Here is a 115,343-nt window from a genome sequence, read left to right as displayed (position 1 = left end):
GTCGCCCGGACCCCGTTCGGCGAAGACGTGGTCGAGCTGGTGGTAGGAGTGCGCCCGCATGGCCGGATCCCACTCGTGGAAGGTCGGTGTCTCCCCGCCGGTGCTGTTCTTGCCGGGGCACTGGGAGGACGTGGAGCTGAGTGGTTCCAGTTGAGGAGCCGTCGCGTTGCGGTTGAAGTCCCCGGTGAGCACGGTGGGACGGTCCTCCTCGCGGACGAACGCCCGGACGGCGGCGATCTGCCCGTCCACCCGGGCCTCCTCGCCCGGGAGGATGTGGGTGGTGCACGGAGTCTGTGACCAGCCGCGGACCTTGACGCACAGCACCGGAAGCGTCTGCTCGCTGAGGCCCTCGGGGTCCGGCGGCAAAGTGTTCTCGGACCGGGTGCGGACGATGTCGCCCCGGACGGCGACCGCCACTCCCAGATCGCCCGGCAGGCCGTCGCGGCAACGGGTCTCGCCGTTCGGGCGGGCGCCCTTCGCGTGGCGGAACGACCAGCCCGGGCCCAAGGCCGCACGGAGCAGGGAGAGATGGCTGCCCGCGGCCCCGCCGCAGACCTCTTGCAGGGTGATCACGTCGGCCTCGCGTTCACGTGCCATCGCCGCGATCTGGGCGATCTTTTCCTCGGGGCGGTCGCGGTAGGGGCAGTAGCCCGCCTGGCCGCGGTTTCCGCCCGCCTCCCCGCAGATGTTCCAGGTGAGCACGCGGAGTGTCCGCGGCGGGAGCGCCGGGCCGGGCACCGCGTCCTCGTCGTGGACGGCGCAGCCTCCGAAGACGGCCCCGGCGACCAGCAGCAGGACGGCGCCGACACCGGTCACGACGTCTCGCCCGCTGCCGCGCCTGACGCCACGTCTACGGAGGGGCACGTTACCTCTTCGGGGCAGGGAGACCGACGTACCCCATGATTTCACACTCCGTGACCAAGGCGGCCGTCGCGCCCGCTGGTCCCCGCCCGCACGGAAACGGGCCGTACGGAGCACTCCTCCGTACGGCCCGTCCACGCCGGCCGGCCGACGTGCCGGCCTCGGTCGTTACGCCGGTACGCTCGCCACGCCCGGCGCCAGGAACGGCTTGCCGTTCACGCGCGCGGAGACACCCGCCCGGTCCAGGTACGGCGTGATGCCGCCCAGGTGGAACGGCCAGCCCGCACCGGTGATCAGGCAGAGGTCGATGTCCTGCGCCTCGGCGACGACGCCCTCGTCGAGCATCAGGCCGATCTCCTCGGCCACCGCGTCCAGGACGCGGTCACGGGTCTGCTCCTCCGTCAGGACGGTGTCGCCCTGCTCCAGGAGAGCGGCGACCTCGGGGTCCAGCTCCGGCTTGCCGGAGTCGTAGACGTAGAAGCCGCGCTTGCCCGCCTTGACGACCGCCGCGAGGTTCGCGGAGACCGTGAAGCGCTCCGGGAAGGCGCGGTGCAGGGTCTCGGAGACGTGCAGACCGATCGCCGGGCCCACCAGCTCCAGCAGGACCAGCGGCGACATCGGCAGACCGAGCGGCTCGACGGCGCGCTCGGCGACGGCGACCGGGGTGCCCTCGTCGATGACGTTCTGGATCTCGCCCATGAAGCGGGTGAGGATGCGGTTGACGACGAACGCCGGGGCGTCCTTCACCAGCACCGCGGTCTTCTTCAGCTTCCGGGCCACACCGAACGCCGTCGCCAGCGCGGCGTCGTCGGTGAGCTCGCCGCGCACGATCTCCAGCAGCGGGAGGATCGCGACCGGGTTGAAGAAGTGGAAGCCGACGACCCGCTCCGGGTTCTTCAGCTTCGACGCCATCTCGGTGACCGAGAGCGAGGAGGTGTTGGTGGCGAGGATCGCGTGCGCCGGTGCGACCGCCTCGACCTCCGCGAACACCTGCTGCTTGACGCCGATCTCCTCGAAGACGGCCTCGATGATGAAGTCGGCGTCGGAGAAGCCCTCCGCCTTGTCCAGCACACCGGTCACCAGGGCCTTGAGGCGGTTGGCCTTGTCCTGGTTGATGCGGCCCTTGCCGAGCAGCTTGTCGATCTCGGCGTGGACGTAGCCCACACCCTTGTCGACGCGCGCCTGGTCGATGTCCGTGAGGACGACCGGTACTTCCAGGCGGCGCAGGAAGAGCAGCGCGAGCTGGCTGGCCATCAGACCGGCGCCGACGACACCGACCTTGGTGACCGGACGGGCCAGGCTCTTGTCCGGAGCGCCGGCCGGACGCTTCGCGCGGCGCTGCACCAGGTTGAAGGCGTACAGCCCGGAGCGCAGCTCACCGCTCATGATCAGGTCGGCGAGCGCCCGGTCCTCGGCGTCGAAGCCGGCACCCAGGTCGCCGTCCTTGGCGGCGGCGATGATCTCCAGCGCCCGGTAGGCGGCCGGGGCCGCGCCGTGCACCTTGGAGTCCGCGATGGCCCGGCCTCGCGCGACGGCCTGGTCCCAGGCGTCGCCGCGGTCGATCGCGGCACGCTCGACCACGGTCTCGCCCGTGAGGACGCCGGCCGTCCACACGAGCGACCGCTCCAGGAAGTCCGCACCCTCGAAGAGCGCGTCGGCGATACCGAGCTCGAAGACCTGCGCGCCCTTGAGCTGGCGGTTCTGGTTCAGCGAGTTCTCGATGATCACCGAGACCGCGCGGTCGGCGCCGATCAGGTTCGGCAGCAGCGCGCAGCCGCCCCAGCCGGGCACCAGACCGAGGAAGACCTCGGGCAGCGAGAAGGCGGGGAGCGCCTTGGAGACGGTGCGGTACGAGCAGTGCAGGCCGACCTCGACGCCGCCGCCCATCGCGGCGCCGTTGTAGTACGCGAAGGTCGGAACCGCGAGGCCGGAGAGACGGCGGAAGACGTCGTGGCCGCCCTTGCCGATCGCCAGCGCGTCCTCGTGGCGCTTCAGCAGCTCGACGCCCTTGAGGTCGGCGCCCACGGCGAAGATGAACGGCTTGCCGGTGATGCCGATACCGACGATCGAACCCTCGGACGCCTCCTTCTCGACCTGGTCGATCGCGGCGTCCAGGTTGGCCAGCGACTGCGGGCCGAAGGTGGTCGGCTTGGTGTGGTCCAGGCCGTTGTCCAGCGTGATGAGGGCGAACCTGCCCGCACCCGCCGGGAGGTCGAGGTGGCGCACGTGTGCCTGGGTGACGACCTCGCCCGGGAAGAGCTCGGCCGCTCCCTTCAGCAGCTCGGTGGTGGAGCTCACTTGGTGCCTCCGTCGGCGTCGAAGTGCGGGTTCTCCCAGATGACCGTGGCGCCCATGCCGAAGCCCACGCACATCGTGGTGATGCCGTAGCGGACCTCCGGCTGCTCCTCGAACTGGCGGGCCAGCTGCGTCATCAGACGGACGCCGGAGGAGGCGAGCGGGTGGCCGTAGGCGATGGCGCCGCCGTACTGGTTCACGCGCGGGTCGTCGTCGGCGATGCCGTAGTGGTCGAGCAGGGCGAGGACCTGCACGGCGAACGCCTCGTTGATCTCGAAGAGACCGATGTCACCGATGGTCAGACCGGCCTTGGCCAGCGCCTTCTCGGTCGCCGGGATCGGGCCGTAGCCCATGACCTCCGGCTCGACGCCGGCGAAGGCGTACGACACGAGACGCATCCGGACCGGCAGGCCCAGCTCGCGGGCGACGTCCTCGGCGGCGAGCAGCGAGGCGGTGGCGCCGTCGTTGAGCCCCGCCGCGTTGCCGGCCGTGACGCGGCCGTGCGGGCGGAACGGGGTCTTGAGGCCCGCGAGGGACTCCATCGTGGTGCCCGGGCGCATCGGCTCGTCGGCGGTGACCAGGCCCCAGCCGGTCTCGCCGGCCTCGGCGTTGGTGCGGCGCACCGAGACCGGCACCAGGTCCTGCTGGATCTTGCCGTTGGCGTACGCCTTGGCGGCCTTCTCCTGCGAGCGCACGGCGTAGGCGTCGGCGCGCTCCTTGCTGATCTGCGGGTAGCGGTCGTGCAGGTTCTCGGCGGTCATGCCCATGAAGAGGGCGGACTCGTCGACCAGCTTCTCCGAGACGAAGCGCGGGTTCGGGTCCACGCCCTCGCCCATCGGGTGGCGGCCCATGTGCTCGACACCGCCGGCCACGACGACGTCGTAGGCGCCGAAGGCGATGGAGCCGGCCGTCGTGGTGACGGCGGTCAGGGCGCCGGCGCACATGCGGTCGATCGAGTAGCCGGGGACGGACTGCGGCAGACCGGCCAGGATTCCGGCGGTCCGGCCGAGGGTGAGGCCCTGGTCGCCGATCTGGGTGGTCGCGGCGATGGCGACCTCGTCGATCCTCGCGGGGTCCAGGTCCGGGTTGCGGCGCAGCAGCTCCCGGATGGCCTTCACGACGAGATCGTCGGCGCGGGTCTCGTGGTAGATGCCCTTCGGGCCCGCCTTGCCGAACGGGGTGCGGACGCCGTCGACGAAGACGACGTCCCGGATGGTACGAGGCACGATGGCTCTCCTCCAGGGTGCGGGATGGCACTGCTGCGGGGCACGCCCGGAAGCGTGCCGCCCGCCCTCATGCTACTCGCGGGTAACCAGACTGCCCACCCCCTGCGGGCGGAGCGTCGAAGGTCACACCTGCTCGGGTCCTCGCGCGGTGACACCAACCTGGCGCGATTTCGATCCTCGCGGCACGCGACGCCGTCCCGGCCCCGGACACGACGACACCCCCGGTCGGCCGTGGAATCCGGTGACCGGGGGTGTCGGGTGTCGTCGTGCGGTGGCTGGACGCCGTCGTGTCCCGGACCGGTGCCGGGAGGCGCCGGACCGTCGCCGGAGGGGCGCCGGACCGGGTGTCAGGAAGCCGCGCCGCTGTTCAGCGCGTCCAGCAGCAGCGGGGCCACGAGACCGATCTGCCAGCGTCGTGCGCCGTACCCCGCGAGCAGGTCCTCGACCGCGCCCGGGGTAACGCTCTTCGGCGGCTCCCAGCAGACCCGGCGCACGGTGTCCGGGGTGATGAGGTTCTCCGGCGGCAGGTTCAGCCGCTCGGCGAGTTCGGAGACGGCGGCGCGGGCGGCCGAGAGCCGGTCCGCCGCCGCGGGGTCCTTGTCCGCCCAGGCGCGCGGCGGCGGCGGGCCCGCGAGCTGCTGGCCGGGCTGCGGCAGCTCGGACTCCGGCAGCGCCTTCGCACGGTCCACGGCGGCCTGCCACTGCTCCAGCTGGCGCCGGTTCACGCGGTGCCCGAAACCGGGCAGCGCGGACAGCGCCTGGACGTTGGCGGGCACCGCGAGCGCGGCCTCCACGATCGCCCCGTCGCCGAGCACCTTGCCGGGGGAGACGTCCCGCCGCTGCGCGACCCGGTCGCGGGTCTCCCACAGCTCCCGTACGACGGCCAGCTGCCGGCGCCTGCGCACCTTGTGCATGCCCGAGGTCCGGCGCCACGGGTCCTTGCGCGGCGGGGCGGGCGGCGCCGACGCGATCGCGTCGAACTCCTCGCGGGCCCACTCCAGCTTCCCCTGGCGGTCCAGCTCCTTCTCCAGCGCGTCCCGCAGGTCGATCAGGAGCTCGACGTCGAGGGCCGCGTAGCGCAGCCACGGGTCGGGGAGTGGCCGGGTGGACCAGTCGACGGCCGAGTGGCCCTTCTCCAGCGCGTACCCCAGGACGTTCTCGACCATCGCGCCCAGGCCGACCCGGGGGAACCCGGCCAGTCGTCCGGCGAGCTCGGTGTCGAAGAGGGACGTGGGGAGCATGCCTATTTCGCGCAGGCAGGGAAGGTCCTGCGTGGCGGCGTGCAGGATCCACTCGGTGCCGGTCAGGGCCTCGCCGAGACCGGACAGGTCCGGGCAGCCCACGGGGTCGACGAGGGCACTGCCCGCGCCCTCGCGGCGCAGCTGTACGAGATAGGCGCGCTGGCCGTAGCGGTAGCCGGAGGCGCGCTCGGCGTCGACGGCCACCGGGCCGCTGCCGGCGGCGAAAGCCGCGATCACCCGGGCGAGGGCGTCGTCGTCCGCCACCACCGGTGGAATGCCCTCGCGCGGTTCCAGCAAGGGGATCGGCGCCGGGGCGACGTCGTCCGGGGGAGCGCCCCCGGTGGTTCGCAGTGTCGTGTCTGCTGCGGTCTCTTGGGCGTCGGTCACCCGTCAAGGGTATCCGTGTATGCGCGACACCCGACGACGGAACGTTCCGTCGTCGGGTGTCGGGCGCATAAACCGGCCGGATTCGGTATCCCCGCCTGTGCGGGTGCCGGTGGGGGTGGTCAGTGGATGATGCCGGTCCGCAGGGCGACGGCGACCATTCCCGCGCGGTCTCCGGTGCCGAGCTTGCGGGCGATGCGGGCGAGGTGGGACTTGACCGTGAGGGCGGAGAGGCCCATCGAGACGCCGATGGCCTTGTTGGACTGGCCTTCGGCGACCAGGCGGAGCACCTCCACCTCACGGCCGGACAGTTCGCGGTAGCCGCCCGGGTGGCTCGGGGAGCCGGGGGGCCGGCGGTGCATACGGGCGGCGCCGGCGCCGATGGGGGCGACGCCGGGTCGGTTGGGGTGGCCGATGTTGGTACGGGTGCCGGTGACGACGTAGCCCTTGACGCCGCCCGCGAGGGCGTTGCGTACGGCACCGATGTCGTCGGCGGCGGAGAGGGCGAGACCGTTCGGCCAGCCTGCGGCTCGGGTCTCGGACAGCAGGGTCAGCCCGGAACCGTCGGGCAGGTGGACGTCGGCAACGCAGATGTCGCGCGGGTTGCCGACGCGGGGGCGGGCCTCCGCGATGGACGACGCCTCGATGACGTCACGAACTCCGAGGGCCCACAGATGGCGGGTCACGGTGGATCGGACGCGCGGGTCGGCCACGACGACCATGGCCGTCGGCTTGTTCGGGCGGTAGGCGACCAGGCTTGCGGGCTGCTCTAGGAGAACGGACACCAGGCCTCCTGGGGGAGTGGCGGGACGGGCCGGCTCGGGGATGAAGCCGGGGCGAACCGTGCTTGAAGGGTCATTGACCTCTTCGGCAGCAGACCCGTCCTCCTTTAGAGGAAGATCACGATTTGGTGAGTAACAATTCGGACAAATCGGACGCGCGATCGATTGTACGACCATAGGGCCGGTGGTCGGCCGAACCGGTCGGGGGAGCGTCGTCGACCGACGAAAACGCCGCGAGGCGCGGGACGGCCCTCAGGCCTGGGGCCCCCGCCGCTGGGGCAGGGTGACCACCGTCGCGTCGGCCGGACCGGACGGCGGCAGGCCCGCGATCTGGCAGAGCAGGTCGCCCCAGGCCGTCAGGTGTCCCGCCGTGTCCGGCACCCCGCCGGGCCCGTCGCCGGGCGTCCAGGAGGCGCGGATCTCGATCTGGGTCGCGGGACGGCGGCTGCCCAGCTCGCCGAAGTAGTGCGACCCCGCCCGGGTGACCGTGCCGCCCGCCGACCCGTAGGTGAGACCGCGCGCCTCCAGGGCGCCCGTCAGCCAGGACCAGCACACCTCGGGCAGCAGCGGGTCGGTGGCCATCTCCGGCTCCAGCTCCGCCCGCACGAGCGTCACCAGGCGAAACGTTCCCTGCCAGGCGTCGTGACCGGCCGGATCGTGCAGCAGCACCAGGCGTCCGTCCGCGAGGTCCTCCTCGCCGTCCACGACCGCCGCCTCCAGGGCGTAGGCGTGCGGGGCCAGCCGTTGCGGCGGTCTGGTCGCCTCGATCTCCAGCTCGGGCCGGAGCCGCGCCGAGCGCAGCGCCTCGACCGCCGACCGGAACCCGGGCGGAGTGGGTTTGCTCTCCGCACCGTCCCTCTGGGAGGTGTGGTCGGAATGATCGGAGAACTGTTCCTGCGCCGGAGCCATGCGGGGAAGAGTAGGCGGAACGCGGGCCGCGCGCAGGGAGAGACACCCTGGTGGGACCGTGCTCCTTGGGGCTTCGTGCGAAGATTCTGTGCGTGAGTGCCAATGACCGCCCCTCGGGCCAGCTGACGACGACCTCCGCCACCCACGACTCGGCGTTCCTGAAGGCGTGCCGACGCGAACCCGTGCCGCACACCCCGGTCTGGTTCATGCGCCAGGCGGGCCGGTCGCTGCCCGAGTACCTGAAGGTCCGCGAGGGCATCGCGATGCTCGACTCCTGCACGATGCCGGAGCTGGTCACCGAGATCACCCTGCAGCCCGTGCGCCGCCACAAGGTCGACGCCGCCGTCTACTACAGCGACATCGTCGTCCCGCTCAAGGCCATCGGCATCGACCTGGACATCAAGCCCGGCGTCGGCCCGGTGATCGCCGACCCGATCCGCACCCGCGCCGACCTGGCCCGGCTGCGCGATCTGACGCCCGAGGACGTCCCGTACGTCACCGAGGCCGTCCGCATGCTCACCGCCGAGCTCGGCGAGACCCCGCTCATCGGCTTCGCGGGCGCCCCGTTCACGCTCGCCAGCTACCTCGTGGAGGGCGGCCCCTCCCGCAACCACGAGCACACCAAGGCCATGATGTACGGCGACCCGGAGCTCTGGGCCGACCTCGTGGACCGGCTCGCGGAGATCACCGGCGCCTTCCTGAAGGTCCAGATCGAGGCGGGTGCCTCGGCCGTGCAGGTCTTCGACTCCTGGGTCGGCGCGCTGTCCCCCGCCGACTACCGCCGCTCCGTGCTGCCCGCCTCCGCCAAGGTCTTCGACGCGGTCGCCTCCTACGGTGTCCCGCGCATCCACTTCGGCGTGGGCACCGGCGAGCTGCTGGGCCTCATGGGCGAGGCCGGTGCCGACGTCGTCGGCGTCGACTGGCGCGTCTCCCTGGACGAGGCCGCCCGCCGCGTCGGCCCCGGCAAGGCGCTCCAGGGCAACCTCGACCCGGCGGTGCTCTTCGCCCCGACCGCCACGGTCGAGGAGAAGACCCGCGAGGTGCTGGACGCCGCCGCCGGCCTGGAGGGACACATCTTCAACCTCGGCCACGGCGTCATGCCGTCGATGGACCCGGACGCCCTCACCCGGCTCGTCGGCTACGTCCACGAGCAGACCGCGCGCTGAACCGCGCCCGGCTCACTCCTCGGTGGGGAGCCAGGTGCCGTGCAGACCGAGCGGCACCCTGACGGGGATCCGGACCCGGGCCACCGGCCCGCCCGCCGGGTCCTCGTCGGGCAGCACCAGGAGCCAGCTGCTGCCGTCCGTACGGTCGGTGGCGTAGGTCAGCCAGTAGCCCCCGCCGTCCGCGGAGCCGGGCGACGGGGCGAACGCGGGCTCGCCGACCGAGAGGTCACCGGCGTCCCACAGGCGGGTGACCGGTCCGCCGCCACCGGTGTCGTACCACCGCAGGGCGTCGTACTCGCCGGAGAGCAGGTCCGGGTTCCGGCCGCTGCCCGCCGCCATCGCGATGCGCCGGTGCGGGCTGCCGACCAGGCGGTCGTCGATGCGGGGCAGCTCCACCCGCATGTCGTCGAGCCGGGTGCGCCGCACGGTACCGGCCGCCGGATCGATCACCGCCCGGGTGAGGCCCCTGGCCGCCGCGTCCGTGGCGGGTCGGCCGGCGCCCTCGCCGGAGTTCTCGCCGCCGAGGGAGAGGGCGGGCCACTGGACGTAGTCGAGGACGACCCGTCCCTCGGGGGTGTCGTAGGCGTTGACGGTGTGCCAGAGCCAGAACGCCTCCTCCCGCGCCCAGCGGACCTCCGTGCCGTCGCGGGGGATCAGCGCCACCCGGGTCCCCCGTTCGGGCCGCCAGGCCAGGAACGAGCCGCCGCTCATGGCGGCGTCGAGGTCGAAGAAGGCCGGGGCGAGGACCAGCACCAGGTAGCGGTCGGTGAGCGCCATGTCGTGGATCATCGACGGCTCCTCCACCCCCGCCACCGGGGTGGGCCCCCTGCTCACGGTGCCGTCCGCCCCGATGACGGACCACGTCAGGTACGGCGGCTCCAGGGCGTAGCAGAAGACCGCCATCTCACCGGTCGACGGATCGGTTTTGGGGTGCGCGGTGATGCCGGCGGGCAGCCGGCCGTCGAAGGTCTCCTTGCCGAGCGTTTCGAGGCCGGGGCCCATGCGGTACGGGCAGTCCGCCTCCGCGAGCGCCAGCAGCCGTCCCGCGTGCTCGACCACGTTGATGTCCGGAATCGGCTTGAAGTCCCCGGCCAGCTCCTGCCCGGCCTCGTCCGCCGTGGGAAAGATCATCGACTCCACCCCTCCCCACAGGGCGTGCCCGGCCTTCTCCTCCGCCTCCATGGCGGGCGTGCGGACGAAGCGGTTGCGGTAGCGCGCGCGGCCCCCGGACATCCACACGCCGTGCAGCATCCCGTCCCCGTCGATCGGGTAGAGGTACGAGCCGACCGGGCTGAAACGCGGGTTCGGGCCGTTGCGCAGATAGACGCCGTCCAGTTCGCGCGGCAGCTCGCCCACGACATCCAGGTCCACCGCGTCGACCTCCTCGGTCACGGGGGCGAACCGTCCGCCGAGATGAGCCACACGGGTCGGGTCGAAGAGGGTGGTCATGGGTCCTCCCTGCGCCTGGGCGTCCTCGCGCTCTCCTCCCTCCAGTGAAGGCCCGGCACCGCCACCGGGCCAGCCCGGCACCCGCCAGGGCTCCGGCCCCGGCCCGGCCGCGGTGCCGGTCGCTCAGGCCGAGCCCGCCGCCCGTACCGCCGTGCTCGCCTTGCGGGCGGCCACCAGGACCGGGTCCCAGACGGGGGAGAAGGGAGGGGCGTACCCCAGGTCGAGGGCGGTCATCTCCTCCACCGTCATGCCGGCGGTCAGCGCCACCGCCGCGATGTCCACCCGCTTCGCCACGCCGTCCCGGCCCACGATCTGCACGCCCAGCAGCCGGCCGGTGCGGTACTCGGCGAGCATCTTCACCGTCATGGGCGCGGCCCCCGGGTAGTAGCCGGCCCGGCCCGTCGACTCGATCGTGGCCGTCACGAACCGCAGCCCGACCGCCAGGGCGTCCTTCTCCCGCAGCCCGGTCCGGGCGATCTCCAGGTCGCAGACCTTGCTCACCGCCGTACCGACCACACCCGGGAACGTCCCGTAACCACCGCCGACGTTGGCGCCGATGATCTGGCCGTGCTTGTTGGCGTGGGTGCCGAGCGCGATGTGCCGGGTGCGCTTCGCCACCAGGTCCAGCACCTCCACGCAGTCGCCGCCCGCCCAGATGTCCTCGTGCCCGACCACCCGCATCGACAGGTCCGTCAGCAGACCGCCGTGCGGTCCGAGCGGCAGCCCGGCCGCACGGGCGAGCTCCGTCTCCGGCTCCACGCCGATGCCGAGCACCACCACGTCCGCCGGGTACGTCTCCGCCTCCGTCACCACCCCGGACACCCGGCCGTCGGGACCGGTGCGGATCCCGGTGACCGCCGCGCGGTTCACCGTCGTGATGCCGAGGCCGTCCATCGCCTCGTGCACCAGGCGTCCCATGTCCGGGTCGAGGGTGGCCATCGGCTGCTCGCCCCGGTTCAGCACGGTCACCTCGAAACCGCGGTTCAGCATGGCCTCGGCCATCTCGACGCCGATGTACCCCGCGCCCACCACCACCGCGCGCCGACGGCCGGGACCGGTCCGGTCCAGCGAGTCCAGCAGGGCCTGGCCGTCGTCCAGCGTCTGCACCCCGTGCACGCCCGGGGCGTCGATCCCGGGCAGCGCCGGGCGCACCGGCCGGGCCCCGGTGCCGATCACCAGCTTGTCGTACCCGGTCCAGGCCGTGGTGCCGGTCTCCAGGTCCACCGCCCGCACCCGACGGCCCGCGACGTCGATCTCCGTCACCTCGGTGCGGGTGCGCAGATCGATGCCGCGGGCCCGGTGCTCCTCGGGCGTACGGGCGATCAGGTCGTCGCGCCCGGCCACGTCCCCGCCCACCCAGTACGGGATGCCGCAGGCGGAGTACGAGGAGAAGTGGCCGCGCTCGAAGGCCGTGATGCTCAGCTCCTCGGGCCCCTTCAGCCTGCGGGCCTGCGACGCGGCGGACATGCCCGCCGCGTCGCCCCCGATGACCACCAGTCGCTCCGTCATGCCAGGTCCCTTCGCCGCAGTGTGCCGACCGACCACGCTAACGGCGTTTCCCGGCGTTTCGCGGCGTTCCCCCCGGCGGGCTCAGGGAGCGGGAGTCGTGCCCGCCTCCTCCCGCTCGTCCGCGGCGACCGGGGCGGCCGTACCGGCCTCCGGGGCGCGGCGGCGGCGCACCAGCCGCCAGACCACCAGGACCAGGGCGACGGCCGCCAGGAACGGGGCGGTGGCGCCGATCGCCATCGCGATCCAGCGCAGCGTCGTCACGAACGCGTCCCACCCGCCGGTCACCGCGTCCCAGAACCCGGGATCGTCGTCGCCGACGGCACCGGGCGAGTCCGGCTCCATGAGGTCCAGGGTGATCGTCGCCAGCGAGGTGCGGTCGGCCAGGCTCGCCCGCTGCGCCAGCAGGGACTCCAGGTCCGCCTGACGGCTGCTCAACTCCCCTTCGAGGGCGACGACATCGCTGATCCGTTCCGCCTTCTCCATCAGGGCACGCACCCGGTCGACGCTCGCCCGCTGGGTCGCGACGCGGCTCTCCACGTCCACGACCTGGTCGGTGACGTCCTTCGCCTCCGAGGTGCGCGACAGCAGTCTGCCGGCGCCGGTCAGCCGCTTCAGCACGTCCTCGTACCGGTCCTCCGGGACGCGCAGCACGAGGTGCGAGGCGTCGTGGACGTCGTCCACCCGCTCGGTCGCCTCGCTCTCCACGAGCCCACCGCTGCCCTCGGCGGCGGACCGGGCCGCGGCGACCGCCTTCGGAACGCTCCTCACCTCGATGGACATCTCCGTGGTGCGGATGACGTGGGCGGCGGTCGCCGTGACCTTGTCCGCCGCCTTCCCGTCCGACTTCCCGCCCGCCGCGGGGCGCGTGCCGTCCGGCGTCCCCGAGTCGGCCGCCGCCTCCGCCCCGCCCCCCTCGTCCCGCACGGCGGCCGCCTTGCTGTCGGAGGCCGACTTGTCCGAGCCACCGTCGTTCGCGCCGCACCCCGCCACCGCGAGCAGGACGACGAGGGCCCCGGCCGCGAGGCCCGCCCCCCGGGTACGGAGGCGCGGGCGCTCCGGCCGTCGCTGGGTTCTCTGCGTGGACTGCATAACTTGTCCCCCCGGCTGGTGAGTTGATGTGTGCCCTTGGACGTACTCGCCGCTCGTCAGGTTTCCCGGAAGCGGTTTCGAAGCAGTCACGGTCGGGACTCGTTCCGGGTTTGAGAGAGTGGACCCATGCAGGGTTCTGAACAGCACGCGCACGCGAACACGCCGCACGTCGTCGTCGTCGGCGGAGGGATCGCCGGACTGGCCGCCGCCCACCGGCTGCTCGGCAGCGGGGTACGGGTCACCCTCCTGGAGGCCTCGGCACGGCTCGGCGGGAAGCTCATGACCGGCGAGGTCGCGGGCGTCCAGGTCGACCTCGGCGCCGAGTCGATGCTCGCCAGGCGCCCCGAAGCGGTCGGCCTGGCCCGCGCCGCCGGACTCGGCGACCGCCTCCAGCCGCCCGCCACGGCCGCCGCCTCCCTCTGGACCCGCGACGCGCTCCGCCCGATGCCCAAGGGCCACGTGATGGGCGTCCCCGGCGACCCGGAGGCGCTGCGCGAGGTGCTCTCGCGCGAGGGCATCGCCCGTATCGCCCAGGAACGCGAGCTGACCGCGACCGCCGTGGGCGACGACGTCGCGGTCGGCGCGTACGTCGCCGACCGGCTCGGCCGCGAGGTCGTCGACCGCCTCGTGGAACCACTGCTCGGCGGGGTGTACGCGGGCGACGCCTACCGGATCTCGCTGCGCGCCGCCGTACCGCAGCTCTTCGACATCGCCCGGCAGGGCGGACCGCTGCTCGACGGGGTGCGCCGGGTCCAGGAGCGGGCCGCCGCGCAGCAGGCGGGCGGACCCGTCTTCCAGGGCATCGCGGGCGGCCTCGGCACCCTGCCGGACGCGGTGGCCGACACCGTACGGGCCCAGGGCGGCGAGATCCTCACCGCGACCCCGGTACTCGGCCTGTCCCGTACGGAGAACGGCTGGGACGTCCGTACGGAGACCCGGGTGATCACCGCCGACGGCATCGTCCTCGCCACCCCCGCCTGGTCCGCCTCCACCCTGCTGGCCGCCGAGTCCCCGGCGGCCTCCGCCGAGCTCGCGGGCGTCGAGTACGCCTCGATGGCCCTGATCACCATGGCGTTCCGGCGTGCCGACGCCGAGGCGGTGGAGGCCCTGCGCGGGCGGTCCGGCTTCCTGGTGCCGCCGGTCGACGGCCGCACGATCAAGGCCGCCACCTTCTCCAGCAACAAGTGGCAGTGGGTCGCCGACGCCGACCCCGGCCTCTTCGTGCTCCGCACCTCCGTCGGCCGCTACGGCGACGAGGACCACCTGCACCGCGAGGACGACGAACTCACCGCGGTCTCCCGCACCGACCTCGCCGCCGCCACCGGCCTCACCGCCGCACCCGTCGGCACCACGGTCACCCGGTGGATCGGCGGACTCCCGCAGTACCCGGTCGGCCACCTCTCCAAGGTCGACCGCATCCGGGGCGAGGTCGCGAAGCTGCCCGCCCTGCGGGTCTGCGGCGCGGTCTACGACGGCGTCGGCATCCCCGCCTGCGTCGGCAGCGCCCAGCGCGCCGCCGACGAGATCGCGGCCGAGCTGACGGGCCGGCCGTGAGCCCCGTGATCTCCCTTGCCGCGCCCGCCGCGACGGCCCCTTCACAGGAGATCACCGGGGCTCGCCGGGGGCTCATGGGGGAGCTCGCGGGGAGGATCGCGGTGAAGATCGCGGGGGAGATCATCGCCACGCCGACCCTGGTTCGGGGCACGGAAGACGAGGCGGGACAATAGCCGTATGAGTGCGCCTGAGAAGATCCCGAACGCCGGCAAGAAGGCCAAGGACCTCAACGAGGTCATCCGCTACACCCTGTGGTCCGTCTTCAAGCTGCGCGACGTGCTGCCGGACGACCGCGCGGGCTACGCCGACGAGGTCCAGGAGCTGTTCGACCAGCTCGCCGCCAAGGACATCACCGTCCGGGGCACCTATGACCTCTCCGGTCTGCGCGCCGACGCCGACCTGATGATCTGGTGGCACGCCGAGACCTCGGACGAGCTCCAGGAGGCGTACAACCTCTTCCGGCGCACCAAGCTGGGCCGCGCGCTGGAGCCGGTCTGGTCGAACATGGCGCTGCACCGCCCCGCCGAGTTCAACAAGTCGCACATCCCGGCCTTCCTGGCCGACGAGACGCCCCGCGACTACGTCAGCGTCTACCCGTTCGTGCGCAGCTACGACTGGTACCTGCTGCCCGACGAGGACCGCCGCCGGATGCTCGCCGACCACGGCAAGATGGCCCGCGGTTTCCCGGACGTCCGCGCCAACACCGTGGCGTCGTTCTCGCTCGGCGACTACGAGTGGCTCCTCGCCTTCGAGGCCGACGAGCTCTACCGCATCGTCGACCTGATGCGCCACCTGCGGGCCTCCGAGGCGCGCATGCACGTGCGCGAAGAGGTGCCGTTCTACACCGGTCGCCGCAAGGCGGTCGCCGACCTCGTCGCGGGACTCGCGTAGGGTCCTCTGGTCGGCGTTCTCCCGGGGGCCCTCCCGGAAGACCGCCGGCCACCCGCACACCTGGTGGCCCGACTCGCAATGCCGGCGTTTCCCGGCCACCCCCGACCCGGAAGATCAGACGGCGTCCGGACGCGTCCAGCGTCACGGACAGCCGCTCCAGCGACACCGGGTCCGGCTCCGGGTGCGGCTCGCAGCCTGCGTGCCGCACCGGCGTCCTTCCGGGGCGTGCGTGGTCATACGTGACCCGCACGCCCCGGGACCCAGGGCCCGCGTCCGCATCCCTCCGCGAGGTACCGGGGCGCGGCGGCGCGACCGCCTCCCGGGCCGCCCCAGAAGAAAGCCCGAGGCCCGGTCATGACGCCCCCTCCCGTTCCGTCGCATCCGCCCGTCACCGTCATCGGTGAAGCCGTCGCCGACGCCTTCCTCGGGACGACCGCACCGGACGGATCGACCCCGCTGACCGTCCACGCGGGCGGCGGCCCCGCCAACACCGCCGTCGCGCTCGCCCGGCTCGGCACCCCCACCCGCTTCGCGGGCCGCCTCTCGAAGGGCCCGCTCGGCACCCTGCTGCGCGAGCGGCTCGCCTCCTCCGGCGTCGACCTCGGCCCCTCGGTCACCAGCGCCCGCCCCGCGACCCTCGCCCTCGCGCGCGTCGACGAGACCGGCGGCGCCTCCTACGACTTCTACGCCGAGGCCACCGCGGACTGGCAGTGGACGCCCGCCGAGCTCACCGCGGCCCTCGCGGCCGAACCGCCCTCCGCCTGCGTCCACACCGGCAGCCTCGCCCTCGCGCTCCCGCCGGGCGCCGCCGCGATCGAAGCAGCCCTGGAGCACGCCCGGCACACCGCCACCGTCTGCGTCGACCCCAATGTGCGCCCCACCCTGGTCGACGTCGAGCGGCTGCGCTCCCGGCTGCCGCACTGGTGCGCCCTGGCCGACATCGTCCGGGTCAGCGCCGACGACGTGGAGCTGCTGATGCCGGGGACCGGGCCGGACGAGGCCGCCGACCGGCTGCTCGCGGCGGGCGCCGGGCTCGCGGTGGTGACCCTCGGCGGCGACGGCGCCCTCGCCCGTACCCGCGACCTCGACGTCCGGGTGCCCGCGCCCGCGGTGGACGTGGTCGACACGATCGGCGCCGGGGACGCCTTCACCGCCGGGCTGCTGCACCGCCTCGCGGCGGACGGGCTGCTCGGCGGCCGGCTGGACGGCCTGACCGCACCCGCGCTGCGGGGCGCGATGGAGTTCGCCGCCGCGGTGGCCGCCCGCACCTGCGCGGTGGCGGGCGCCCAGCCGCCGTACGCCGCCGAGATGGAGCAGTCCGGCTGAACCGCCGCCCGGTGCGTGGCGCTTGGCGCCCGGCGCCCGCTGCCCGCTGCCCGGCGCGTGGCGCCTGCCGCGTGGCGCCCGCCGCCCGGTGCGTGCCCGTCAGGAGGCCGGGTCGCCCCGCAGGATGCGCTGCGGTCCGGCGTCCCGGGGGACGGCCCGGTTCAGCGAGAGCGCGTTCGGCTCGCGGTGCGGGGCGCACTCGGCGTCCCGGGCGGGCACTTGGCCCGTCAGCAGGTAGGCCTCCAGGTGGCCGTTGACGCACGCGTTGTCGGCGCCGCCGATGCCGTGCGAACCCGCGTCCCGCTCGGTGACCAGCACCGCCCCGCGCAGCCGCCGCCGCAGCTCCACCGCACCCGCGTACGGCGTCACCCCGTCGCGCTCCGCCGCCAGGACCAGCACCGGCGGGATGTCGCCGGGTCCGGTCCGTACGTCCAGGGGGTCCTGCCGGGGCCGCGGCCAGGAGGCGCACGGCAGGTTCGCCCAGGCGCCCGCCCAGGCGGCGAACGGAGCCCGCAGGGCCGCCCGGGTGTGGTCCCGGTCCCAGACGCTCCAGTCGGCGGGCCACACCCCGTCGTTGCACTCCACCGCCGTGCGGACCGCGTCGGCGTTCTCGTCGCCCTTCGCCGTGTACGGCCGGGGGGACGCCTGCGTGACCAGCGGCTCCGGGTCGCCCTTCGCGTACGCGGCCAGCGCCGACGCCCGCATCGCCCAGTAGTCGTCGTAGTACGCGGCGTTCAGGAAGGCCGCCTGGAGCTGGGCGGTGCCGACCGTGCCGCCCGCCGGGTTCCGCGACACCTCGGACCGCAGACGGTCGTAGACCCCGCGCACCGCGTCGGCGGTCGTCCCCAGGCCGTACACGTCGTCGTGGCGGGCGACCCAGGAGAGGAAGTCCCCGAAGCGGGACTCCAGCGCCCGCGAGCGGGCCAGCCCCGTCCGGTAGCCGATCCGCCGCGCGTCCGGGTCGAGCGGCGAGTCGAAGACCATCCGGCGTACGTGCGAGGGGAACAGCGTCGCGTACAGCGCCCCGACGTAGGCACCCTGGTCCGTGCCCATGAAGGTCAGCCGGGGCTCGCCCAGCGCGGCCCGCAGCACGTCCAGGTCGCGGGCGCCGTCCAGGGAGGAGTAGTGGCGCAGCGCCGGCCCGGCCGCGCGCACGCACCCGTCGGTGTACGCCGTCGCGAGGACGATCCGCTCCCGCTTGTACGCGTACGAGGGCTGCTGCGGCGAGTCCGTGGGCGTCCCGGCCGCCTCCTCGGGGCGGCGGCAGGAGAGCGCGGGCGACGGGGCGACGCCGCGCGGGGCATAGCCGACCAGGTCGTAGGCGCGGGCGGTCTTCCGCCAGGCCGCCCACTCGCCGACCAGCGGGAACGTGATGCTCGCCGCCCCCGGGCCGCCCGGGTCGTAGACCAGCGCGCCCTGGTGCTCGGCCGCCTCGCCGGTGGCGGCCCTCCGGCTGACGGCGAGTTCGAGCTGCGGCCCGAACGGGTGCGCGTAGTCGACCGGAACGGAGAAGGTCCCGCACCGCAGCGACTCGGGCAGCATCTCGCTCTCCGGGCAGTCGCCGAAGGCGATCCCCCGTCTTCCCGCCCGCCCGGCGGCGATCACCGTCCCCCATGGCTCGGGCACCGTGACGTCCGCCCGGGCCGCCGCCCCGGTGAGCGCGGGTGCGGCCGTGGCGGATGCGGCGGCGGGCAGCGAGGCGAGGAGCATCGCCCCGGCCGTCGCGTACCGCGTGAATGCTCTCACCGGTCGGTCCCTTCGTCCGTGCCCCGCGAGGCGTCCTGCGGGGCGGAAGAGGATCGTCGTGCGCGCGCGGCGGTGGAGTAAAGGACCGGCCGACGGCGTGCGGGAGCGTGTCCCGCGTGACGGACCGGCGCACCCGGTGTCAGTACGCGGGCCCCGGACCTCCCGTACGACGGCCCGTCAGCGCGGCGCGGAGCAGCGGGTCCTGCACGGCACGCAGGCCCCGCACGGCGACGGCGGCCAGCAGATGGCGGTGGGTGCCGCGCCCCGGGCCGGACGCCCGCAGCGAGTCGAGCCGCTCCTGCCCGGCGGGGGAGGCCCACGGGCTGTACGGATGGTTCTCGATCCGCACGATGAGCAGGCAGCCCACCACGAGCACCAGCGGCAGCGCGAACCAGACGATCGCCGGACCGCCGGGCGAGAGCGACCGGCCCGGCAGCAGCACGGAGGCGAGCGCCAGCACCACGATCAGCACCGCCGTGCGCTTGACCTCGCCCAGCGCCGCCGCCGTCGCGCCGCGCAGCGCGTGCGGCATCGCGAGGCCGGCCGCCACCAGTCGGTCGGCCAGCGCGCGTACCGGCTCGGCCGCCGCGGCGGCGGCCCGTACCGGCGCGATCCTCGACTGTCCCTCGGGACCGATGGCCCGGATCACGGTGCGCTCGACCTCGTCCCGGCCCTGGGGGTCCACCACCGTGGCCCAGCCGGTGTGGGCCAGCAGCAGACTCCGCCGCAGGTGCATGGAGACCAGCGCCAGATCGGCGACCCGCTCAGGACCGCCGGCCAGGAAGGCCGTCTCGTACAGGCTCAGGTCGTACGGCGCCGGGTCCGGCCGGCGCGAGGAGGCGGCCGGCGGCTGGGCGGCCCTCGCGGCGGCGAGACAGAGCCGCAGGCAGGAGAGGGCCGCCGCGGCCCATGCGATCAGCAGGCATATCAACCAGACCATGGGTGATTTCTATGCGAGCGGAGGAGCGAGCGGTACGGCTCGTTCACCATACGGACACGGATGAGGGGGAGAAGTGGGCTTCCGTGGTGGTCGTTTCCGTGGTTGCTGTTTCGGTAGTTGCTGTTTTCGTGGTTGCCGTTTCCCTTCCGGAGTAGCGTGGGCCGATGATCGTATGGCTCAACGGCACCCACGGTGCGGGCAAGACGACGACCAGCGCCCTCGTGCAGCGGCTGATCCCGGACTCACGGGTTCTCGACGCCGAGAAGGTCGGCGAGACCCTCATGGACATCAAGCCCGGACTGCCCTCGCTCGACAACTTCCAGCACTGGCCGCCGTGGCGCCCGCTCGTGGTCGAGACCGCCCGGCACGTCCTCGACTACACCGGCGGCACACTGGTGATGCCGATGACCGTGCTGGTCGAGGAGTACTGGCGCGAGATCAGCGCGGGCCTCGCCCGCCACGCCATCCCCGTACGCCACTTCGTCCTCCACGCCGACCAGGACACCCTGCGCGGGCGCATCGAGGGCGACTCGGACATGGGCCCCTCCACGTTCCGGCTGCAGTACCTGGAGCCGTACGCCGAGGCGGCCCGCACCTGGCTGCACCGCGAGGCCGAGGTCGTCGACACCACCCGCCTCACGCCCGACGAGACCGCTCGGCGCATCGCGGAGGCCGTGGGGAGGTGAGGGGCGCGGCGGCGGCGGGCGACGGGTGGCAGGAGACACGCTCGCCCGCCGCCCCGTTCTCCCGCTCAGCTGCTCCCGCCCCCGCAGCTCGACCCGCCGCCACCGCAACTGGAGCTGCTCGACCCGCAACTGGAGCTGCTTCCGCCGCAGCTCGAACTCCCGCCGCCGCAACTGGAGCTGCTCCCGCCGCAGCTGGAACCCCCGCTGCCGCAACCGGACCCGCTCCCGCCGCAACCGGACCCGCCGCCCGCTCCGCAGCTCGACCCGGACCCGGACCCCGATCCGCAACCGGCGCCCGGGCCCGCGCCCGCGCACCACACCGCGGGGACCATCGCCGCCCCCGCCACGCCGGTGGCGTCGCCCCCGTAGTGGTGCGCGGGGGAGTAGCCACCCCGGCGACCCTGTCCGGGCGACCGGTACCGCGCGGCCGCCGTCAGCTGGTCCCGCAGAGCAGGATCCGCCGACGCCCGCACGCCGTACGCGGCGACCAGCTGCGCCGGCGATCCGCCTGCGGCGCGGGCCGCGCGGTACGCCCCCACCGCCGCCAGCCCCGCCTTGGTGATCCGTGCCCGGGCACCCACCGCCACCACCAGGCCCGTCACCCCGCCGAAGAAGATCGCGGGCAGCATCTTGACGACGAACGGGAACGGCATGTCTGCGTAGCCGTCGAGGGTCGAGTACTGGACGAAGGTCGCGATCAGCGAGACGGGGAAAAGCACGAGAGCGACCACGCTCTGGATCCCGCCCCAGCGGCGCCGCCTGCGGAGCTCCTCCGGCCGGGCCAGCAGGCCCCGGGCCGCCAGCCCGTCGCCGATCTCCTGCACGGCGGGGTGGCGCATGACCGCGAGACGCAGGAGGTGCAGCGCCCCGCTGGGGGCGAGTGCCAGCTCCTGCAGGACGGCACGCTCCACCGGGTCCTGGGCGTACGGCCGCAGCACGGAGACGATGCCCGGTCCGCCGATCACGACGCGCCCGTCGGCGTGCAGGGCGGTGAGGGCGGTGTCCACGACCCTCGCCGGACCCCCGCCGAGGAAGGCCGCCTCGTGGTCGTCGTACACCGCGGCGCCGAAAGCGGCGCCCCGCGGGCCGCTCCGGGAGCGCGCCGAGAGGAGCAGGACGCCGGAGACCACGATCCCGAGCGTCAGCAGCAGGGCGAGCAGGTTCATGGTCATCGGGTCCCTCCGGAAGACGCTCTGAGCGTGGTGGTGGACGTGGTGAGCGCGGCCCGCGCCGCACGGAGGAACCGGGTCGTGCGCCGGGGCGGCCGCGCCCCCGCGCGCTCCTGCCACCAGTGGGTCAGCCGCAGCCGGGCCGCGTCGTCGGCGGGCTCGCCCGAGGCCAGCAGGTGTTCGGCGAAGGCGAGCGCGTCACGGCGGTAGCCGGAGGCCGGCGGACGGCCCTCGGCATAACGGAGGAACGCGGCGCGGTACCCGGTTCCGAGGATCTCCGGCAGCTCCGGCGCCACCTTCGCCACGATGCCCGCCCGCTTGGCGGCCAGCGCCCGGCTCTGCACGCCCAGCCGCTCCGCGTCGAAACCGGCCGGGACGGGCGCACCGGCGACCAGCGAGGCGAGCAGGCCGGCCTGCGCCCGGGCCAGGCGTTCACGGGCCCCGTCCGTCGCCCGCGCCCCGCCCGTCGTCGCCCGTGCCCCGGGCGCCGCCGTCCGTGTCGGAGCGCTCTTACGGCGATGGCGCGCCGCCTCCAACGTCCCCCGGATCATGGTGAGTTCACCGGCCAGCTCCTCGGCGGGCGGGAAGTCGTCGTCGCGTTCCAGCAGCACACCGGGCGGGTCCACCCGGGAGCGCAGCTCCGACAGGACGTCCAGCACCGGGGCCGTCACCGGATGGGCGTGCGTGTCGTGCCAGACCCCGTCCTTCTCGACACCGCCCGCCACATGGACGTACGCGATGGCCTCCACCGGCAGTTCGTCCAGCGCCGTGGCGGGGTCCTCGCCCCGGTTGACGTGGTTGGTGTGGAGATTGGCCACGTCGATCAGCAGCCGGACCCCCGTCCGCTCGACCAGCTCGGCCAGGAACTGCCCCTCCGTCAGCTCCTCGTCCGGCCAGTTGACCAGCGCCGCGATGTTCTCCAGCGCCAGCGGCACCGGCAGCGCGTCCTGGGCGATCCGCACGTTCTCGCACAGCACGTCCAGGGCGTCCCAGGTCCTGGGCACGGGCAGCAGATGGCCCGCCTCCAGCGCGGGCGAACCGGTGGCCGCCCCCCCGGCCCGTACGAACGCGATGTGCTCCGTCACCAGCGGCGCACCGAGCAGCTCCACCCGCGCCGCCAGATCCGCCAGCCGCCGCGGATCGGGACGCTCCGCGCCGCCGAGCCCCAGCGCCACCCCGTGCGGCACCACCGTGACGCCCCGCGCCCGGAGCCGTACCAACGAATCGGGCAGATGGTCCGCGCAGAGGTTCTCCGCGACCGCCTCCACCCACTCGACGCCCTCCAGCGCCTCCACCGCGTCCGCGATCTCCGGACGCCAGCCGATCCCGACCCCGAGCCTCATGGCGCTCCCCCCTTCCCGGGCGATCCGGTCGCTGCCCTCGGACGCGCTGCCCTCGGATTCGGCGCCCCTGGATTCGACGCCCCTGGATTCGGCGCCCCCGGATTCGTTGCCCGTGGAGAGGTGATGACCCCGGCGCGACGCGGCGAACCCGAACGGAGAGACGTTCAGAGCAGGATTTGAGGTTGCGGGGGACGGAGGGGGGTGGTGACGCGATCGTGCCCCCGCTCCCGCTCCGCGAGTCGCTGCCCCCCTCGGGCCGGCCCGTGCCGGCACGGGCCGGTACGGTGCGCCGTCAGCCGGCCGTGGGCATGGCCCTGCGCAGTGCCGCGTCGAGATCTTCGGCGAGCTCCTCGTTGCTCTTCGACTGCCCTTCGCCGAAGAGCGGCGCGAGCTCGGTGCGCACCGCTTGCGTGAAGGCGCCGTAGTACGGGGTCCGTGGACGCAGCGCGGCGCCGCGGAGAGCGGCCAGGAGCGTGCCGGAGGCGTAGGCGGGCCGGCCCTGCCGGTCGCGCGGCATGCGGTCGGCGCTCTCACCGGAGCCGGCCGGGGACGTCGGGGTCTGGTTGCGTTCCGGGCAGGTGAGCTTGCCCTCGTACGCGGACGTCCTGGTCGCCGCGAACCCGGCGTGCAGCAGGCGGCATTGGCTGTTCTTGCCGGTGAGGAAGCGGATGAGGTCCTGGGCCGCCCCGGCATGCGGAGAGTCGCGCGTCACCGCGAGGTTCTGGCCGCCGAGCACCGCCTTGCCCGGCAGAGGGATGACCTGGAGCTGGGATGCGTCGAACGTCTGGCTCAACGCGCCGTAGGCGTAGGGCCAGTGACGCAGGAAGGCCGTCTTTCCGGCGGCGAAGTCCGCGAGCGACCCGGCCTCGTCCGCCTTGTACGTCAGGGTCAGCGCACGGGCGGTTCTGGTGCGCAGATCGCTGATGCCGCTGAGCAGCTTCTCCTTGGTCCCCGTGTAGCGGCCCGCGTCGTCCGTGAGCGCGGCTCCGTCGTCGCGGGACGACGCGAACGCCTCGACGGCGTTGACCGTACGGCCCTCGTAGTCCTTGAGCTGAGTGGTCCAGCCGGCCTTGTACTTCGGGGGCATCTCCGCCCTGTCGACGTCGTTGATCACTTTCTCGAGATCGCTCCAGGTCTTCACCTTTCCCTTCAGGTCGGCGTCGTCCGGGTCCGCCATCTTCAGATAGTCGGGCCGGTAGTAGAGGAGGCCGACGTCGCTGTTGAACGGTACGGAGTACACGTCCCCGTCCCAGCGCGCCGTGCGTGCGACGGAATCGATCACGTCGTCGTCGAGCAGGTCGTCGCTCAGGGGCCGGACGAGACCGGCCGCGGCGAACTCCGGTACCCAGGTGACGTCGAGATTGACCACGTCGTAGTCCGCGCTGCCCGACTGCAGCGCGCCGAGCAGCTGACTGCGCTGCTGATCGGCCGAACCCGACAGTTCGACGAGGTGGGCCCGGTAGGCGCCCGCGCCGTTCGCCGCCCTCTGCTGGGCGTTCCAGTCGTCTATCAACTGCTGCCGGACACCGCCCTTGCCGGTGACGTCCCGCCCGCTCGCGACGAAGATGTCGCGGGACCCGCTGCCGTCGGACGCGGGGACGGTACCCTGCCCGCCGCCATCGGCCTCGTCCCCGCCGCCGGTGCATCCGGCCGTCAGGAGAGAGAGCGTGAGCAGCACGGCGGGCCACGGTGTCCGTGCGCGGAAGCGTCGCCGGGGTGCCGTCCGGGGCCCGGGGCGGGGTGAGGTCATCGCTGGTCTCCCGATCCGGTTCTGGCGACCTCGTCCTGCAGCGCGGGCACGAGATCGCTCCGGTTGGCGTCCAGGCACCGCCCTCCGCTGGCGACCGCGATGAGCTCGTTGGGCTTTCCCGGGTCGCACGTGCCCTGCTGCACCGACACGACGACTACGGGGATCTTCCGCTCGCCCGCCGACTTCAGCAGCTCGGCCAGCCGCCCGCCCTCGGTCAGTTTGTCCTTCTCCTCGTCGTCCGTGAGGTAGACGATCAGCTGCGGATGCTGGTCGCCGGTGTCCTGGTCCGCCATGAAGTTCCAGGCGTCTTTCAGGGCCTTGTACGGATCGGCCTCGACGTCCTCGACCTTGGCGTGCTTGTCGATCGTCGACTCCGCGGCCGCGTTCGAGTGCCGCCCGAACGTGAGCAGATCCGTGTGCGAGGTGCCGTCCTTCTTCTCGCCGACCGACCAGACGCCGTACGTGTCGTTGACGCCGAGGCCGCGAAGCGACTGCTTCAGGATGCCCGGGGCGCCGCTCGGTCCGTGCCACTTGTCGCCCATCGAGCCGGAGCTGTCCAGCAGGAACAGCACACTGCCAGGGCCGTTCGCGCTGCGGTACGTGCGGAGTGCGCGGTCCAGGGTGTCGCCGCTCGCCGCTCCCGCGAGCGGACCCGTGTCGGCGAGCGTGCCCGCGGCGGGTTTCACGGCCCAGGCGGCCGCCGCACCCGCACCGCCGCCCGCGGGCGCCCGGAAGCCGTCCTCGCGGAAGACGTCGGCACCGCCCTTTCCGACGAGCCACTTCCGGAAGCCGTCCGCGGCCTCGTTCCTGGCGTCCCGGTCCCGCTGCGCGTTCTGCCAGGTCACCCGGACGTAGGTGAGGTCGAGCCCCGGCACGTCGTCCGGGTACTGCGCCACGCGCTCGGCACGGCTCCCCGACTCGCATCCGCCACCGGTCGTGAAGAGGTGCTCGGGAACGAGCACCGCCGTACGGTCGTCCACCTCGTCCATCTCGGCCAAGTCGCACAGCAGATCGTTCGCGGTGGGCGCGGGCGGCCCGGGATACGCGACGGTCTTCTCTGCGTCCCTGCCCGATGCCGTCGCGTAGAGCCCGCTCGACGCCAGCAGGGCGGCCTCCGCGAACTCCGGGTCGGCCCGGCGCACCTGCGCCCGGGGATACGTCGACCGGAGCCCCCCGACCAGGTCGGCGAGCTTCCGGCCGTCACGCTGCGACAGGACCTTGGTGAAGCTCTTGGGCACGGCGAGGACGATCGGCGAGGAGGCCAGCGGCTGGAGGTCACCCATCGACGCGTAGGCCGGACCGGCCCCGGAGCTCGCCCGTTCCACGTCGGCCGAGACGGCCGGAATCCAGATGTCCGGCTGGGCCCCGATGTCGCGCTGCGGATTGATGTCACCGGTCGCGGGCTGCTGCCAGGCCCCGGTGTCGTCCCGGAACGCCGCCACGACGTCGGCGGCGCCCGCGCTGTACGTGGTGATGCCGCTGCGCCGGCAGCCGTCGCCCGTACGGTTGGCGTCGGACGCCATGTAGGCCGTGGCAGCCTTGTCCACCGTCGTCTCGATGTCGGGGTCGGTCAGCAGCCTCAGCTCCAGAGGCGGCGCGCAGCGCACCGGGGCGCCGAGCCCGGGCAGGATCCAGACGCCACAGCCGAGGAGCACCAGGACGGCAGCGGCGGCGGCGACGACGGCGGCCCGTCTTCTGCGCCACCAGGGCTGCGGCCGGTCCTCATCGACAGGGGGGAGATCGGTGGCCAGCAGGACGTCCACACCGGAGGTCGCGGGCCTGCTCTGCGGCTCCCACGGCTCGGGGCGCTCCGTCTTGTAGTGCTCGGTCATGTAAGCCCTGAGCTCTTCGGAGAGCGCGTGGAACCCGACGTCGCCGCCCTGCCCGGCCACGCCGCCCCTCAGTATCCGAAGGAGCTGCTCCGTGAAGGGCGTGGGCCGGGTGCCGGGACCCGAACTGATCAGGTTGTTCGCCTGCACGCTCATCAACTGGGAGACGCGCTGCTTCTCGCGGCGGGCCTCCCAGACGAGGGCGGCGTTTCCCGCGTGGCAGCAGTCGAGGATGACGACGATCTGCTCGGCCGGGCTGCTCACCAGGGTGCCGAGTATCTGGCTCCACGACTGGGACCCCTGGAACACGGCGGCGGAGCCGGCGACGACGCGCGCGTTGCGCATCTGGAGCCAGAGTTCGTCCGCGGCCGCGGGGACGGCGCCGTGGCCGGCGAAGTAGAACAACAGCAGCCCCCGGGCCGACTGCACCGCGTCGTTGAGCGCGCGGGTGAAATCGTCGACGCCCTCGGGCCTGCACACCGTGATCTCGCCCGGCTCGAAGAGCTTCCCGGTACGCAGCACCTCCGACAGCTGCGTCAGGTTGTGGCTCACGGCCTGCAGGTCACGCGGCTGTATCTCCTGGTACTCGGGCACACCGACGAGTAGCGCCCGATTCGCCCTCCCCCGTGGGTCGAACCGCTGTGGCACCGGGTTAGCCCTCGCTGTCCGGCGCCTCGGGGCCGCGGTCCGGTGCGTCCGCGCGGCCGTCCGGCGGCGCGTGCGGGGTGATCTCGGGGACGGGCGGAGTTCCCTGCTCCACCGAACGGCGGTTCTCCCGCCAGGCCTTGACCCCGGACTCGGTCGCGGCCAGCACCCTCTCGAAGAGTCCGGGCGTCACAGCGCCGATCAGGACCAGCACGATGTCCATCCCCGCGCCCATGGTCGCGCCCGCGTCGCGGGCGTCGACGGCTCTGGGACGCTCATGGATGCGGATGGTGTTGTCGTTGACCCAGAGCTCCAGGCTGCGTTCGCGTTCCAGCCACTTCTTCAGCGCGGCCACATCGACGTCGTCGGCCGTGTCTCCGAGAAGCGCGACGCGGATCGAGCTGTGTCCCCCGCGCTCTTCATCTGTCATAACTCCTCATGATGTCACGGGAGTTACGGCTCATATGCGGCTGCCGTCATCTGTTGTGACCACTCTGTGACAGATCCGGGGGACGGGGACGGGGACGGCGTCGGCCGCGAGGTTCCGACGCTCGCGCCGTCGAGCCCTCCGACGGTCCGCTTGAAACCAAAGCCGATCCATCGGCACCGAGATCGATGGCTCGGACCGGTTCACCGCCTGATGCGTGTGTGCAGGGCAAGCGCGCCGGCAAGGGCGAGTACGCCCGATCCGAGCAGTGCGAGCGTGCCTCGCGAGCTGATCACGCGGTGAGAGCCGACGGCCAGTACGGAGCGCCGTGCCTGGATGGACAGCGCACTTCCGGTGCTCTGAATGGACCCCAGCGAAACGAGGGACATGGCAGAGCCGATCGAGCCGACCGACAGGGAAGAGCCGATGGACCCGACGGACAGGGCGCTGCCGACCGAACCGATGGACAGCACGGACCCGACGGAGCCGATGGACAGGAACGAGTCCGTCGACCACAGGGAGAGCGAGGAACCCCCGACGGTGCGGGAGGAAATAGGCGCCATGAGGGCCATCATGCCGCGAGAGGGGCCGGCGTACCCAGTGACAACAACCATGTCGGCCTCCCGCTGGTGACGGGCGGAGTGCCGATCCGATGGCAACACGCCTGCTTCGCCGCCGCCGGACACCATGTCCTACCGCCCACGCGGGTTCACGACGGACGAGGGGAAGGGCGGGCGCAGCGGTCCGCCTCGACCACGACGCCCAGGTCGTCGTCGACCGGCTCCTGCACACCCACCCCGACAGTGCAGTCAGCCGGGAGCAGCGATCCCGGCGCCCCGCACCACGGTCAGCCCGCCGTACGTGCCCGGAGCGCCGGGTGGTCCGCGATCACCGTGCAGGAACCGGGGGCGATCTCGGTGAAACCGGCGTCCCGCACCACGGGCAGACCGCTCACGGTGAGGCGGCGCCAGGTCTCCGCGTCCGGGGTGGCCACCGAGAGCGGGAAGCCCGCCTCCTGCCACGCCTTGCGCTCCGTGTCCGTCAGCTCCCACCAGGCGAGCTGCGCACCGTGACCGGCCTGCGCCATCGTCTTGCCCGCGGACATGTCGAGCTCCGGGTTGAGCCAGAGGACGGGGCCGGTGGTGTCCGGTGCGGCCGGCGGCGCGGGGTCGTCCAGGTCCGTGCCCGAGACCTGGAGCTTCGCCAGCTCCTTGGGCCAGCCGTCCAGCGGGACCGGCGGGTAGACGCGCACCTCGGCGGCGTCCCCGGTGACCGTGATCCCGGGCAGCGTGCACGCCTTGCGCCACTCCGCGCCCCGGGCCCGCCGCACCACCTTGCGTATCCGGGCGTCCTGCCAGTCCCGCATCGCCTGCGCCCACTCGCCCTCACCGAGGGCGCGGTCGTCGGCCAGGATGGTGAGCACCGCACGCGCCGCCGTCCGGAGCGCGTCCGTGCGGGCCGGCGGGTCGGTCTTCTCGATGTGCACCACGAGCGGCAGCACGAACTGCGGCGCTTCGTCGCGCGGGGTCGGCTCGGTCCGGAACGGGCTGTCCGCCGGAAGCGGTCCGGCGGGCTCGACCGGGGAAGCCGGGGAGACCGACGCGGCCGGGGTAGCCGGGGAGGTCACGGCCGGGGCCGTCGCGGGGATGTCGTCGCTGCTCACGGAACCAGTCTGCCAGGCGCCTCGGACAGGCCGGTATCCCGTCCGGGCGGTGGGCCCCTTGGCTTCGCGGGCCGTTCCCCGCGAGGATGCGGCGCATGAAGAGCGATCTGTTTTCCAGTGAGCACATGGCCCAGCAGGCCACCGTCCCCGGCATGACGCTGCAGAACGCCAAGTCGGTCAAGTACGCGGTCGACGGGGAGATGCACGCCCGGCAGGGATCGATGATCGCTTTCCGCGGCAACCTGCAGTTCGAGCGGAAGGGCCAGGGGATAGGCGGCATGCTCAAGCGGGCCGTCACCGGCGAGGGGCTGCCGCTGATGGCGGTCCGGGGGCAGGGCGAGGCGTGGTTCGCGCACGAGGCGCAGAACTGTTTCATCGTCGAGATCGAGCAGGGCGACGTGCTCACCGTCAACGGCCGTAACGTCCTCTGCTTCGACTCCACGCTCGCGTACGAGATCAAGACGGTGAAGGGCGCCGGGATGACCGGCGGGGGCCTCTTCAACAGCGTCTTCAGCGGCCACGGGAAACTGGGCCTGATCTGCGACGGCCACCCGATCGTGATACCCGTCACGCCCCAGGCGCCGGTCTGCGTCGACACGGACGCGGTCGTCGGCTGGAGCGCCCGGCTCACCACCTCGCTGCACCGCTCCCAGAGCTTCGGCTCGATGGTGCGGGGCGGCTCCGGCGAGGCGGTCCAGCTCCGCCTGGACGGCGAGGGCTTCGTCATCGTGCGCCCGAGCGAGCTGAAGCCGGAGAAGACCTCGTCCAGCTGAGCGGGGCGGCCTCCGAGGGCCGTGGCGGGGGAGTGCGGGGCCGTCGTACGCTCGGCACCATGGACGACGACACGTACTGCGCGACCGCCGAACCCGCCGCCCTCGGGCCCGCCGTACCGGCCGACGCGGACGGGCCGTACGCCGCGTGCGTGCTCTGCCAGAAGCCGACGGAGTACCCGGAGTCGACGAAGGGCGCCACCCTCTGCCCGGTCTGCGCCTGGCAGGAGGCCGGGCGGACCGCCTGCTCCGGCTGACCGGGAGCCGCACGAGCGGGGGAAGGCCGGACGGGCGGGGGAAGGCCGGACAGGCGCGGGCGGCCCGGCCCGGGGAGCACCCGGACCCGGCCGCCCGCCGGTCGTACTCCGCCCCGTCAGCTTCCCGGGCTGCCGGCCGCCGGCCGCATCAGCTCCGACACCTTCACGAACCGGTAGCCGCGCGCCCGGAGTTCGGGGACGATCCGGCGTACCGCCTCCTCCGTGGCCGGGGCGGCGCTGCGGGTGCAGTGGAGGACCACCAGCGAGCCGGGTGTCACCCCGTCCAGTACCTGCTGGGCCACCGCGTCCGAATCGGTCGCGAACGCGTCGCCGCCGACCACGTCCCACTGGACCGCCGTCACCTTCTCGGGGGCCAGCGCGCGCAGCGCCTCGTCGTCGTAACAGCCGCCGGGGAAGCGGAAGTACGGGACGACGTTGCGCGCCCCCGCCTTGCGGATGGCGGCGAACGCGCGCTCCACCTCGCCCTTCATGTCCTCCTTCTCCACGGTCGGCAGGCCGTAGCAGGGGGAGGTGAACGCGTAGTGGCTGTAGGAGTGGTTGGCGATCTCGAAGTTCGGGTCGGTACCGATCGCCCGGGCCTGCTCCGGGTACTCCTCCGCCCAGCGGCCGGTCATGAAGACGGTCGACTCGACCTTGAGGCGGCGCAGCAGCGAGATCAGCGGCGGGTTGTCGAACGATTCGCCCGCCGCCGCCCGGTCTCCTTCGTCGGCCGTCATGTCGGCGTCGAAGGTGAGGGCCACGACCTTCTCGCCCGTCAGGGACCGTTTCTCCGGCCGGCGTTCGAAGACCGGGGTGCGGCCCTCGGGGCCCGGCGCGAGGGTGGGCGGCCCGGCGGGCGGGGCCGGGCTCGCGGACGCGGAGGGGGCGGCGCCGTGCTGTGGCCGCGCGGGGGTGGGGTGCCCGCCGGGACTGCCGCATCCGGCGAGCACCCCACTCAGAACAGCCAGGCCGGTGAGGCAGGCAAGGGCGGCCGGAGGCGAGATCTTCCGTGCTGAGACTTTCCGTGGTGAGGTATTCACGCACGGAAAATATCGGACAATATGATTTATATAGGTCAGGTGGTCTGCGCGGCGCTCGGGGCGCCCCGATCGGCCGACGTAACCCCCTCCGGGCCCGACGTAACCCCCTCCGGGGCCGACGTGGCGCCCTCCGGGGCCGACGTGGCGCCCTCCGGGGCCGACGTGGCGCCCTCCGGGATCGGCCCGGCCTCCTCCGCGGGTGCGGGCGGTGTGCCCTCCGTCCCGGGCGGCGTACGCCCCCAGGGCGTGTGGTGGAACAGCAGGTTCAGCAGGAAGGCGGTGAACGCGGCCGCCGTGATGCCGCTGCCGAACACGATCTGGACCCAGGACGGGAACTTCGCGTAGATGCCCTCGGACATCTCCGGCAGCAGTCCGATCCCCAGCGCCACCGCTGCGATCGTCAGGTTCTGGCCCCGGTCCAGATCCACCCGGCGCAGGGTGTTCACGCCGACCATGGTCACCGTGGCGAACAGCACCAGGGCGGCGGCCCCCACCACGGGGCCGGGCAGCGCGGCGACGAATTCGCCGAGCCTCGGGACCAGGCCGAGCGCGACCAGGATGGAGCCCGCGACCGCCGTGACGTACCGGCTGGAGACCCGGGTGAGGCGGATGAGCCCGACGTTCTGCGAGAAGAGGGTGTCCGGGAAGGAGTTCATCGCGCCGCCGAGTACGCCCGACAGCCCGTCCGCCGCGAGGCCGCGTGCCAGGTCCTTGTCCGTGAGGGGCCGTCCGGTCGCCTCGCCCACCGCCAGCATGGTGGCGGTCGACTCGGTGAAGATCACCAGCATCACCACGCACATCGAGACCACGGCGGACACCGGGAACTCGGGGGAGCCGAAGTGGAAGGGGGCCGCCAGCCCCAGCCAGTCCGCGTCCCGGACGCCCGAGAAGTCGGTCAGGTCCAGGGGGACGGCGACGGCCGTGCCGACGACCAGGGCGATCAGGATGCCCAGCTGCCCGGCGAACCCCTTGACGAAGCGGCTGAAGAGCACGATGAAGACGACCACCCCGGCGGCCAGCCCGAGCCGGGTGCCGGACGCGTAGTCGGCGGCCTCCGGGTCGTTGCCGGTGATCAGCCCGGCGGCCACGCCGATCAGCGAGAGGCCGATGACGGTGATGACCACGCCGCTGACGAGGGGCGGGAAGTAGCGGACCAGCCGCGCGAACGGTACGGCCATCAGCAGCCCGAAGAGCCCGGCCGCCAGCATCGATCCGTACACGGCCCGCATGCCGTACTCGCCCTGGATCAGGATCATCGGTGTCACCGACGCGAACGTGGCGCCCGTGACGACCGGCAGCCGCACGCCGAGTACCTTGCCTATGCCGAGGGACTGGATCAACGTGATCACCCCGGCGACCAGCAGGTCCGCGTTGATCAGCAGGCCGATGGTCGAGATGTCGAGCCCGGCGGCGCCGCCGAAGACCAGCGGCACGGTCACGCAGCCGGTGTACATGACGAGCACGTGCTGGAATCCGAAGGCGGCGAGCCTGCCCGGGGAGGGGTGCCGGTCGACCGGATGGACGTCCCTTTCCCTCGGCGGAACCGGTGCGGGATCTGATACGTCCATGTCATGCCCTCCTGTGCAGGCCACTGCGGTGGAGAGCATTGAGCCAGCCGTTGTTTGAGGGCGTGCGGCCGCGTGATTACGCGGGTGTTACGGAGGGAGGGGGCGGTCTCCGGCGCGGGCGCCGGTCCTGGCGGGGCGTCACGGGCCGGCCGGCCAGGCCGCGCGGTGGACGGGCCACCGCCGCCCCGGAGGCCGGGGAGGCGGTGACCCGGGGCCGGACGGGACGTCAGGCGAGGGTGGCCGTCAGGGTGATCGTCGTCCCGGACAGGGCCTGGCTGACCGGGCAGTTGGCCTTGGCGTCCTCGGCGGCCTTGACGAAGCCCGCCTCGTCCAGACCGGGCACCTGGCCCTCGACCGTGAGGTGGATGCCGGTGATGCCGGTGCCGGGCTGGAACGTCACCTCGGCCTTGGTGTTCAGGCTGGTGGGCGGGGTGCCCGCGCCGGCCAGACCGTTGGAGAGAGCCATCGAGAAGCAGCTGGAGTGCGCGGCGGCGATGAGCTCCTCCGGGCTGGTCTTGCCGTTGGCCTGCTCGGCGCGCGAGGGCCAGGAGACGGGGAACTCGCCGACACCGGACGAGTCGAGGGTGACGACACCCTTGCCCTCCAGCAGGTTGCCTTCCCAGACCGTGTGCGCCTGACGCGTGGTAGCCATGGTGAATCCCTTCGGAAAACGGTGTGCGCGGTCGCGCGGGTCCTCGGCACCTCATGTGCCGCGGAACCGGTGAACGACGCGGCCACCCGGAGGAGTCGCGCCGTCACCCCCACGAACCTACTGCGCCATCAGACCGTGTCCGACCATTGCACGTCGGATCGGCGGGCACCGTCCGTCCGGCGGGACCGGTCAGCCGCGGACCAGTCCCTTCGCGTCCCGGGCCAGTGCCGTCAGCCGGGATATGGCCCGGAAGTACTTCTTCCGGTACCCGCCGTTCAGCATCTCCTCGCTGAACAGCCGGTCGAACGGTACGCCCGAGGCGAGGACCGGGATCTCGCGGTCGTACAACCGGTCGGCGAGCACCACCAGACGCAGCGCCGTCGACTGGTCGGGCACCGGCACCACGCCGGTGAGGCAGACCGCGCTCACGTCGTCCGTCATGGCCCCGTACCTGCTGGGGTGCACCTCGGCCAGGTGGCCGAGGAGCGCGGGGAAGTCGTCCAGCGCGGCGCCCGCGGTGGCGTACGCGGCCCTGGTGACCTGCTCGTCGTCGAACGGCGGCGGGGCCTCGGGCAGGCCCCGGTGCCGGTAGTCCTGGCCGTCGATCCGCAGCGGACGGAAGTGCGCGGAGAGCCCCTGGATCTCGCGGAGGAAGTCGGCGGCGGCGAACCGGCCCTCACCGAGCTTGCCCGGCAGCGTGTTGGAGGTCGCCGCCAGCGCGACGCCCGCCTCCACCAGCCTGCTGAGCAGCGAAGAGACCAGTACGGTGTCGCCCGGGTCGTCGAGCTCGAACTCGTCGATGCAGAGCAGCCGGTGCCCGCTCAGGGTCTTCACGGTCTGCTGGAAACCCAGCGCGCCGACGAGGTTCGTCAGTTCCACGAACGTGCCGAACGCCTTCAGCGCCGGTTCGGCGGGGGTGGCGTGCCAGAGGGAGGCGAGCAGATGGGTCTTGCCGACGCCGTACCCGCCGTCGAGGTAGACCCCGCGCGGACCGGCCGGAGCGGCGGGCTTCTTCGCGAACCACCGCCGCCTGCCCTCGCCCGACGCGTACGCCCCGCCGAGACCGGCGGCGAAGGAGCTGAGGACCGTGACGGCCTCGCTCTGGCTCGGCTGGGTCGGATCGGGGACGTACGTCGCGAAACGCACCGAATCGAAGCGCGGCGGCGGCACCATCTCGGCGACCAGGCGATCGGCGGGGACGTGCGGCCGGCGGGCGCACAAGGACAGCGGAGCCGCGCCGGTGAGGGAGTTTTCCCCCGGAGCGGTGGTGGAGGACGACACAACTGTCAACCTTAAGGGCCGTGCCACACTGCCTGACATGCGAAGCCTGTTCCCTGTGACGGACCTGACAGTCACCGCCGCCCCCGCCCCGGCCGGCGCCGAGGACCGCGAGTGGAGTTTCGACGAGCTGGCCGAGGCGTACGCCTACCCGGCCGGCCCGGGGCCCTGGCTGCGCGCCAACATGGTCACCACCCTGGACGGCGCCGCCCAGCACGACGGCCGCTCGCAGGCCATCTCGTCCCCCTCCGACATGCGGATCTTCGGCACCCTGCGGGGCCTCGCCGACGTCGTGATCGCCGGCGCCGAGACGGTACGTACGGAGGGATACCGGCCCGCCCGCGCGCGTGAGGTGTTCGCCGCGCGGCGGGCGGCGGCCGGGCAGTCGCCCGCGCCCGCCGTCGCCGTGGTCAGCGGAAGCCTCGACCTGGACTTCTCGGCTCCGCTCTACACCGAGCCGCTGGTCCCGACGCTGGTGCTCACCGGGTCGGCCGCACCGGCCGACCGGGTCGCCGCGGCCCGGAAGGCGGGGGCTCGCGTGGTGGTCGCCGGTGAGGGCACCCGGGTCGACCCCGCGCGAGCCGTCCGGGAACTGGCCGACCTCGGCCTGACCAGGCAGCTCACGGAGGGCGGGCCCCGCCTGCTGGGCCAGTTCGTCGCGGCGGGGGTGCTCGACGAGCTCTGCCTGACCGTCTCGCCGGTGCTGACGGCGGGCGAGGCGCAGCGGATCGCGGGCGGCCCGTCCGTACCGGTCCCGGAACGCTTCGCCCTGGCGGGGCTGCTGGAGGAGGACGGGTTCCTCTTCACCCGGTACCGCCGCCCCTGAGGCCGTAGGAGAGCAGGCTTCGGCGGTCCGGGGGATCGAGTGAGACTCCGGCCGACTCTTAACGGAATTTCCCGTTCCGCTTGGCTTCCGCTGGGCACACTTAACTCTGCAATCTCCGTGCGATCACGGGGAAGGATGGTTTCAGCAGCCGCCCCCCACGAGGCCGGCCGGATGAAGAAGCGGAAGGGCGCCCGTCGTGTTCACAAGCGTTTTGATGATCGAGAAGCCGCTCACCCCCGAGGACGTCGACTTCGTCACGACCCTCCACGGCGACGAGCGGATCTCGTTCATCGTGCTCATGCAGCCGCGCGGCGACCAGGCCGACGTCCTGCTCCGCGCGATCGACGACGTGGCGCTCGGCGAGCTGCGGGACGCCGCCCGCGAGGGGGACGAGCCCGAGGGGAAGGACGCGCTCGAACCCGCGCGCCTCGCCCTGGAACACTCCCTGCGCACCCTGCGGGCGGCGGGCTCCGAAGCGGTCGGCCAGGTCGTGGAGGACCACCCGCTGGACACCCTCAAGACCGTGGTGGACGACGCTGAGGCCGACGAGGTCATCGTGCTGACCGCCCCGCACTACGTGGAGGAGTTCTTCCACCGCGACTGGGCCTCCCGCGCCCGCCACAAGGTCGGCGTCCCGGTGCTCAAGCTCTTCGCGCACAGCGAATAGGCTGGGCACCGGTGCCGGGCCGACCCGGCACCACGACCGACTTCAGGGAGAGAACACGCATGGCACCCGGTATTCCTGCCGCCATGGAACGGCCGCACTTCATCGGCATCGGCGGCGCCGGAATGTCGGGCATCGCGAAGATCCTCGCCCAGCGGGGCGCCGAGGTGGCGGGCAGCGACGCCAAGGAGTCCGGCACCGCCGAGGCGCTGCGCGCGCTGGGGGCGACCGTCCACATCGGTCACGCCGCGGCCCACCTGGCCTCCGACGCGACCTGCGTGGTCGTCTCCAGCGCCATCCGCGCCGACAACCCGGAACTGGTGCGCGCCGCCGAGCTCTCCGTCCCGGTGGTGCACCGCTCCGACGCGCTCGCCTCGCTGATGACCGGTACCCGCGCCATCGCCGTGGCCGGTACCCACGGCAAGACGACCACCACGTCGATGCTGGCCGTCGCCCTCTCCACGCTGAACCTCGACCCCTCGTACGCCATCGGCGGCGACCTGGAGGGACCGGGCACCAACGCCGCCCACGGCGGCGGTGAGATCTTCGTGGCCGAGGCCGACGAGAGCGACCGCAGCTTCCAGAAGTACGACCCCGAGGTCGCGATCGTCCTCAACGTCGAACTCGACCACCACGCGAACTACGCCTCGATGGAAGAGATCTACGAGTCCTTCGAGAAGTTCGCCGGAAAGATCACCCCCGGCGGCACCCTCGTCGTCGCCGCCGACCAGCCCGGCGCCGTCGAGCTCACCCGGCGGCTGCGCGAGAGCGCCCGGACCGGCCTGACCGACCTGACCGACCTGAACATCGTCACCTACGGCGAGTCCGAGACCGCCGACGTGCGCGTCCACAAGGTCACCCCGCGCGGCCTGACCAGCGAGGTCACGGTCCTGCTCAACGGCAGGTTCCTCACCTTCACGGTCTCCGTGCCCGGCCGCCACTACGCCCACAACGCCGTCGCGGCCCTCGCCGCCGGCGTCGCCCTCGGCATCCCCGCGCACAACCTGGCCTCCGCCCTAGGTGCGTACACCGGGGTCAAGCGCCGCCTCCAGCTCAAGGGCGAGGCCGCGGGCGTCCAGGTCATCGACTCGTACGCCCACCACCCCACCGAGATGACCGCCGACCTGGAGGCCATGCGCGGCGCGGCCGCCGACGCCCGCATCCTCGTCGTCTTCCAGCCCCACCTCTTCTCCCGCACCCAGGAGCTGGGTACGGAGATGGGCCAGGCCCTCGCCCTCGCCGACGCGTCCGTGGTGCTGGACATCTACCCGGCCCGCGAGGACCCGGTCCCCGGCGTCACCAGCGAGCTGATCATCGACGCCGCCCGGGCGGCCGGCGCCGACGTCACCGCCGTGCACGACAAGGCGGACGTCCCGGGGGTCGTCGCGGGAATGGCGAAGCCGGGTGATCTGGTTCTCACCATGGGAGCGGGCGACGTCACCGACCTCGGCCCGCGCATCCTGGACCAGCTGTCGAAGTGAGGGAGCGAGCCACCGTGCCGTACGACATCGAGAAGCCAGACGAGCAGTGGCGGGAAGAGCTCTCCCCGGCCGAGTACGCGGTGCTGCGCCAGGCCGGTACCGAGCCGGCCTTCCGGGGCGAGTACACCGACACCAAGACCGAGGGCGTCTACTCCTGCCGCGCCTGCGGCGCCGAGCTGTTCCGCTCCGACACGAAGTTCGAGTCGCACTGCGGCTGGCCGTCCTTCTACGACCCGAAGGACACCGACGCGGTCGAGCTCATCTCGGACACCAGCCACGGCATGGTCCGCACCGAGGTGCGCTGCGCCCGCTGCGGTTCCCACCTCGGCCACGTCTTCGAGGGTGAGGGGTACGAGACCCCGACCGACCAGCGCTACTGCATCAACTCCATCTCGCTGAAGCTGACGCCGGACGCCTGACGGTCCCGGGCCTGACCGTTGTGACGCCTGACGGTTCCGACGCCTGACGGTTCCTGCGTCCGCGCCCGTCGCCGGGTACGTACGCGAGAAGGGCCGGAGCCCGCGTGGCTCCGGCCCTTCTCCGTACCCGGGGGTCAGTGCCCCCCGGCGAGTTCCCCGCTGAGCCGCTCGTGCAGACGGGCGCTCGGCTCGTTCAGCCCGGTGATCCGGGCGGTCTTGCCCCGCTGGGCGTACCGGGCGGTGATCGCGTCCAGGGCGGCCACCGACGAGGCGTCCCAGACGTGCGCGGCGGACAGGTCGATCACCACCCGCTCCGGGTCGCCCGCGTAGTCGAAGCGGCCCACGAGCTCGTTGGACGAGGCGAAGAAGAGCGCCCCGGTCACCCGGTGGACCACGGTGGTGCCGTCCGGGTCGGTGACGGAGGTGACGTCCGCGACCTGGGCCACCCGCTTGGCGAAGACCACCGTCGCGAGCAGCGATCCCACGACCACGCCGATGGCGAGGTTGTGGGTGGCGACGACGGCCACCACGGTGACCACCATGACGGCGATCTCCCCGGCGGGCATCCGCCGCAGGGTTTTCGGGGCGATGGAGTGCCAGTCGAAGGTGGCGAACGAGACCATCGCCATGACCGCGACCAGGGCGGCCATCGGGATCTCGGAGACGACCGGCCCGAAGACGATGCAGAGCACCATCAGGAACGCGCCGGCGAGGAAGGTCGACAGCCGGGTGCGTGCCCCGGACACCTTCACGTTGATCATCGTCTGGCCGATCATCGCGCAGCCGCCCATGCCGCCGAAGAAGCCGGTGACGATGTTGGCGATGCCCTGGCCGACCGACTCGCGGGTCTTGTCGGAGCGGGTGTCCGTGATCTCGTCGACCAGCTTCGCCGTCATCAGCGACTCCATCAGGCCGACCAGCGCCATCGCGAGCGCGTACGGAGCCACGGTCGTCAGTGTGTGGAGGGTGAACGGTACGTCCGGCAGGCCCGGGACCGGCAGCGACGACGGCAGCTCGCCCCGGTCGCCCACGGTCGGCACCGCGATCCCCGCCGCCACGGTGAAGGCGGTGAGGACCACGATCGACACCAGTGGGGCCGGGACGACCGTGGTGACCTTCGGGAAGAACACCAGCAGCGCCAGACCGGCCACGATCAGGGGGTAGACCGGCCAGGGCACGTCCCGCATCTCGGGGACCTGCGCCATGAAGACCAGGATCGCCAGCGAGTTCACGAAGCCGACCATCACCGAGCGCGGCACGAACCGCATCAGCCGCGCCACCCCCAGCGCCCCCAGGACGATCTGGAAGACCCCCGCGAGGATCACGGCGGCGACCAGGTAGCCGAAGCCGTGCTCACGGTTGAGCGGTGCGACCACCAGGGACACCGCACCGGTGGCGGCGGAGATCATCGCCCGGCGCCCGCCGACCACGGAGATCACCACGGCCATGGTGAAGGCGGAGAACAGGCCGACCGCCGGATCGACCCCGGCGATGACCGAGAACGAGATGGCCTCGGGAATCAGCGCGAGGCCGACCACCAGACCGGCCAGCACCTCGGTGCGCCAGACCTTCGGGTCGCCCAGCCAGTCGGGCTTCAGGGCGCGCAGCCGCCCGGCCGGGGAACCGGCGGAGACGGCGGGGACAGGGGGGACGGTGAAGGGCAAGGCAGCGTGAACCTGTCGTGCTCGGGCACACCACCGGTTCGGGCAGGGCCGAGGGCGTGCGTCGGGGCGCGGAGCGCCGGGACGGCACCTCGCGGTCGGACCCGTGGCCGGGACCGGAAGCGGAGGGGAACGGACGGACCCGGGAAGGGATCGGTTCGGACCGGGGCCGGGGTGCGAGAGGCTCGGGTCGGACCGGCAGCGGCGGGTCCACGGCTCGCGCCCGTCCCGCCTCTCCCCGGCACGGGACCTCCCGGGACCGGACCTCCACCGGGGGCGGCATCGGCCCCGGTGCGGTGGCGCGGGCGCGCGGAGCGTACCTTCACCACGCCGAAAACCCTACCCCGGTGCCGGGGCAGGGTTCGGTGGCGGCCGTCACGCGTTGGCCGCGAGGGGCGCGCTGCCGTCACGGTGGCGGCCGTCACGCGGGGCCGCGAGGGGCCGCTGTCACGTCGGGTCGCGAGGGGCGGCCGCCAGGCGGGCCGCCGGGGGGAGGGGGGCCGGTCAGGCGGCGCGGGCAAGCTCCGCGCGGCCGAAGAGGAGCGCGTACCCCTGGGGGAGCGCGCGGAGCACCCGGGCGAGCTGGTCGGGGCCGGCGAGCTGGGCCACCGTGGTCAGGACGGAGCCCGCGTCCCAGCGGGTGGTCGCGGTGCCCGCGCCGGTCGCCAGGGCGAGCGAGGTGACGAAGTCGCGTCCGGTGAGCGGCGTTTCGGGTCTGCCGGCGAGGAAGACGGCGGCGGCCTCCGCCGGGAGCCGGGACGCCAGGGCCTCCCGCTCGTCACCGGCCAACTGCCCGCCGAGACCGCCCAGTACGAGACGTACCGCTTCTTCGGCCCGTTCCCGGGTCGGGTACGCGCCGTCGTAGCGGACCTTTTCGAGCATCAGGGTGTAGGACATGGCCGGAACGCACTGGGTGGAGTCAGTCGTGTTCTGCATCGTTCGGCAGTCGCCTCTCTCGTCGCAGTGGCCTTCTCGCCCGCGCCGGAGAAGAAACGTACGGAGCCGTGCGCGCGGGGTGCGGGGCTGGTGTTCAGCCGTTACCCCGGCCCGGCCACCTCACACATGCGGGTTCGAAGTGCGGCACGGCCTTCCGTTGACGGGGCGTCGGCCGGTTCACCCGTGGCGCCGCCCCCGGTCCCGCCCCACGGGCTCGTAGAGTCCCGCCATGAGCGACATCGATCTTCTCGCGGGAATTCTGTCCAGGACCGGGGACCTCGTCGAGGGCGTCCGGTCCGACCAGCTCTCCCTGCCGACCACCTGCGAGTCCTACGACGTGGAGGCGCTGCGCAACCACCTCGTGGGCTGGCTCCGGGTCTTCGAGGCCGGGTGCGAGGACCGCGCGTACGAGGGCGACCCGGCGGACCACGTCTGCGGGGACGACCCGGCCGGTGAGTTCCGGGCCGCCGCGGCGGGGCTGGTCGCGGGCTGGCGGACCCACGGATTCGACCGCCAGGTCCGCGTCGTGAAGAGCGAACTGCCCGGCCGGATGGTCTTCGACATGGCGCTGATGGAGTACCTGGGGCACGGCTGGGACCTCGCCGTCGCCACCGGGCAGCCGGTCCCCTTCACCGAGGAGGAGGCCGCCCAGGTGCTGGAACGCGCGCGGGTCACGCTCCCGCCGCAGTTCCGGGGCGAGGGGAAGGCGTTCGGCGAGATCGTGCCGGTCGCCGACGACGCCCCGGCCATGGACCGGTTCGTGGGCTTCCTCGGGCGCGATCCCGGGGCCGCCCCGGCGTCCGCCTGAACCCGGACCGGGTTCGCCGGACCCGTCAGGGGCGTCGTACCTTGCCCGCCAGCCGGCGGCCGATCCGGCCGAGCGGGCCCGCCGGGCGCCGGTTCCAGGAGCGGAACGCCTCCGTCCGGCCGCTGCTGCCGACCCGCCCGACGGCCTCCTCGACCGCCTGGACCCCGGCCGCCGAGAGCTCGCGCACGGCGGGGCGCAGCACCTCGTCCAGCAGGGCGCCGCTGGTACGCGCCCAATGGGCACCCGCGTGCGGATGGGCGCTCCAGGTCAGATAGCAGTCGGCGGCGAACGCGGGGTCGGACCGCAGCCGGGCCAGTACGGGCTCCTCCCGCGCGGCCCTGCCGTAAGCGGCGAGCAGGTCCGGGTCGTCGGTGTGCACGAACGCGTACAGCTCCTCCTCCGGCCGCTCCGGTGCCAGCAGGCGGCGGGCGAGCGCGCCCGACGCGTGCTCCAGGACGCCCGGCTCCACCGGCTCCGCGGCCGGACGCAGCGCGAGCAGCCGTGCCGCCCAGCCCTCCCCTGCCTCGGCCTCGTCCGGCGGCAGCTGCGCCCCGTCCGTGTCGGGGGCGGCTCCTGAGGCCCGCATCGCGCGGGCGAAGTCCAGCAGCAGCAGGGCCCCGCGTTCCCGGCCCAGGATCTGGTGCGGGAAGCCACGCAGCAGATCGTGCGCCAGACCGGCCGCGTCCGCGTCCTCGGCCGCCGCGCCGAGCGCCGCGCCGACCAGGTGCGACCAGGTGCCCGCGCTGCGGTGCGCGTCCGAGGTGGCCGCCTCCAGCAGCATCCGGGCCTCCCCGGCCGTGGGCCCCCGGTCCGCCCAGACGAGTCCCACGGCGGAGCGCAGCACCAACGGCTCGGCGAACGGCGAGATCCCGGCGGTCCGCAGCACCCGGCCGAGCGCGGCACTCCGGTCGTCGCCGCAACTCGCCCTGATCGCCCGCGACTCGGCGCACATCCTCAGGTGCGGCAGTGACTGCGTCCCGGTGAACGGGAGAGGCACCCGCCCCAACAGCCGTTCCATGGCGGCGGGATCGTCCGGCGCGATCCGGTCCAGCGCCACCAGCAGCGCGGTCCGTACGTCGAACTGCTCGTCCAGCAGCTCCAGCAGGGCCGGGCCCCAGGAGAAGTCGGGGGCGGCCGGCAGCGCCGGAGCGATCCGTTCCACGACGGCGGGCAGCAGCTCCGCGCAGTCGACGCCCAGGAGCCGAGCCACCCGGAGGAGCTGGACCGTCCGCGCGATGTCGAAAGCGGTCCCCGCACCGGCCAGTTCGGCGAGGATCTCCGGTGCGAGCGCCTCGGACACGGCCTTGCCCTCGGGGCCCGCGAAGGCGCTCCGGTCGGGGAGCACGAGGGACCCGTTGCCGCCGCGTACCGCCTCGGTCACCAGCATCGCCGCGAGCGGGGCGGTCGTGGCGGCCGGAGACCGTCCGTCCAGCGCGCCGAACAGCCGCCCCACCGCGTCGAATTCGCCGCCGGTACGGTCGTCGAGCCCGGGTGCGGTCAGCGCGTCGACCAGCCTGCGGGTCTGTTCCTCGTCCAGCGCGTACGGCCGCTCGGCCGCCCATTCGGCCGCCGTGGAACGCTCGTCGGGCCCGAGGGCGATACCGGCGCAGAGCGCGGTGACGGCCAACGGCCCCGCGGCGAACGGCTCACCGTGCAACGCGCGTGCCCTGTCGAAGAGTTCGGGCGCCCGGCTGCGCCAGACGCGGGCGGCGGTCTCGGCCCAGGCGTCACCGGACGCCGGGGACGGGCGGCCGTTCGGGGCGCCGCAGACGTGCACCCGGATCTCGGCGGCGTCGAGCAGATGGGCGTCCTCCGGGAGCACCCCGACCACCTGCTGCGGGGCGAGCGAGGGCCGTCGGGAGTACGTGGTGAACGTCAACTGCTCCGCGTGTTCCGGCGGCAGCACCGCCGAGGCCAGCCCGATCCAGCGGGCCACGTCCTCGCTCTGCCGCTCCACGAGCGCCACCGGCGCCGTGGCGCCCGACGCGCTCTCCACCCGTACCCGGCGCAGATCGGCGAAGACGGCGGCGAGCCACGGGCCCCGGGAGACCGCGAAGTCACCGAGGGCCTCACGCTCCAGGCCGGGGTGGGCGTGCGGCGAGGTGAGCGGGTCGGGTATCGCGCCGCTCGGAGTGACGGAAACCCAGCGGGGCGAGCGCCACGCGGTGATCGGCAGCCGGTCGCCCGGCAGGCGCGCACCGGCCGGCAGCAGCACGGCGTGGGTGTGGAACCTGAGGTCACCGGACCCGCCCGGCGCGGCCAACGGCACCCCCCGGGCCAGCAGCCTGCTGCCGTCCGAGAGGTGGGTGAAGCTGAACACCTGAGGCATGGAGCGGAGTTCGGTGTCCGTGGGGAGGAACGGCACGTCCCTCGGAGGCTCGTACCCCAGCAGGGGTTCGATCTCCGAGAGCAGCGCCGTGGGTATCCCGTGGGCGACGGCGGTGAACCGTCCCACCGTCCCCTCGTCCCCCGGAGCGGCCGAGGTGTAGTGCAACTGCGCGAGGCTCATGCCCGGGGCCCTCTTCGTCCTGCGGCGACCGTCCCCGAACCCGCGTGCGCGCAGGCCCGTTCCGGTGACGCGCGGGGCCGGCCGGCGACCGGGGCGGGGAGCGTTCCGCAGTCGCGTGGGGGCGACGCTATCAAGCTCCGGCGGGCGTGCGGAGCGATCCGCCGGCCCGGTTCGCCGGGACCCCGCCGGGCCGGTTCGCCGAGACCCTGCCGGCCCGGTTCGCCGGGACTCTGCCGGGCCGATTCGCCGGGACCCGCCGGGCTGTTCCCTGCCGGGCGCCGAAGGGCGCCGAAGGGCGCGGCCCGGGCGGCCGGGTGCGACTCCGCACGCCCCCGCGTCCTCATGCGGGCTGGAGCAGGTCCCAGCGGTTGCCGTACAGGTCCTCGAAGACCGCGACCGAGCCGTACGCCTCGTGCCTCGGCTCCTCCAGGAACCGCACCCCGGCCGCCGTCATGCGCGCGTGGTCCCCCGCGAAGTCCTCGGTGTGCAGGAAGAAGCCGACCCGCCCGCCCGTCTGCGCCCCGACCGCCGCCCGCTGCTCCCCGTCCTTCGCGCGGGCCAGCAGGAGACCCGTACCCGAGGCCCCGGCGCCGCGCGGCCGGACCACGACCCAGCGTGTTCCGTCGCCCCGGTCGGTGTCCTCGGCGAGTTCGAAGCCGACGGCGTCCCGGTAGAAGGCGATGGCCTCGTCGTAGTCGTGGACGACCAGGGTGGTCAGGGCGATGTGCGGCATCTCGGCTCCTCGGAAGCGGGTGCGTGCGGAACGGTTCCGGTTATACGTAACACTAACGAGCGCGTAGAGCAGCCCGGAGAATGCCCCGCATGGATACGTACGACCTCGCCCCGCTCGCCGCCCGCGCCCGGGCCCTCATCGTCCCCGGCCGGCGCCGGATCCTGGGGATCGCCGGGCCGCCCGGTGCCGGTAAGTCGACCCTCGCCGCCGCTCTGGTCGAGGCGCTCGCGGGCACCGCCGTACTCGTCCCCATGGACGGCTTCCACCTCGCGGGCGCCGAGCTGGAACGGCTCGGACGGGCCGCCCGCAAGGGTGCGCCGGACACCTTCGACGCCGCCGGGTACGCCGCGTTGCTGCGACGGCTGCGCGACCCGGGCGGCGTCGGGGGTACGGACGGTGCCCGGGGCACGGGCAGCGGCACCGGCGACCCGGCGCAAGCGGCGCCCGGGGGCGAGACGGTCTACGCCCCCGCCTTCGACCGGGCCCTTGAGGAGCCGATCGCCGGGTCCGTCGCGGTGGAGCCCGCCACCCCGCTCGTCGTCACCGAGGGGAACTACCTCCTCCACGACGAGGGTCTCTGGGCCCCGGTGCGGGGGCTGCTCGACGAGGTCTGGTATCTGGACATCGATCCGGACGTGCGCGTACGGAGGCTGGTCGACCGGCACGTACGGTTCGGCAGGCCGAGGCCGTACGCGGAGCGGTGGGTGGCGGATTCGGACGAGGTGAACGCCCGGCTGGTCGAAGCCGGACGCGACCGGGCCGACCTGATCGTCCGCCCGCGCCCGCGCCAGGGCTGAGCGGCAGCCGGTCCACGGGCTGCGGCCGACGGCTCAGGAGCGGCAGACGGTTCGCGGGCTGCCGCCGACGGCTCAGGAGCGGCAGGGCTTCTGGGCGGAGAGCCAGGCCGTGGCGGCCTTCAGGGCCTTGTCCGGCCCGCGCGTCTCGGGGACCACGACGTCCGGCGTGAGAGGCCCGTCGTACACACGCCCGGTGCGGTCGGCCTCGCGGGCCACCGTCAGGACGACCATCGCACCGTCGGACAGCCGGAACGGGGAGTTCGCCGTGGGAACCCCCATGGTCGCCTCCCCGAACGTGCGGGTGCCCGGACGCCCCAGGAAGGAGATGACCACGGCCTCTCCTGCGCTCGCGGTCCTGCGGCTCGTCAGGACGGCGACGGGCGGCAGCGGCCGCGCGAGGGGAGCGGCCGGCCCCCAGGTGTCCACGTACGCGCTGGGCGTACCGTCCTGGACGGCCCAGGGTTCCTTCCGGCCGTCCGCGTGGACGGCGGCGCCGGCCTCCCCGTCGCCGAGGATCGGTCCCACGGCGGCGAGCGGTCCCCACATGTCCCCGCCGCTCTCGCCCCGCAGGTCGACGACCCAGCCACAGGCACCCTCGTCGTCGATCCCCGCGACGGTGGAACGCGCCGAGCGGACGTAGGGGGCGGCGACCTCGTCGGAGGAGACCGGAGGCAGCATCAGATAGCCGATGCCACCCGGGAGGCGGCGCCCCTCGGGGAGCATCGTGTCGTCGGCCGACGTGTCCAGAGTCCGAGCGACGTCCTGCGGGTCGAGGAAGGCGCTGTGCCCGTCGCCCAGGTCCCGCAGCGCCTGCCGGATCGGCCCGTACGTCTCGGCGGGCGTCCGCGCCTTCGCCGCACGGGTGAACGCGTCCCGGCGGACCTTCGGCCAGTCCACCTCGGCCTTCACCAGGGAGTGCTTCTCCATCAGGTCCAGGGCGGAGGTGAGATACGCCCTCGCCTCGGGTGCCATGGAGTCCTCCGGCTCGGCACCGCCCCCACCCGTGCATCCGGCCACCATCAGCACAGCCGACACCAGGGCCAGTCGGGCCGGGCCGCGCATCCGTTTTCCTGCCGGAACCCCCACCGCGTACCTCCACCTCGTCCGGCGCCGCACCCCTGCGGTGCCCGGCGCCTCCGCGCGACTCTCCTACGGATCGGCCGGCAGGCGCCACCCCTTACGGCGGGTGGACGCGGCCACGGGACGCGCGGCCCCGCTCCTTCCGGACCCCCGAGCCGTTTTGACCTTCAAGCCGCTTGAGAGCCGAGAATCGCGCCCATGGACGACACCGACGCGCTGATGAGCATCGGCGCCTTCGCCCGCCGGGTGGGCCTGGCTCCGAGCGCCCTGCGCTTCTACGACGACTGCGACGTGCTGCCTCCCGCACACGTCGACGCCGCGACCGGCTACCGCTACTACGCCCCGGCGCAGGAAGCCCGCGCGGTCCTGGTGCGGCGGCTGCGCGAAGCCGGGATGCCGCTCACCGACGCCTCGGTGGTGCTCGGCGGGACCCGCGCGGAAGCCCGCGCCGCACTCGAAGCCCACGCCAGGAGGGCCCGCGAGTCGGCGGAGGAGGCCCGGTCGGCGATCGAGGAGATCCTCCGGGACCTGCCGGGCGGCCCGCCCCGGGCCACGACGCGGATCGGCGGGGCGGAGCTGGCCAGTGCGGTCCGGCAGGTCGTTCCGGCGGTGGCGTCCGGGCCCGCGGCCGAGGAGTTCCCGGTCCTCGGCTGCGTCCTGGTCGAACTCGGGCGCGAGGAAGTGCGGCTCGTCGCCACGGACCGCTACCGGCTGGCGGTCCGCGCCCTGCGGCCCTCCTCCGCCTCCGTCGAGGGGGAAGCGTGCGGGTTCCTGCTCGGCGCGGAGCAGGCGCGGGACCTCGCCGCCTGGGCCGTACGGCTGCCGGACCTCGGGATCGAGGTGGACGCGGAGGGCGTACGGCTGCACGGCGCCGACGGCGAGGTACGCGAGCTGGTGACCGTCGACGGGACCTTCCCCGACTACCGGATGCTGCTGGACGCCCTGCCGCCCGCACCCCACCGGATCATCGCGGACCGGACCGCCCTGCGCGCGGCGGTCGTCGCCCACGCGCACGACGGGCCCGTCACCCTGCGGACCGACGGGCAGCGGCTCACCGTCGCCTTCCGTGGCACGGTCACCGCCGCACCGGCCGCGCTCTGCACCGGGCCGCCCGCGCGCGTCGCCTTCGACCCGGCGGTCCTCCTGGCATCGCTCGACGCGGGCGTCGGCCCCGACGTCCTGCTGGAGGTCTCCGCCCCGGACGGGCCCGTGGTCGTCCGCTCCGCCGACCAGGGCAGCTTCACCACCCTGGTCATGCCCGTCCACGACGTCCCGACCGGGACCTGACCCGCTCGCCCCTCCACTCACACTCACCCCATCCCCATCCCCGGAAGAGGGAGACCATGGACCCCGACAACCCCGTCATCGCGCTCTGCGCCCAGGGCATGCAGGCCGAAGCCGAAGGCCGGGACGCCGACGCCGCACGCCTCTTCGAGCAGGCGTGGGAGAGCGCCGCGGACGACTACGAGGCATGCGTCGCCGCCCACTACCTGGCCCGCCACCAGCCCACGCCCGAACGGACCCTGCACTGGAACCGGGAGTGCCTGCACCGCGCGGACCTGGTCGGCGACGAGCGGGTGGCGGCCTTCTACCCCTCCCTGCACCTCAACATGGCCAAGGCGCACCAGGACCTCGGCGAGCCGGACGAGGCGCGCGACAACTTCCGGCTGGCCGCCGCCCGTATCGGCGCGGTGCCGCCGGGGCCGTACGCCGACTGGGTCAGGGTGGCGGTCGCCGAGGGGCTGCGCACCACCGGGGCGGCCGTACCGCGAGATGCCGACCGCCTCCTGTCCGCCCTGCTCGCCGGGTTCTGTGCGCGCGGCGACCTCAAGGCCCTGGGGCTGATCCTCCCCGCCCACCTCGCGGATCTCGGTACGGAGGAGGACCGGGTGCGGCTCGCCACCGCCCTGCACATGGTGCACGCCGCCCGGTGGCTGCCCGAGGACGAGCAGCGGCTTCTCGGCCGGGCCGTCGGCGCCCTGGCCGCTCCCGCCTGACGCGCGGGACCTTCCCGTTCAGCTCCGCGCGTCGGGACCGTCGGCGGTCGCGCCCGGCACCTCGCGTTCGAAGCGGCCGATGGAGACCGTGACCGCCATCCCCGCCCGCGCGTAGAGGAGGTGCGCGCCCGTCAGGCTCTCGCTGTCGACGTCCAGCCCCACCGAGGAGGCACCGCGCCCGGCGAACAGCGCGAAGGAGGCGAGCAGCAGGGACCGCCCGATCCCGAGGCGACGGTCCTCCCGCCGCACCGCCAACTGGCCCACCTCGCCAGCCGGTTCGCCCTGGACGTCGCGGAACCGGCAGAGCGCCGCCCCCGCGATCCGGCCCTCGCGCTCCGCGAGGAGCCAGAGCGACGGGTCGAAGCCGTCGTACAGCAGGTCGTCGGCCCAGACGTCGTACGGGCGGGGCCCGGCGCCCCAGCGGTCGCCGAACGCGTCCTCGACGCAGGCGTGCACCGCCCGCAGTTCCTCGGCGCTCCCGGTGCACGCCCGCAGCGTGACCCCGTCCGCCCACACCGGCGCGGCGAGCGGCCCGTCCAGCGCGATCGCCATCCGCTGGTGGACCCGTGTCCGGCGGTAGCCGCGCGAGCGCAGCAGCCGTTCCGAAGCACCGCCGAGGTAGACGTAGTTGACCAGCGAAAGCGTCCGGCCGGCGCCGGCCGCCAGCTCGGCGGCCCGGGTCTCCGCCAGCTCCAGCAGCCGGGTGCCGACGCCCACGCCCTCGTGGCCGGGATGCGTGTACGCGTCGGCGTGGGCGCGGCCCTCGCCGGGCTCAGCGGCCAGGTGCCCGTACCCCGCGATCTCCCCGCCCGGAGCGGCCGCGATCCAGGTGTCCCGCTCCCGGTCCAGACGCGACCAGATCCGCAGGTACTCGTCGACGGTCTGGGCCGCCGCCGTGGCGTCTCCGGCCCGGCCCGCGGCGTTCACGGTGGCGAGGATCGCCGGAAGGTCGGATTCGAGGGGCGTGCGTATCTCGTATCCCGGCTGCATGGGGTCCTCGCTATGGTGCTGGTGGGCGTGCCGGGTGCCGGGCACGCGCCCCGTAGGGAACCAGGAAGTGCGGGGGCCCGGCAAGTTGTTTTCGATCATGACTGGCCCGGTCCGTCCGGGCCCTCGGGCACCCGGCGCCCCGCCACGCCCGCCCGGCGCTCGCGTCCCGCGGCGGGCGGCGGCAGGATGCTCCGTGCGGCGCGCGCAGTGGTGCGCCGCCACCGGCAGCCGTCCCGGCAGCACCTCTGGAGGCCCCCGCATGACCAGCCCGAACCCGCCCGAGCCCTTCACCGCCGACGTCTACCGGGCCCGGATGGCCCGTGCGGCCGACTCCGCCGCCGAGGCCGGGCTCGCCGGTGTCCTGGTGGCGCCCGGACCGGATCTCGTCCACCTGACCGGCTACCAGCCCGTCAGCACCGAGCGCCTCACCCTTCTCGTGCTGACCCCCGGCCAGGAACCGGTGCTGGTCGTACCGACCCTGGAGGCTCCCGACGCCGAGGCGGCGATCGGCGCCCCCGCCCTCTCGCTGCGCGACTGGACCGACGCCAGGAATCCGTACGAGGTGACCGCCCCCCTCCTCGACACCGCCGGCCGGTACGGGATCAGCGACAACGCCTGGGCCATGCACCTGCTCGGGCTCCAGCAGCTGCTGCCCGGCACCTCCTACGCCTCGCTCACCCAGGTGCTGCCGATGCTGCGGGCGGTCAAGGACGCGGCGGAGCTGGAGCGGCTCGCGGCGGCGGGCGCGGCGGCCGACGCCACGTACGAGGAGATCCTGAAGGTCCCCTTCGCCGGGCGGCGGGAGACCGAGGTCTCGGCGGACCTGGCGGAGCTGCTGATCGGATTCGGTCATTCCCAGGTGGACTTCGCCATCGTCGGCTCCGGCCCGAACGGCGCGAACCCCCACCACGAGGCGGGGGAGCGGGTCATCGAGCACGGCGACATGGTGGTCCTCGACTTCGGCGGCCTGCGGTACGGCTACGGCTCCGACACCTCCCGTACGGTCCACGTCGGCGAGCCCACCGCCGAGGAGCAGCGGGTCCACGACGTGGTGCGCGAGGCCCAGGCGGCGGGGTGCGCGGCCGTGCGGCCCGGGGCCGCCTGCCAGGACGTCGACCGGGCGGCGCGCGCGGTCATCACCGAGTTCGGCTACGGCGACCGGTTCATCCACCGCACCGGCCACGGCATCGGCGTCACCACCCACGAACCGCCCTACATGATCGAGGGCGAGGAGCAGCCGCTGGTGCCGGGGATGTGCTTCTCCGTGGAGCCGGGGATCTACCTCCCGGGGCGGTTCGGGGTGCGGATCGAGGACATCGTGACCGTCACCGAGGACGGCGGCAGGCGGCTCAACTCCACCGCCCGCGAGCTGGCGATCGTCGGTTAGGTGGTGTCCGGCGGATCATGACCGGGGTCGCCCTCGATCCGCCGGACACCACCTGGGGCACGAGCGACCCGGACACTCGGGGTCACCCGTCCGCGAGCACCACGCACGACTCGGCGGGCAGCCGCAGCAGTCCGTCCGCACCCGGCGCCTCCACCGGCTCCCAGGCCGCCAGTACTCGTCCGGTACCGGCCCGGTTCCGCCCGCCGCCCAGCGGGACGGTGGCGGGCCGGCCGGACAGGTTGACCGCGATCCGCACGTCGCCCCGGCGCAGCACGAGCCACCGGGCCTCCTCGTCGAAGGCGACCTTCACCGCGGCGAGGTCCGGATCGTGCAGGTCGGGCACGGCCCGGCGGAGCGCGATCAGCTCCCTGTACCAGGCGTGCAGCCGGTCGTGCGGTGCGCGCTCCGGTTCGCTCCAGTCCAGGCAGGACCGCTCCCGGGTCGCCGGGTCCTGCGGGTCCGGGATGTCCTCCTCGGCCCAGCCGTGCGCCCCGAACTCCCGCCGCCTGCCGTTGCGTACCGCCTCGGCCAGCTCCGGGTCGGTGTGGTCGGTGAAGAACTGCCACGGGGTCCGCGCCCCCCACTCCTCGCCCATGAAGAGCATCGGGGTGAACGGGCCGGTCAGCACCAGTGCCGCCGCGCACGCCTGGAGGCCGGGGGAGAGGGAGGAGGCGAGCCGGTCGCCGAGGGCCCGGTTGCCGATCTGGTCGTGGGTCTGCGCGTAGCCGACGAACCGGTGGGCGGGGGTGCGGGTGACGTCGACGGGGCGGCCGTGCGACCGCCCCCGGAAGCTCGAGTACGTGCCGTCGTGGAAGAAGGCCCGGGTCACCGTCTTGGCCAGCGCGGCCAGCGGCGCGGCGGCGAAGTCCGCGTAGTAGCCCTGCGCCTCGCCCGTGAGGGCGGTGTGCAGGGCGTGGTGGAAGTCGTCGTTCCACTGCGCGTGCAGCCCCAGCCCGCCCGCCGCGCGCGGGGCCGTCGTACGCGGGTCGCAGAGGTCGGACTCGGCGATCAGCGTCAGCGGCCTGCCCACCTGGGCGGCCAGCGCGTCCACCCCGGCCGCCAGCTCCTCCAGGAAGGTCAGCGCCCGGGTGTCGGCGAGCGCGTGCACCGCGTCCAGCCGCAGCCCGTCGAGCCGGTAGTCGCGCAGCCAGGCCAGCGCACTGCCCAGCAGATACGCCCGCACCTCGTCGGACCCGGGGGCGTCCAGGTTGACCGCGGCGCCCCACGGGGTGTGGTGCGTCTCGGTGAAGTACGGGCCGAAGGCGGGGAGGTAGTTGCCGGACGGCCCCAGGTGGTTGTGGACGACGTCCAGCAGCACCGCGAGCCCCAGCCCGTGCGCGGTGTCCACGAACCGCTTCAGCCCCGCCGGGCCCCCGTACGGCTCGTGGACGGCCCAGAGCGACACGCCCTCGTACCCCCAGCCGTGGGCGCCGGGGAACGGGCAGACCGGCATCAACGACACGTGCGTGACGCCCAGTTCCGCCAGATGGCCCAGCCGGAGCGCCGCCGCGTCGAAGGTGCCCTCACCGGTGTACGTACCGACGTGGAGCTCGTACAGCACGCCGCCCGGCAGCGCGCGCCCCCGCCAGTCGCTCCGCCAGGCGTACGCGTCCTGGCCGACCACCGCGCTCAGACCGTCCGGACCGTCCGGCTGGCGCCGGGAGCGCGGGTCGGGGAGCAGCGGCCCCCCGTCCACCGAGAAGCCGTACCGGTCGCCGTCGGCCGCGTCCGCCTCGGCCGTCCACCAGCCCGCACGGGACCCGTCACGCCCCATCGCCAGCCGGTCGCCCGACAGCTGGAGTCCGACCGACCCGGCCCCGGGGGCCCACACCTCGAACCTCATCCGCCACTCCCCGTCCGTCATGTGTCAGTGATTCGTATGAAAAGCCGGAAGCGCCGGAGGGAAGTCCGGACCAGCTTTCATGATCGGCTGAAGTCGCACGCCCCGCCCGGAATACTGGACCGGTTCCGCCGGGGCGTGTTTCAGGGGCGACCGAGGAGATGTCCCGTGTTCCGTGCATCCGCGCACAGGAGTACGGATCACCCCTTAAGGTCTGCTCTGATCATTGCCCTGCCCGATCCTGCTCATACGTACGCCGACGTACGGCTGATGGAGGCCGAAATGACCGTGCCGAAGTTCCCGCCCGGCTTCCTCTGGGGAGCCTCCGCCTCCGCGTTCCAGACCGAGGGAGCCGTCGAGGCCGACGGCAAGGGCCTCTCCGGCTGGGACGCCTTCGCCGCCGTGCCCGGCCGCATCAAGGACGGCACCGACACCACCCGGGGGACCGGGTTCCACGAGCACTGGCGCGAGGACATCGGCCTGCTCGCCGGGCTCGGCGCCGACGCCTTCCGCTTCTCCATCAGCTGGCCCCGCGTGGTGCCCGGCGGAAGCGGCGCCGTCAACCCGGCCGGACTCGACTTCTACGACCGGCTCGTCGACGAACTCTGCGCCCGGGGCATCGCCCCCGCCCCCACGCTCTACCACTGGGACACTCCGCTGCCGCTGGAGGAGGAGGGCGGCTGGCTCAACCGCGACACCGCCTACCGTTTCGCCGAGTACGCGGGCATCGTCGCCGAACGGCTCGCCGACCGCGTCCCCATGTGGATCACCATCAACGAGCCCGCCGAGGTCACCCTGCTGGGCTACGCCCTCGGCCAGCACGCGCCCGGCCGTGCCCTCCTCTTCGACGCCCTGCCCGCCGCCCACCACCAGCTCCTCGCCCACGGACTGGCCGTCCGGGCGCTGCGCGCCGCCGGAGCCTCCAACATCGGCATCGCCGTCTCGCACAGCCCCGTCTGGACGGCCGGCGACTCGGACGAGGACCGGGACGCGGCCTCGCTCTACGACAGCCTCACCAACTGGCTCTTCGCCGACCCGCTGCTCGCCGGCCGCTACCCCGACGAGGGATTCGCCGCGCTGATGCCGGGCCCGGTCGCCGACGACCTGAAGACCATCTCCACCCCGCTGGACTGGTACGGCGTCAACTACTACAACCCCACCCTCGTCGGCGCTCCCCGCCCCGAAGCCCTCGACTCCTTCGCCGGGTTCGAGATCCCCGCCGAACTCCCCTTCGGAATCCGGGAGATCGAGGGATACGAGAAGACGGACTTCGGCTGGCCCGTCGTCCCGGACGGCTTGCGTGAAACCCTCGTCCAGCTCCGCGACCGCTACGGCGACCGGCTGCCGCCGCTCTACATCACCGAGAACGGCTGCGCGGTGGACGACGCGGTCAGCGACGCCCGTCGAATCGCCTTCCTGGAAGGCCACTTGGGGGCGCTGCACCGGGCGATCGGTGAAGGCGTCGACGTGCGCGGCTACTTCACCTGGTCGCTCACCGACAACGTCGAGTGGACCGAGGGCGCCAGCAAGCGCTTCGGGCTCGTCCACATCGACTACGAGACCCTGCGCCGGACCCCCAAGGAGTCCTACGCCTGGTACCGCGAGGTCATCCGGGCCCAGCGCGCGCCGGCCGGAACCGCTCCGGCGGAACCCGTTCCGGCGGAACAGGGTTCGCCAGGGATGGAGATCATCGGACAGCAGGCCGCCGGCGCCGCGGAACAGGCCGGAACCGAGACCGCCGTACGACCGCTCTGACCCGGGCGGGGGGTGGGCGGGACTTCCCGACCGGGCCCCGGTGACCGATACTTCGCGCCATGGTTGCTCAATGGTGGACCCAGGCCGGCCTGGGGATATTCGTGCACTGGACGCCCGCGTCGGTCCCCGGCTGGGCCCCGCCCTACACCGCGCCCGCCGAACTCCCGTCGGCCGGGCGGGCCGCCCCGCTCGCCTGGACCTCGTACGCCGAGTGGTACGAGAACGGGCTCCGTTTCCCCGGCAGCCCGGTCTCCGCCCACCACCGGGCCACGTACGGCGACAAGCCGTACACGGACTTCGGCCGGGAGTTCGAGGACGGGCTGGCGGGCTGGGACCCCGCCGCGTGGGCACGCGCCTTCCGCGCAGCCGGAGCCCGCTACGCCGTCCTGGTCACCAAACACCACGACGGCTACTGCCTCTGGCCCTCCGAGGTGCGCAACCCGAACCGGGCCGGCTGGCACACCGCCCGTGACGTGGTGGGCGAGTTCGCGGAAGCGGTCCGGGCCGAGGGGCTGCGCTTCGGGGTGTACTACTCCGGCGGGCTCGACTGGACCTTCGACAGCCGCCCGGTCGGCACCGCCGCCGACATGCTCGCCTCCGTACCGCGCGGCGCGTACCCCGCCTACGCCGACGCCCAACTGCGGGAACTCGTCAAGCGATACCGTCCGGACATCCTCTGGAACGACATCGCCTGGCCGGCCGGCACCCCCGAGATCCGCCGGCTGATCGAGTTCTACCGCTTCACCGTCCCGCACGGCGTGGTCAACGACCGGCTGCTGCCGCGCTCGCCGCTCTGGCGCACCTTCGCCCTCCCGGGCGCCGGGGCGCTGTACGACCGATGGGAGCGGCGGACGGTCGCCCAGGACGAGGGGTTCGTCCCGCGCAAGCCGCCGTACTACGACTTCCGCACACCGGAGTTCGCCCGCTACACGGGCCCCGACCCGTACGAGATCACCCGCGGCATCGACCACAGCTTCGGCTACAACCGCAACTCCCCGCCCGACGCCTTCCTCGGCCGCGACACCCTCGGCGCACTGGTCCGGGAGACCGCGGCCGACGGCGGCAACCTGCTGCTCAACGTCGGACCGCGCGGCGAGGACGCCGCCATCCCCGACGAGCAACTGCTGCGGCTGGAATGGCTCGCGCAGGACCGGACGGCGGAAGCGGAGACGGCCGGCTGATCACGGGGCGGGTGGCCGGTCCCGGTTCAGTCCCAGACCATGTTGAGCGCCCGCTCGAAGTTGACGTACCCCAGCCGCCGGAACGCCCCGGCCATCGGCTGGTTGCCGAGGTCCGTGGCGGCCCGGACGCGCTCGACCCCGTCCTGCGCGGCGAGCACCCGGGTCCCCTCGGCGAGCAGATCGTCGACGTACCCCTGACCCCGACGGCCGGGCAGCACGCCGATGTACGCGATGACCGGGTTGTAGTTGTTGCGCGCCGGGACGACGAACCCGACGGGCCCACCGTCCGGAAGCTCGCCGACGCGCCACCAGTCGCGGGGGGTCGAGTAGCGCGCGAGCTCCTCGTCGTAGTGCCGCTCGGCCGCCTCGCGGGCCGACATCCCGGCCGCCAGGTCCTGCTGTCCGTGCGCGTCGAGGGTGCCCTCCAGCACCGGGGTCATCAGCGCGACCAGGTCCTCGCGGTCCCTGACCGGCCGGAACCGCAGCCGCCCGGTGTCCTCGGGCACCGGGGTCCCGGCCCGCCACTCCAGCCGCAGCCGCTCCACCAGCATCCGCGCCCCGGTCGCCTCCAGGGCCCCGGTCCGCGCCTCGACCACCGCCCGCGCGGCCGGATCCTCCCGCCAGTCCGGCGGCACGAAACGCTCGTACTCCGGCCGAGGAGCGTCCGGGGACACCACGGCGGCCGTGGCGGCCTCCACGAGGGCGGCGCCGACCCGGAGCCGTTCGGCCACGGGCAGCGCGTCGTCCACGTCGAAGAAGTCGAGCAGCGCGGGAGCGCCACCGGAGCCGCTCCACCACCCGGCCCGCGCGACCACCCGGTCGCCGTCGAGGGCCACCCAGAGCCACGACGGACTCCGCCGCCCTGCCTCCAGGTCCTCGGCCACCTCGTGGTCGAGGACGTAGGACAGGCTCTGGAAGAGGGGGAGTTCGGCGGGGCCGGAAAGCGGACGGAAGGTCAGGCCGGGTACAGCGGGTGTCACGTTGCTCCAGGGGATCGTCGGCCCCGGAGATCACCGGGGCTCGCGGCGGCAGACGGTAGCAGCGCACCGGACGCGCACGCACCGCCATTTCCCGCACCCGACCCGGAGCGCCCGGGAGAGGCCCCCGCGCGCCGAGCGGTACGCCCGGCCCTCAGGCCCGGCGCACCTCCCCGCCCCGGTCCGTCACCGTCCCTTCTGGACACCCCGGGCCACCCGGCCCGACAATCACCCTGTGACGTCCTCCTCCGAGTTCCACACGTATCCCGCGCGGGTGTCCGACGCCCAGCGCGACCGTGTTCTCGGCGTGCTCAGAGAGGGTGCCGCGCAGGGCCGTCTCTCCCACGACACCTTCCTGCGCCGGATGGAACTCGCCCTCGCCGCCCACCGGCCCGAGGACCTGGCGGCTCTCACCGCCGACCTCCGCGAGCAACGTGCCTGGGGCCAGGGGCTGTTGCGTGCGGTGGGTGGAGTCTCGGGCTTCCCGGGGCGGCTGCGGATGGCCTGGCGGGCCGGAAAACTGCCCCAACTCCTGCTGCCCGTACCCGGACCGCACCCGCTGCTCATCGGACGCGACCCGGGCAACGGACTGCGGCTCAACCACGAGACGGTCTCCCGCAACCACGCCGAGCTCACCGCGCGGGGGCGGCTCTGGCTGCTCCGCGACCTCGGCTCGACCAACGGCACCTGCGTCAACGGGCAGCGGGTCGTCGGCCTGGTCCCCGTCCGGGAGGGTGACCAGGTGAGCTTCGGCCACATGACCTTCCGCCTGACCGCGCCCCCGCCCCTCCCGCCGGACCGGCCGGCGGCCCTCCCGCCCGGCGGCCTGCCGTCCCTCTGAGACCGGGCCGCCCGCTGCTCCTTCGAAACCGGGCCGCCCGCTGCTCCTTCGAGACCGGGCCACCCACTGCTCCTCCGGGTCGGCCGACGCCCCGGCCCCGTCAGGCCCGCTGGTGCAGACCGCGCCCGGCTAGGCTCAGGAACGCCTCGCCGACGGCCTCCGAGAGGGTCGGGTGCGGGTGGATGTGGCGGGCCACGTCGGACGGTTCCGCGTCCCAGCCGACGACGAGCTGGCTCTCGGCGATCATCTCCGAGACGTGCGGGCCGACCAGATGGACCCCGAGCACCCGGCCCGCCCGCTCGGCGACCACCTTCACCATCCCGCCCTGCCCGTGCACCATCCCCTTGGCGACGGCGGTCAGCGGCAGGGTGTTCACCACCACGTCGTGCCCCGCGTCGCGCGCCTGGGCCTCGCTCAGCCCGACCGCCGCCGTCTGCGGCGACGCGTACGTGATCCGGGGAACCGTCGCGTAGTCCACCGGGGCGGTACGCAGCCCGGCCAGCGCCTCCGCGACCAGCAGGCCCTCCGCGAAGGAGGCGTGGGCCAGGCCCAGGGACGGCGGCGGCAGCAGGTCGCCCACCACGTGGATGCCCGGCACCGGGGTCTCCAGCCGGGACCAGTCGGCGGGCGCCACATGGCCCCGGCCGTCCGCGACCAGTCCGGCCGCCGCCAGCCCGAGCCCGTCGGTCACCGGTGTCCGCCCGACGGCGACCAGGAGGCGCTCGGCCGTGAGCTCACGTGTCCCGCCCCGGGCGTCGCGCAGCACCGCCCGCACCCCGCCGTCGACGAGATCCGCCCCCTCGACCCGCGTCCCGGTCCGCACCTCGATGCCCCGGCGCTTCAGGCCGCGTGCCAGGTGCCGGGAGACGTCGGCGTCCTCCAGCGGCACAAGGCGGTCGGCCGCTTCCACGAGCGTCACCTCCGCCCCCATGGAGCGGTGCAGCGAGGCGTACTCCACCCCGATCGCCCCACCGCCGAGGACCAGCACCGAGGCGGGCAGCCCCGGCGCGAACAGGGCATCGTCGCTCGTCACCACGTGCCGCCCGTCCGGGACGAGACCCGGCAGCATCCGCGGCCTCGACCCGGTGGCGAGCACGACCCCGCGGCGGGCCCGCACTTCGCCGAGACCGCCGATCCGGGCGGTGCGCGGACCGGTCAACTCGGCGTGTCCGGTGACCACATGCACCCCGGCATGGCTCACATGGCTCTCCACGCCCCGGTGGTTGCGCGCCACGATGTCGTCGCGGGTGGCCGTCAGCGCGTCCCAGTCGACGGCCTCGACCTTCGCCTCGATGCCCCAGCGCTCCCGCGCCTCGGTGATGCCGTCCACGAGTTCGGCGGCGTGCAGCATCGCCTTGCTCGGGACGCACCCCCGGTGCAGGCAGGTCCCGCCCAGCTTGTCCCGTTCGGCCAGCACCACCGTCAGGCCGAGGGCCGCCGCCCGCAACGCGGTGGAGTAGCCACCGGTCCCGCCCCCGATCACCAGAACGTCGGGCTGGGCGGGGACGGTCGTGGTTCCGCGCGTCGTCGTCATGGCTCCACTCTCGGCCCGGATCTTGCCATGAGTCCAAGGCAATGTTTCTGTGGAATCCATGCACGATCGTCATGGCGGAACCGTGGAGGGAACCACCGCATGAGCCTGCGGCAGATGGAGTATCTGCTCACCGTCGTGGAGGAGTCTTCCTTCACCCGGGCCGCCGAACTGCTGCACGTGACACAGCCCGCCCTCTCCCACCAGATCAAGGCCCTGGAGCGTTCCGTCGGCGGCGAGTTGCTCGAACGGCTGCCGCGCGGGGTGCGCCTCACCCCGATGGGCCGGGCGTACCTCCCGCACGCGGAGCGGGCCGTCCGCAGTGCCGCCCAGGCCCGGCGCGCGGCCCGGGCGGCCGCCGGTGCGGAGGGCGGCGAACTGCACCTCGCGACCCTCCACGCGATCGCCGTCGGCATCCTGCCCGAGGTCTTCGCCCGCTGGCGCGACGCACATCCCCGCGTCACCCTCGTCCTCCACGAGTACGCGAGCACCCCCGCCCTCTCCGACGCCCTCGAACGCGGCCTCGCCGACCTCGCGGTGGGACCCGTCCCGCCCGGGTGGGCGGGGCACGTCCGCGAGATCGGCGAGGAGGAGATCGTGGTCGTCGTCCCCTTCGACGACCCGCTCGCCGGCCGGGCCCGCGTCCGGCTGGGGGAGCTGGCCGAGCGCGTCTGGGTGCGGTGCGCGATGGAGCCGGTCAGTGACGGACAGCCCTACCTGGACCTGGTCTGCGGGCAGGCCGGGTTCGTCCCGCGCACCGCCGTCCGTACCGAACACACCTCGACCGCCGTACGGATGGCCGCGGCCGGATCGGGCATCGTGGCGGCCCCCGCGCACATGGTGCGCGGCGCGCTCGGCGAGGACTGCGCCGTGCTCGCGCTCGATCCGCCGTGGCGACGGCCGCTGGCCGTGTTCGCACGGACCGAACCGACCGGTGCGGCGGCCGGGTTCACCGATCTGCTGGCCGCCTCGTGGCCCGCGGAGGCACCTGCCGCACCGGGCGGACTCGTGGCCGCCACTCCCGCCCCCGCGCCTCCTACCCCCGCGGCCCCCTCCTGAGCAGCGCGACCGGGCGGGCGGCGAACAGCTCGGCGGCCTTCACCTCGCCGCCGCCGAACTCCCCCTCCGGGGAAAGGACATCGTGCCAAGGTCCGGCGTCCGGGAGCGGCAGGACCGTGTCGGCCCAGCCGCCCGCCTCGGCCAGCCGGAGCGAGAGCCGGGTCACCGCCGTGACCACCTCGCCCGACCGGCAGAACGCCACCGCGTGCTCCGCCGCCGCACCCCGCGCGGTGAGGGGGACGTACGTCCCCGACTCGCCGAAGACGTCGGGGAGTTCGGCGCGGAGCCGGAGTGCTGTGGCGGTCAGGCGGGCCTTCTCGGCCGAAGTGCCCGATGCTTCGGCCGCCGCCGGGGATCCCGCTCCGTTCTCCGGCTCCGTGAAGGGCCGCCGGTTGTCCGGGTCCACCAGGGCGAGGTACTCCCGCTCGGTGCCCTGGTAGAGGTCGGGGACCCCCGGCATCGTCAGATGGACGAGCGCCGCACCCAGCACATTGGCCCGCACCTGGGGGGCGAGCGAGTGGGCGAAGGCGGCGAGGAGGTCCCGGGCGGGCCCTCCGGCGCTGCCGGGGCCGGCCGCGACGAAGTCGGACACCGCACGCTCGTAGGAGGCGTCGGGTTCGGTCCAGGTGGTGCGGACGCCCGCCTCGCGCACCGCCTTGAGCAGTGCGGGCTCCAGTCTGCCCGCCGCCTCGGAGACCGGCAGGTCCACGCAGCCGAAGGCCGACTGCCAGGCCTGCCAGGCGAGTTGGGCGTCCGGCGCCGTCACCGAGGTCACCCCTGTCACCTGACGCACCAACTCCGCCCATCGGGGCGGGCATTCGGACAGGACAGCGATCCGGGCACGGACGTCGGCGCTGCGCTTCGTGTCGTGCGTGGTGAGTACCGTGCCGGTGGTCGGCCAGTCACGCGCCAGCCGGGCGCAGAACGCGTGGAAGGCGGCGGGCTCCACCGCGGGCCTGCCCGGCCGGCCGCCCACCTCGGTCGCCGAGATCAGCGGAACGTACCGGTAGAACGCCGTGTCCTCCACGGACTTGGCGTGCAGGGCGGACGCGGTCTGGGCGAACCGGGCGCAGAAGGAGACCTGTTCGGGGCCGTCCCCCAGCCTCCCGAGCGCCAGCTTCCGCACCACGTCCACCGCCGCGGCCTCCTCGGGTACGGAGAACGCGGCCTTCGCGTCCCGAACCGCCGCGTCCGGGAGAGCCGCTTCGGCGGACTCGGTGACCGGGCCGCCCGCCGCGACGTACGGCCGGTACACCGGGACGCGGACCAGCAGTTCGGTCACGGCGGTGCGCAGCGCCCACGGGGCGTGGTCGCGGAGCAGAGGGTCCCGGGCGCAGATCCGTACGGCCAGCCGGGTCAGCCAGGCCGTCTCGGCGGCGAGGTCGTGGCCGACGACGTGCCGTGCGGCCCGCCGTGCGCTCTCGGGCCAGGAGCCGCCCAGGTCGGCCGAGGGATCGGCGAACGCCCGGTAATGGCCGAGGAGTTCGGCCGAGCCGAGCGGGTCGGTGAAGAGGCCGTCGACGCGGTGCAGCGCGTCGTAACCGGTGGTCCCGGCCACCGCCCAGCCGGCCGGGAGGGTCTCCTCGCCCGTGAGGATCTTCTCCACCACCGTCCACCGGCTGCCGGTCCCTTCGGCCAGCCGCTCCAGATATCCGGCCGGGTCGGCGAGGCCGTCCGGATGGTCGATGCGCAGCCCCTCGACCACACCGTCCCGGACGAGTTCGAGGATCTTGCCGTGGGTGGCGTCGAAGACCTCGGGGTGCTCGACCCGCACGGCGATCAGGTCCGAGATGGTGAAGAACCGCCGGTAGTTCAGCTCGGTGCGGGCCAGCCGCCACCAGCCGAGACGGTAGTGCTGGGCATCCAGCAGTCCGGGCAGCGCCAGCCCCTCGGTGCCCGGCCGGAGCGGGAACTCCTGCTCGCCGTAGCGCAGCACGGACCCGTCGACGGCGAGCCGCCCCAGCTCGTCGCCGACCGGGCCGGCGAGTACGGGCAGCAGCACCTTTCCGCCGCCGCCCTCCCAGTCGATGTCGAACCAGCGGGCGTACGGCGAGGACGGCCCCTCGCGGAGCACCTCCCACAGCGCCCTGTTGTGGCGCGGAGAGGCGGCCATGTGGTTCGGCACGATGTCGACGACCAGCCCCATCCCGTGCGCGCGGGCCGTCGCCGCGAGCCTGCGCAGCCCCTCCTCGCCGCCCAGCTCGGCGCGGACCCGGCCGGGATCGGTGACGTCGTACCCGTGGCGCGACCCGGGCACCGCCTCCAGGACGGGGGAGAGGTGGAGATGGGAGATTCCGAGCGAGGCGAGGTACGCGACCGCCTCCCCGGCGTCCGCGAAGGTGAAGTCCGGTTGGAGCTGGAGCCGGTACGTGGCGGTGGGCGTCATGACCGGTTGAGTACCCACTCGCGGCCCGTCCGTGTCACCCGCCGCGCTTCCGGCTGCCCGTGACCGCACGGATGCACCCGGCGGAATTCACCCGGACGGCGGGCGCGGGACGCCGGTCCCGCACCCGCCGGGGATCGCGGGAGGGCCCTCACTCAGGCGGGGCGCTTGAGGACGGTGAGGCTCCGGCCGATCAGCGAGAGGTGCTCGCCCGCCGCGACCTTGGGCCCGCTCCCGGGCGGTACCCCCTCCGGGCGGCCCGTGTCGACCACGATCTCCCACTGCGCGCCGTGGTTGACGGGCACCGCGAAGTCCAGCGTCTCCGCGCCCGCGTTGAACATGAGCAGGAAGGAGTCGTCGAAGATCCGCTCGCCGCGCGGCCCGGGCTCCGAGATGGCGTGCCCGTTGAGGAAGACGGTCATGGCCTTGGCGTGCGCGGCCTGCCAGTCCCGCTGGGTCATCTCCGCGCCTTCGGGCGTGAACCAGGCGATGTCCGAGAGCTCGTCGTGGGTGCCTTCGACCGGGCGCCCGTGGAAGAAGCGGCGCCGCCGGAACACCGGATGGTCCCGGCGCAGCCAGACCATGGCCCGGGTGAACTCCAGCAGCCCGTCACCCGGCCTCCGTACCGTCTCCGCACCGTCGGCCTCGCCCGCCCCTTCCCCGCCCGTGCCCTCCCCGTCCGGACCGGTCTCGCCAGGTCTGCGTACGGGATCGGGCCAGTGCACCCAGGAGAGCTCGTTGTCCTGGCAGTAGGCGTTGTTGTTGCCGTTCTGCGTACGGGCGAACTCGTCGCCGTGGCTCAGCATCGGCACGCCCTGCGAGAGCATCAGCGTGGCGATGAAGTTGCGCATCTGCCGAGCCCGCAGCTCCAGCACCCCGGGGTCGTCGGTCTCGCCCTCCGCACCGCAGTTCCACGAGCGGTTGTGGCTCTCGCCGTCACGATTCCCCTCGCCGTTCGCCTCGTTGCGCTTGTCGTTGTACGAGACGAGGTCGTGCAGGGTGAAACCGTCGTGACAGGTGGTGAAGTTGATCGAGGCCAGCGGGCGGCGGCCGTCGTCCTGGTAGAGGTCGGAGGAGCCCGTCAGTCTCCCGGCGAACTCCGCCAGCGTCCGGGGCTCGCCCCGCCACAGGTCGCGCACGGTGTCGCGGTACTTGCCGTTCCACTCGGTCCACAACGGCGGGAAGTTGCCGACCTGGTAGCCGCCCTCGCCGACGTCCCAGGGCTCCGCGATCAGCTTGACCTGGCTCACCACCGGGTCCTGCTGCACCAGGTCGAAGAAGGACGACAGCCGGTCCACCTCGTGGAACTGGCGGGCGAGCGTCGCCGCCAGGTCGAAGCGGAACCCGTCCACGTGCATCTCGGTCACCCAGTACCGCAGCGAGTCCATGATCATCTGGAGTACGTGCGGGGACCGCATGAGCAGCGAGTTCCCGGTGCCCGTGGTGTCCATGTAGTAGCGCTGGTCGTCCGTCAGACGGTAGTACGAGGCGTTGTCCAGCCCCCGGAAGGAGAGCGTGGGCCCCAGGTGATTGCCCTCGGCGGTGTGGTTGTAGACCACGTCGAGGATCACCTCGATGCCCGCCTGGTGCAGCGCCCGGACGGCCTGCTTGAACTCCAGCACCTGCTCCCCGCGGTCGCCCCAGGAGGCGTACGCGTTGTGCGGGGCGAAGAAGCCGATGGTGTTGTAGCCCCAGTAGTTGGCGAGTCCGGCGTCGGCCAGACGATGGTCCTGGACGAACTGGTGCACGGGCATCAGCTCGATCGCCGTGACGCCCAGCTCCGTCAGATGGGCGATCACCTCCGGATGCGCCAGGCCCGCGTAAGTGCCCCGCAGCTCCTTCGGCAGACCCGGGTGGAGCATCGTCAGGCCCTTCACATGGGCCTCGTAGATCACCGTGCGGTGGTAGTCCGTACGCGGCCTGCGGTCGTCGCCCCAGTCGAAGTACGGGTTGACCACCACCGAGCTCATCATGTGCGGCGCCGAGTCGAGGTCGTTGCGCGCGTCGGGCCGCCCGAAGGGGTAGCCGTACACCGCCTCGCCCCATTCGATCTTCCCGGCGACAGCCCGCGCGTAGGGGTCGAGCAGCAGCTTCGCGGAGTTGCACCGCTGCCCGTTCTGGGGTTCGTAGGGCCCGTGCACGCGGAAGCCGTACCGCTGACCCGGCATGATGCCGGGCAGGTAGGCGTGACGGACGAAGGCGTCGGTCTCGCGGAGCTCGACCGCCGTCTCGGAACCGTCCTCGTGCAGCAGACACAGCTCGATGCGGTGGGCGGCCTCCGAGAAGACCGCGAAGTTGGTCCCGGCGCCGTCGTACGTGGCGCCGAGCGGATACGCCTGTCCCGGCCAGACCTGCATAGATATGACTCTTCCACTTCTGATCCGGGTGTGGTGCGGTTCTTCAGCCAGATAATCCCCGAAAGAGGCGCGCACACCTAGTACGTCGGCCGGTGCGGTCGCGAACGGGGGTCGCCGTGCGCCGTGTACCCCGGCGCGGGCCGTCAACACGCCGCACCGCAGGACACCCCCTCGGCCCGAACGGGTCCCGCGGAACCCCGGCGCCGGCCCGAACACCGGCCCCCCGCTGGTCACCTCACTATGAATCAGCTCACTCCCTCCCGGCCCCCGCCAGGGAACCCGTGGTTTCGGTACACCAGTTGACGGAGCGTCCTCGGCAGGGGGCTGCACGGGTCCGTGCTCGCGGAGTACCCTTCCGTGATCGTTGGGTGGGGGAGTGGAAGGCGGTGTACGGGTGAGCTCGGGAGGGTTCGAGCTGCCTCCGGGTGACGTGAGTCACGAGGGGGAGCCGAACGACGGACCGCCCGGGACGGTATCCCTGGCGCAACCCCTGGAGATCGGCGCGGAGCTGGGATGGAGCGCCGAGGACTGGGGCGAGGTGCGGACACGCGCCCAGCGCGCCGGGCGTGCGTACATCTGGCTGAATCTCGTCGAACAGCGGCTCCGCGCGGTCGTCGCCGCGGTGCTGCGCCCCGTCTACGCGCCGGTCAACGGCGAGGACTGGGTGGTGGCCGCCGCGGGACCCGCCGGACAGGAGTGGGTGCAGCGGGCCGTCGCGGTGCGCGAGGTGTCCCGCAGAAAGGGCTATCTGCTCGACCCGGCCGACGACAACGTCCTGAGCTTCCTGACTTTGCCTCAACTGCGCGAGCTGATGGTCCAGCATTGGCCGTGCTTCGAACCGTACTTCGACGACCGGCGGGACGTGGAGCTCGCCCTGGACGAGCTGGAGGTCGCGCGGAACGTCGTCTCCCGCAACCGCGCCCTCAACGAGGCCGTCCACGCCCAGGCCGAGCGCGCCTCCCAGCGGCTCCTGACCATCCTCGGCGGCGGGACCGCCGTGCCCTCCGCCGACCGGCTGCCCGTCGACGCCGTCGAGTCCCTGGTCGGCGACCGGTACGCCGACGTGGTCTCCGTCCACCCCGACCGGGTCCGGCTCCAGCGCCAGCTGCCCGCCGAGGATCTGTTCGGCAACTCCCGCCGGCTCGACGCGATCGGCATAGGGCTCAACCTGCTCGTCCAGAACTTCTCCGGGCGGCGCCTGGTCCGGCTCGCCGAGACCGGCTGCCGGATCAGGCTGCTCTTCATCAACCCGGCCAGCAGCGCGGTCCGCCGCCGCGAACGGGAACTCAACCTCCGCAAGGGCGAGCTGAGCCGGTCGGTGGAGATGAACATCCTCCACATGCGACGCGTGCGCGCCAGACTCCGCGACCCGGGAGCCTTCCAGATCCAGGTGTTCGACGAGACCCCGCGCTTCACCGCCTACCTGGTGGACGGCGACGGCCCCGACGCGGTCGGCGTCGTCCAGCCCTACCTGCGCCGCGCACGCGGGATGGAGGCACCCGTCCTGGTCCTCCGGGGCGGCGGGCGTGCCGTCGTCCGCGCGGGGCAGGAGGCCGAGCACGGGCTGTTCGAGACGTACCGCGAGGAGTTCGAGTCGGTGTGGACCGACTCCCGTCCGGTCTCCTGAGGCTCCCTGAAGTCTGAAGTCCGGGACGAGCCGGACCGGCTTCCCGGAGACGCCGGTCCGCCTTCCCGGCGGCACCGGGCCGGGCCGCCCGCCGGCCGGAGTGTCAGTGGAGCGTGGCAGGGTGTTCCTCACTGGGAGTAAGCACCACGGAGGAGGTACGGGATGAGCTGGATCAGTGGGCCGCTGGTGGCCTTCGATCTGGAGACCACGGGCACCGACGTCGAGACCGACCGGATCGTCACGGCAGCGGTCGTGCGGCTCGGTCCGGACGGGACGGTCGCCGAGGAACGCACCTGGCTGCTCGATCCGGGAGTGGTGATACCCGAGCAGGCGTCGGCGATCCACGGCATCTCGACGGACCACGCCCGCGAGCGCGGAGTGCCCGCCGCTGCCGCCGTCGAGGAGATCACCCGGACCGTCGCCGACGGGCTGCGCTCGGGGACCCCCCTCGTGGTGATGAACGCGCGCTACGACCTCTCCCTGCTCGACCGCGAGTGCCGCCGGTACGGCGTCGAGTCGGTCAGCGAGCGGTTGGGTGGCGCGCCCTCGCCCGTCATCGATCCGCTCGTGATCGACAAGCACGTCGACAAGTACCGGAAGGGGAAGAGGGCCCTCCACGCCCTGTGCGCCCACTACGGAGTGCCGCTCGACGCCGCCCACGACGCGAAGGCGGACGCCGTGGCAGCCGCCCTGGTGGTGCGCCGGATGGCGGAGAGGCACCTCCCGGTCGGGGCGATGCCGCTGGCGGACCTGCACGACCTCCAGGTGCGCGCGGCGGCCGAACAGTCGGTCTCCCTGCAGGCCTACCTGCGGCGTACCGCCGACCCGGCGGCAGTCGTCGAGCCGGCCTGGCCACTCCTTCCCCGGCAGAGCTGACCGCCCGGGAGCGGGACCGCCCCTGCGTCAGGTCGCCGCACCCGCACGGTCCTGCGGGACGTCCTCCGTGCCCGGCGGCCCCACAGCTCCGCGCCGGCCCGTACGGTCCATCTCGCGCCATTCCGGCCGCAGTCCCGCCAGGTTCGTGGTGAGGAAGTACGCGGCCCCGCAGGCGAGCAGCACCGGAGTGAGTCCGGCAGCGGTCACCGCCGCCCCGGCCAGCAGTCCGCCGAGGGGGATGCCGGCCCAGGCCAGCGAGTCGCCGAGCGCGTTGACCCGGCCCAGCATGCGGCGCGGCACCCGCTCGACGAGAACGGCTCCCAGCACGGGGTTGATGAAGCCCCCGCCGAAGCCGGCGACGGCGAAGACGGACATGACCGTCCACAGCGGGGCGTCCGAGGCGAGGACCAGGAATCTCGGGGCCCCGATGAGGAGGAACCCGCCGAGGACGACCAGCCGGCGCCGGAGCCGGTGCGCGCCGGCCGCGGCGATCAGGCTCCCGGCGACCGCCGCGACGCCCAGCGCGCTGCCGGTCAGGCCGATCGCGGCCGGACCGTGGCCGGACTCCCGGGCCCAGAGGGGGATGAGCACGGAGTTGATCGCGGCGTCCAGCAGGTTGGTGATGCCCACCGTGACGATGACCGTGAGCAGCAGGGGTTCGCCGCGGAGGAAGGTGAAGCCTTCGCCGAACCGCCGCCAGTAGCCCGGTTCCTTCGAGCCGGCCGCCGCCGGTTCCAGGTCGGCCGCCCGCCCGACGCCCCGGGGCAGCGCCACCCCGATGACGATCGATCCGAGAGCGAAGGAGCCGGCGTTGAGGGCGAGCCCGGTCAGCGGGCCGAGCAACGCCACCAGGGAACCGCCGACGGCCGGCCCGAGGGTGGACGCGAGGCGCTCGATCACGCCGGACACGCCCATGGCACGCTCCAGCGGCACTCCGGCGCGCTCGGCCGCCTCGGGCACCATGACTTCCTTGGCCAGGTCGCCGGGGCCACGCGCCGCGCCGACCACCGCGACGAGGGCCAACAGGACGGGAAAGGACAGGAGGTGCAGTGCATGGAGGAGGGGGACCAGGGCGGCGGCGACCGCACTGACCGTGTCCGTCGTCCAGGAGACGACCCGTGGGCCGATGCGGTCCACCACCGGCCCCGCCAGGTCGTGTCGTCAAAGTGCCGTCGTTCGGCCGGAGGCCGGGCCGGGCGGCGTCCGGTGCGTGCGATCGCAAGGCGGAGGATCGTCCTCGTACTGGGCGTACGAGGACGATTCCGACAACGCGGCGAGCGTGCGTGCCGGACGCCGCCCGGCAGACGGCACTTTGACGAAACGACCTAAGGGAGGGCGGGAACCATGCGGGACGCTGTGAGCGGGCCCACTGCCCGCGGGGTGCGGCTGGGTGAAGAAGTCGTCACGGCCGCCGCGGAGTTCGCCTCGGCCACGGGCACGACGGCCGAGCGCGTCCTGGGGCTGGCGTGCGCCGCTTTCGTGGCGCGCCTGTGCCGCACGGACGGTGCCGGGGGCGAGCCCCTGCCGGTGGCCCTGTTGCCCGACGGCGGCGCGGATTTGGTCGTCGGCCCCGTACCCCACGACGTCGCCGAAGCGCTCGACTCCCGCATCGAGGGGTTCGTCGCCGCCGCGCTCGCCGAGCCTCAACGGCCGCTTTCCGAGGTCGAGTTGGTCGACGACACCGAATGGGCCCTCCTCACCGCCTGGGCGGGGCCGGACCGGCCCCCGGTCGAGCAGCCGGTCCACCGGATGTTCGCCGCGTGGGCGCAGAAGCAGCCCGACGCCGTGGCGGTGTCCACGCACGATGCGGAGCTCACCTACCGGGAACTGCTGGAGTACGCCACCGGCATCGCCCACGCACTGGCGGAGCGAGGCGTGCGCCCCGGCGATCCCGTGGGCATCCTGCTCGACCGCGGCCTGACGTCGGTCGCCGCGATGGTCGGTGTGGCGATGGCCGCGGCGACGGCCGTACCCCTCGACCCCGCCTACCCCGAGCCGCGTCTGCGGCTGATGATGTCCGGTCCGGGAGTCCGCACCACCCTCACCAGCGAGGCGCTCGCCGGGCGCGTACCGGTCGGCACCGCGCTGGTCGTGGAGGGCGTCGAGCCATCGGTGGCACCGCTGGAGCCGGCCGAGGCCGAGGTCGCCACGGTGATGTACACCTCCGGATCGACCGGTACCCCCAAGGGGGTCCAGCTCTCCCACCGCGGCATCGCCCGGCTGACCGCGGACGACCGTATCGACTTCGGGCCCGAGGACGTGGTCCTGCACCTTGCGCCCGCGACCTTCGACGCGGCGCTCCTCGAGGTGTGGTGTGCGCTGGCCCTGGGCGCGCGCCTTCACGTGGCCCCGGCCGGTCCGCTGACCCTCGGCGAACTGGCCGACGTCGTCACCGGGCGAGGGATCACCGTGCTGTGGCTGACGGCTGGGCTCTTCCACCAGATGGCCGAGCACGAACCGGACGCCTTCTCGTCCGTGCGCCGGCTGTTCTCGGGCGGCGACGTCGTCTCCCCGCACCACGTGAACAGCCTGCTGACCCGGCACCCCGGACTCACCGTCGTCAACGGCTACGGACCCACCGAGAACACGACCTTCACCTGCTGCCACCTGATGCGTGAGCCGCTGCCCCCGGGCACCGCGACCGTACCGATCGGCACCCCGGTGCACAGCACCAGGGTCTTCCTGGTCGACCGGGGCGGGCACCCGGTGCCCCCGGGTGTCCCCGGCGAGCTGTGGGCCGAGGGCGCCGGGCTCGCGGCCGGCTACCTCGGTCTGCCCGAACAGTCCGCCGAGCGGTTCCACGTCCCGGAGTCCGGGCGCCTGAGGGGCCTGCGCTGCTACCGCACCGGCGACCTGGCCCGCTTCCGCGCCGACGGCATCCTGGAGTTCCTCGGCCGCGAGGACGGCCAGGCCAAGGTCAACGGTCACCGGATCGAGCCGGGGGAGATCGAGCAGGCCATCCTCGCCCAGCCCGGCGTGCGCGGCGCCTGCGTCCTGGTGGAGACCGACGCCCTGGGCGGCAAGCGACTCGCCGCCCACATCGCAGGGGATGACAAGTCACTGGCGAAAGCCGTGCGCGCGGCGCTGCGGGACTCGCTGCCCGCCTATCTGGTGCCCGCCCGCTACATCGTCACCGAAAGACTTCCGCTGACCGTCAACGGAAAGACCGACAGAGCCCGGCTGCTGGCCGGAGAGAGCGAGCCCCGATGAGCACCACCGTCCGGCAGACCGTCGCCCAGATCTGGTCCGAGGTACTGGGCACCCCCATTGACGAGGAGTCCGACTTCTTCCTCCTCGGTGGCCACTCCCTGCTGGCCACCCAGATGGTGGCCCGTCTTGAGACCGCGCTCGGAGTCAAGGTCTCCATGCGCGAGGTCCTCGACCACGCCGAGTTCGGCGAGTTCGCCGACCTGGTCACCCAGCGCCTCGACACCGCCCCGCAGACCGCCTAGGAGCCATCGCACATGTCCGCACCGCTGCCGCTGCCCACCCTCAGCTACCAGGAGGGCAGACTCCTGATGGACGAGCGCAGCCGCGCCCTGGGCGTGCCGTCGATCCGCACGATCCCGCAGGCGTACCGGGTCCGCGGCCCGTTCGACCTGACGGTCCTCGACCGGGCACTGGCCCTGCTGGCCGAGCGGCACGAGGCGCTGCGAGCCCGCTTCACCAATCCGCGGGACCAGCTCCTGGACGCGGTCACCACCGTGCGCAGCGAGGTGTTCCGGGCGGACGACGAGGCGGGCGCGGTGGAGCGCGTCCGGACCGAGGCGGAGCGCCCCCTGCCCGCCGACCGGCCGGAGCGGCTGCGCGCGAGCGTGGTGCGCGTGGCCGAGGACGACCACTTCGTCGTCCTGACCTTCGACCACCTCGTGGTCGACGGGTGGGCGCGAGGCGTCCTGACGGAGGAACTGTCGGTGATCTACTCCGCGCTCCACGCCGGCCAGGAGCCCAAGCTGCCGGAGACCGCCTACGCCTACCAGGACTACGTACGCGACCAGCGTGACCTGCTGACGGGCGAGAACGGCGCCCGGATGATGTCCTTCTGGCGCGAGCGGCTCGCCGGATCCGGGGCGATACCCCGGTTGGACGTGCCGAAGCGGGCCCCGGGTGCCGAGCCGGCCGGGGGCTACTCGACCCGCTCGCTGCCCGCGACGCTGGTGCGCGAGGTGCAGAGGTTCGCCGCCCGCGAGCGGGTCACCCTCTTCATGCTCGTCCTGTGCGCGCTCTACGTGGCGCTGCGCGAGCGCACCGGCAACGACGACCAGGCGGTGGCGGTCAACGTCTACAACCGCGAGACCGCGGGCCGCGAGAACCTGGTGGCTCCCCTCGCGGAACTGCTCGTGGTACGGACCGACCTGGCCGGCACGGACACCTTCCGTGACGCGCTGCGGAGGGTGCGTGAGGCGAGCCTCGACGCACAGGAGCACGGCGAGATTCCCTTCGCCGAACTGGTGAAGGCGTTCAACCCGGACCAGTACGCCCACCCTGACGCGCCCATCGGCGTGGTGCTCAACATGCTCTACGCACAACTCCACGGCCAAGGCCTGGACTTGGCACCCGGTACGACCACCCCCTTCCCGCTGTCCGACGAGGGCTTCCGTCCCCGCAGCGAACTCATGCTCGTGGGCGAATCGGACGCCGAACAGCTGACCCTCTCGGCGTACTACCAGGCCGACCGGCTGTCCGCGGACTTCATCGAAGGTCTGCTCGACCGTCTCGTGGAGTTGCTGGAAGCGGTCGTGGCCGATCCGCTGCTGCCGCTGGGGGGCTCCGGTGCTGCCTGAGCGTCGTGATGAAACGCTGCTGCGAGCGGCGTTCATCGTCTCGACAGCGGGTGAATGGGTGTTCCGGTTCGCCCTGCCCCTGCTGGTGCTCGACCTGACCGGTTCGGCGTTCTTCGCCGCCTTCACCTATGCGCTCGAATTCGTGCCGTACGTGCTGGTGGGTCTGGTCAGCGGGGTGGTCGCCGACCGGATGGACCGGCGCAAGCTCATGATCGGCTGCAACCTGAGCTCCTCGGTGGTGGTCGGCGGGATCGCGCTGCTCTGTCTGATGGAGCGGCCTCCTGTGGTAGCGGTCTACGTCGCCGCGTTCACCCTGTCGTGCGTGCGCCCGCTCTACTTCCCGGCGTTCCAGGGCTTCCTGGTCGACCGGGTGCCCGAGGAGCGGCGGGCCGTGATGAACGCGTGGGTGCAGGGCTCCGAGAGCCTGCTGAACATGCTCGGCCCGATCGCCGGCATCAGCGTGGTCGCCTTCCTCGGCCCGGCGGCGGCCAGCACGGTCAACGCGGTGGCGTTCGCCCTGTCCGCCCTGCTCATCGCCCTCACCGCCACATCCCCGGTCACCACCCTGACGACGCCCCTTCGCCAGGCGTTGCGTGGCCTGACCCCCGACCTGCTGACCGGCTTCCGGCTGCTGTTCGCCGACCCCGTGCTGCGATCCGGCACGATCCTGCTGACGCTGACCAACTTCGCCGTGAACGCGGTCGAGGCCAACCTGGTGTACGTCGTCACGGAGGTCACCGGCCAGTCCAAGTTCGCCCTGGGCCTGACCGTGGCGGCCCAGGGCGCGGGCGCGGTGGCGGGCGCCGCCGTGGTCCCGCGCCTGATGCGCCGGTTCGCCGAGGGCCCGCTGCTGTCCGTCGGGATGGGCGCACTCGCGGTGGCGCTGCTGCTGCCCATGACGACGGCGAACGTCCTGGTACTGGCCCCGGCCTGGGCCGTTGCCGGAGCGGCGACCTCGCTGATCGTGGTCGGCTGGTTCACCTACCGGCAGACGGTCGTGGACGCCGAGTACATGGGCCGGGTGGTCGCGGTCAACCGGGCCATGTCGTTCACCGCCATCCTCCCGGCCGCCCTGCTCGGTGGCTGGATGGTCGCCGCCTTCCCCCCGGCTGTGCTCTTCCTCACCGCAGGGCTCGTGCAGGGTATGGCCTGGCTGTCGACCTTTTTCGGCCTGGTGGGGAAGGCGGGCCTGAACCGACCGAGCGTCGCCGTGGAATAGGACACGCGCCGCCGCCCTGCATACCGTGGAGTCATGACGGTCGGCACCGCTCGAGGTACTGGTGGTCGGCGTGGGACCGACAGGACTCGCGCTCACGCAACTGTGTGAGTACGGGACCGGGGGCGGTTTCGCCCGTTGAGCCCTCCTCTGCAATACAGGGGAGCTTCGTGTCTGCTGGCCGCGTGCCGCATTGAGTCGTACGTGGAGGACGTGCAGCCACGCGGTCGAGTGCGGGATCAACCGCCTCAAGAGGCACCGTGCCGTGGCCACCCGCTACGACAAGCTCGCGGTGATCAGCACGTGTCCCTAGAGCTCGTAGTCCTGGGCCAGCTCTTCCCAGCGAATGCTGCGAAGAGCAAAATCAGCCTTTTCGCCTGACGGGACAGCCGGGGTGGCCTGGAACCAGGCCACGATGAGAGCGGAGCGGTGCAGCACTGCGTCGAGTTCAGGATCGACCGCTGTAGAGCCGAAAACACCGATGCAAGCCACGGAAGGCAGCACCTCCACGGGGCCGAAGGCGCCGGCGGTCTGGTCCGGGTACTCGCGGGAGGGCGGAATGAGATGAACTGGCGCGAAGGAGAACGCATGCTCGGCCTGTCGCAGGAGGCCGCTGACCTTCATGTCGTTGATGCGCTGGCACGGATACCCCTCCAGCATCCCCCCATAGGTCGTAGACATCCGCAGCTCGGTGAGCTCGATCGAACGACCGGACGAGAGGGCTATGTGGCTCAGCGACATGCCGACACCCTATGTGCGTGATCCGCTTCCGATGCACGCCCTAGAAGAGCAGACCTGCCATCGCCACCAAGACCGTCACCAAAAGGTTGGTGACGACTGCGGCGGCGAACTCGATCAGGATCTTGCGGATCCGTTCACGACGCGCAGGCTTGCACTTGACTGAGGTCATGGCCACTCCAAAGCAGTGAGATCGGAATGGCAGGGGGACGCCCTACCGGGCATCCACGCTCACGTCGCATGTCACCACACGACGGGCACAACCATCCTTCACTCGCGGCTCATTGGAGCTCGCTCAGGACCCGCAGCCTCGTACCCTCCGGGAAGGTGCGCAGCGCGATCATGACATCTCTTACTTCCCGCGCGGGAGTACGGATTTCGCGGTATTGATTGCATGGTGCAACAGGCGTGACTGGGCGCCTTCGACGGTCACAGTGTCGTGGGGATCAGAGAGCGGAGCTTCTCGCGGGTTTCCTGGTCCGTCGAGTAGATGACCGTGCCGATCATGCCCCGCGTCAGCAGCACTTTGTAGGTGTTGCGGACGAGGCGGTCGACGTCCTCGTCGGCGGTGGCCTTGGTGAAGGACGGGTCCTTTGAGGCGCCTCGGTCCACCACCCATCGGTCCGTGCGCCAGACGAGGTCCGGACCCATGATCACGCCGGACCAGTCGTACTCGAAGCCCTGCGCGGTGTAGACGCACCCGACTTGTCCGAATCCCGCCGGGTCGGTGGCCCAGAGGGATGCCGGCGGGGCACCGAGCAGGGAGCGGTCGCCGTAGAGGTTCCACGGCCTGGCCCAGTTGCCGATGACCACGTCTGTGGGAAGGGTGTGCATGCTGGGAGTGATTTTTGTCGTCCACTTCCAGCAGTAGTCGGCGGACATGCGCGCACCATAATCCTGCGCCCGTCGGCTGGCCAGGAACTCCTCCAGCTCCTGCGGGCTGTCTGCTGTCAGGAGCTGCACCTTGCCGTCCGGCTCCCATGTGGTGGGCGCGCTTCCTTCGAGTCCCAGCAGGTCGACCACCCAGCGCAAGTAGGCGTCGCTTCCGCCACACCGGAACTGGCTGTCGAGACGTACCACCGTGCAGTCCAGCCCTTGCTCGGCCGCAGCTGCCTGAATCTGTTCGACGGTGCCCATCTCGCCGGGACGCACCACTTGGTGCTGGTCCAGCAGGAAAACGGGAACCCGCGCAGCGTCCATCAGCTCAGCAACCTGCGGTCGGCCGGTCCGCAGGGTCGCCTTCGTGTAGCGGTTGGCGGACGTCTTGCGCAACCGGTGCGCTTCGTCGCAGACCAGCACGTCGAGGTCGTTCGGCTCAGCCTCCATGAAGCTGTTGAAGTAGCGGAAGAGCCGCTGAACTTCGGGCTTGCGGGCACCGGCGACCTTGCGCATCGTTTTCGTGAAGGACTGCGAACCGGTGGCGTGCATGGCCGGTACCCCGCGTCGGTAGAGATCGCCCAGCAGGGAGAGCGCGATCACGCTCTTGCCGGAGCCTGGTCCGCCGGCCACGACTACTACCTGCTTGCGGTTGGACCGCCGGGCCTCACGCACTGCCGACATGACCGTCTCGTAGGCGAGCCGCTGTTCGTCCAGCAGCACGAACTGTTCCCGGTTGCGCACCTCTTCGGCGGCAACGCTCATCAACTGCCTCGATGGGCGCACTTTGCCTTGCAGCAAGGCATCGGCTGCATCGGCGCCCGGCTTTGCCGCCAGCTTGGAGCGGAGGTAGCCGATAAAGGCGCCGCGCTGGTCACCGGTGAACATCCGGCCCCGATCGTCCTCGGAGACGGCGCGGAGCCCCGCCACCCCGTGTTCGGTCGCGTTGTGCAGATACGCGACGCCCGCGACCGACTCGGGGATCCGCTCCAACGCTCCGTTGAACGACATGAGGTAGTCGCAGTAGCCGCGCACCTGCTCGATCGGGTTGAGGACCGGCTGAGGGTAGGCATCGATGCGGCACAGCAGCGGATCGTCCTCTTCGGGGTAGGCCTCGCTCCACTGCTTCAGTTCGACCACCACGTACGAGGGCTCTCCGGTACTCGGATGAACACCGGCAAGTATCGCGTCTGCGCGCTTGCTGGTCAGGGGCAGCGCGTACTCCAACATCACCTCGACCTCACCGAGCCCGGCTTCGACGAGCGCGTAGGTGAGTGCAGGGATGCTCCGTTCCCATGAGCGCACCTCTGACGGCTGGGGCTGATGCCGATGCTTGTGGAGGAAGTTCTCGCGCAGGAGCTCGGCCAACTGTCCTTCAAGGCGGGTGCGGTTGGCCAATGACGCCGCGGACTCACGGAACAGCAAGGAGGTGCCCCCAGGCAGCACGAAGTAGCTCGTGCGGGTGGGGGCATGTCCTTCGGTCCCACGGAAGTGGGGCGGAAGCCCGTCGGGCCGCTGAGATGGTCCTGGCCATCCTAGAACAGGCTATGGATCAGGCTTCAGAGCTGGTCCCACGCCTGATAGGCGGGCAGCTGGCGACGCTCCGCTGACGCACCAGGGGGGCGTCGCCGGTCAGCTCTCCGGCGTGGGTTGCGACTGCCCGCCCCGCGCCATTCCTCCGACGCCCGCTGCGGCCGGACCTTGATCATGCCCACGGCTGGGATGACCGCGGTACGACCGGGATGCGGACGAAACTGGGGCCCGGAGCGAGATCACGTCGAATCGCGCACCACGAGTTCGTTCGGCATGATCACCGGCGTCGCGGGGCCACCGTCGATCAGGCCGAGGAGCAGGTGGACGGCGGCGGTCGCCTGGTCGGCCATCGGGCTGCGTACCGAGGTCAGGGCGGGGCTGGTGTAGGCGGCGGCTTCTATGTCGTCGAAGCCGATGACCGCCACGTCGTCGGGGACACGTCGGCCCGCTCGGTGAAGGGTGCGCAGGGCTCCGATCGCCATCAGGTCGTTGGCCGCGAACACCGCGTCGAGGTCGGGGTCGTCCTCCAGGAGTTGCCGCATGGCTTCGGCGCCGGAGGTTCTGGTGAAGTCGCCCAGGGCCACGATGGAGCGCCTGCCGGTGTCGCGCAGGGTCCGGCGGTAGCCGTCGAGACGTTCGCGCGCTTCGTACAGTTCGAGCGGCCCGGTGATGGTGGCGATCCGGCGCCGTCCGCGCTCCAGGAGGTGACGTACAGCCAGTGCCGCTCCGCCGGTGTTGTCCAGCGCCACGTACGGCACGTCCTGGGCGGAGGTGCGGTTGAAGGACACGACGGGCAGGCCCTGCCGCGCCAGTGCGGCCGGCAGCGGATCCGTACCGTGCAGGGCGACCAGGAGCACACCGTCCACGTGCCCGCCGGCGATGTACTGCACCACCCTGGTCCGGCTCTGGTCCGACTCCGCGAGCATGAGCACGAGCCGTTTGCCCGCTTTCTCGAGCTCTCTGCTGACGGCCCGTACCACGGCGGAGAAGAGGGGGTCGTCGGAGACGACTCCCTGGGGCGGGTCGGAGACCACGACGGCGATGGTGTCCGTGCGGCGGGTGACGAGATTGCGTGCCGCCCCGTTGGGCACGTAGCCCAGTTCGTGGACAGCGCGCATGACGACGTCCCGGATCTGCGGGGCGACCGTCGTCTCGCCGTTGATGACACGGGAGACGCTCGACTTGGAGACGCCCGCGCGGGCGGCGACCACTTCGAGAGTGGGGCGTCTCATGCGGGTCCGTCCCCCGTGCCGCCGCCCGGAGCCCTGTGCGGGGCGGGTCTTCTCATCGGGGCGACCTCCGGCTCTGCGTCGTGGCGATGTGAGCAGCGTATCCGCAGGCAGGAGCGGCGAGGGCAGGATTCGGGCGCCTCCCGCTCGCCGACGGCCCGGGTACGACCGTGCGACGGTCGGCTTCTGAGGGACCGTTCCCTCAGGCTCTTCCGGCCGTGAGGGTGCCGTTTTTTCGAGGTGAGAGAGATATTGACAGCCTTGGCATGCCCCTCCATCCTCCCTTCCAGGGAGCGCTCCCCGGAATCTCCCTCGCCCCCACTTGAGGAGTCGCCCGTGCACACCCTGCTGCGTCGCTTCGCCTTACTGCTGGCCCTCGTGGCCTCGACTCTCGCTCTCACCGCTCTCCCCGCCCCCTCCGCCCAGGCGGCGGAGGTCCTGCTCTCGCAGGGGAAGTCCGCTACCGCTTCGAGTACCGAAGGCCCCTTCGGCCCGCAGAGCGCCGTCGACGGCGACCCCGGGACGCGCTGGTCCAGCGCCTTCGCGGACCCGCAGTGGATTCAGATCGACCTCGGCGCCAGTGCCGGGATCAGCCGGGTCGTCCTCAACTGGGAGGCCGCCTACGGCACGGCGTTCAGGATCGAGGTGTCGAGCGACGCGGCGAACTGGACCGTCCTCCACCAGACGGCCGCGGGCACGGGCGGCGTCCAGAACCTGGCCGTCTCGGGCACCGGCCGCTATGTGCGCATGTACGGGACGCAGCGCGCCACGCAGTACGGCTTCTCCCTGTGGGAGTTCCAGGTCTACGGGACCGCCGGTACGGGCAACCCCGGCGGCGACGCGGGCCGGCTCCTCTCCTACGGCAGGCCGGGCGCCGCTTCTTCCTCCCAGGCAGACTCGAACTGCTGGGAGTGCACGCCGGCCAGGGCTTTCGACCGGGACCCGGCCTCCCGCTGGGCCACGAGCCCCACCACCGGATGGACCGATCCCGGCTGGATCTCCGTCGACCTCGGCGCGACGGCACAGATCGACAAGGTGGTCCTGCAATGGGATCCCGCCTACGCCAAGTCCTTCCAGATCCAGGTGTCCTCGAACGGAGTCGACTGGACGCCGGTCTACTCGACGACGTCCGGCACCGGCTTCAAGCAGACGCTCGCCGTCTCGGGCACCGGCCGTTGGGTGCGCATGTACGGGACGCAGCGCGCCACCCCGTACGGCTACTCGCTGTGGGAGTTCCAGGTGTACGGCACGGGCGGCGCTCCGATTCAGGCCCCGCCGCTGCCGAGCGACCCCGCGAACCCGCCGCGGCTCGTGTGGAGCGACGAATTCGACGGCGCGGCGGGCGGCAAGCCCGACGCGTCGAAGTGGAGGGCCGATCCGGGTGTCGGGCCCAACAACGAGCTGGAGTACTACACCGATCACCGCAACGCCGCACTGGACGGGGGTGGGCACCTGGTGATGGAGGCACGCAAGGAGACCACCGCCGGGTCGTCGTGCCCGACCGACCCGCTGAGCGGCAGCACCACCTGTCAGTACACCTCGGCACGGATGAACACCGGCGCGACCTTCCAGTTCACCTACGGGCGCGTCGAAGCGCGCATCAAGGTTCCCAAGGGCAACGGCCTGTGGCCCGCGTTCTGGATGATGGGCGCCGACTTCCTGACGGGCCGCCCGTGGCCGTACAACGGCGAGGTCGACATCATGGAAATCCTCGGCAAGGACGTGAAGACCGCGTACTCGACCGTCCACGCGCCCGCGTACAACGGCGGAGGCGGCATCGGCGCGCCGTACACACTGCCCGGGAACGCCGACTTCTCCGACGACTACCACACCTGGGCCGCCGACTGGAACAGCAGAGGCATGACCTTCAGCCTCGACGGCCGGACCGTCTTCACCCTCGACAAGGACCAGGTGGAGCAGACACGCGGGCCGTGGATCTTCGACCACCCGCACTACATGATCCTCAACCTGGCGGTCGGAGGCGACTGGCCGGGCCCGACGGACGCCGGAACCCCGTTCCCCTCCAAGATGCTCGTCGACTACGTGCGGGTCTACCAGTAGCCCTGCACTGCAGCACTCCCGTGTGCACGGTGATTCCGGGCCGCTCCGCCCGTTGCGCGGAGCGGCCCGGGCCACCTCGATCGCGCCGGGGCACGGGCCGTCGTACGGCTCCGTCCCTCGACGTCGCCGTGCTCCGGCACGAAGCAGGTCTTCTCCCCTCGGTCTTCACCCCTCGGTCTTCACCCCAGGTCTTCATCCCAGGCCTGCACCCCGGGTCTTCTCCCCTCGGTCTTCACCCCCCAGCCCGTGAGGAAGTGACATGCGCAGATCTCCCGTTCCTCTGTACACACTGTTGGTGAGCGCTCTGGTGGTCGTGCTGACCGCCGCGTTGAGTCTGACCGTCTCGGCCCCCCAGGCGCAGGCCGCGACGGTCACGGTCCAGGCCGAGTCCTACGCGGCCCAGTCGGGCGTCGCCCTGGAGGCGACCGCGGACACCGGCGGCGGGCAGAACGCCGCCTACCTCGCCGACGGCGACTGGATGCGCTTTGACAACGTCGACCTCGGCGGAGCCGGCCGGCTGACGGTCTCGGCCCGGGCCGCCTCCGCCGTCGGCTCGGGCACGGTGGAGCTCCGTACCGCCGCGCCGACCGGACCGCTGCTCGCCGTCATCACGGTGTCCCCGACCGGCGGTTGGCAGAGCTGGTCGACCCTGACCACCGAGGTCGCCACTCATCCCACCGGCACGCAGACGGTGTTCGCCGTGCTGCGCTCCACGACACCCGGCGACTTCGTCAACATCAACTGGTTCTCCTTCGCCGGTGAGGGAGACGGCACGGCAGCCGGATGGGTCCCCGTCGACCAGGCCAAGTGGAACGCGCAGCTGGCGCAGTTCCGCGCGATGACACCGGCTGCGGTGCCCGCGACCAATGTCCGGGTACCGGAGTTCAACGCCACCTGCACCTACAGCCACTCCAAGCCGGACGACCCCATCGTCCTGCCGGGACTGCCCGGTGCGTCCCACATGCACAGCTTCTTCGGCAACAGGAGCACCGACGCGTTCTCCACGTCCGAGTCGCTGTCGGCCAGCACGCCGACCAGTTGCACCCCTGCCGTCGACCTCTCGGCGTACTGGATCCCCACCCTCTACGAGGGCGACACGGCCGTCGAACCCGAAGGCATGATCGTCTACTACGGTTCCCGGCTCACCGACCCCGCGGCGACCGTCCCCTTCCCGCAGGGATTCCGCATGATCGCGGGCAGCGCGAAGACGCAGACACCCACCCCGGCGGGATCACCCGGCCAGTTCTGGTGCGCCGGCCAGGGCGGTGAGACCGGGCGCAGCGCCGACGGCAACTGGCCGGTGTGCGCGCCCACCGCGCACCTCACCCACCAACTGGTCTTCCCCGACTGCTGGGACGGCAAGAACCTCGACAGCCCCGACCACAAGTCGCACGTGGCGTTCACGTACGACGGCAAGTGCAGCGGCGCCTACCCCGTCGCCATCCCCAACCTCTCCTTCGTCACCAGTTACCCGACCAGCGGCAGCGCCGCGGGCTTCCGGCTGGCTTCGGGCATGGCGTCGTCCATCCACGGCGACTTCTTCAACGCCTGGGACAACGCCGCTCTCGGCCACCGTGTGAAGGACTGCATCAACCAGAGGGCCAAGTGCAATTCCGCCGGCACGTTCTGACCCTGTGGTCGGCATGCGTCGTGGCCTTGGCGCTGCCCGCTGTCGGCTGCACCGCGCAGCCGACAGCGGGGGCGTCGGCACCGGCCTTCAACGCCACCGACACCGCGTGGATCCTCCTGATGATCCCCATGGCCGAGCGTGCGCGGCTCCTGACCGATCTGGCGCCCTCCCGCACGGCGGACCCGGCCCTGGCCGCCCTGGCGGCGGACACCGGCGCGACACTCAGAGCGGACCTGCGCCGCTTGCGCGCGGTGCTGCGGCTCTCGGGCGTCCCCGACACCCATCCGCACGAAGGGCACGACATGCCGGGCATGGTCAGCCTCGACACCCTCCAGAAGGCGGCCGACGCGAACGGCCAGGCGTTCGACCGGATGCTCACCGACGCGCTGCGCGCCCACTTCGCGCAGTCCGGGCTGCTCTGCACCGGCGAGCGAGCCCAGGGCCGGGCGGACCGGGCGAAGGACCTGGCCGCGGCCCTCGCGAAGAGCGCGGCCGAGGGGGCCTCCCGGCTGAGGGCTGTCCCGTAGTTCCCGGCGGCGTCCGCCCGCTCAGTCGGCGGCGAGCAGGTGGGCGGTGCCGATCCGGGACAGCCCCCGGATCGGCACCGTCAGAGCGGCCACCACCAGGGCGGTCGCCGCGAGCGTGGCCAGCAGTGCGGCGCCGGAGACCGTGAGCAGGTGTCCGTGCAGCACGCCCCGGCCGAGGGTCAGCACCCCGGCCAGACCGGCCACCGCACCGGACAGGCAGCCCAGCAGGGCCAGTCCGATTCCCTCGTACAGGGTCAGCTTCGCCAGCTCCCGGTCGGTCCAGCCGGTCGCCCGCAGCACCGCGAGATCGGCCGCGCGCTCGTGCTGCGAGATGACCAGGACGTCGATGGCGCCGGCGGCGCCCAGCAGCAGGGACAGGGCGACGCTGAGATAGTCGGCCCCGCGGGCCTGCGCCACCACGGCACTGCCGAGCAACGACCCGGCGACCTCGCCCCGGAAGGCGAGCGTCAGGGCGAGCAGCACCGTGAAGGCGGCCACTCCCAGCGCCAGTCCTGCCGCACCCAGCAGCGTGCGGCCCCGCACGCGCAGCAGGTTGAGCATGGCCAGTCCGGCCACCGAACGCACCGGGCGCGCGCGGCGGGCCGCCGTCACGGGGGGCCGGACGGCTTCCATCGGTCCCAGCCGGGTGGCGAGCCAGGCGGGGATCAGGCCCGCCGCCGTGGCCAGCAGAAGCGCCACCGGGAGTACGAGGAGCGACTTGGCGCCGGCTCCGGGCTGTCCCAGCACCCGGCCCAGCACGTACGCGAGCACCGCGCCCGCGGCTCCGGCGGCCAGCCCGATCACCGCCAGTTCGCCGAGGATCAGGCGGAGCACCTCGCCGCCGCTCCAGCCGAGGCAGCGCAGCGTGCCGATCTCGGTGCGGCGTGAGCGTACCGAGGCCAGTGCCGCCTGGCCGAGGAAGAGTGCGCACACGACGAGGACCAGTACGAAGAGCACCGCGCTCTTGGTGTCCACCGCCCTGAGGATGCGCAGGGCCACGCCTTTGGCGACCCAACGCTCCGTCACCTGCGCCGAGTTACCCAGCGCCACCGTCTGCGGAGCGGGCGAGCTGCCGACGGTGACATCGACCTGGAGCAGGGGGTAGGCGGTCCGGATCTTCCCGGCCACCGCGTTCACCCGCGCCCGGGAGGCGGTGTCGACGCCGGTCACTCCGGCCACCCGGATCCTGATCGCGCTGACCGGCGCCTTGTCCTGGAGGCTGGGGACCCGCCGGCTCCTGGTGAGCGCGGTGATGGAGTCCATCGTCGTCAGCATGGTGGGCGGCGGGCTGACGTAGCCGCCCAGGTTGCGGTCGGGCTGCAGCGGTTTGTCGTGGAGCTTCGCCCGGGTCGCGCTGTCCGCACCGGTGACCTGTGGCGTCTGGTACGTCTCCAGCGGGGTGTCGGACAGGGGCGAGAAGCCGGGCAGCCGAGCGGTGTCGTAGCGGCCGACCAGTTGGACGAACGGGTTGGGCAGACGTCCGGAATCCACACCGTCGCAGGTGCCCAGTCCGATGCAGTCCGTGGAGGCGTGGCTGGTCACCTTCCGGTACTGGGTGCCCTGGTGGTTCTCCTCGGGGACGTTGCGGAACGGCTGCTGGTTCGAGTTGGTGATCCACAGGCCGGGGTCCTGCGCCGGCTGCGGCTGCGCGGCCAGGCCGCCGTCGGAGGTCCGGCGGTAGGCGACCGGGCCGACCGTCCAGTAGACCCCGGTGTCGAACGAATCCTCGCCCAGTGCCTTCCGGTAGCCCTTGCTCAGATCGACCCGGGTCGTGCCCACCGTGGTGCCGCGCAGGCTCCGTACGAAGGTGTCCGCAGTCGGGTTGCCCAGTTTCGAGGGCAGCTCGGCCGGGTCGCCGATGTCGAGCCGCTCCACGGTGGCGTCGAGTGCGCCGGTGGTCAGCGGGGTGTCGCTGAGCAGCGCCGGGACGTAGATGTCGCGCTGTCCGTGGACGCTCTTGGCGCCCGACACCTTCCACGGCTTGTCCCGCTCGGTGAGCATCCGGCCCGAGGCGATGGTGGAGCCCAGGCTCACCAGCCGGTCCTCGGCCACCGGGTCGATGGCGGACAGCAGCACGGGGTAACTGACCGGGACGTCGATGGTGGCCTTGTCCTGGCCGGACTGGCAGTTCATCCGCGAACTCAGGTCCGGGTCGAACGGCGACCTGTCACTGAGGTCCTCGGCGATGATGTTCGGCTTCAACGGCAGGTCCAGGCCGAACTTCTTCTTCTCGGTCTTGTCCCAGTTGAAGTAGAAGCAGACGTCGTACTTCCCCTTGATCCGGTACTGCTGGGTGTCCTTGTCGACCGCGCCCGTCTCCAGGGTGTCGGACTCGAAGAGGTCGTCCGACTCCGAGGCCGACGTCAGGGGGGAGCGGGTGAGGTAGACGTACTCGTCCGAGGTGCGGTAACTCCCCAGCCCGGAGGTGAGCGTGGGGCGGATGCGCAGGATCTGCCGGGACGCCGTGCCGTCGAGGAAGCGGGACACGTCCACCGTGACGGTGCTCGCCACCATGAGGTAACCGATGTTGGCGACCGGCGCGGCCACGTCGACCCCGGCCATGTCCCGGACGTGCCGGTACTGGTCCATGGTGATGCCGCCGAACGTGCCGGACAGGAAGTTCGGCGCGACCAGTCCGCGCTGCCGCTCCACGTCCGTCTGCGAGTCGGGCGGGCGGACCAGGACGTCGTACGCGGACCGCGCGTTCTCCCGTACGGTGCCCACGGTGGCCGCCTGGCTCGTGCTCACCGTCGCGGTCAGCAGGGTGAAACTGGTCGCCGCCACCAGGATTCCGGCGGCCAGGGCCAGCGCGCGCCCGCGCCTCCGACGGAGCTGATCGAGGATCATCGAGATCACGGGCGCAGGCCCCCCAGCCGGTTCAGCACGTCGGCGGAGGGCGTGACCCGCTGGTCGGAGACGATCCTGCCGTCCTGCAGCCGCACCACCCGGTCGCCGTTGGCGGCGACCTCCGCGTCGTGCGTGGCGATCAGCATCGTCATCCCGTACCGCTCGCGCAGCGACATCAGCAGGTCGATGATCTCCCGCCCGATGACGCTGTCCAGGTTGCCCGTGGGCTCGTCGGCCAGGAGCAGTCCCGGCCGGTTGACCAACGCGCGTGCGAGGGCCACGCGTTGCTGCTGACCGCCCGACAACTGCGAGGGCAGGGCATCGGCCCGCCGGTCGAGGCCGACGGCTTCGAGCAGCTCCATGCCGCGCGTACGCCGGTCGAAGTCCACCCTGCGCGGCAGGACGGGGGCGAGTACGTTGTCCAGCGCGGTCAGCGCGGGCAGCAGGTGGAAGCGCTGGAAGACGAAGCCGATACGCCGCCGGTGACGGTCCAGGTCCCGGGACACCAGTTCCACGCCGTCGATCTCGACGTGTCCCTCGTCGGGCCGGTCCATGCCGCCCGTCACATGCAGGACGGTGGACTTGCCGGCGCCGGACGGCCCGGTCAGCATCACCACCTCGCCGGCCGCGACCTCCAGGTCCACCTCGTCCAGAGCGGTCAGCCCGGGATACCGACGACTCACCCCGCGTAACGCCACGCTCATAGCCATTGATGCCGCCTCGCCCTCGTGCATCGCGGCAGGTGCCTCGCCGCCCCTGCATTGCGCCAATTCAGGGGTATGTTGTCACAATGTAGAAGGGACGTATATGCCGCTCCACCACGCCGTGCTCGCGCTGCTGACCCGGCGACCGAACCACGGGTACGAACTCAAGGCCCGCTTCGAGGAGGCCATCGGCCCGCAGTGGGGTGGCCTGAACATCGGTCACCTCTACCAGATCCTCGAACGGCTGGTCCGCGACGGCTATGTGTCACGCTCGCAGGTCACGCAGACCGACCGGCCCGACAAGAACCTCTACACGCTCACCGAGGCGGGCGAGGCCGAGCTGCGCTCGTGGGCGACCACCGCCTGGGTGCGCGTCGGCGGCTTCCGCGACGAACTGTTCCTGAAGCTCTTCGGCGCCTCCGCCCTGGGCCCGCAGGCCCTGACCGCGCTGATCGAGTCGCAGCGGCAGACGTACCTGTCCGAGCTCGCGGGCCTGGCGCGGCAGCGCCGCGCCCACGCCGACGAGCCGCTGGTCGCCGTCCTGATCGACGCCGCCATCGCGCACACCAAGGCCGACCTCGGCCTGCTGGACAGCGCCGCACAGCACCTGGGCCCGCTCGCGTCCACGGCACCGAGCGCGCAGACGCCGGAGCGCTCACCCTCGCAGGTGCGGGGGGACACCGGCGAGGCCGGGGGGCGGGGCGGGACGAGGGGGGAGCGCGCCGAGTCCGCCTAGAGCGTCCGCCAGTAGGTCCAGTGGATGAATCAGTCGACTCGGCTTCGGTGTGCGTTGAACCCGGACGCGCCTCAGGTCGTACTTCGCTGGTCCCGGTCGGGTCCGTCCGTGGGCCGATTGACGCGGTCCGGGGTCTGCGGTCGATCATTTGTTGCGTCGGTTGGTTGGGCGCGGATACGGAAGGGAGGCAGGCTGCACATGTGGGGCAAGTGGATTGGCTGCGAGGTTCCGGTGGCCGCGCGGGGAGAGTTCTCTGCAGCCCAGGGCGCCTGGTCGACGATCAGTGACCAGCCAGGACTGGTCGGACAGGTGGGCGGCTGGGATACGGCCACCGGCCGTGCTCATCTGCTGGGGCTGTGGACCGACGCGGAGGCCTACCGGTGCTTCATGACCGAGCGGCACGATGCTGTGGCCGCCGGCAACCGGCAAGCCACTGGCTACACCGGGATCGACGTCGCCACCGGTGAGGTCATCCTCGAGATGGCGGGGGACGCAGCCGGCCTGTCCCACGCTCTCGAACGCGCCGCTCTCCTACGGGTCGCCGACTGCCACCTGGTGCCAGGGCGGAAGGAACGCTTTCTCCAAGTCCAGCGCGAAGTGTGGGGGCCGGGCATGGCAGCGGCCGGCGGCATGCTCGCCGGGGTCGTCACCCGACTCGAGACAGACCGCTACCTGGTCACGACCCTGTGGTCCGGCTCCACTGTCCACCAGCGATATACCACCCAGCATCTGCCGGCCCTGCGCTCTCGTGCCACACCCGAGAGCGACATCCAGTCGATGACCGGCCATGTGCTGTCCCTCGAAGCGTCCTGGCGTGTCCTGCCCGATCGGCAACCCTCCGAGAACGGCAGGCTCACCTCTGCTCCACAGCTGCCGTAGCTGGACAGGCACGGTTCACTCGATCATGGAGTTCTTCACGCTTCATGATCATCAGGAGATCCGTGCCTGTCGTCCCATCAAGCATTATCGACCCGATCCGCGACCAGTTCCTTGCCCTGCTGCCCCCGCGCGACGACCGGCATCCGCTGGGCTGCCACAACCCGCGGTTCAGCGACGCCACCGTCTTCGACCGACTCGTGCAAGTCCTGGTCTCCGGCTGCGGCTACGAACGGGCCGCAGCCGAGCACTGCTCGGCCACCACCCTGCGCCGTCGGCGCGACGAGTGGACTCCTGGATGAACAATTTCGGCAAGCTCCGCCGCTGCACCGAACGACGCAGGGAGGCAACCGAGTTCTTCCTCGCCCTGGCCGCCACCGTCATCACTCACATCTGTCCGTCTCCATAGGCTCGTTGTTCCGAAACGCCGTCTCCAGGGCGTGACGCAAGCCGAGGCGCCGGCCTTGCTGGTAGGCCCGCGCGTATTCGAGGTCGCCAAGCTGCCTACGCGCATCCCGGAGGCAATGGTCGCGGTGGGCGTTCAAGCGGGCGAAACCGAAGAGCCGGGGAGCACCGGACGGGTGCCATGCCCGGTTCACTGCTCCCAGCACGACCGCTGCCCCATGTGCGTCACCGCGAGAGGAGAGGATCCAGGCCAGGGTTTCGCCGAGCGTTGCCTCTCCGAGGTGCTCGTCGATCTTTCTGATGTGCCGGAGTGCCTGGCGGAGGAAGCGCATGGCGATCTCGGGGTGTCCTGCCTCGCAGTGGTCGACGGCCAAGGCCCATAACAGGTAGCACCGGTGCCACGTGTCTCCTCGCGCCTCGGACATCCTGAGCGCCTGTTCGAGGAGGGCGGTGGAGCGGGGGCGCTCGCCCTGTATGGCGGCGGCGAAGCCGAGCTGGGCGACACACTGAGCGCGGGTCAGCAGTACGGCGGATCCGGGCCCGGTGTCCAGGGAGGCCTGCGCGTACACGGCAGCGGACTCCATGTCGCCGGTGACCAGCGCGACCAGGCCGCGTAGTTGGAGAAAGGCCGCGAGGAGATCGGATTCCGCGTCCGTGCCCGTCAGTGCCTGCTCGCCCCGGGCGATCATCTCAGTGGTGCCGCCGTGGTCCCCGTGGATGAGCAGGAGGAAGCCTGCCACCCAGGCGGCGCGACACCATGTGCTTGTGGATTCGGGTGAGGGGGGCACGGGGTGCCGTTCGAGGATTCTCCGCATCCAGCCGGCCGTTTCGCCCACCCTGGCCGAGGTCAGACCGTGCAGCCAGAAGCCCAGCGACGCCCGCAGCTCGATCTCCGCGGACTCACCGTCCAGTGGCGACGCGGCGACGATGTGACGCAGATTGGAGTGCTCGGCGCGCAGTCGGCGCAGCCATTCGGCCTCTGCCGACGTGCCGTAGGCGCTGCCTGCCCGAGCGGCGAGACGCAGGTACCACGCGCGATGGCGCATCAGAATCCGCTGCGCCTGGTCGCTCTCCGCCAGGCGCTCCTGACCATAGGCGCGAACGGTTTCGAGCATGTGCAGCCGGGTCCGGTTGCCGGTGTCGACAGCTGTGAGGAGGGACTTGTCCACGAGGCCCGCAATGGCCTCGAAAGCGGCCTCGGTGACGGTGGCTTCCGCGCCGTCACCGAGGCCGTCACCGTCCTCGAAGTCGTCGGTGCGCGAGCAGAGTTGCTCGGCGTCGGACAGCAGTACGCCGCCGGAGGACAGTGACAGTTGCTTCCAGGCGTGCGCCTCGGCCTCGGTGCACAGCTCCCAGCTCCAGTCGAAGAGCGCTCGCAACGCTTGGTGCCGAGGGTGTGCGGTGCGGTCGGCACCGCCGGGGCCCAGGAGACGGAACCGGTGGTCCAATCGTTCCAGTAGTTCTTCGAGCGTCAGCGTGCGCAGCCGTCGTGCCGCGATCTCCAGGGCCAGGGGCAGGCCGTCCAGTCGTTGGCACACACGATCGACGGAGTACCGGTTTGCCTCGGTGACCCGGAAGTCGGGAGACGCGGCCGTGGCACGGTCGACGAAGAGAGTCACGGCGGGGGAGACGGCGGTGTCCTCACCATCCGGGGCAGGCCACCCGGGACGGGTTCCGTTCGCGATGCCGGTAAGGCCCAAGGGCCTTACCCGCAGCACATGCTCGGCGCCGACATCGAGAGGCTGCCGACTGGTGGCCAGGACGTGCAGGTCCGGCAGGAGCGCGAGCAAGTCGTCCACGGTTCGCGCGCATCCGTCCAGGAGGTGTTCGCAGTTGTCGATGAGGAGGAGAACTCTTCGGCCCTGCAGAACCCTGGCGAGGGCGTGCAGAGGGTCCTCTCCGGCTGCCACCTGCACTCCCACGGCCGCCGCGACCGCCGCGGCGATCGCGGCGCCGTTGCTGAGGTCGGCCAGCTCCGCGCGGTACGTGCCGTCGGGGAACCGCTCACCTGCCTCACGGACGATACGCCGGGCCAGCCGGGTCTTTCCCACACCCCCGGTTCCGACCAGACTGACCAGCCTGCATCGCTCCAGTAACTGTTGACCGAGGGCGAGTTCGGCTTCCCGGCCGACGAAGCTGGTGCCTTCCGCAGGGCCGCGGTCCTGCGGTGCGGCGCGGTTGTCCTTCCGCTGTCGCCCGTTTCCGTGGACCTTGCGCCGTACATCCTCCCAACGCGCCTCCCACTCACGCGGCTCCCCACCACAGGCGCGGACATAGGCGCGGAGTACCTCCCGGGTGGGGAGCCGTTGGCCGGCGGCGGCCTGGGAAAGGGTGCTGGAGGAGAAGCAGGACGCGAGGGCCATGTCCGCGTAGGTGAGTCCGGCCCGCAGACGCATCGCACGCAGCTCCAGGGCGAAGCATTCCAGCGGACCTCGCGGATCGAGCGGCTGCTCGCGACGACCCGGTCTGCCTGCCAACTTCGTACCTCCACGGACATGTCGTATTGATTCGATGATTATGAACCCTGCCGCTATATGGCGGACAAATCTCTTGAGCGCCGATGCTCGTTGTCGATCGCCCGCCGACGGCGGGACGGAAGGCAGAGCTGTGATCCACGAGTGCCGCTTTTCATGGGTGCCGTTCACGGGACGCGCTCTCGCCGTCGGCGCATCCGGTCGTGCCGTCGTGCGAGCAGGTGCAGGCCTGTTGCCTCCGGACACAGCCACGTGCGGACCCTCCGCGGTCCGTGCGGCACGAGAAGGAAGACTCGAACATGTTCCGACGCAACAACTTGACCGCCCTCGCCCTCACCGTGTGTCTCTTCGGCGGTCCGGTGGTCGGCCAGGCCGCCGCGGATACCGTGCCGGTGGCGCAGAAGGGGTCGACCGCGGCCTCGAAGACATCCTTTCCCTCCGTCCGGTCGCAGATCGTGGCCAACGCCAACAGGGCTCTGACGAAGCCGACGAAGTACAGGACGTCGAAGAAGGGTTCGGTCCGGCTCAGCAAGCCGAAGAGCGGGAGCAACTACCTGGGTGGCAAGAACCTGAACGAGTACAACAACTTCAACGGCGACCCGTGGTGCGGCTACTTCGCCGCGGCCATGTGGGGCAAGCGAGGTGTGCCGAGCAGCTACGCGTCCTCGCAGGCCTGGCGCGGGCTGGGAAGCCGTTACCACGCGTACAACGTCAACAGGCTGCCGCAGCCCGGTGATGTGCTGGTGTGGACCAACAAGGGCGATCGGGCCCACGGTCACGTCGGAGTCGTCGTCGGGGTGAAGGGGCGGACGGTCACCACCATCGAGGGCAACACCGGTGCGGGCGACGACAGTGTCACTCGCAAGGTCTACAACTGGGGCAATCGAGGACCTGCCCTCCCCGGCAAGACCTTCCGCGGCTCCGCGTCTCCACGGTAGTCACGCCGGGGGCCTGCCCCCGGGGCGGCCCCACCACTCGCACCCGCTGTGGATCGACTGACACCGGTGCATCCTGTGGAGGTCGCCGTAGCTCTCCCGTCCCCATGTCTCGGGTCACCCGGCGGTCGTGGCCGCTCGGTGACCGAGTCCGTCCCGCCTGCGTTCGCCGCGGCGGCCGTCCCGGGATCGGCGCGGCAGGGGCGCGGGACACGGACTGTCCGACACGGGCGCGCGGTGCGGCGCGCGCCCCGGAACGACGGCCGGTGCCGCCCCGAACGGGCGGCACCGGCCGTCGTCGTGTGCGCGTGTACCGGCGCCCCCGCGCCCCGCGCCGGGAAATCGGTCGCTTTCGTCCGGAGTCCAGGGAATCCTCACCAGCCACCCGGACCCCCGCGTTGATACAGACGATACGGTGATTGCGTCGGTGGTCGCGCGAATACGGTGGAGCGGCCTGCCCGGATGGACTTGGGGGAATTCGTGACGTTCGAGCAAGAATGGGCTGAACTGCGCGCGGCCGCGGCCCAGCGGACCGCCATGCAGATCGACCACATCCCGGCCGACGGCGGCGGCGGAGGCGGTGGCAGCGGGGACCTGGTGGTCAATGTCGACGAGCTCGGCGCCATCGGCAACGACGCCTACGGCCTGCGGAACCGGCTGACGAAGGAGGGCAACATCGCCCGTGATTCGACGGCCGACGCGGCGACGGCGCTGACCAGCGGGAACTTCACGTGCGGTTCCGCTGTGCTGAAGGTGCACGACGCCTGGCAGGACCACCTGAAGACGCTGCTGGATTCCTGTGCGCAGATCTCGAACCACCTCGATTACACCAAGGCCCAGCACGCCAAGGACGAGGCGAAGATCGACGGGGATCTGACGAAGATATCCGTGCTCACGGAATACATGAACTAGGGCTCGGGGGAGCACGCACATGCTGAAGTACGAGGACATAGTCGACGCCCCGGTGGCGAAGTTGAAGGCCGCCGCCGACGACTGGTCGGAGATGGCGGGAAAGCTGGACAAGCTCGCCGCCGACGCCACCAGTGGGATGAAGGCCAAGGCGGACGGGGCGTCCTGGGAGGGCGTCAACGCGGGGGTCACCAAGGAGTTCATCGGCAAGACGGCCAAGGAGTTCTCGGACGCCGCAGCCGAGGCCAAGGGCGTGAAGGCGGTCCTTGAAGACGGCTGCGCGGCCATCAAGAAGGCCAAGGACGAGCTGGTCGCCATCAGGGACCACGACGGTCCTGCGGCCGGCGTCACGGTGGACGGCAGCGGCAAGGTCGCGGCGCGGCACCCGGTGTCTGAAATCACCGGCCAGCATCACGACCCCGACTTCCCCGACCTGCTGCGGCGGGAGAGGGAGAACATCGCGTCCTGGCAGAAGAAGATCGACCTCATCGTCGACAACTGCAACGACGACGACCTCGCCTTCAAGAACTCCCTCGACGCCAACTTCGGTGACCGCAAGGACTTCAGTGCCCCGAAGTACACGAAGCTGGACCAGGAGGAGGCGGACCGCGCCGCCGCCCTGGCGGCCAAGGGCCGGGACATCACGCACACCGAGCTTCAGCAGCTCAACGAGCTTCTGAAGGACAACAGTTCGTCGGTGGAGTTCTCCAAGGACTTCTACCAGAAGCTCGGCCCCGAGAAGTCGCTCGCGTTCTTCGGCCAGCTCTCCACGGACACGTACGAGTACGGCAAGGTCGACCCGGAGCGCCTCAAGGACGTCCAGGAGCTCCAGAAGAACCTCGGCCTCAACCTGGCCACCGCCTCGCACGACAAGGAGTTCACCGACAAGTGGGGCCCGGAGCTCCGCAAGTTGGGTACGGAGCGCGTTCCGCTGGCCAAGAACGACTACAACGGGCCGTTCGGATACCAGCTGCTCGGCGGGATCATGCGGTACGGGAACTACGACGCGAAGTTCCTCAACCCGATCGCCGAGCACGTGGCGCAGCTGCACCAGAAGGACCCGTACATGTTCGCCGACAACAAGGTGGTGAACAGCCCGTTCAAGAACCCGTTCAACCCCCCCGGTGAGAACGGGGCCGGATACGACCCGGTCTCCGCCATGCTGGAGGCGCTCGGCAACAGCCCCGACGCGGCGAAGCACTTCTTCGCGGACGACCCGACGGCCTACAACGAGGACGGCACGGTCAACACCGGCGCCACGGCCAACCTCGGCAAGGGCATCGACAACTACCTCGACTTCTTCGGCAACGAGAAGTACGAATCCTTCCCCGACGTCAACTCGCTGGACGAGAAGGAGCTCAAGGCGTCACTCGACCAGATGCCCGACGCCCTCGGCCACGCCCTGGAGGCGGCGACCCTCGGCTACCCGGACGGGCAGCCGGACGCGAGTGTGGTGCGGGACGAGGACAACGTCAAGGTCATGCAGAAGGTCATAGAGAAGTACGCCGCGGACCCGAAGCTGCTCAAGGACAACGCGGCGATGTCCGACAGCCTGGGCACCATGGGTGCCGGCTACATCAACGACATCAACTGGGCGCTGGACAAGAACGACTCGGGCAGCGTCTTCGCTCCGGGTGAGGGCAAGGGCGCGCACCTGGACTTCGGGGACACCGCGGACGGGAACGGGCGAAGTGTGGTCCGGGGCTTCCTCAGCACTCTTGGCCAGCACCCGGACGCCTACGCGACGGTTTCCACGGCGGAACAGGCCTACACCACCAGCGCCCTGGAACAGACGGTGGGTTCGGACGGAAAGATTCACGAGGGCGCCGCCAGGGCGACCGTGCGCGTGGGTGCCGAGGTGCAGGGCATGCTCGACCAGTCCCGGGCCGACCAGGTGGAGGCGACCAACCTCAAGACCCACGAGGAGTACGAGAAGGCGGTCGCCAAGCGCTCGGGCTGGGTCGAGTTTGGCGCCGCGGCGGGCGTCGCCGCGGGCGTCGCCTTTCTGCCCGCGACCGCAGCCGTCGGCGCGGCCGCTGTGCTCATCCCGCTGGCGACCGACACCGCCAGTGGTGCCGTCGAACAGGTCATGGGCCAGATGGTCGGCGACTTCTCCGACAACTCGGTGGATGCGAACGCGGACAAGCTGGATGACCTCACCCGGGAGGAGAAGACCAAGATCTACGCCGGCGGTGAGAGCATGGCCGAGACTCCGACGGAGGGGTTCTTGGGTCGGCACGGTTATAAGGACGACGACACCTTCGCGCAGGACCTGAAGGAATCGATGTTGATCGGCTACGGGGTCGGCAACGACCGGGAGAACCAGCAGGGCAACGACCCGGAGACCGACTGAGGCCAGTGAACGGCCCGGTAGGCGAAGCGTGCGGACAGTGATCAGCCGCAGCTCAGCACGTGAAGCGTGTCGCTGCGGTCATGGTCGGCGCGCTGTCTCCGGTAGTCACCTGCTGAGGACGAGACGAGGACGCCGCCACGAAAGTGGTTGACGATTGCGTGGCGGAGGGCGGCTCTTCCTCAGGAGGGGCCGCCCGGCGGCGCAGGACAACGCGTCGGACGGGTCCGGTGGTTCCGGTGTGGGGCGTGAGGCTCAGCCCTGAGCGGCGCAGAAGGGCGGAGCACCGTTGGAGTTGTTCGCGAACAGCGCTGCGGACATGAACAGTGAATTTCGCCAGAACATGATGGAGACCGTGAGGCTCGGCCGTTCGACCGGAGACCACCGGGAGAAGCGACAGAGCGGGCTCCGGAAGCGGGCTGACGAGTAGATGGGTACTGGTGGAGGGATGAGGATCGTGGGACTGGTGCGGGCAAGGCGCCTTACTGCCGCTGTGGGGTTGGTCGCGGCTCTGGGAGCCGGCGTGGTGGCCTGCGGCTCGGACGGGGAGGAGGGCAAGGGCACCGGTGACCCCTATGTGAGTGCCGACAAGGTCTGCGGCGGCCTGTTCGAAGGGCCACTGGCGAAGAAGCTCGAAACGGTCACGGCGACGACCGAGTTCTTCGACAAGAGCGACGAAGGCATGGAAAAGGTCGTGAAAGCGCTGAAGGACGGATACGAGTCCGGACACAGCTGGGGCCGGGAGGCGAATCTGTGCGCGTTCAGCCACGAGGGGGCCAAGGTCAATGAGACCGCTGAGCTCAGCTTCTTCATGTACGCACCAGAGGACGTCAAGGACCTTCGCACCGCGTCCGGCACGGAGTTGTACACCATGGGGAAGAGGTCTGAGGCGAGGGGTGCCGGAGCGTCGATCTTCTTGGAATGCGTGAGTCCTCAGCTGAAGGGATCGAGCGAGGAGCCCCTGCGCATCCATGGGAGCTTCTCGAACAAGTCGGGCGCTGCGAACACCCGCGAGAACCGGGACGCCAATGTGGAGATCCTCCATGCCGGCGCCCTTTCCGTGGTGAAGAAGCTCGGCTGCGAGGACAACGCAGGGCTGCCGGAAAATCCCGTCCTCACGACGAAGTAGATGGAGAGCCCATGTTGAGGAGGACCTGCGTCGGCTCGATGACCGCCGTGGCTCTGCTGGCCGGGGCCACCGGCTGTGGCGGAGATGAGGACCCGGCTGCGAAAGCGGCCGACAAGGCGGTGGCGGGGACGGAACTCTGCGGCGGCAACGCCATGTCCGCCGACGCGGCCAAGGCGCTGAAGGTGATCACGGGGGAGTCGCGGCTGGAGGCTTCGGCGAAGGAGTACTCGATCGCGAAGGCCGCGAGCGCCCTGCAGGATAAATTCATCACCGAGAGCATGGGCAGCACGGGGACATCTGTCGTGTCTTCACGCCCGTCGGTACGCCCGAGATCCAGCTCAGGATCACCTGGAATCTGGCACGCGACGCCCCGACGGGCAAGATGGGCTCGGAGTACACCGAGTTGAAGATGGGCGAGGCAGCCTGGACCACGCCCGACAAAGCGCTCATCGAGTTCGCGTGCCGGAGCGACAAGCTCGCCGGGTCGAATCCGGCCCACATCTCCGTCGAGGTGATGCGCTGGGGCATGCCCAAGGACATCGATGACGAGAACGGGGCGTTGAAGGACGCCTACGCGACCGTGACCCACTCCATCTCCGTTGCCATGGCCAAGGAGTTGGGCTGCGCGGAGAACGCCGGGCTCCCCGCGCAGGTCGTGCTGGATCAGGCGTAGCCGCTGACGCAGGCGGAGATGACAGTGATCAGGGGCGGCCCTTCCTGTACGCAGGAGGGGCCGCCTGCTGTATGCGGTACCCCTGCCCCTGCCGGGCCGGGGTGTCCGGGTCGGAGTGCGGGGCTCAGCCTTGGGCGGCGTAGGTGACGAAGTCGCGCCAGGCGGTGGGGGAGAGGGTGAGTTCGGGGCTGCGCTGGTCCTTGGAGTCGCGGACGTGGATCGCCTGCGCTCCCTCGGCCACCTCGACACAGTCGTCACCCTGCGAGCCGCTGAAGCTGCTCTTGAACCAAGCTCGTTCGGCGAAGCTGTTCATAGCGCTCCTCGCGGTTGCTTCAGCAGGGCCCTGGAGTCCTTGGGGTGGAAGGGTTCAGTTCTGGGCGGCGTAGGTGACGAAGTCGCGCCAGGCGGTGGGGGAGAGGGTGAGCTCGGGGCTGCGCTGGTCTTTGGAGTCGCGGACGTGGATCGCCTGCGCTCCCTCGGCCACCTCGACGCAGCTGTCTCCTTGGGAGCCGCTGTAGCTGCTCTTGAACCAGGCCAGTTCGGTCGTGCTCATAGCGTTCCTCGCAATCGCTTCAACAGGCCCAGGGAGTCTTCGGGGGACAGAGCCTGTGAGCGCAGTTTCGCATACCGTTGCTGGAGCAGACTGATCTCTTTCGGGCTGGTGATGAGCCGCCCGTTCTGTTGCCCCTCGGAGTAGGCGAACCACCGGTTCTCCGGTGTCTCAGCCAGCTGCAGTGGACCGTCCAGGCCCGCGTGTGATGGCTGCCGCAGCGGCATCACCTGAATCTCTACGTTCCAGTTCTGCTTGATCAACTCGATCAGCCTGTCCAACTGCTCTCGCGTGACCGACTCGCCGCCCGTCCAACGCTCCAGTACTGCCTGTTCCACGATGAAGTTGAACGCGGTGGGCGGCTTTCGCGCCACCGCCAGCAGCTCCTGCCTCGCAAGACGAAGCGCGACTCGCTCTTCCAGTTCGTCCGGGTGGGGTAGTGGCGGCACGTCAAGTGACACCGCACGGGCATACGCTTCGGTCTGCAACAGACCCGGCAGAACTCGACACTCGTACGTGTACAGACTGATTGCCGTCTTCTCCAGGCGCGCCCACTGCCGGAACCAACTGGCCAGCCCCGCTTGCCGCGACAGATGCGGTACGGCTTTCCGCAACGCACCCGTGTTCCCGAACACCGGCTCCGCGCCCTCCACGAAGTCGACGTCCGGCATCCGGCGGCCCTGTTCGATGGAGGCGACCGTGTGCTTGGAGAAGCCCACCCGGTCGGCGAACTCCTCGCGGGTGAGGCCACTGTGCTCACGCAGGGCCTGGACGAACGCACCGAAGGTACGCAGGCTGTCCGAGGCCCCCGGTTCGGCACCCGCACCTCCCCCTGCCGGTCCCGCAGTCTCGTCGTCCGTGTTCTCGTAGGCCACCGCTGGCCACCTTTCGCGCGCACCCGCCCCGCCGTACCGCTTCCGACTGTGCTGTACCTCCACGCGAGACCGCCACCGAGCGTGTGCGTGGGACGTCACAGCGTACGCGGGGCGGGGACGGTGAATCCTGGGGTTCGCCCGAAGCGGGATGAGGGTGTGGTGTGCCCCGACGCCCCCTTGGCCTCCGGAACTCGGGCCCCGAAGCTCGGGTTTCGGGTCTTGGGATTCGAGCGTCGCTGTCCCTGCTGTCACTCGTCCGGGGGATCGGAATGGGTGCGCGGTCCGACGCTTGAGCTTCGGGATTCGGGGGTCGAGACGCGGGGTTCGGGATTCGAGCGGTGTTGTTCATCCGGGAGGTAGGTAGGGGGGTTTGGGGAAACCCTCCCTACCTCCCCACCCCGTCACGGCCAGCAAGTATGACTAATGGTGAGCGAGTTGCGGCGGAGAGTCACGCCTGCTTACGGTGCCCCCAATGAAACGACCCCGACCGGTGTAACAGCACCAGGCCGGGGTCTTACCCAAGATCGCAACCATTAGAAAGACGATCTCGTGGCTACCCAGCACCTTAGCTCCGCCCCGCCCGCGCCCGCAGCTTCCCGCCCGTACCGCAAGGCGCGTACCGGCTACGGCAAGCGGTCCGTCCCCGGCCAAGCCCACCCCCACAGCGGCGACTTCGCCTTCCTGCCGGAGCGCGAGCGGTATGTCGCCGGGTACGTCGACCGCCTGCCCGAAGGTGCTGCCATGGACATCAAGTCGCTGGCCAAGGACCTGCCAGTGTGCGGCCAGATGGCCATCGGCACCGCCCTGCGCGCGCTCGGTCTCGCCGGGCACCTGCGGCGGGTGCGCACCCGAGCGCAGGGCGTCGGCCAGTGCCGGTGGGTGACGCTCACCTACTGGTCCCGCACCGCACGCGACAACGAGTGGTGGACCACCTTCCTGGCGCGTGTCGATGCCGCGCCGGAGCAGGCGCCCGGCGGTGCCCCGGCCGAGCCCCCGGCCGTCGAGCCCTCAGTCGCCGAGGCCGTCGCCGAACCGGTCACCGAACCCGTTGCCGAGGTACGCCCCGCCGCCCCGGCACCGGAGGCGTTCGTACCCCGGCAGCGCGCCGAGGAACCGCTGCCGGAGCGGCAGCCAGAGGCGCCTGCCCCGGCGTCCCCCGGACCTGTCCCGCCGGTGCCCCCGGTCGAGGGGTACGGGCCGGTCGAAGCCGTCGCCCCCGCTGTCGCGGAACCGTCGCCCGCCTATCTGGCCTTGGTTCAACTCAGCCTGAAAGACGATCGTTTGCCGCTCTCCGAGGAGGACTGCGTCGTCCTGGAACCGCTCGCCGCCGAGTGGCTCGGACGCGGTTACGGCGCCGAGCACCTGATCTCCGCGCTCACGGCCGGGCTTCCCGCGCGCGTCGACTCGCCCGCCGGCCTGGTGCGCAACCGCCTCACCAAGAAGATGCCGCCCCGACTGCCCATGGCCCCCGCCCCGGCCCCGGCGTCGGTAGCGGCCCGGACCTCCGGCCTGCCCGGCACTCCGGTACGCGGTCTCCTGGTCGAGTGCACCGAGTGCGGCCGACCGGGCCGGGCGGAGGCGCTCCCGGACGGTCTCTGCGGCCCCTGCCGCCGTACGGGGGACCAGAGCCCGGAACCGGCCGGTGCGGCGGCCCCGGAGCGGAAGGAACGCGATGTTTCGTCCATGGTCGCGAATCTGCGGAACCTGATGCGGACCCCCTGATGCGGACCCCCTGATGCGGCCCCCTGATGCGAATCCCTGAAGCGAACTCCCCGACGGCGAGCGGCTGAAGGCGCGCCCCGGCGTCCTCGCCCGGGGGCGCGTACCGGCCGCCCGGGGGTGCGTACGCCGAGGTGGAGTACGCGCGTCGCCGCTGGTGGAGGGGGGGCGAGCGGCGCCATCGTGGGGGCATGACTCCACCGCTCGTCCCCGCGACCGGCCACGTGCCGCTCGCCGGCCGGATGCTCGTACAGCGCTTCAGCTCCACCCCGCGCGGCGCGCGCCTCGCCCGTCGGCTCGTGCTGCACCAACTCGACCTCTGGGGCCTGCCGTACGGCAGTGAGGCATCGGACACCGCGGCTCAGCTCGTGGCGGAGCTCACCGCCAACGCCGTCACGCACGGCCGCGTCTCCGGGCGGGACTTCGAGATCGCCGTGGACATCACCACCAGTGCCACCGGCACCACTGGCACCACCGGCGCAGAGAGAGGCGGCCGGACAACCCTGCGCATCGCGGTGTCCGACGCCCGGGGCGAACTCAGGCCCCCCGCAGCGGACATGCCGCCCCCGTTGATGCCGCGCCTGGCGGAGAGCGGCCGGGGCATGCTCCTTGTGCGGGCGCTCGCCGACCGGTGGGACGTCATCGACCGCCCACCCGTCGGCAAGACGGTCGTGGCCGAGCTGGACCTGCCGCCGGGCGTCGGCCAAGGGGCCTGAGGGAACCCGGCAGCCGCCGCACCAGGGCCCCGAAGGTCCCGTGGCGGCGGCTGCCGCCCCTCCGGTGGCCCCGGCGGGTCACACCGTCCTGATCGCCGGGTCCGAGACGCCCGGGGCGCCGGTCTCCACGTGACCGGCGAACCGGCGCAGGAAAGTGGCGTCGGCGTCCGAGACGACCGTGACGTCGTACCAGCGGGAGGCCGCCCGCAGGTCGAGCGTGGGGGTGACGGTCGCGCCCGGCTTGACCTTGAAGGTCTGGGCCGCCCCGCCGTAGGCGTTGGTCACCGTCAGGTTCACGGCCGTCGGGCCGGAGTTGGTCAGGGTGAGCTTCAGGTTCCCGCCCGCCGCCACGTGGCGTGCGGTGACCTCGGGGCCGGGCTTGGCCGCCGGGCCGCGCCAGGTGCGCAGGAAGCCGTTGGGGCCCCAGACCGTGAGGTCGATCCGGTTGCCGGTGGAGGCGCTGGTGCTCCAGGTGTCCGAGAGGGTCTTGCCCGCCTCGACGGTGTACGGCCAGGGGCCGTCCGTGCGGTTGCCCGAGGTGCTGTGGAAGTGGGCGCCGAGGGTGGGGCCGCCGGAGAAGGTCAGGGTGAACTTGCCGGTGGAGACCGTGGCCCGGCCGTCCACGTACGGGCTGTAGCCGAGGGCGCGGGTCGGCTTCGAGCCCGCCTCCTGCTTCGGGAGGGCGCCCGTGGCCGGCGGGGTCGGGTGGAAGGACGGGTGACGGTTCTTGTCCGCCGGTACGTATCCGTCCGTGGAGGGAAGCGCGGCGGGGGCCTTGTCTGCCTTGGTGAAGTCGAACGCGGAGGTCAGGTCACCGCAGACGGCGCGGCGCCACGGCGAGATGTTGGGCTCGCGCACCCCGAAGCGCTTCTCCATGAAGCGGATCACCGAGGTGTGGTCGAAGGTCTCGGAGCAGACGTAACCGCCCTTGCTCCACGGCGAGACCACGATCATCGGCACGCGCGGACCGAGACCGAACGGGCCCGCCGCGTAGTCCGTACCACCCGCGTACAGGTCCTTCGACACGTCCGCCGTGGACAGGCCCCAGGCGGAGGAGGCGGGCGGGTACGGCGGCACGACGTGATCGAAGAAGCCGTCGTTCTCGTCGTAGGTGATGAACAGGGCGGTCTTCGCCCACACCGCGGGGTTCGAGGTCAGCGCGTCCAGGACCTGCGAGATGTACCAGGCGCCGAAGTTCGTCGGCCAGTTCGCGTGCTCGCTGAAGGCCTCGGGGGCGGCGATCCAGGAGACCTTCGGGAGGGTCCCGGCGGCAACGTCCGCGCGCAACCGGTCGAAGTACGTGCCGCCCGACTTCACGTCGGTGCCGGTGCGGGCCTTCTCGTAGAGCGGGCTGCCGGGCTGGGCGTCCCGGTAACTGTTGAAGTAGAGCAGGGAGTTGTCGCCGTAGTTGCCGCGGAAGGCGTCGTTGATCCAGCCCCAGGACCCGGCGGCGTCCAGGCCGTCGCCGATGTCCTGGTAGATCTTCCAGGAGACCCCCGCCGACTCCAGCCGCTCGGGATACGTCTTCCAGCCGTAACCGGCCTCCTGGTTGCCGAGGACCGGGCCGCCGCCCGTACCGTCGTTGCCGGTGTGGCCCGACCACAGGTAGTAGCGGTTCGGGTCGGTGGCTCCGATGAACGAGCAGTGGTAGGCGTCGCACACGGTGAACGCGTCGGCGAGCGCGTAGTGGAACGGGATGTCGTTCCGGGTCATGTGCGACATGGTGGTGGCCGTCTTGGCCGGCACCCACTTGTCGTACTTCCCCTTGTTGTACGCCTGCTGGCCGCCCGCCCAGTCGTGGTTCAGCCCCTCCAGGAACTGCATCCCGAGGTCGTCCACCTGCGGGTTGAACGGAAGGACGTCCTTCGTGCCGTCGGACTGGTGGAAGACGGACTTCCCGTTGTCCTGGAGCACCGGCCGGGGGTCCCCGAAGCCTCGCACCCCCTTCATCGCACCGAAGTAGTGATCGAAGGATCGATTCTCCTGCATCAGTACGACGATGTGCTCGATGTCCTGGATGGTTCCGGTACTGCCCTGCGCCGGAATGGCGGCGGCCCTCGCGATGCTCTCGTTCAGCATCGTGAGGGCCGCGGTACCTCCGGCGATCTGCAAGAACCTGCGGCGGTCCAGCTCTGTCATGGGTGACGACCTCGGGGGTGAGGGGGGACGGGGGTGAGGGGCGCCCCAAGGACAGCGGTCCCCCTTTACGCGACGGGGGCGGGTTCGTGACGTGACGGCGTACACCCGGCGAACGGACAGCCCGTCGTCGCGGGGCGGATCGCCGTGGGCGCCGGACCGTCCGCCGGTGCCTGCCGAGTACCCGTCGGAGGGCTCGGTTCACCGCATTTGAACCGCCGCCCGGCTGCCGCTCGCCGATTCCGGCACTCCGCTCGTCCACGCCGTCCGCCGCAGGGGCGGTCAGCAGCGGTCAGGATGCGTCGGCGGAGATGCCCCCGCCAAGTCGTATCCCCTCTATCCGAAGTTCGCCTGCCTCGGACGCCGACCCCGCGAGCGCCCGCCCGACGCCTCGTCCGGCGCGTCGCCGTTCCGATCTTCAGCGCCCGGCGCGGCGAACGACTCCCGGCAGTGCGCGAGGAGTTCGCGCAGCGCCGGGCTCTTGGTGGGAGCGGAGACCAGGGCCAGTACGGCAGGGGTGTCCGCGTCGGTGAGGGGTACGGTCACCAGCCCCGGCCGCCGGGCCACCATGGACGCGGAGAGCACCGCCGCCCCCAGCCCGCGCTCCGCGAGCCGCATCACCGCGGCCGGTGCGGCGGCCCCCAGGGTCACCGTGGGCGTGAGCCCCCGGGCGGCCGTGACCTGGTCCAGCACGGTCCGGATGCCGGTGCCCGGGGGCAGGCAGATGAGGGAATGGGCGCACAGCTCGGCGAGGGTGACCCCGTCGGCAGCCCGGGCGGCGAGCGGATGCCCGGGCGGTACCGCCGCGACGATCGGCTCGCTGATCACCTCGTGTCCGTCCAGGTCGCCCGGCGCCCGGCCCGCCACGCCGATCAGCGCGAGATCGACGTCCCCCTCGCGGACCCGCTCGACCAGCCGGGCGGAGTCGTCCTCGACGAGACCGATCTCGACGCCCGGGTGCGCCAGATGGAAGGTGGACAGCGCCTCGAAGAGCGGCTCCACCGTGCACGCTGTCACCATGCCGACGGCGAGCCGGCCCCGGACCAGCCCGTTCATCTCGTCCACCGCGTGCCGCAGCGCTTCCACCGCGTCGAGCACCGCGCGCGCGTGTCCGAAGGCCACCTCGCCCACGGCGGTCAGACCGGCGCTGCGGCCCGAGCGGTCGATGAGGGTGGCGCCGAGATCGTGCTCCAGCTGACGGATCTGGGCGCTGATCCCGGGCTGACTGATGTGCACACGCTCGGCTGCCCGGGTGAAGTTGGACTCTTCGGCCACGGCGAGAAAGTACTTCAGCTGTCTGAGTTCCATAACCTTTGATTATAGGGGAGGTTGAGATGATTGATTGGACTTCTTCCGCTTCTCCGAAGGACCATGAGAAGGCAGAGATCACGTACCGGAAAGGAACGTTGTGTCCGAGAACGAGAAGGCCCTGAAGCCGGAGGACCTCACCCGCCTCTTCGTGGAGCGCGCCAACGCGGGGGACGCCGCCGGACTCGCGGCGCTCTACGAGGAGGACGCGGTGATGGCGTACCCGCCCGGCAGCACCACGGTCGGCCGGGAGGCCATCCGGCAGCTGTGGGAGCAAGTTCTGTCCCACGCGCCCAAGTTCGAGGCGGAGGAGCCGCTCCCGACCCTCGTCATCGGTGACATCGCGCTGACCTCCACGCCCCCGAAGGACGGTTCCGGCGCCCGTGCCCAGGTGGTCCGGCGCCAGGCGGACGGAAGCTGGCTGCGCATCATCGACCAGCCGGAGTTCCGTCCGCCGGCCGGCTGAGGGTCATGTGCGAGGGGGGTGAAGTCAACTCCCCTCCACCACCGCGGACGTGCCAAGGGCCGCCCGGTGTTCCGTACGAGCGTGGGCCCGGCGTACCGCCGGGCCCATCGCCGTACCGGCGGCCAGGAAGAGCCCGCCGAGCACCAGCCAGCCGGTGAAGCCCCAGGACAGGATCAGCGTGGTGAGCAGCAGCGGCCCGATCAGCCGTGCGACGGCCGTCCCGGCGCCGTAGAAGCCCTGGTACTGGCCCTGCTTGTCGGCGGGAGCGAGCCCGAAGCCGATCTCCCACGAGCCGGAGCCGAGCAGCATCTCGCCGAGGACCTGGATCACGGCCGCCGCCAGCAGGAGGCCGCCCGCCGCCCACGCCGAGGTGCCCAGGGACGAGCACGCGAAGGCCAGGCAGGCCAGCAGCAGGACGTACCCGGCGTGCCGCACCGACCGGGACGCCGAGTCGAGGCCGGTCACCCGGGACGCGATCCGTACCTGGAAGAGCACCACGCTCACGGTGTTGACCACCAGCAGCGCGGAGACCGTCCACCCCGGAGCCTCCGTGCGCTGCACGATCCAGAGCGGCAATGCCACGCTCAGCAGCGGCATGTAGAGCAGCATGACCATGTTGAGCAGGGACACCACGGCGTACGGCCGGTCCCGCAGGACCGCCAACCTGCGTTCGCCCGTGCGTTGTTCGGCGCCTTCCGTTCCCCCCGGTGCCGGCAGGCGGTACAGCATCACCGCCGCGGCCACGAAGCTGAGCGCGTCCAGCGCCAGCGCGGCCACGTACGCGCCCTCGGTGTCGAGTTGCAGGGCGACTCCGCCGAGCGCCGCACCGAGGGCGAGACCCGCGTTCACCGTCGACTGGAGATGGGCGCGGGTCTCCGTACGCCGCGCCGGCTCGACCAGCGCAGCCAGCAGGGCCTGCCGGGCCGCCGCGAGACCGCACTGGGCGCAGGCGTACACGCACACCGCGACCAGGAACGCCGGGTAGGCCCGTACGAGGAGGAAGGAGGCGACCGCCGCCCCGGTGACCAGGGACATCAGGACCGCGATGCCGCGCGGGCCGCGCCGGTCCGCGAGGTGTCCGAGCGGCACCCCGGCCACCGCCCCGAGTGCCCAGCCCAGCGTGAGCGCGGCGCCGATCGCGGTGGGGGAGAGCCCGACGACACGGTTGAAGTAGAGCGCCGAGACCACGTAATAGGCGCCGTCGCCCACCGAGTTGGTGAGCTGGGCCAGGGCGAGCTTTCTCGGCGCGCCCTCCGGGGGGATGATCCGGCTCATGCGCATGTGGTTCCTCTCCGTTGCCGCCCGGTCGTGGCGCGCGTCGCGGTGAAGTCTGCGCCGCGGAGCGGCCGGGCGACACCGAATTGGAGGGGGAACTCGGTTCACCGGAGGCCGAGTCGGGCGGAAGGAGGCGCCTCGGGGACCGCCTTCGGCTCCCGCGCACCCTGGAAGTCGGCCGCCCGGATCAGCAGCAGGGACACCACGCCGCCCACCAGCGCGAGGGAGGCGGAGAGGGTGAGGAGGGTGTTCAGCCCGTCGACGTACCCCGTCACCGCGAGCCGCTCGACGGTGCCCCGCTGCGCCTCGGGGACCAGCGCCGCGGCCCGGTCGATCTCGCCGCCCCGTACGAGGGAGACGATCCGGTCCACGCGGTCACCGGCCCCCGGTACGCCCGCCAGGCCGTCGCGCACCCGGTTGCCGATGATGACGGCGAAGGTGGAACCCAGCACCGCGACCCCGGCGCTCACCCCGAGCTGCCGGAACGTACCGCTGATGCCCGAGGCCATTCCGGAGCGGGAGAAGTCCACGACCCCCACGGCGGTGGAGGCGAGCGGCGGGTTCACCAGCCCGGCGCCGAACCCGCCCAGCACCAGCCCGGGGAGGAAGTGCTCCCAGCCGGAGCGTGCGCCGACCCCGCCCATCAGCAGCAGACCGGCGCCGACCAGGAGCAGCCCGACGCCGATCAGGAAGCGGGGCTGGACCCTGGCGCCGAGACGGCCCGCGAGCAGCGAGGCGAGGAGCATCGCCAGCGAGGAGGCCAGCAGACGCACGCCCGTCTCCAGCGAGGAGTACCGGAGCACCTCCTGGAAGTGCACGGCGAGGAAGAGGAACATCGCGAACAGCGAGCCGTTCATCGCGAACGCCGCGACGGACCCGCCGACGAAGGTCGGGATACGGAACAGCCGCAGCTCGAACATCGGCTCCGCCACCCGCGCCTCGACGAGGAGGAAGGCCGCCAGCAGCACCCCGCCCACGGCGAGGAAGGCGAGCGCGCGGGAGTCGCTCCAGCCGTCCTCGCCCGCGCGGATCAGGCCGTAGCCGAGGGCCGCGAGCCCCGAGGTCAGCAGGGCGAACCCGGGCAGGTCGAGCCGGCGGGCGAACGGTGAGCGGGACTCGTCCACCCGCAGCACGACGATCAGTGCGACCAGGACGCCGATCGGCACGTTGACCAGGAAGACGCCCCGCCAGCTGATGCCGCTGGAGATCAGCCCCCCGGCGACCGGTCCGACCGCGGAGGCGAGTCCGGTGACCATGCCCCACACACCGAACGCCGTGCCGCGCTCCCGGCCCTCGAAACTGCCCGCGAGCAGCGCCAGCCCGGTCGCGAACATCACCGAGCCGCCCATGCCCTGGAAGATCCGGGCGAGGACCAGCGTCAGCGGGGACTGCGCCAGGCCGCACAGCAGGGAGGCGAGCGTGAAGAGGACGACACCGAGGGCGTAGAGGCGGCGGCGCCCGAACCGGTCGGCGAGGGTCCCGCTCGTCAGCAGCAGGGCCGCGAGCGCGAGGGCGTATCCGTCGATCACCCACTGGAGGTCCGAGAACCCGGCGTTCAGGTCCTCCTGCACGTCGGGCATGACGACGTAGACGATGGTGGTGTCCAGCAGGAGCATGAACGTCCCGCCGCACACCCCCAGCAGCGTCCACCACTTCTTCTGCATCTGCGCTCCTTCTGCTCGTCGGGCGGACGGAAAGCGCCGCCGGACGGGAATCCGGCGGCGCTCTCTCTCCCCTCGTTCATGCTCGCGAGCGGGGCGTCAGAAGTCCAAGAGCTGGTTTTTCGCGATGACCGAACCTCTGCTTATGGTGGACGGTTCCGGGAGAGGCCGTGGAGTGCACCGGCTCAGCCGAAGCGTCCGTTGACGTAGTCGGCCGTACGCGCGTCCCGTGGAGAGGCGAACATCGCCTGGGTGTCGCCGTGTTCGACGATGAGGCCGGGCGTGCCCTGCGAGGCGAGGAAGAACGCGCAGGTGTCCGAGACGCGGGCGGCCTGCTGCATGTTGTGGGTGACGATGACGATGGTCACCTCCGACTTCAGCTCGGCGATCGTCTCCTCGATACGCCGCGTGGACGTCGGGTCGAGCGCGGAGCACGGCTCGTCCATCAGCAGCACGCGGGGGCGCACCGCGAGGGAGCGGGCGATGCACAGGCGCTGCTGCTGGCCGCCGGAGAGCGCGCCGCCGGGCTGGCGCAGCCGGTCCTTGACCTCACGCCACAGCCCCGCCTTGGTCAGGCACTCCTCCACCAGGTCGTCCCGGGCGTCCCGGCCGGCCTTGATGGCGTTGAGCTTGAGGCCCGCCAGGACGTTGTCGTACAGCGACATCGCTGGGAACGGGTTGGGCTTCTGGAACACCATGCCGATGTTGCGGCGGGCCTGCGTGATGCGGCGGCCCCGGTCGTAGATGTCGTCGCCGTCGAGCAGCACCCGGCCGGCCAGTGAGGCCGAACCGATCAGCTCGTGCATCCGGTTGAGGATGCGCAGGAACGTCGACTTGCCGCAGCCGGACGGGCCGATGAGGGCGGTGACCTGGCGGGCGGGCATGGTCAGCGAGACCCGGTCCAGGACCTTGTGGTCCCCGAACCACGCGGAGATCTCGTCGGCCTCCAGGGTGGCGGGCCCCTGACCGCGGATCACGCGCGGCTGCACGAGGGTGTCGGTGAACTCGTCGCGGTCGGCTGCTGCGCCGGTCGTGTCGGTGGTGGTCATGGTGACTCCAGAAGGTACGGCGAGATGGTCTGCGCGAAGGTGAACGGGTTCGTCGTCAGAGGAGGTTGGGCAGCAGGGCGGTCAACGCCCCCGCGTCCGCGATGCCGAGGGCGGCGAGCAGCGGTGCCCCGCAGGCCCAGGTCTGCCAGCGGCCCCAGACCCGGTACGCCGCCACCGTGAGCAGGGCCGCCACGAGCAGGGCCTGGGTCCACAGGAACACCTGGAGCCACGAGTCGCCCTCGCCCTTCAGCGCCTGCTCGGACTCGGCGATCCAGCCGGTACGCAGCACCCGCGGCGGGCTCGGCTGGACGGGCGTGACGAGCTTGGCGTCGACGCGAAGGATGCCGGAGGGCGTGTACGGCCCGCCGGTCGCGGTGATCAGGGTGAGCCGGCCCTCGCCGGAGGCGAGCGGGGCGGGGAGCGGATCGCCCGCCCGCCGGATGCCGGTCACCTCGTAACTGACCTTCGCCTGGCCGGTGGTCACGTCGATCCGGGAGCCGGTCGGCAGGTTGTGCAGGTCACCGAAGGGCCCGCCGTACCCCCACTGCCGGCCCATCACGATGGAGGTGCCCGCCTGGCCGGGCAACGGGGTGTCGCGGCGGTGGCCCGGACCGGACATCAGCACGGTCGAGGTGGTGCCCTCGGCGACGACCTCCTCCAGATCGAGGACCGGGATGCGCAGCAGCGCGACGGGGACGCCGGGTTCGAGCGCCTTGCCGTCGAAGGTCTGCTGGCCCACCGGGGCCGTACCCAGGGCGAGTTGCTCCCGCAGGTCGTCGTGGGCGACCTGCTGGTCACGGGCGTGCTGGAGGTGGCCGACGACCGTGAGGTTCGCGGCGAACCCGAACAGCACGGCGGCGAGCACGCACAGGGCGGCGCCGGTCAGGGCGAGACCGGGCCGGGAGGGTGCCGCGTCGGGCGCCGCGGCCGGGCGGGGCGGCTTCTGGTCGGGCGGTGCGGCCGGGGGCGGCGGTGCGAGCACGGACACGATGGGTGCACTCCTGGTCGACGGTACGGAGAGGGGTGGGGCGGTCGGCGCGGCGGCCTCCGCCCGGTACGCGCGGACCCGCTCCGCGCCGCCGGGCCCGGGCCGCCACACGAGGTGGCGGCCACGGGCCCGCGGCGGACGGGTCGGTCGGGGACGGGTGGGTCCGGGACGGGTCAGTGACGCGGGGTGCCGAAGCGGAGCATGCCCTTGCGGCGCACGTGGAGCACGAGGGCGCCGCCGGCGGCGATCAGGGCCAGGCCACCGAGTGCGGCCGTGCCGAGCTGCGCGCCGGTGGAGGCGAGTGCGCCGCCGGAGCCCGAATCGGTGCCGGTGCCGGAGCCGCCGCTGTCGGAGCCGTCGCCGTCGAGGCCGGCGGAGTCGTCGGAGCCGCCGTTGTCGGAGCTGTCGGAACTGTCGGGGCCCGTGGTGTCGCCCGGGCCGTCCGTCGGATCGGTGGGGCCGTCCGTCGGATCGGTGGGGTCGTCCGTCGGATCGGTGGGGTCGTCCGTCGGATCGGTGGGGTCGGCGGTGACGGCGGTCGTACGGAATCCGAACGCGACGCTGTACGCGCCGTCCGCGCCTTCCGCCAGCGTCAGGGTGTGCGGGCCGGCCTCGATGTCGTCGGGGACGGTGAACGCGTAATTCGCCACGGCGCCTCCGTCGTCCGCCGTCGCGCCGGTGAGGGAGGCCCCCTCGTCGAGGGCGACCGTCACCGCCGCCGCCGCCGTGAATCCCCGCGCGGTGATCTTCACCGTGTCACCGGGCTTCAGCGCGGGGTTCGCTCCGAGGGTCACGCCGTCGGCGTCGGTCACGGACAGGGGAGTGTAGACGGGTACCCCACCGTTCACTTCCGAAGCGGCGTACAGCTGGGCGTCGGCAGGGGTGAAGGACGCGTAGTAGTAGGCGCGGCCCTCCACGGTCGGCGCGGGGATGTCGATCTCCGCCACCCCTTCGACAAGGTCCGCCCGCCCGATCTCCACGGGCTGCGCGCTGTCGGTCTCCTTGGACGAGAAGACGACGGTCCCGGTCGCCCCCGCCGGAGTCACGGTGGCCCTCAGCTTGTACGCCTGCCCCACCAGGGCGTTCTCCGGAACGCCGGAGAGCGCGATGCCGGTGGCCTGCTGTTCCAGGACCGACCAGGAGTCCCCCTCGACCTTGATGAGCGCGGTGAAGGCGGGATCGGTCTCGCCCCTCGCCGTGCAGTAGAGGCCGATGGTGTAAACGCCGTCGAAGTTCCCGTCCGGAATGGCTTCCAGGAGACGCTGCCCCAGTGTCCGGTGGAGCACGGCCGGGCTCCACGCGACCAGATCGTCGGAAAAGGCGCCCGTGGTGCTCGGCGCGGACTTCAGCTTCGCCAGGTTCGATGCCAGCGGGTTGCCCGGTACGACCACGGCGAGGTTGGAGACGACCGAGCCCTCCGGGCAGGGACCGTCCGTCTCCGCGTGCGTCGCGAAGAGCGGATCGTCGAGCTTTCCGCTCGTCGGCGTGAGCTTGAGCGCACCGATGGTGGTGAACGCGTGTGCTTGCGTGGTCATGGCGAGCACGGCCGCGAGGGCTGCGAAGAGCAGAGCACAGCTCGTCAGCAGGGCCACGGGCGATCTCAGTGGTGCCAGGCGGTTCATGGGCGGGTTTCCCCCAGGGAGTTCGACGGGTGGACGGATACGCCGGGGGGCCGGGCACCCGTGGGGTGCCCGGCCGTCGTGCTCGGCGGTGTGGTGTGCGGTGCCTCTCCCGGCGTCGTCCGCCCCGTAGGGGGATACGACGCCGGGAGAGGGCGTCAGTTGAGGCCCTGCTGCGTGGTGGTACCGCAGTTGGAGCCGAGGGTGCCGAAGCCGTAGGCGGTGATGGTGGTGGTGGCGGCGCAGACCTTGGAGGTCGAGCCGACGAAGGTGGAGGAGATGGTGGCGTCGGTGAGCTTCGCCGTGGGGACGACGTTGTAGACGTCACGGTTGAAGCTGAAGACGGTGTTGAGGGTGAAGGTGGAGGCGTTGTAGGGCGCGGTGCCGTTGACCTTGATCAGGTCGGTGGCGCCGTGGATGTCGGTGACGGTGCCGCTGACCTGCGCGATGTACTGCGCCACCGAGTACGGGGCGATGTCACCGGCGGTGTCCAGCGCCAGACCGTTGTTCTCCTGCACCGACTGGTTGACACAGCTGCCGACCTGCGCGTCCGTCAGACCGAGCTTCTCCAGGAAGAAGGAGCGCGTGCCGGAGCCGGTCTGCGGCAGCAGCGGCGTGAGGGTCACGCCGTTCAGCGTGGTGGTGGTGCACTGGTAGATGGCCTTCAGCTGCGCCGTGGTGAGGTCCTGGGCGCCGGAGGCGTAGAGCGCGCTGTCGGTGCGGACCGCGACGGACACCGCGTCCTTGGCGAAGGGAATCCAGGTGAGCAGGGTTCCCGTCGTCTTGGCGCCGCGCGAGGAGCGGGCGAAGTCGATGCAGTCCTTGGTGGTGTCGTTGACGTCGGTGGCGAGCGCGGTGATGCCCGCCGAGGACCCGTTGGGGCGGCTGATCGCACAGCCGGAGCGGGTCGTGATCGAGGCCGAGCCGGTGGCGTCGTACGAGGCGATGATCTTGCTGCCGGAGGCGTTCAGGACCACGTTGCCGAGGGCGTTCACGACGTCCTGGGTCGTGTCCGAGCCGACACCGGCCAGGATGCGGTACTCGGTGGCCGGCGGGTCGGCGATGGCGGCCGGGGCGGCGAACGCGCCGAGGGCGAGAGCGACAGCACCGACGACGGCACCGGCACGAACACGAGACGTGACGTTCACTGTTTTCTCCTCCGTGAATACGGATCTCATGCTTACGGATGACGGGAAAACCCCGTGGGAAAGAGCAGTGGAGCAATCCGGATTCTGGTGCCTCCGGCCCGTCGGCCGGCGGTGCCCACACTTCCCGATCGGCGTGCGGGAGGCCACAAATCCGAGGGGCGGATCAGGTGAATGGATTGTTTCCTGCGCCACCCTTGGAGGTTCCGGGCGTACTGCCGGGAAATCGCGCCTTCCTGGAAAGAGGACATTCCGGGAAAGCGCGAATTCCTTGCGCTGTCCTATGGGGCGCCGGCTGCCTCCGTCCTGCCCCTGCGCGTGGAGAGACGCAGCAGGACAGGTCCCGACAGAGAGGCCGCGCCACCCAGGACGAGCACGCCGAGCAGGACCCAGCGGACCGCACCGAGCAGCTCGGAGGGGGTGCTGCCGGACGCCGTCGTGGCTGTGGTCCCTCCCGAGGCGGCGGCAACGCCGCCGCCCGCCGCTGCGGTCCCGGGCGCTCCGGGCGCCTCGGACGCTCCGGTGGACCCGGACACCCCTGTGGAACCGCCCGTCGAGCCGGACGAGGCTGATCCCGTGCCGCTCGTGCCGGAGCCGCCGCCCGAGGTGGCGCCGTTGCCGCCGGCGTCCGAGGAACCGCCGTCCGCCGAGGTCCCGTCCTCGGTGACCACGCCCTTTTCCAGTGCGGTCGCTGCCGCGAGCGCCTGGGTGCGCAACTCCTTCGGCAGCGGGGCGTACCCGGCCGGGAGCTGACCGGGCGCGGTGCCGGGCGTCTGTCCGTCACCCGCGGCGTACCGGATGACCTTGGCGTAGTCCGCGCGGGCGTCCGCCGCCTGGTCCACGGAGGCAGCCGCGTAGACGACGGAGGTGAGCGGGTAGGCGCTGCCGCGCGCCTTGGCGGGATCGGTCGTCTTCACTCCCGGGACGGCGGAGTCCGGCATCTGCGTGACCGCCTTGAGCATGGTGGCGGTCGTCGGCTTCACGAAGGTGCCGTCGGCGTTGGGCAGGGCCGCCACGTCCAGGAGGTACCGGTCGGAGGAAGCGGTGTCCGCGATGCCGATCTCGTGGGCGCTGTTCAGCGGCGGGCGCGTTCCCGTCAGCCCCGGCGGAGACGTGGTCGCGTTGCAGGTGAACGCCAGGCCCGAGTAACCCCGTCGGATCTTCAGGGCGGTGCTGTGCATGTCATTGGCGTACGGTACGAGATTCTGGCTTCCGTATTCGATTCCGGGGCACTGGGTGGGCGTCGAGGTGATGTCACTCTTCGGGTAGTAGTCGAAGGGTTCTTCGGTCAGACCGATACCCTTGTAGCTGGTGTTGAGATGCATTCCCCAAGGGTCGGGATTCCCTTCGAGGAACGAGCGGGCGTCTTTGTCCTGGATGAGGTAGCGCCAGAGCATGCGCGCGGTGTCGGAATTATCCAGGCCGACGACTATTCCGTTCGGCGCTTCGCGTCCGGCATTGATCTCGGGGTTCAACTGGAGGAATTCCGGGTCCGAAGCGATCCTGATGGGATTCCCCGCGACGGACTCGGGCTGTGGTAGGCCGAAGGTCCCCATCTGTACGTTCTCCACGTACGACTCGGTCAGCAGCTTCGCCAGGAGCCTCTGGTTGAGGCGCAGCCGGCTCGCATGGTGCGAGACCTGGGTGGACGCGTCCGTGTAGTTCCACATGAAGCCGATGGCGAGTCCGCTGATCGCGACCGGCGCGTGCACGACGGGGGCGGAGTCGGCGTCGACCTCGACCGGGTCAACGGTGAAGGCGAGGCCGGGCGAGGTGTCCGTCGGCGCGGTGACCGCCGAGCGCGCGGTCTCCTCACCGGCCTGGGTGAAGGTGAAGCGATGGGATCCGTCGGTGCAGAGTGTGCTCTGCCACGAGGTCATCGCGTCGGTGACCAGCTCGGAGCCGATGGTGCGCCGTTCGGGCTTGTCGGGGTCGCAGTTGTCGCCCACGGGAAGGAAGTCGAGCCGGAACGTCAGGCGCTGGTCCCAGATCGACTGGCTCAGCGCACTCGCCGCCGCGGGGGACGACGAGGACTCCGCCAGTCGGCCGTCCGGGTTGTGGTCGCCCCGCGGGACAGCGACGAGCCAGCACGGCTGGACCGCCCCCTCGGCGTTCCGGCGGGCTCCGCAACCCAGGTGCGGTGACTCCACGGAGGTCCGCACCTCGAAGATGGCCTCACCCGATCCCTCGGAGTCGTTCGCCACCCAGGGAATGTTGTTGGTGTCCCCGTCGGTGAAGTAGGTGTAGTCGAAGGCCCCCGTCGTCGTGGCGCCGCTGACCGGACGGAAGGGGACGAACTTGTTGCCGCCCAGGGGTTCGTCGGGGAGGTCCGCGTAGTCGCCCTCGGCGGGGTCGGCGTCCGAAGCCGGTGTGAGCGCCCGCGTGGAACCGGGAGAGGCGCTGCTCGTCGCCCCGAACTCGCACTGCTCGCGCGAGGGCCCCGCGTCGGGATCGTCGCCCCAGCACTGCATCAGTTGCATGAAGTCCCGGGCCGGCTCCGTGGTGCCCGGAGTACCGCCCGTCCAGGAGACTTTGACCGCCTGCCCCCGCAGGTCCTTGGTCTGGCTGACCGTCACCTTCAGCGTGGAGAAGTCGTCGTACGGCCCCTTCCTGCCGGTCTTCGTCACCGCGGAGCCGTTCTGTTCCGCCGCGCTCGCCGGGGTGTCACCGCCCGGCGGCACCGGCAGCACGGCGAGCACGAGAGCCGCCGTCAGCGCGCCCAGGCCCGCCACGACCCGGCGCCGCGCGGACACCGGGGCGTGTGTCGAAAGCCCCGCCTGTCCGGCGTCGCCCGGCACGCGCCCCAGCCGCCCCGGTGCCGTCACACGCGTGCGGCGCACGAGCGGTCCCCTCTCCCGTGGCTCGTCGTCGTGGGTCTTCCGCGCGCCGCTCATGCCGCGTCCCCCCTGCGCCGTGAGCGGGCCGCCATCGTCCGTGCGGTCAGCGGGGGTACGACGACCAACGCGACGAGCAGCAGCGCGGAGAGCGCCATCAGCGCGCCGCGCAGCCCGGGGCCGCTGCCCGAGGCGAGGGTGACGGGGTTGGCGACGACCGAACTGTCGCCGACCGCGGCGGAGTCGGTGATCACCTCGCCGGTGTCGGGGTCGACCGCGGTGCCCGCGCCGCCGACCGCGGCGCCGCCGCCGCCCGTCGCCTGGGCGTCGGGCTGCCCGTCGCCGTCCGCGTCCGCCGCCGCGCCGCCCGTGCCGCCGCTCGGCGCACCCTGGCCACCGGTCGCCGATCCGCCGCCCGTCGAGGCCGCGGTGCCGGTCGTTCCGCCCGTGGAGGAGCCGCCGGTGCCGGAAGCACCGGGCTTGACCGGGGTCGTCCTGGTGTCACCGGCGGTGCCGGTGGTGCACTGCGTGGGGCCCTGCTTGTCGCACGCCTTCGGCTGGGGCGCCTTCTTCGCGAGGGTGTTGCTGCCGTCGCTGGAGAAGGTGGGGTTGCGGCACTTGCCGATGTCGATCGAGGAGGTGGGTGCTCCGGGCACCTTGCGCAGCTGGTCGAAGCCGGCCTGCACGAGGTTCTTCGGGAGCGGCGAGTAGCCGAGCTCCTCCGCCTGCTGCTGGCCGTCGCAGAGGAAGTAACGGCCGAACGTACCGAGTGAGTTGCCCTTGTCCTTGGTGAATCCCGCCTCCTCCTTCGTCGGCAGGATCATGTAGCTGTAGCTGGACAGCGGGTAGGTGCGGTCGTCGTTGTTGCGGTAGACGCCGTCGAGGATCTGGGTGAGGTAGGAGGGGCTGTTCTTGTCGGTGTTGATCTTCGCGCCGAGCAGGCCGACGGCGACGCTGGCGGCGGTCGGTTCCACGTAGTAGCCCGAGGCGTTGAGCATCTTGACGACCGGGAAGCCCGTCTTCAGGGCGTAGGAGTACTCGACGTAGGTGATCGCACCCTCGCCGGACGTCTGGCGGACATGGCCGGCGACACCGTTCGACCCCGACTTGGCGATCATCGAACTCCCGCCGAGCAGCGGGTAGTTCGAGGTCATGCCGCAACCGCTGCCGCGGCCGGTCTTGTTGCAGTAGGCGTTCCAGACCGACGTCT

General features: G+C 72.0%; 93 protein-coding genes and 2 pseudogenes (2 of these 95 running past the window's edge). 40 read left to right on the top strand and 55 right to left on the bottom strand.

Features of this window, described 5'->3' with window-relative positions; genetic code table 11:
* The 6 genes from ACWCWD_RS15955 to ACWCWD_RS15930 form a co-directional block, all read right to left on the bottom strand.
* On the bottom strand, positions 1-816 hold the 5' portion of the coding sequence (locus ACWCWD_RS15955; RefSeq protein WP_450773348.1) for an endonuclease/exonuclease/phosphatase family protein. It extends 132 nt beyond the left edge of the window; only the first 816 of its 948 coding nucleotides appear in the window; the start codon lies at positions 814-816; its stop codon lies beyond the left edge, outside the window.
* Positions 817-1,029: 213 nt separating this feature from the next.
* On the bottom strand, positions 1,030-3,159 hold the full coding sequence (locus ACWCWD_RS15950) for a 3-hydroxyacyl-CoA dehydrogenase NAD-binding domain-containing protein (RefSeq protein ID WP_450773347.1): 2,130 nt from the start codon (positions 3,157-3,159) through the stop codon (positions 1,030-1,032).
* A complete protein-coding gene (locus ACWCWD_RS15945; RefSeq protein WP_450773346.1) occupies positions 3,156-4,382 on the bottom strand; it encodes a thiolase family protein in 1,227 nt (408 codons plus the stop codon). The genes ACWCWD_RS15950 and ACWCWD_RS15945 overlap by 4 nt, the downstream gene beginning before the upstream one ends.
* Positions 4,383-4,729: 347 nt before the next feature.
* Positions 4,730-6,010, bottom strand: coding sequence for a ribonuclease D (locus ACWCWD_RS15940; RefSeq protein ID WP_450773344.1), 1,281 nt, complete (start codon positions 6,008-6,010; stop codon positions 4,730-4,732).
* 119 nt (positions 6,011-6,129) lie between these two features.
* Positions 6,130-6,792, bottom strand: a complete 663-nt coding sequence (locus tag ACWCWD_RS15935; protein WP_450773343.1) for a LuxR C-terminal-related transcriptional regulator — start codon at positions 6,790-6,792, stop codon at positions 6,130-6,132.
* A 249-nt stretch (positions 6,793-7,041) separates the two neighbouring features.
* Entirely contained in the window at positions 7,042-7,698 is a 657-nt protein-coding gene (locus tag ACWCWD_RS15930; RefSeq protein WP_450773341.1) for a DUF3000 domain-containing protein, read from the bottom strand.
* 92 nt (positions 7,699-7,790) lie between these two features.
* Between ACWCWD_RS15930 and hemE the strand changes: the two genes are divergently transcribed.
* Positions 7,791-8,864, top strand: a complete 1,074-nt coding sequence (gene hemE / locus ACWCWD_RS15925; protein WP_450773339.1) for a uroporphyrinogen decarboxylase — start codon at positions 7,791-7,793, stop codon at positions 8,862-8,864.
* A 12-nt stretch (positions 8,865-8,876) separates the two neighbouring features.
* Here the strand turns inward: hemE and ACWCWD_RS15920 are convergent, their stop codons facing one another.
* The 3 genes from ACWCWD_RS15920 to ACWCWD_RS15910 form a co-directional block, all read right to left on the bottom strand.
* Positions 8,877-10,313, bottom strand: coding sequence for a carotenoid oxygenase family protein (locus ACWCWD_RS15920; RefSeq protein ID WP_450773337.1), 1,437 nt, complete (start codon positions 10,311-10,313; stop codon positions 8,877-8,879).
* A 123-nt stretch (positions 10,314-10,436) separates the two neighbouring features.
* Entirely contained in the window at positions 10,437-11,822 is a 1,386-nt protein-coding gene (locus ACWCWD_RS15915; protein ID WP_450773336.1) for an FAD-dependent oxidoreductase, read from the bottom strand.
* An 81-nt stretch (positions 11,823-11,903) separates the two neighbouring features.
* A complete protein-coding gene (locus tag ACWCWD_RS15910) occupies positions 11,904-12,911 on the bottom strand; it encodes a DUF4349 domain-containing protein (RefSeq protein ID WP_450773335.1) in 1,008 nt (335 codons plus the stop codon).
* A gap of 126 nt (positions 12,912-13,037) precedes the next feature.
* Here ACWCWD_RS15910 and hemG point away from each other — a divergent pair, with 126 nt between their 5' ends.
* From hemG to ACWCWD_RS15895, 3 genes are all read left to right on the top strand, one after another.
* Positions 13,038-14,465 (top strand): protoporphyrinogen oxidase, encoded by a 1,428-nt coding sequence (hemG, locus tag ACWCWD_RS15905; RefSeq protein ID WP_450773334.1) that lies wholly within the window; start codon positions 13,038-13,040, stop codon positions 14,463-14,465.
* A 177-nt stretch (positions 14,466-14,642) separates the two neighbouring features.
* A complete protein-coding gene (hemQ, locus tag ACWCWD_RS15900) occupies positions 14,643-15,356 on the top strand; it encodes a hydrogen peroxide-dependent heme synthase (RefSeq protein WP_327178727.1) in 714 nt (237 codons plus the stop codon).
* Positions 15,357-15,710: 354 nt separating this feature from the next.
* Positions 15,711-16,682 (top strand): carbohydrate kinase family protein, encoded by a 972-nt coding sequence (locus tag ACWCWD_RS15895; RefSeq protein WP_450773333.1) that lies wholly within the window; start codon positions 15,711-15,713, stop codon positions 16,680-16,682.
* 99 nt (positions 16,683-16,781) lie between these two features.
* Here the strand turns inward: ACWCWD_RS15895 and ACWCWD_RS15890 are convergent, their stop codons facing one another.
* On the bottom strand, positions 16,782-18,428 hold the full coding sequence (locus tag ACWCWD_RS15890) for an alpha/beta fold hydrolase (protein WP_450773331.1): 1,647 nt from the start codon (positions 18,426-18,428) through the stop codon (positions 16,782-16,784).
* Between the two features lie 139 nt (positions 18,429-18,567).
* A complete protein-coding gene (locus ACWCWD_RS15885) occupies positions 18,568-19,368 on the bottom strand; it encodes a TIGR04222 domain-containing membrane protein (protein WP_450773329.1) in 801 nt (266 codons plus the stop codon).
* A gap of 164 nt (positions 19,369-19,532) precedes the next feature.
* Here ACWCWD_RS15885 and ACWCWD_RS15880 point away from each other — a divergent pair, with 164 nt between their 5' ends.
* On the top strand, positions 19,533-20,054 hold the full coding sequence (locus ACWCWD_RS15880; protein WP_450773327.1) for an AAA family ATPase: 522 nt from the start codon (positions 19,533-19,535) through the stop codon (positions 20,052-20,054).
* Positions 20,055-20,119: 65 nt separating this feature from the next.
* On the opposite strand, the gene ACWCWD_RS15875 is transcribed toward ACWCWD_RS15880, so the two are convergent.
* The 7 genes from ACWCWD_RS15875 to ACWCWD_RS15845 form a co-directional block, all read right to left on the bottom strand.
* Positions 20,120-21,220 carry a TIGR04222 domain-containing membrane protein gene (locus ACWCWD_RS15875; protein ID WP_450773411.1) on the bottom strand — a complete coding sequence of 367 codons (1,101 nt, stop codon included), beginning with the start codon at positions 21,218-21,220 and terminating at the stop codon, positions 20,120-20,122.
* A 2-nt stretch (positions 21,221-21,222) separates the two neighbouring features.
* A complete protein-coding gene (locus tag ACWCWD_RS15870; RefSeq protein ID WP_450773326.1) occupies positions 21,223-22,566 on the bottom strand; it encodes a DUF692 domain-containing protein in 1,344 nt (447 codons plus the stop codon).
* Positions 22,567-22,858: 292 nt separating this feature from the next.
* Positions 22,859-24,244 carry an extracellular solute-binding protein gene (locus ACWCWD_RS15865; protein ID WP_450773324.1) on the bottom strand — a complete coding sequence of 462 codons (1,386 nt, stop codon included), beginning with the start codon at positions 24,242-24,244 and terminating at the stop codon, positions 22,859-22,861.
* 68 nt (positions 24,245-24,312) lie between these two features.
* Positions 24,313-26,793 carry a substrate-binding domain-containing protein gene (locus ACWCWD_RS15860; protein WP_450773323.1) on the bottom strand — a complete coding sequence of 827 codons (2,481 nt, stop codon included), beginning with the start codon at positions 26,791-26,793 and terminating at the stop codon, positions 24,313-24,315.
* A 4-nt stretch (positions 26,794-26,797) separates the two neighbouring features.
* Positions 26,798-27,220, bottom strand: a complete 423-nt coding sequence (locus ACWCWD_RS15855; RefSeq protein ID WP_450773322.1) for a hypothetical protein — start codon at positions 27,218-27,220, stop codon at positions 26,798-26,800.
* 200 nt (positions 27,221-27,420) lie between these two features.
* A complete protein-coding gene (locus tag ACWCWD_RS15850) occupies positions 27,421-27,780 on the bottom strand; it encodes a hypothetical protein (protein ID WP_450773320.1) in 360 nt (119 codons plus the stop codon).
* Between the two features lie 284 nt (positions 27,781-28,064).
* Positions 28,065-28,844: an aminoacyl-tRNA hydrolase gene (locus ACWCWD_RS15845; protein WP_450773410.1), complete on the bottom strand. Its 780-nt coding sequence runs from the start codon at positions 28,842-28,844 to the stop codon at positions 28,065-28,067.
* 131 nt (positions 28,845-28,975) lie between these two features.
* Between ACWCWD_RS15845 and ACWCWD_RS15840 the strand changes: the two genes are divergently transcribed.
* Both ACWCWD_RS15840 and ACWCWD_RS15835 read left to right on the top strand, forming a co-directional pair.
* Positions 28,976-29,653, top strand: coding sequence for an AIM24 family protein (locus tag ACWCWD_RS15840; protein WP_450773319.1), 678 nt, complete (start codon positions 28,976-28,978; stop codon positions 29,651-29,653).
* Between the two features lie 59 nt (positions 29,654-29,712).
* Positions 29,713-29,907, top strand: coding sequence for a hypothetical protein (locus tag ACWCWD_RS15835; protein WP_450773317.1), 195 nt, complete (start codon positions 29,713-29,715; stop codon positions 29,905-29,907).
* A 116-nt stretch (positions 29,908-30,023) separates the two neighbouring features.
* Here ACWCWD_RS15835 and ACWCWD_RS15830 read toward each other — a convergent pair whose 3' ends face one another.
* The 4 genes from ACWCWD_RS15830 to zapE form a co-directional block, all read right to left on the bottom strand.
* Positions 30,024-30,911, bottom strand: coding sequence for a polysaccharide deacetylase family protein (locus tag ACWCWD_RS15830; protein WP_450773408.1), 888 nt, complete (start codon positions 30,909-30,911; stop codon positions 30,024-30,026).
* A gap of 71 nt (positions 30,912-30,982) precedes the next feature.
* Entirely contained in the window at positions 30,983-32,515 is a 1,533-nt protein-coding gene (locus ACWCWD_RS15825) for a solute carrier family 23 protein (protein WP_450773316.1), read from the bottom strand.
* Between the two features lie 226 nt (positions 32,516-32,741).
* On the bottom strand, positions 32,742-33,167 hold the full coding sequence (locus ACWCWD_RS15820) for an OsmC family protein (protein ID WP_450773315.1): 426 nt from the start codon (positions 33,165-33,167) through the stop codon (positions 32,742-32,744).
* A 189-nt stretch (positions 33,168-33,356) separates the two neighbouring features.
* Complete coding sequence (gene zapE / locus ACWCWD_RS15815; RefSeq protein ID WP_450773313.1) at positions 33,357-34,448, bottom strand: cell division protein ZapE; 1,092 nt, start codon at positions 34,446-34,448, stop codon at positions 33,357-33,359.
* Between the two features lie 37 nt (positions 34,449-34,485).
* Here zapE and ACWCWD_RS15810 point away from each other — a divergent pair, with 37 nt between their 5' ends.
* From ACWCWD_RS15810 to msrB, 4 genes are all read left to right on the top strand, one after another.
* The gene (locus ACWCWD_RS15810; RefSeq protein WP_450773311.1) at positions 34,486-35,271 is read left to right on the top strand and encodes a pyrimidine reductase family protein; all 786 of its coding nucleotides are present in this window, start codon (positions 34,486-34,488) and stop codon (positions 35,269-35,271) included.
* A gap of 214 nt (positions 35,272-35,485) precedes the next feature.
* Positions 35,486-35,938, top strand: coding sequence for an indole-3-glycerol phosphate synthase (locus ACWCWD_RS15805; protein ID WP_450773310.1), 453 nt, complete (start codon positions 35,486-35,488; stop codon positions 35,936-35,938).
* Positions 35,939-35,997: 59 nt separating this feature from the next.
* On the top strand, positions 35,998-37,416 hold the full coding sequence (gene murC, locus ACWCWD_RS15800; protein WP_450773308.1) for a UDP-N-acetylmuramate--L-alanine ligase: 1,419 nt from the start codon (positions 35,998-36,000) through the stop codon (positions 37,414-37,416).
* Positions 37,417-37,430: 14 nt separating this feature from the next.
* Positions 37,431-37,835 (top strand): peptide-methionine (R)-S-oxide reductase MsrB, encoded by a 405-nt coding sequence (gene msrB / locus ACWCWD_RS15795; protein ID WP_450773306.1) that lies wholly within the window; start codon positions 37,431-37,433, stop codon positions 37,833-37,835.
* 134 nt (positions 37,836-37,969) lie between these two features.
* Here the strand turns inward: msrB and ACWCWD_RS15790 are convergent, their stop codons facing one another.
* Both ACWCWD_RS15790 and ACWCWD_RS15785 read right to left on the bottom strand, forming a co-directional pair.
* On the bottom strand, positions 37,970-39,499 hold the full coding sequence (locus ACWCWD_RS15790; protein ID WP_450773305.1) for a SulP family inorganic anion transporter: 1,530 nt from the start codon (positions 39,497-39,499) through the stop codon (positions 37,970-37,972).
* Positions 39,500-40,000: 501 nt separating this feature from the next.
* Positions 40,001-40,432, bottom strand: a complete 432-nt coding sequence (locus tag ACWCWD_RS15785; protein ID WP_450773303.1) for a DUF2267 domain-containing protein — start codon at positions 40,430-40,432, stop codon at positions 40,001-40,003.
* A 229-nt stretch (positions 40,433-40,661) separates the two neighbouring features.
* On the opposite strand from ACWCWD_RS15785, the gene ACWCWD_RS15780 reads away from it, so the two are divergent.
* The gene (locus ACWCWD_RS15780; RefSeq protein WP_450773301.1) at positions 40,662-41,240 is read left to right on the top strand and encodes a TIGR03086 family metal-binding protein; all 579 of its coding nucleotides are present in this window, start codon (positions 40,662-40,664) and stop codon (positions 41,238-41,240) included.
* A gap of 25 nt (positions 41,241-41,265) precedes the next feature.
* Here ACWCWD_RS15780 and ACWCWD_RS15775 read toward each other — a convergent pair whose 3' ends face one another.
* Entirely contained in the window at positions 41,266-43,749 is a 2,484-nt protein-coding gene (locus ACWCWD_RS15775) for a GTPase-associated protein 1-related protein (RefSeq protein WP_450773299.1), read from the bottom strand.
* 340 nt (positions 43,750-44,089) lie between these two features.
* Positions 44,090-44,482 carry a VOC family protein gene (locus ACWCWD_RS15770; RefSeq protein ID WP_450773297.1) on the bottom strand — a complete coding sequence of 131 codons (393 nt, stop codon included), beginning with the start codon at positions 44,480-44,482 and terminating at the stop codon, positions 44,090-44,092.
* 89 nt (positions 44,483-44,571) lie between these two features.
* Between ACWCWD_RS15770 and ACWCWD_RS15765 the strand changes: the two genes are divergently transcribed.
* Positions 44,572-45,279, top strand: coding sequence for a nucleoside/nucleotide kinase family protein (locus ACWCWD_RS15765; RefSeq protein WP_450773296.1), 708 nt, complete (start codon positions 44,572-44,574; stop codon positions 45,277-45,279).
* 72 nt (positions 45,280-45,351) lie between these two features.
* Here the strand turns inward: ACWCWD_RS15765 and ACWCWD_RS15760 are convergent, their stop codons facing one another.
* Positions 45,352-46,341, bottom strand: coding sequence for a S41 family peptidase (locus tag ACWCWD_RS15760; protein WP_450773294.1), 990 nt, complete (start codon positions 46,339-46,341; stop codon positions 45,352-45,354).
* 216 nt (positions 46,342-46,557) lie between these two features.
* On the opposite strand from ACWCWD_RS15760, the gene ACWCWD_RS15755 reads away from it, so the two are divergent.
* Both ACWCWD_RS15755 and ACWCWD_RS15750 read left to right on the top strand, forming a co-directional pair.
* A complete protein-coding gene (locus tag ACWCWD_RS15755; RefSeq protein ID WP_450773292.1) occupies positions 46,558-47,646 on the top strand; it encodes a DNA polymerase III subunit beta family protein in 1,089 nt (362 codons plus the stop codon).
* A gap of 56 nt (positions 47,647-47,702) precedes the next feature.
* Positions 47,703-48,356, top strand: coding sequence for a hypothetical protein (locus tag ACWCWD_RS15750; protein WP_450773291.1), 654 nt, complete (start codon positions 47,703-47,705; stop codon positions 48,354-48,356).
* 18 nt (positions 48,357-48,374) lie between these two features.
* On the opposite strand, the gene ACWCWD_RS15745 is transcribed toward ACWCWD_RS15750, so the two are convergent.
* Positions 48,375-49,346, bottom strand: coding sequence for a GNAT family N-acetyltransferase (locus tag ACWCWD_RS15745; protein ID WP_450773289.1), 972 nt, complete (start codon positions 49,344-49,346; stop codon positions 48,375-48,377).
* A gap of 259 nt (positions 49,347-49,605) precedes the next feature.
* Between ACWCWD_RS15745 and ACWCWD_RS15740 the strand changes: the two genes are divergently transcribed.
* Positions 49,606-50,733 (top strand): M24 family metallopeptidase, encoded by a 1,128-nt coding sequence (locus tag ACWCWD_RS15740; RefSeq protein ID WP_450773287.1) that lies wholly within the window; start codon positions 49,606-49,608, stop codon positions 50,731-50,733.
* A gap of 82 nt (positions 50,734-50,815) precedes the next feature.
* Here the strand turns inward: ACWCWD_RS15740 and treZ are convergent, their stop codons facing one another.
* A complete protein-coding gene (gene treZ, locus ACWCWD_RS15735; protein ID WP_450773285.1) occupies positions 50,816-52,576 on the bottom strand; it encodes a malto-oligosyltrehalose trehalohydrolase in 1,761 nt (586 codons plus the stop codon).
* Positions 52,577-52,855: 279 nt separating this feature from the next.
* Between treZ and ACWCWD_RS15730 the strand changes: the two genes are divergently transcribed.
* Positions 52,856-54,328: a GH1 family beta-glucosidase gene (locus ACWCWD_RS15730; protein ID WP_450773283.1), complete on the top strand. Its 1,473-nt coding sequence runs from the start codon at positions 52,856-52,858 to the stop codon at positions 54,326-54,328.
* A 59-nt stretch (positions 54,329-54,387) separates the two neighbouring features.
* Positions 54,388-55,509 carry an alpha-L-fucosidase gene (locus tag ACWCWD_RS15725; RefSeq protein WP_450773281.1) on the top strand — a complete coding sequence of 374 codons (1,122 nt, stop codon included), beginning with the start codon at positions 54,388-54,390 and terminating at the stop codon, positions 55,507-55,509.
* A 26-nt stretch (positions 55,510-55,535) separates the two neighbouring features.
* On the opposite strand, the gene ACWCWD_RS15720 is transcribed toward ACWCWD_RS15725, so the two are convergent.
* On the bottom strand, positions 55,536-56,489 hold the full coding sequence (locus ACWCWD_RS15720; protein WP_450773279.1) for a GNAT family N-acetyltransferase: 954 nt from the start codon (positions 56,487-56,489) through the stop codon (positions 55,536-55,538).
* A 232-nt stretch (positions 56,490-56,721) separates the two neighbouring features.
* On the opposite strand from ACWCWD_RS15720, the gene ACWCWD_RS15715 reads away from it, so the two are divergent.
* Positions 56,722-57,327 carry an FHA domain-containing protein gene (locus tag ACWCWD_RS15715; RefSeq protein WP_450773277.1) on the top strand — a complete coding sequence of 202 codons (606 nt, stop codon included), beginning with the start codon at positions 56,722-56,724 and terminating at the stop codon, positions 57,325-57,327.
* Between the two features lie 100 nt (positions 57,328-57,427).
* Here the strand turns inward: ACWCWD_RS15715 and lpdA are convergent, their stop codons facing one another.
* Complete coding sequence (gene lpdA, locus ACWCWD_RS15710; RefSeq protein WP_450773275.1) at positions 57,428-58,861, bottom strand: dihydrolipoyl dehydrogenase; 1,434 nt, start codon at positions 58,859-58,861, stop codon at positions 57,428-57,430.
* Between the two features lie 99 nt (positions 58,862-58,960).
* On the opposite strand from lpdA, the gene ACWCWD_RS15705 reads away from it, so the two are divergent.
* Positions 58,961-59,917 carry a LysR family transcriptional regulator gene (locus ACWCWD_RS15705; RefSeq protein ID WP_450773274.1) on the top strand — a complete coding sequence of 319 codons (957 nt, stop codon included), beginning with the start codon at positions 58,961-58,963 and terminating at the stop codon, positions 59,915-59,917.
* Here the strand turns inward: ACWCWD_RS15705 and treY are convergent.
* Positions 59,895-62,303 (bottom strand): malto-oligosyltrehalose synthase, encoded by a 2,409-nt coding sequence (gene treY, locus ACWCWD_RS15700; protein ID WP_450773272.1) that lies wholly within the window; start codon positions 62,301-62,303, stop codon positions 59,895-59,897. The two genes, ACWCWD_RS15705 and treY, sit on opposite strands and share 23 nt — an antisense overlap.
* A gap of 152 nt (positions 62,304-62,455) precedes the next feature.
* A complete protein-coding gene (gene glgX / locus ACWCWD_RS15695; RefSeq protein WP_450773270.1) occupies positions 62,456-64,657 on the bottom strand; it encodes a glycogen debranching protein GlgX in 2,202 nt (733 codons plus the stop codon).
* Between the two features lie 394 nt (positions 64,658-65,051).
* Between glgX and ACWCWD_RS15690 the strand changes: the two genes are divergently transcribed.
* Positions 65,052-66,284, top strand: a complete 1,233-nt coding sequence (locus ACWCWD_RS15690) for an SAV2148 family HEPN domain-containing protein (protein ID WP_450773268.1) — start codon at positions 65,052-65,054, stop codon at positions 66,282-66,284.
* Between the two features lie 162 nt (positions 66,285-66,446).
* Positions 66,447-67,160: an exonuclease domain-containing protein gene (locus ACWCWD_RS15685; protein WP_450773266.1), complete on the top strand. Its 714-nt coding sequence runs from the start codon at positions 66,447-66,449 to the stop codon at positions 67,158-67,160.
* Between the two features lie 27 nt (positions 67,161-67,187).
* Here ACWCWD_RS15685 and ACWCWD_RS15680 read toward each other — a convergent pair.
* A pseudogene (locus ACWCWD_RS15680) lies at positions 67,188-68,312 on the bottom strand (MFS transporter); the annotation flags it as partial.
* A gap of 192 nt (positions 68,313-68,504) precedes the next feature.
* On the opposite strand from ACWCWD_RS15680, the gene ACWCWD_RS15675 reads away from it, so the two are divergent.
* The 4 genes from ACWCWD_RS15675 to ACWCWD_RS15660 are packed head-to-tail and all read left to right on the top strand — an operon-like array spanning position 68,505 to position 73,163.
* Positions 68,505-70,370 carry an amino acid adenylation domain-containing protein gene (locus ACWCWD_RS15675; RefSeq protein ID WP_450773265.1) on the top strand — a complete coding sequence of 622 codons (1,866 nt, stop codon included), beginning with the start codon at positions 68,505-68,507 and terminating at the stop codon, positions 70,368-70,370.
* Entirely contained in the window at positions 70,367-70,612 is a 246-nt protein-coding gene (locus ACWCWD_RS15670) for a phosphopantetheine-binding protein (protein ID WP_390957767.1), read from the top strand. Before ACWCWD_RS15675 ends, ACWCWD_RS15670 begins: the two co-directional genes overlap by 4 nt.
* Before the next feature lie 12 nt (positions 70,613-70,624).
* Entirely contained in the window at positions 70,625-71,944 is a 1,320-nt protein-coding gene (locus tag ACWCWD_RS15665; RefSeq protein WP_450773264.1) for a condensation domain-containing protein, read from the top strand.
* Positions 71,934-73,163, top strand: coding sequence for an MFS transporter (locus ACWCWD_RS15660; RefSeq protein WP_450773263.1), 1,230 nt, complete (start codon positions 71,934-71,936; stop codon positions 73,161-73,163). Before ACWCWD_RS15665 ends, ACWCWD_RS15660 begins: the two co-directional genes overlap by 11 nt.
* 306 nt (positions 73,164-73,469) lie before the next feature.
* Here the strand turns inward: ACWCWD_RS15660 and ACWCWD_RS15655 are convergent, their stop codons facing one another.
* The 4 genes from ACWCWD_RS15655 to ACWCWD_RS15640 all read right to left on the bottom strand — a co-directional run bounded on the left by ACWCWD_RS15655 (position 73,470) and on the right by ACWCWD_RS15640 (position 77,539).
* Entirely contained in the window at positions 73,470-73,901 is a 432-nt protein-coding gene (locus ACWCWD_RS15655; protein WP_450773262.1) for a hypothetical protein, read from the bottom strand.
* Positions 73,902-73,941: 40 nt separating this feature from the next.
* Positions 73,942-74,070, bottom strand: a complete 129-nt coding sequence (locus tag ACWCWD_RS15650) for a DUF6408 family protein (protein ID WP_450773261.1) — start codon at positions 74,068-74,070, stop codon at positions 73,942-73,944.
* A gap of 257 nt (positions 74,071-74,327) precedes the next feature.
* Positions 74,328-76,199: a DNA/RNA helicase domain-containing protein gene (locus tag ACWCWD_RS15645; RefSeq protein WP_450773260.1), complete on the bottom strand. Its 1,872-nt coding sequence runs from the start codon at positions 76,197-76,199 to the stop codon at positions 74,328-74,330.
* Between the two features lie 347 nt (positions 76,200-76,546).
* Positions 76,547-77,539 carry a LacI family DNA-binding transcriptional regulator gene (locus ACWCWD_RS15640; RefSeq protein ID WP_450773259.1) on the bottom strand — a complete coding sequence of 331 codons (993 nt, stop codon included), beginning with the start codon at positions 77,537-77,539 and terminating at the stop codon, positions 76,547-76,549.
* 333 nt (positions 77,540-77,872) lie between these two features.
* On the opposite strand from ACWCWD_RS15640, the gene ACWCWD_RS15635 reads away from it, so the two are divergent.
* The 3 genes from ACWCWD_RS15635 to ACWCWD_RS15625 all read left to right on the top strand — a co-directional run bounded on the left by ACWCWD_RS15635 (position 77,873) and on the right by ACWCWD_RS15625 (position 81,754).
* Positions 77,873-79,597 carry a discoidin domain-containing protein gene (locus ACWCWD_RS15635; protein ID WP_450773257.1) on the top strand — a complete coding sequence of 575 codons (1,725 nt, stop codon included), beginning with the start codon at positions 77,873-77,875 and terminating at the stop codon, positions 79,595-79,597.
* Positions 79,598-79,892: 295 nt separating this feature from the next.
* A complete protein-coding gene (locus ACWCWD_RS15630; RefSeq protein WP_450773255.1) occupies positions 79,893-81,227 on the top strand; it encodes a DUF1996 domain-containing protein in 1,335 nt (444 codons plus the stop codon).
* Between the two features lie 26 nt (positions 81,228-81,253).
* A complete protein-coding gene (locus ACWCWD_RS15625) occupies positions 81,254-81,754 on the top strand; it encodes a DUF305 domain-containing protein (protein ID WP_450773254.1) in 501 nt (166 codons plus the stop codon).
* A gap of 21 nt (positions 81,755-81,775) precedes the next feature.
* On the opposite strand, the gene ACWCWD_RS15620 is transcribed toward ACWCWD_RS15625, so the two are convergent.
* Both ACWCWD_RS15620 and ACWCWD_RS15615 read right to left on the bottom strand, forming a co-directional pair.
* Entirely contained in the window at positions 81,776-84,601 is a 2,826-nt protein-coding gene (locus ACWCWD_RS15620) for an FtsX-like permease family protein (RefSeq protein WP_450773407.1), read from the bottom strand.
* A gap of 5 nt (positions 84,602-84,606) precedes the next feature.
* Positions 84,607-85,284, bottom strand: a complete 678-nt coding sequence (locus tag ACWCWD_RS15615; protein WP_450773252.1) for an ABC transporter ATP-binding protein — start codon at positions 85,282-85,284, stop codon at positions 84,607-84,609.
* A 124-nt stretch (positions 85,285-85,408) separates the two neighbouring features.
* Between ACWCWD_RS15615 and ACWCWD_RS15610 the strand changes: the two genes are divergently transcribed.
* From ACWCWD_RS15610 to ACWCWD_RS15600, 3 genes and pseudogenes are all read left to right on the top strand, one after another.
* Positions 85,409-86,041: a PadR family transcriptional regulator gene (locus tag ACWCWD_RS15610; protein WP_450773250.1), complete on the top strand. Its 633-nt coding sequence runs from the start codon at positions 85,409-85,411 to the stop codon at positions 86,039-86,041.
* 198 nt (positions 86,042-86,239) lie between these two features.
* On the top strand, positions 86,240-86,920 hold the full coding sequence (locus ACWCWD_RS15605) for a DUF4937 domain-containing protein (protein WP_450773249.1): 681 nt from the start codon (positions 86,240-86,242) through the stop codon (positions 86,918-86,920).
* 62 nt (positions 86,921-86,982) lie between these two features.
* Positions 86,983-87,207, top strand: a pseudogene (locus ACWCWD_RS15600) (IS5/IS1182 family transposase); the annotation flags it as partial.
* Between the two features lie 93 nt (positions 87,208-87,300).
* On the opposite strand, the gene ACWCWD_RS15595 reads toward ACWCWD_RS15600, so the two are convergent.
* Entirely contained in the window at positions 87,301-89,967 is a 2,667-nt protein-coding gene (locus tag ACWCWD_RS15595) for an ATP-binding protein (protein WP_450773247.1), read from the bottom strand.
* 128 nt (positions 89,968-90,095) lie between these two features.
* Between ACWCWD_RS15595 and ACWCWD_RS15590 the strand changes: the two genes are divergently transcribed.
* The 4 genes from ACWCWD_RS15590 to ACWCWD_RS15575 all read left to right on the top strand — a co-directional run bounded on the left by ACWCWD_RS15590 (position 90,096) and on the right by ACWCWD_RS15575 (position 95,119).
* Positions 90,096-90,734 (top strand): CHAP domain-containing protein, encoded by a 639-nt coding sequence (locus ACWCWD_RS15590; protein ID WP_450773246.1) that lies wholly within the window; start codon positions 90,096-90,098, stop codon positions 90,732-90,734.
* A gap of 477 nt (positions 90,735-91,211) precedes the next feature.
* A complete protein-coding gene (locus tag ACWCWD_RS15585) occupies positions 91,212-91,643 on the top strand; it encodes a hypothetical protein (RefSeq protein WP_450773244.1) in 432 nt (143 codons plus the stop codon).
* Positions 91,644-91,662: 19 nt separating this feature from the next.
* A complete protein-coding gene (locus ACWCWD_RS15580) occupies positions 91,663-93,993 on the top strand; it encodes a hypothetical protein (protein WP_450773242.1) in 2,331 nt (776 codons plus the stop codon).
* Between the two features lie 445 nt (positions 93,994-94,438).
* The gene (locus tag ACWCWD_RS15575) at positions 94,439-95,119 is read left to right on the top strand and encodes a hypothetical protein (RefSeq protein WP_450773241.1); all 681 of its coding nucleotides are present in this window, start codon (positions 94,439-94,441) and stop codon (positions 95,117-95,119) included.
* On the opposite strand, the gene ACWCWD_RS15570 is transcribed toward ACWCWD_RS15575, so the two are convergent.
* On the bottom strand, positions 95,106-95,408 hold the full coding sequence (locus ACWCWD_RS15570; protein ID WP_450773240.1) for a hypothetical protein: 303 nt from the start codon (positions 95,406-95,408) through the stop codon (positions 95,106-95,108). The genes ACWCWD_RS15575 and ACWCWD_RS15570 overlap by 14 nt on opposite strands.
* Positions 95,409-95,528: 120 nt before the next feature.
* Between ACWCWD_RS15570 and ACWCWD_RS15565 the strand changes: the two genes are divergently transcribed.
* Positions 95,529-95,792 (top strand): hypothetical protein, encoded by a 264-nt coding sequence (locus ACWCWD_RS15565; RefSeq protein WP_450773239.1) that lies wholly within the window; start codon positions 95,529-95,531, stop codon positions 95,790-95,792.
* A 124-nt stretch (positions 95,793-95,916) separates the two neighbouring features.
* Here ACWCWD_RS15565 and ACWCWD_RS15560 read toward each other — a convergent pair whose 3' ends face one another.
* The 3 genes from ACWCWD_RS15560 to ACWCWD_RS15550 are packed head-to-tail and all read right to left on the bottom strand — an operon-like array spanning position 95,917 to position 97,217.
* Positions 95,917-96,105, bottom strand: coding sequence for a DUF397 domain-containing protein (locus ACWCWD_RS15560; RefSeq protein ID WP_450773238.1), 189 nt, complete (start codon positions 96,103-96,105; stop codon positions 95,917-95,919).
* Between the two features lie 54 nt (positions 96,106-96,159).
* The gene (locus tag ACWCWD_RS15555) at positions 96,160-96,345 is read right to left on the bottom strand and encodes a DUF397 domain-containing protein (RefSeq protein WP_450773237.1); all 186 of its coding nucleotides are present in this window, start codon (positions 96,343-96,345) and stop codon (positions 96,160-96,162) included.
* A complete protein-coding gene (locus ACWCWD_RS15550) occupies positions 96,342-97,217 on the bottom strand; it encodes a helix-turn-helix domain-containing protein (RefSeq protein ID WP_450773235.1) in 876 nt (291 codons plus the stop codon). The genes ACWCWD_RS15555 and ACWCWD_RS15550 overlap by 4 nt, the downstream gene beginning before the upstream one ends.
* A 549-nt stretch (positions 97,218-97,766) precedes the next feature.
* Here ACWCWD_RS15550 and ACWCWD_RS15545 point away from each other — a divergent pair.
* The gene (locus tag ACWCWD_RS15545; RefSeq protein ID WP_450773234.1) at positions 97,767-98,939 is read left to right on the top strand and encodes a MarR family transcriptional regulator; all 1,173 of its coding nucleotides are present in this window, start codon (positions 97,767-97,769) and stop codon (positions 98,937-98,939) included.
* A gap of 188 nt (positions 98,940-99,127) precedes the next feature.
* On the top strand, positions 99,128-99,652 hold the full coding sequence (locus ACWCWD_RS15540) for an ATP-binding protein (RefSeq protein ID WP_450773232.1): 525 nt from the start codon (positions 99,128-99,130) through the stop codon (positions 99,650-99,652).
* Between the two features lie 78 nt (positions 99,653-99,730).
* On the opposite strand, the gene ACWCWD_RS15535 is transcribed toward ACWCWD_RS15540, so the two are convergent.
* The gene (locus ACWCWD_RS15535) at positions 99,731-101,791 is read right to left on the bottom strand and encodes a phosphocholine-specific phospholipase C (protein WP_450773231.1); all 2,061 of its coding nucleotides are present in this window, start codon (positions 101,789-101,791) and stop codon (positions 99,731-99,733) included.
* 333 nt (positions 101,792-102,124) lie between these two features.
* Positions 102,125-103,096, bottom strand: coding sequence for a LysR family transcriptional regulator (locus ACWCWD_RS15530; RefSeq protein WP_450773230.1), 972 nt, complete (start codon positions 103,094-103,096; stop codon positions 102,125-102,127).
* 100 nt (positions 103,097-103,196) lie between these two features.
* Here ACWCWD_RS15530 and ACWCWD_RS15525 point away from each other — a divergent pair, with 100 nt between their 5' ends.
* On the top strand, positions 103,197-103,562 hold the full coding sequence (locus ACWCWD_RS15525; RefSeq protein WP_450773229.1) for a YybH family protein: 366 nt from the start codon (positions 103,197-103,199) through the stop codon (positions 103,560-103,562).
* Between the two features lie 24 nt (positions 103,563-103,586).
* On the opposite strand, the gene ACWCWD_RS15520 is transcribed toward ACWCWD_RS15525, so the two are convergent.
* From ACWCWD_RS15520 to pstS, 8 genes are all read right to left on the bottom strand, one after another.
* Entirely contained in the window at positions 103,587-104,837 is a 1,251-nt protein-coding gene (locus ACWCWD_RS15520) for an MFS transporter (RefSeq protein WP_450773227.1), read from the bottom strand.
* Positions 104,838-104,941: 104 nt separating this feature from the next.
* On the bottom strand, positions 104,942-106,501 hold the full coding sequence (locus ACWCWD_RS15515) for an MFS transporter (RefSeq protein WP_450773226.1): 1,560 nt from the start codon (positions 106,499-106,501) through the stop codon (positions 104,942-104,944).
* Positions 106,502-106,683: 182 nt separating this feature from the next.
* Entirely contained in the window at positions 106,684-107,547 is an 864-nt protein-coding gene (locus ACWCWD_RS15510; RefSeq protein ID WP_450773225.1) for a phosphate ABC transporter ATP-binding protein, read from the bottom strand.
* Between the two features lie 55 nt (positions 107,548-107,602).
* Complete coding sequence (locus tag ACWCWD_RS15505) at positions 107,603-108,535, bottom strand: sortase (protein ID WP_450773223.1); 933 nt, start codon at positions 108,533-108,535, stop codon at positions 107,603-107,605.
* A 173-nt stretch (positions 108,536-108,708) separates the two neighbouring features.
* Positions 108,709-110,157: a hypothetical protein gene (locus tag ACWCWD_RS15500; protein ID WP_450773222.1), complete on the bottom strand. Its 1,449-nt coding sequence runs from the start codon at positions 110,155-110,157 to the stop codon at positions 108,709-108,711.
* A gap of 155 nt (positions 110,158-110,312) precedes the next feature.
* On the bottom strand, positions 110,313-111,302 hold the full coding sequence (locus ACWCWD_RS15495; protein ID WP_450773220.1) for a substrate-binding domain-containing protein: 990 nt from the start codon (positions 111,300-111,302) through the stop codon (positions 110,313-110,315).
* Positions 111,303-111,580: 278 nt separating this feature from the next.
* Complete coding sequence (locus ACWCWD_RS15490) at positions 111,581-114,052, bottom strand: hypothetical protein (RefSeq protein ID WP_450773218.1); 2,472 nt, start codon at positions 114,050-114,052, stop codon at positions 111,581-111,583.
* Between the two features lie 137 nt (positions 114,053-114,189).
* Positions 114,190-115,343: the 3' portion of a phosphate ABC transporter substrate-binding protein PstS gene (pstS, locus tag ACWCWD_RS15485; protein WP_450773216.1), read on the bottom strand. Its footprint extends 589 nt past the window's final position; the window shows 1,154 of its 1,743 coding nt (coding positions 590-1,743); the start codon falls outside the window, past its right edge — the gene reads right to left on this strand; its stop codon occupies positions 114,190-114,192.

Source organism: Streptomyces sp. NPDC001493, assembly GCF_053597235.1.
Note: the sequence above shows the minus strand (reverse complement) of the source record. Positions and strands in the feature narration are given on the sequence as shown.

Bases quoted from the DNA above. Each gene is read 5' to 3' on its own strand.
- ACWCWD_RS15930 (WP_450773341.1), bottom strand. From the start codon at position 7,698: ATGGCTCCGGCGCAGGAACAGTTCTCCGATCATTCCGACCACACCTCC.
- ACWCWD_RS15920 (WP_450773337.1), bottom strand. From the start codon at position 10,313: ATGACCACCCTCTTCGACCCGACCCGTGTGGCTCATCTCGGCGGACGG.
- ACWCWD_RS15915 (WP_450773336.1), bottom strand. From the start codon at position 11,822: ATGACGGAGCGACTGGTGGTCATCGGGGGCGACGCGGCGGGCATGTCC.
- ACWCWD_RS15910 (WP_450773335.1), bottom strand. From the start codon at position 12,911: ATGCAGTCCACGCAGAGAACCCAGCGACGGCCGGAGCGCCCGCGCCTC.
- hemG (WP_450773334.1), top strand. From the start codon at position 13,038: ATGCAGGGTTCTGAACAGCACGCGCACGCGAACACGCCGCACGTCGTC.
- hemQ (WP_327178727.1), top strand. From the start codon at position 14,643: ATGAGTGCGCCTGAGAAGATCCCGAACGCCGGCAAGAAGGCCAAGGAC.
- ACWCWD_RS15895 (WP_450773333.1), top strand. From the start codon at position 15,711: ATGACGCCCCCTCCCGTTCCGTCGCATCCGCCCGTCACCGTCATCGGT.
- ACWCWD_RS15885 (WP_450773329.1), bottom strand. From the start codon at position 19,368: ATGGTCTGGTTGATATGCCTGCTGATCGCATGGGCCGCGGCGGCCCTC.
- ACWCWD_RS15880 (WP_450773327.1), top strand. From the start codon at position 19,533: ATGATCGTATGGCTCAACGGCACCCACGGTGCGGGCAAGACGACGACC.
- ACWCWD_RS15875 (WP_450773411.1), bottom strand. From the start codon at position 21,220: ATGAACCTGCTCGCCCTGCTGCTGACGCTCGGGATCGTGGTCTCCGGC.
- ACWCWD_RS15870 (WP_450773326.1), bottom strand. From the start codon at position 22,566: ATGAGGCTCGGGGTCGGGATCGGCTGGCGTCCGGAGATCGCGGACGCG.
- ACWCWD_RS15855 (WP_450773322.1), bottom strand. From the start codon at position 27,220: ATGACAGATGAAGAGCGCGGGGGACACAGCTCGATCCGCGTCGCGCTT.
- ACWCWD_RS15850 (WP_450773320.1), bottom strand. From the start codon at position 27,780: ATGGCGCCTATTTCCTCCCGCACCGTCGGGGGTTCCTCGCTCTCCCTG.
- ACWCWD_RS15840 (WP_450773319.1), top strand. From the start codon at position 28,976: ATGAAGAGCGATCTGTTTTCCAGTGAGCACATGGCCCAGCAGGCCACC.
- ACWCWD_RS15835 (WP_450773317.1), top strand. From the start codon at position 29,713: ATGGACGACGACACGTACTGCGCGACCGCCGAACCCGCCGCCCTCGGG.
- ACWCWD_RS15825 (WP_450773316.1), bottom strand. From the start codon at position 32,515: ATGGACGTATCAGATCCCGCACCGGTTCCGCCGAGGGAAAGGGACGTC.
- ACWCWD_RS15820 (WP_450773315.1), bottom strand. From the start codon at position 33,167: ATGGCTACCACGCGTCAGGCGCACACGGTCTGGGAAGGCAACCTGCTG.
- ACWCWD_RS15810 (WP_450773311.1), top strand. From the start codon at position 34,486: ATGCGAAGCCTGTTCCCTGTGACGGACCTGACAGTCACCGCCGCCCCC.
- ACWCWD_RS15805 (WP_450773310.1), top strand. From the start codon at position 35,486: ATGATCGAGAAGCCGCTCACCCCCGAGGACGTCGACTTCGTCACGACC.
- murC (WP_450773308.1), top strand. From the start codon at position 35,998: ATGGCACCCGGTATTCCTGCCGCCATGGAACGGCCGCACTTCATCGGC.
- ACWCWD_RS15785 (WP_450773303.1), bottom strand. From the start codon at position 40,432: ATGCAGAACACGACTGACTCCACCCAGTGCGTTCCGGCCATGTCCTAC.
- ACWCWD_RS15780 (WP_450773301.1), top strand. From the start codon at position 40,662: ATGAGCGACATCGATCTTCTCGCGGGAATTCTGTCCAGGACCGGGGAC.
- ACWCWD_RS15775 (WP_450773299.1), bottom strand. From the start codon at position 43,749: ATGAGCCTCGCGCAGTTGCACTACACCTCGGCCGCTCCGGGGGACGAG.
- ACWCWD_RS15770 (WP_450773297.1), bottom strand. From the start codon at position 44,482: ATGCCGCACATCGCCCTGACCACCCTGGTCGTCCACGACTACGACGAG.
- ACWCWD_RS15765 (WP_450773296.1), top strand. From the start codon at position 44,572: ATGGATACGTACGACCTCGCCCCGCTCGCCGCCCGCGCCCGGGCCCTC.
- ACWCWD_RS15760 (WP_450773294.1), bottom strand. From the start codon at position 46,341: ATGCGCGGCCCGGCCCGACTGGCCCTGGTGTCGGCTGTGCTGATGGTG.
- ACWCWD_RS15755 (WP_450773292.1), top strand. From the start codon at position 46,558: ATGGACGACACCGACGCGCTGATGAGCATCGGCGCCTTCGCCCGCCGG.
- ACWCWD_RS15750 (WP_450773291.1), top strand. From the start codon at position 47,703: ATGGACCCCGACAACCCCGTCATCGCGCTCTGCGCCCAGGGCATGCAG.
- ACWCWD_RS15745 (WP_450773289.1), bottom strand. From the start codon at position 49,346: ATGCAGCCGGGATACGAGATACGCACGCCCCTCGAATCCGACCTTCCG.
- ACWCWD_RS15740 (WP_450773287.1), top strand. From the start codon at position 49,606: ATGACCAGCCCGAACCCGCCCGAGCCCTTCACCGCCGACGTCTACCGG.
- treZ (WP_450773285.1), bottom strand. From the start codon at position 52,576: ATGAGGTTCGAGGTGTGGGCCCCCGGGGCCGGGTCGGTCGGACTCCAG.
- ACWCWD_RS15730 (WP_450773283.1), top strand. From the start codon at position 52,856: ATGACCGTGCCGAAGTTCCCGCCCGGCTTCCTCTGGGGAGCCTCCGCC.
- ACWCWD_RS15725 (WP_450773281.1), top strand. From the start codon at position 54,388: ATGGTTGCTCAATGGTGGACCCAGGCCGGCCTGGGGATATTCGTGCAC.
- lpdA (WP_450773275.1), bottom strand. From the start codon at position 58,861: ATGACGACGACGCGCGGAACCACGACCGTCCCCGCCCAGCCCGACGTT.
- ACWCWD_RS15705 (WP_450773274.1), top strand. From the start codon at position 58,961: ATGAGCCTGCGGCAGATGGAGTATCTGCTCACCGTCGTGGAGGAGTCT.
- treY (WP_450773272.1), bottom strand. From the start codon at position 62,303: ATGACGCCCACCGCCACGTACCGGCTCCAGCTCCAACCGGACTTCACC.
- glgX (WP_450773270.1), bottom strand. From the start codon at position 64,657: ATGCAGGTCTGGCCGGGACAGGCGTATCCGCTCGGCGCCACGTACGAC.
- ACWCWD_RS15685 (WP_450773266.1), top strand. From the start codon at position 66,447: ATGAGCTGGATCAGTGGGCCGCTGGTGGCCTTCGATCTGGAGACCACG.
- ACWCWD_RS15675 (WP_450773265.1), top strand. From the start codon at position 68,505: ATGCGGGACGCTGTGAGCGGGCCCACTGCCCGCGGGGTGCGGCTGGGT.
- ACWCWD_RS15670 (WP_390957767.1), top strand. From the start codon at position 70,367: ATGAGCACCACCGTCCGGCAGACCGTCGCCCAGATCTGGTCCGAGGTA.
- ACWCWD_RS15665 (WP_450773264.1), top strand. From the start codon at position 70,625: ATGTCCGCACCGCTGCCGCTGCCCACCCTCAGCTACCAGGAGGGCAGA.
- ACWCWD_RS15655 (WP_450773262.1), bottom strand. From the start codon at position 73,901: ATGTCGCTGAGCCACATAGCCCTCTCGTCCGGTCGTTCGATCGAGCTC.
- ACWCWD_RS15650 (WP_450773261.1), bottom strand. From the start codon at position 74,070: ATGACCTCAGTCAAGTGCAAGCCTGCGCGTCGTGAACGGATCCGCAAG.
- ACWCWD_RS15640 (WP_450773259.1), bottom strand. From the start codon at position 77,539: ATGAGACGCCCCACTCTCGAAGTGGTCGCCGCCCGCGCGGGCGTCTCC.
- ACWCWD_RS15620 (WP_450773407.1), bottom strand. From the start codon at position 84,601: ATGATCCTCGATCAGCTCCGTCGGAGGCGCGGGCGCGCGCTGGCCCTG.
- ACWCWD_RS15610 (WP_450773250.1), top strand. From the start codon at position 85,409: ATGCCGCTCCACCACGCCGTGCTCGCGCTGCTGACCCGGCGACCGAAC.
- ACWCWD_RS15605 (WP_450773249.1), top strand. From the start codon at position 86,240: ATGTGGGGCAAGTGGATTGGCTGCGAGGTTCCGGTGGCCGCGCGGGGA.
- ACWCWD_RS15590 (WP_450773246.1), top strand. From the start codon at position 90,096: ATGTTCCGACGCAACAACTTGACCGCCCTCGCCCTCACCGTGTGTCTC.
- ACWCWD_RS15580 (WP_450773242.1), top strand. From the start codon at position 91,663: ATGCTGAAGTACGAGGACATAGTCGACGCCCCGGTGGCGAAGTTGAAG.
- ACWCWD_RS15575 (WP_450773241.1), top strand. From the start codon at position 94,439: ATGAGGATCGTGGGACTGGTGCGGGCAAGGCGCCTTACTGCCGCTGTG.
- ACWCWD_RS15565 (WP_450773239.1), top strand. From the start codon at position 95,529: ATGGGCGAGGCAGCCTGGACCACGCCCGACAAAGCGCTCATCGAGTTC.
- ACWCWD_RS15560 (WP_450773238.1), bottom strand. From the start codon at position 96,105: ATGAACAGCTTCGCCGAACGAGCTTGGTTCAAGAGCAGCTTCAGCGGC.
- ACWCWD_RS15555 (WP_450773237.1), bottom strand. From the start codon at position 96,345: ATGAGCACGACCGAACTGGCCTGGTTCAAGAGCAGCTACAGCGGCTCC.
- ACWCWD_RS15540 (WP_450773232.1), top strand. From the start codon at position 99,128: ATGACTCCACCGCTCGTCCCCGCGACCGGCCACGTGCCGCTCGCCGGC.
- ACWCWD_RS15535 (WP_450773231.1), bottom strand. From the start codon at position 101,791: ATGACAGAGCTGGACCGCCGCAGGTTCTTGCAGATCGCCGGAGGTACC.
- ACWCWD_RS15530 (WP_450773230.1), bottom strand. From the start codon at position 103,096: ATGGAACTCAGACAGCTGAAGTACTTTCTCGCCGTGGCCGAAGAGTCC.
- ACWCWD_RS15520 (WP_450773227.1), bottom strand. From the start codon at position 104,837: ATGAGCCGGATCATCCCCCCGGAGGGCGCGCCGAGAAAGCTCGCCCTG.
- ACWCWD_RS15515 (WP_450773226.1), bottom strand. From the start codon at position 106,501: ATGCAGAAGAAGTGGTGGACGCTGCTGGGGGTGTGCGGCGGGACGTTC.
- ACWCWD_RS15510 (WP_450773225.1), bottom strand. From the start codon at position 107,547: ATGACCACCACCGACACGACCGGCGCAGCAGCCGACCGCGACGAGTTC.
- ACWCWD_RS15500 (WP_450773222.1), bottom strand. From the start codon at position 110,157: ATGAACCGCCTGGCACCACTGAGATCGCCCGTGGCCCTGCTGACGAGC.